Origin of the sequence: Jiangella muralis, assembly GCF_001270745.1 — a bacterium.
GTDB lineage: Bacteria > Actinomycetota > Actinomycetes > Jiangellales > Jiangellaceae > Jiangella > Jiangella muralis.
This window is the reverse complement of record NZ_LFXL01000039.1, coordinates 1-85467: the sequence shown is the minus strand read 5'-3', so window position 1 is coordinate 85467 and position 85467 is coordinate 1. Positions and strand designations below refer to the sequence as shown.

The following is an 85467-nucleotide window of genomic DNA, read 5'->3' as shown; positions in this document are numbered from 1 at the left end:
AACACCTTCGGCATCGGACAACACCTTCCACCAGGCGTTGCTACGACCGATGGAATCCGCCGGACCCTCGTGCGCCGGTTACTCCAAGATCAACTTCTGGGTGGGGTCAGAGCGCCGCGATGGTCCAGGTGGTCTCGTGCGTCTGGCCGGGCGCCAGGATGACGAGGTCGGTGCCGGAGTTGAACGCGTCGGGCGGGCAGGTCATCGGCTCGACGGCCAGGCCGATGCGGTTGCCGGCCTCGCCGGGGCGGTCGGCGGTGTGGATCTGCACCCACGGACACTCGGCCGCGTTCCACGAGCACACGACCCCGCGGCCGTCGGCGGCACGGACGACCGCCCGCGCGACCCCGTCGGCGCCGGGCGTCAGCGCGGTGAAGGCGTGGTCGAGGAGGATGTCGCCCAGCCGCCGCGGCGTGCGGAAGTCGAACCCGGCGGACTCGACCGGCTCGACGCCGACCGGGAGCAGCCGGTCGGGGGTGACCGCGAGGTACTCGGCGGCGGGCAGCTCCAGCGACCAGTCGTCGACGTGGCCGTCGCCGGCGACGAGGTAGGGGTGCGGGGCGGTGCCGTAGGGCGCCGGGCCGGCGCCGGTGTTGGTGGCGGCGACGGTCCAGTGCAGGCCGGCGTCGTCGAGGGCGTAGCGCACCCGCAGCTCCAGCGGGTGTGGGTACCCGGTGAACGGGACCAGCTGGTGGGTCAGCTCCACCGTGCCGGTGGTCTGCGCGGTGACCTCCCAGCGGACCCACGCGGCCAGCCCGTGCAGCGCGTTGCCGCGGGCTGGCTCGGTCAGTGGCAGTTGCCGCTGCGCACCCTCGAACGTGTAGGCGCCGTCCGTGACGCGATTCGGCCACGGCGCCAGCACCGCGCCGCGGTAGTTCGGCCGGATCTCGTCGGCGCCGAACGGCACGACCAGCGCGTGGTCGTGGTGGCGCAGCTCGCGCAGGGTGGCGCCGACCTCGGTGACGACGGCGGTGTAGCCGCCGTGCGCCAGTTCGACCTGGAAACCGCTGGGGCTCATGGGGTGCCCTCCTCGATGCCGGCGCCCGCGGCCGGGCGGACGGTGAACACGGATGGTGCCGTGTAGCCCTGCCGGTCGAACCTGGCCCGGACGGCGTCGCCGACCCGCGCCTCGTCGGCCGTGGCGGCCAGCGCGATGACGGACCCGCCGAAGCCGCCACCCGTCATCCTCGCACCCAGCGCACCGGCGCCGAGCGCCGCCTCGACCGCGGCGTCGACCTCGGGCACGGTGATCTCGTAGTCGTCGCGCATGGAGGCGTGCGACGCGGTGAGCAACGGGCCGATCTCGGCGACCCGGCCGGCCCGCAGCAGCGCGACGGTGTCGAGGACCCGGGCGTTCTCGGTGAGCACGTGCCGCACCCGCCGCACCATGACCTCGTCGTCGAGCTTGGCCAGGACGTCGTCGGCCGGCTCGTCCTGCACCTCGCGCAGCGTGTCGACGCCGAGCAACGCGGCGGCCGCCTCGCACGTGGCCCGGCGCGCGCCGTAGCCGCCGTCGACGTGTTCATGGTGCACGCGGGTGTCGACGACGACCAGGCTCAGCCCGGCGGCGGCGAGGTCGCACGGCACCGGCTCGGCCGTCATGGCCCGCGCGTCGAACAGGATGACGTGGCCGTCCTGCCCGTACAGCGACGCCATCTGGTCCATGGCCCCGGTGGGCGCGCCGACGTAGTGGTTCTCGGCCCGCTGCACCAGCAGCGCCAACGTGGTGCGGTCGAGGCCCAGCCCGTGCAGGTCGTTCAGCGTGACGGCGACCGCGCACTCGAGCGCGTGCGAGGACGACAGCCCGGCGCCGGCCGGCACGGTGCTGTCGACGTGGACGTCGGCGCCCGGGACGTCGTGGCCGGCGTCGCGCAGGGCCCAGAACACGCCGGCCACGTACGCGGCCCAGCCGGTGACGTCGCCGGGGGAGCTGGTGACCGCGAACCGGGCCGGCTCGGTGCCCGGCGCGGTGGAGGCCGCCACGACCTGGCCGTCGGAGCGGGTGCGCACCCGCGCCGTCGTGCGCGCCGGGATGGCCAGCGGCAACGCGAAGCCGCCGTTGTAGTCGGTGTGTTCGCCGATGAGGTTGACCCGGCCGGGTGCGGACCCCGTGCGCTGGCTCACCGCTGCAGGAACGTCCACGCGTCCTCCACGATCTGCTCGAGGCCGTGCTCCGGCCGCCAGCCGAGGTCGGCGGCGATGCGTTCGGCCGACGCGACCAGCACCGGCGGGTCGCCGGCCCGCCGCTCTCGGTCGGTGGTGGGCACCGGATGGCCGGTGACCCGCCGCACGGCCTCGACGACCTCGCGGACGGAGTACCCGGTGCCGGAGCCCAGGTTGTAGATGCGGTGCTGCCCGGCCGCGTCGTCGGTGCCGGTCCAGTCGAGCGCCAGGAGATGCGCCCGGCCGAGATCCTCGACGTGCAGGTAGTCGCGGACGGCGGTGCCGTCGGGCGTCGGGTAGTCGGTGCCGAACACGTCGACGGCGGCGCGCCGGCCGGCCGGGACCATGAGCACGTTGGGGATGAGGTGCGTCTCGGGGTCGTGCCGCTCGCCGTGCCGGCCCAGCGCGCCGCCGACGTTGAAGTAGCGCAGGCTGACCGCGGCCAGCCCGTGCGCCCGCGCCGCGCCGGCCAGCGCGTGGTCGACGGCGAGCTTGCTCTGGCCGTACGGGTTGATCGGCACGGCCGGGGTGTCCTCGGTGATCACGGCGACATCGGGCTGGCCGTAGGTGGCCGCCGTCGACGAGAACACCAGCCGCCGCACGCCGGCCGCCCGCATGGCGTCGAGCAGCCGCAGCGTGCCGACGACGTTGTTCCACCAGTACAACTGCGGCTCCGCGACCGACTGCCCGACCAGCGACCGGGCGGCGAAGTGCAGGACGGCGTCGAAGCTGGCGTCGAGGACGTCGGCGGCGTCGTCGATGCTCGCGCGCACGAACCGGGCGCCATCGGGCACACCGTCCTCGTGGCTGGTGAGCAGGTTGTCGAGCACCACCACCTCGTGGCCGGCCGCGACGAGCTGCGACGCCACCACCGATCCGATGTACCCGGCGCCGCCGGTGACCAGCAGTTTCATCGGACCTCCCGGAGTCGGGCCGCGACGTCCTCGGGCAGCACGTCGGTGATGAACGCGCCCATGCCCGATTCGGACCCGGCCAGGTATTTCAGCTTGTCGGCCGCCCGCTTGACCGAGAACACCTGCAGGTGCAGGTAGGCGAGGCCGCGGTCGTGCCGGACCGGCGCCTGGTGCCAGGCGGCGATGTAGGGCAGTGGTGCGTCGTAGAGCGCGTCGAAGCGGCGCAGGACGTCGAGATAGAGCGTGACGAACTCGTCGCGCTCGGCGTCGTCGAGGTCGCCGATCTCGGCCAGCCGGCGGTGTGGGTACAGGTGCACCTCGACCGGCCAGCGCGCGGCGGCCGGCACGAACGCCGTCCAGTGTTCGGTCTGCCCGACGACGCGGATGCCCGCCGCCCGCTCCTCGGCGAGCACGTCGGCGAACAGGTTGCGGCCGGTGTGACGGCAGTGCTCGCGCGCGGACTGCAGCATGCGCGTGGTGCGTGGGGTGACGTACGGGTAGGCGTAGATCTGGCCGTGCGGGTGCGACAGCGTGACGCCGATCTCCTGGCCGCGGTTCTCGAAGCAGAACACCTGCTCGACGCCGGGGACGGCGGCCAGTTCGGCGCTGCGGTCGGCCCACGCCTCGACCACCAGGCGCGCGTGACTGTCGTCGAGGGTGGCGAACGAGGCGTTGTGGTCGCTGCTGAACACCAGCACCTCGCAGCGGCCGGCGCCGGGCCGCACCGGGACCAGCTCGGTGCCGGTCTCGGCGGTGGTGGCGTGCGTCGACAGGCTGGGGAAGCGGTTCTCGAACGCGACGACGTCGTACCCGGCCGACGGCACCTCCGTCGGCCGCTCCGGCGTGGACGCGCACAGTGGGCAGAGGTCCTTCGGCGGCAGGAACGTGCGGGTCTGCCGGTGCCCGGCCATCGCCACCCACTCGGCCAGGACGGGGTCGTAGCGCAGCTGCGACGTGGTGCTCACCGGCGGCAGGTCGCGCGGGTCGTCGAGCCGGTGCGTGGCGTCGTCGCGCCGGTCGAAGTAGATGATCTCGCGGCCGTCGGCCAGCCGCGCCGTGGTGCGTTTCATTGCGGTCCGATCGTGGTAGGAGCGAGGATCAGCTCGCCGACCCGGCCGGCGAGGACGTCGGCGGCGTCGGCAGCCAGGCCGTCGTCGGTGACCAGCACGTCGGCGCCGTCGAGCGGGGCGATGGTGCTGATGCCGACCGTCCCCCACTTCGTGTGGTCGGCGACGACGACCAGCCGCCGGCCGGCCGCGACCAGCGCGCGGTCGGTGTCGGCCTCGAGCAGGTTCGGCGTGGTGAAGCCGGCGAGGGGGTCGATGCCGTGCACCCCCAGGAACACGATGTCGAGGTGCAGCTGGTGCAGCGACGACACCGCGACCGGCCCGACCAGCGCGTCGGACGGCGTGCGCACCCCGCCGGTCAGCACGACGTCGAGGTCGGTGCGGTCGTCGTCGTGCAGCTCGTCGGCGATGCGGATGGAGTTGGTGACCACGGTGAGCCGCGGGATGGCGCGCAGCTGCCGGGCCAGCGTCCACGTGGTGGTGCCGGCCGACAGCCCGACCGCCGACCCCGGTTCGACGAGCCGGGCGGCGGCCCGCGCGATGGCCTCCTTCTCGGCCTGCTGCCGCAGCTGCTTGGTGCGGAAGCCGGGCTCCTCGGTGCTGGGCGAGCGCTTCGACGTGGCGCCGCCGTGCACCTTGTCGAGCACGCCGCGGGCCACCAGCACGTCGAGGTCGCGGCGGATGGTCATCTCGGAGACGCTGAACCGGACCGCCAGCTCGCCGACGGTGGCGGCGCCGCGCAGCTGGACGTCGTCCAGGATGAGCGCCTGCCGCTCGGCTGCCAGCATGTCCGTGCCCTTCTGTGTGAACCTGTGCGATCGTGTGCGATCACGCTAGCACGCTCTGCGCTGTAGCCTGTGCCAATGCACCGTGGGCGGGCAGCATTGGGCGCCGTGGTCGGTGGCGCGCTCGCCCTCGCCGCCGCGCTCCAGGTGGCGTCGTGGACGCCCGACCCCACCGGCTGGGACGGTTACGGCCCGGCGCTGCCGCCGCACACACCGACGCCGCGGCCGCTGCCCGCCGACGCCACGATCCAGTCGGAGTGCCTGGAGCGGATCGAGGCGGCCATGCGCACGGCCGACCCGGCCGGCGCGACGGCGTACGCCTGCGCCGAGGACGGCTGATGCATCGCGGACGCGTGGCGCTGGGGGCGGTGGTCGGTGGCGCGCTCGCTGTCGCCGCGGCCCTCCAGGTGGCGTCCTGGTCGCCCGACGCCATTGGCTGGGACGGCGTCGACGAACCCGCGCCGACGGCGGCTCCCGACCAGCCGATGCCGTTCGGCTATCAGATGGCGCCGGAGTGCCAGGACGAGTACGAGGCGGCCATGCGCGCGGCCGAGGAGATCGGCGCCACCATGACCGCCGTCCTCTGCGAGCTCGGCCCGCCGCGCGACCCTGACGAGCAGCCGACCATCGTCTCGACGCCCCCGAGCGAGTAGCCGCCGACGAGGATGACTACACCATGATCATCAACCTTTTGGGCTGCTATAGAGCCGTTGCGCGCTAGTCATGTAGGCTGGACTCCGTACCAACCGCCAAGAAGGAACGGAGCCCAGCAATGACCATCATCGCCGACACGCTGACCGGCCGCCAGTACGTGCGGTCCAGCGTCAAGAAGGATCGTTCGATCGCGGGCCAGCAGCACGACAACCAGCACGCATGCGCTGGTCACGGCATCACGCTCGCCGACCGGGCGTACGTCGACAACGACCGCAGCGCCAGCCGCTACGCCACGAAGGTTCGCGAAGGTTACGACGAACTCATGGGTGACCTGCTGAACGGGCGGTTCACCGATGACGTGCTCGTGCTGTGGGAGTCGTCGCGTGGGTCGCGGCGAGTCGGCGAATGGGTGCTCCTGATCGACGTCCTCGCCGAGCAGGGGAAGCGCGTTCTCGTCACCGAGGATGACCGGCTATACGACCCGGCTAACGGGAACGACCGGCATGACCTCATCGGCAGTGCCAACGACGCCGAGAAAGAGGCGTGGAAGATCAAGGAGCGGGTGAATCGCGGCATGGCACAGGCAGCGCGGGACGGAAAGATGCACGGCGGCCAGACGAGCTACGGATATCGCAAGGTGTACGACCCGGCCACGGGGAAGCTCATTGGCACGGAGATCGACGAGAGCGAAGCGCCGATCGTTCGCGAGCTGTTCCGCCGCGTCCGTGAGGGAAACACGCTCGCCTCGATCACGCGTGATTTCGAGCAGCGCGGAATTCGCTCCCGCTCCGGAAAGGTGCTCTCGCACCAAACGCTCCGGGGCATGCTCACGCGGCCGGTCTATACGGCGCTACGGATCAACAAGGGCAAGGAGTTCGACGGCAATTGGCCCGCCATTGTCGACCGCGAGACGTGGGCCGCCGTGCAGCGGATTCTCACCGGTCCTGACCGGGTCGCGTCTCCGAATGCTGGCAAGCTCACTCACGAATTCTCGCACGCCGTGAAATGCGATGTGTGCGGCTCGGGCCTGACGGTTGGATACGAGCGTAAGGCGACTGGCGAATACCGCTGTGCCGGGAAGGGCTGCATTTCCGGAATCGACAAGCCGACCCTGGACGCTGCGATGCGGGGCGTTGTCTTCGCCTACCTCGCCCGTGAGGCCGACTCGTGGGAGACCGCCGCCGAGAACGAGAACGCGGAGATCCGCGCCGTGCGGGCAGAGATCGAAAAGCTCACGCTCGACCGCGAGCAGCTCGCCGACAAGGTCGCGTCGGGTGCTGTGTCGCTGGAATTCGCCGCGCGCGTCGAGAACGGCCTTACGCAACGGCTCACGGCTGCGCAGGCACGAGAGCGGGAGCTGTCGATGCCGTCGGAGCTTCGCGACCTCCTCGGCGGCTCGACGGCCAACATCGAGGCGACCTGGGACGCGATGCCGATCGCCGCTCGGCGCCGCGTCGCGTCGATGATGCTGTCGCCGTCGATGGCCGGGCAGCCGCGCATCATGCGGAAGCCGGTTCGAAACAAGGTCATCCCCGTCGCCGATCGGATTCGGTGGGCAAAGGGGTAAACAGCTCAATTCCGACCGTACGCCCGGCCGCCTCGCTCGACTGCGAGGCGGCCGGGCTCCTTTCTGTGGGTTACCGACGGGCGACTTGTGCACTCGGATAGTGCGGCCTGTGGATAAACGTTGCTTATTGCGTTGGGCGCAAAATCGGTCAGTTTCTTCGCGCGTTCATGCTGAGCAGCCGTAATGAAGGCGAAGAGTAGGCGAATTCTCAGGCCGTTTGCCGACTGGACGGATTCGCGAATGTAGCCGTTAGCTAGTAGCCATGACCTCCGACACCGAGAACGTGACGTTCTCCGATCTCGGCCGCTTCGCCGCCGGGAAGCGGCATCATCCGCGCACTTATGCCCGCTCGATTCTTCGCCGCTGGCCCGATCTATCGGCCGACGAGCAGACCGAGATTCGCGCGATTCTCGCGCCGGTCGTCGTCCGGGACGACTCCGACGAGGCGGCCGATGAGGCATGACCTGGGCGAAAATCGACGACCGATTCAACGACGACCCCGACCTACTTCGGCTGCCGCGAGGCGTGCGGCTACTTCACGTCGAGGGCATTGTGTGGTCCTGCCGACACGAAACCGACGGTGAGATTCCCGGCCACATGCTGGGCAAGGTCACCGACGAGCCGGACGCCGGGAGCGCCGTCGAACGGCTGGTCGCGGCCGGGCTGTGGATGGAAACCGGCGACGGGTGGCGGATCGCCAACTTCACGCGGGATCAGCGGTCGAAGGCTGACGTTGAGAGAGATCGTGAGTTCTGGCGACAGAGCAAGGTGCGCACGCGGCGCCATAAGGCCGGCGACCACTCGCTTTGCACGAATCCGCGCTACTGCAACCACGTGTCCACCAGGACTCCCGGCGGGAATCTTGCCGAGAATCCTCCGGAGGATTCTCGGCTTCCCGTCCCGTCCCGACCCGACCCGACCACTAGGGAGGGGAGGGGAAGGGAAGGCGGCTCGCCGAGCGACTCCGCTCCGGCTGGCGCCTCCGCTGCGCGCCCGCCGGCCGTCGAGAGGATCGACATCGGCCGGGTGCCCGATTACAGCCGGTTCAAGATCGGCGAAGTGACCATCGTCGACGAGCGCGAGGGGAAGTCGACGTGACATCGTTCATGCCGGATCTCAGCCTCAGCATTCGGCCCATTGGATCTCTCGACAACCATTTCGAGATCGAGCTAGAGGCGCCCGGCGTAACAGGGGATGAAGTCCCCGAAGAGGAATGGCCGGAAGTGTCCGCCGCATACGTCGCGGCGCGCTATCACATGGCAGGAATACTCTCCCGAACTGCCCTAATGATTGCGCCTGCGATCTCGTACGCGGCATTGCACCATCGATGCCGCCCGGCGGTCGTGGCGGGATCGAGGGTCGTCGACGACTTCAAGGAGGTCGACGACGAACTTCGCGCCGTGCACCCCGGCATCGCGTGGGCGGCATCGAATGCTGATGCGGTGATCTACGACAAGAAGGTCTGTGGCGTGACCGCGCTCAACGTCGGGGCGTCCAGCGTTGGTGAACCGATGCTCTTGACGATCATTGTGCCGACAGGTCTGCCCGGCCCGGAATGGTGGGCCGGGCAGATTCGTCGGCTCATCGACCGGGTGACGGCCGAATCATGATCACCACATCTTCGGCTTCGGCACCTCGACGACGTAGACCGTCCGGCCGCTGTGGCGGGTCTTGCGGCGCTCCATCCGACGGCGAAGCTCGGCGGCGCGGGGGTCGGTGCGGAGCATGGCGAGTCCTCTCGGATCGGGGGGTGTGCCGTCAGCGTATGGCGGGGGCCGCCTTGATCGTGAGGCGTTCGATCCCAGGGGGGCGTGCACCTACCCCGGCCCCCTCGTTTCGACGGGGGCGCCGTCGACGCACGGGGGGCATCGATCGAGGGGCGCCCTCGTGGCCGGGTGGCTGTCTCGCCAGCGACACGGCGACACGGGCGTCGATCCCCGGCCACTACTGCCGGGGTCGTTCAGCCGGGGGCGTGCTGCCTGCCCGTGGCTGGCCCGTGGTCGACGCTCTCGCCGCGCCGTCGAGCTGGGTTGCGCGCTCGCTGTTCCGCTCGACCAGCGGGGGCCGGGCGGCAGGGCGCGCCCGGTGCTGGCACGGGCCAGGCGCCGCCGTCCTCGTCAGCGTCGCAGCGTCGAAGCTCGATCGACCTCGCGTCGACGCCTCGACAACACGAGCACCGCGAAGCCCTACGCGGCCCTGTGCGGCTCGCTGTTCCGTCTCGCCGGTCGATGGGTCGCGGCGACCCGCGTTCAGCGCTCCACGCCGTGCACAGCGCCAGCTACGGGCACGCGGACCGGGGGGACACCTCGCTTCCGGGAACGATCAACGCCCTTCAAGACCCCGGCCCAGTCGAGGGTTTTATTCGCGCCGCAAATAGGCCCAAAGATCAATTTCATTCGCACACGCGGAAGGACCACGCAATGACGATCTACGAACTCACGCCGCACCAGGTCGAGCGCGCTCGGCAGCTCGCGCAAGCGTTCATCGACGGCCTCCCCGCCGACCTGCGAGACGTCGCGGTCGACGAGGCACGTGCGCTCGGCGTGCCCGACGGGATCGCGATCGAGGCCGGCGATCCGCACGATGTGCGGATCGGGTGGGCTGGCCGGGTGATCGCGGTTGTCCCGCGTGAGGCGCTGGCCGGTAGCGACCCGCTCGTCATGGTCGGCGAGCTGCCGCCCGTGCCGGACCGGCTGCCCGACGACTGGACGGCGTAACCGGTCATCGCGTTACAGTGGTCACGTAGACGCAACCGGCCGCGTTCGCGGTCCCGTCGTCGGCCAGCACCCGTGGAGGGCGCTCGCCAGGACGCGGGAGGCCGCCCGGCCGGATTCGTCCGCCAGCAGCGTTAGGCGCTCCTCGCGGTTCGCGTGATCAGTCACTCATTCATGCTCTGACCAGGGGAGATCCCTATGTCCGACTACGTGCGCGCGCTCGGCGCGTACACCTTCAACGATCACAGCCGGCCGTCCGGCGACCGGACAGTCATGGTCAAGCGCGGCGAGCTGCTCCGGGCCGACAACTGGGCCGTTCGCGAGAACGCCGACCGGTTCGAGCCGGTGCGCGTGCCCGACGACGTCGGCGAGCTGATCGACGCTCGGGCGCGGGCGTGCGGTGAGCTGGCGGGCATCGCGGTCCGTCACGGCGACAACGAGGACAAGTGGCCGGAGGGCCAGCGCCAGCGCGCCGAGAACATCGTTCGGCGCGTCGACAAGATCGACAGCAGTCTTGCGCCGTTCGAGACGCGCAACAACCGACGTGAGGACGTCATGAACCTGATTCGATCCGGCCGGTACCTCACCGAGGGCAGCAAGGCCGACCCCGATCCCGCCGACGTCGAGGGTCACAGCGCCCACGAGCGCGGCGGGCTTCACCCGCTCCTGCCCGGCGCGGGTGGTCAGCTCCGCGACGCCGCGATGCGCACCGTTGACGCGGCGGTCCGCAGCAAGACGCTGCCCGACCACGCCGCCTCGAAGGTCGAGCGGCTCGTGACGGACGGCCCGGAGCGTGACCGCAGCATCGCGGCCCGGTGGGCGGTCGCGGCGGGCGACCCGGCCTACCGCAGTGCGTTCGCGAAGCTGTGCGCCGACCCGACGCGCGGCCACCTGCTGTGGACGCCCGACGAGCACCGCGCCTTTCAGGCCGTGGCTGAGGTGCGCACGGCGATGAGCCTCACGGACGCCAACGGCGGATTCATGGTGCCGCTGACGCTGGACCCGGCGATCATGCTCACCAGCGACGGCAGCATCAACCCGCTTCGCCAGATCAGCCGCGTCGTCCAGACGACCACCGACACGTGGCAGGGCGTCACCAGCGCGGGCGCCACGGCCGAGTGGAAGGCCGAAGCTGCGCAGGCCGCCGACGGCGCCCCGACAGTCGACGACGCCCCGATCCCGGTGCACTTCGGCGACGTCTTTGTCCCGTACTCCTATGAAATCGGCATGGATGCGGTGAACTTCCTCGGCGAGCTGACGAACGTGTTGGTCGACGCCGCCGCCAACCACCAGCTCGCGGCCTACACGACCGGATCGGGAACGGGTCAGCCTCGCGGCGTCATTACCGCGTTGGCCGGCACCGCGAGCGAGATCAACGGCGGGGGCACGGAGGCGCTCGCCGTCGGCGACCCGTTGCTGTTGCAGAACGCGCTACCGGCCCGGTTCTCCGCTCGTGCGCAGTGGGGCGCCCACATCGCCACCATCAACGCGATTGGCGCGTTCGAGACGACGAACGGCGCACTTCGCTACCCGGAGGTGTCGCAGGGTCAGCTCCTGCGCAAGCCGCTCAACGAAATCAGCAACATGGACGGGGCGGTCAACGCCGCCGCGACGGCGAACAACTACCTGCTCGTCTATGGCGACTTCACGAATTTCGTGATCGTCGACCGGATCGGCAGCACGATGGAGTTCGTTCCGAACCTCGTCGGCGCCAACGGCCGCCCGACCGGCCAGCGCGGCGCGTTCCTCTGGTACCGCACCGGGTCTGACGTTGTCGTCCCGCAGGCGTTCCGTCTGCTCGACGTCCCGACGACGGCGTAACCCCTCGATCCGGCGTCAACGTCGCGCCTCGCGTCGCCGAACATCGCGAGGCGATCGATGGCCGCGAGCGGGCCAGCTCCGCCCTGCTGAGACCGACCAGCGCCGAACGAACGACCCCCGGCCACCATGTGTGGCCGGGGGTCGTCGTGTTGGCGACGGGCGAGGTCAGCTCTCGGCGTCCCGGTCGAGCCACTCGGGCGCATCGATCTCGCCGTTCAGGAACGCGAACAGCCACCCGTCCCGCTGCGTGACGTCATCGTCGGGCACCGCGAACAGGCATTCAGCGGCAAGCGGCGTACCGCAATGCGGGCATCGGCCGGTCCGCTTGAACCGCGCCTCGTCGTCGGTGGTCCCGGGCTGCTTTAGAGCGACCGTGACGTCGCCCGGCACGGCGTGCTCCCGCACACGCTCTCTAACCGTCCGACCGGTCCAGCCGACGTAGTGCGTGGTCGGTTGGACATGCCCGTTGTCGGCGTCGTGCACGATGGTCGGCCGGTCGAAATGCAGCACGTAGACCGTGCCGAGCTTGCCAGCGGGAGCGGTCGGCATGATCACTCGTCGTCTTCCTCGTAGTAGCCCTTGGTCAGCGCCCACACCTGACTGACGATCTCGCGGAGTTCGGCGAGTTCCTCCTTGACGGGCGCGATCTGCAATGCCGCGTTCTCGATCCGCTCGTCGGAGTTCTGCCACGGGTGGTTGATCGCGCTCATGATCGTGTGGACCGGGCCGTTCTTCTCGATGATCAACACCCAGTCCTCTTGCTCGCGCTTGAGTTCCGTCGTCGCCATCAGGCCGTGCCGGTCGAGGTTCTCCTTGATCTGCCTGCGAGGCCCAACGTCGAGTCGGCCCGCCTCGACGTAGTTGCGCAGCGCGCCCATCTGGATCGTGAGCATGCCGCCCGACTCCTTCACCCAAGCGGCGAGCTTGGCGAAGTTCTCGTAGATGTCCGTCGCCCCCACGTTTCCTCCAACAAAAGTGCCCGAAAAGGTATGTTCTCGGAAATCTAGGCCGTAATACCTGGTCAGAGCGTAGGAGGGCCGCCCACGCGCGGCCTCAGCCCTCGTCGAGCTGATCGAGCAGCGCCGTCAGCTCGTGCCGGTTACGCCGCGCCGAGTCCTCGACCGGCAGCGCAAACAGGGTGAACGTGCCGCGCGGCGCTTCGGCGACGGCGAGCAGGAACGCGACGAGCTGACGCAACGCGCGGGGCGCGTCGGCCTCGTCGCCGACGCCGGACCTGACGCCGTCCTCGTCGACGAACGGGTCGCGCCCGCCGACGACAACCGTGGTCCGGTAGCGGGGCCGCATGCCGCCGCGCCCGTCCTCGACCATGCCGACGGCCCGCACCCGCATCCGCAGCGTGCCCGCCGTCGCTTCGGCCTCGTGGTCGCTCACTGCTCGACCCGTTCGAGGATCTTCGCCAGCGAGCCGAGCTGACCCGGCGCCGGGCGAAGGGTCATGGTCTGCCCGTCGTGCAAGACGACCTCGACGCGACGGGCGCTTTTCTGCGGGCCGCCGACGAGGATCACGTTCACTGTGACCGACTGGCCGCGCGCGCCACGGATCGCGGTCGAGTCGACGAAGGCGACATGCTCGCCGTAGTGGTCGTCGAGGTCGCACCACTTGACCCGGCAAGCGCCGGTCATAGCGGCCTCACAGTGGCCCGCAGGGCGCCGTTCCCGGCGTCGCGCCACTCGTCGACCCGCTCGAAGCCGAGCGCCCGCAGCGCGACGTCACGGGCCGTCAAGCCGGAGCCGTACGGCAGCGGACGTGACGCGACGACGTGTTCACCGTCGACAACGGTCACCCGGTCGAGGATCTCGACCGGCTCGCGCGCCGGGACGAGCCACGCGGCCGTCACGACGCGCCGCCGCATCGCCGGTTGCCGTGCAACACGCACGACCAGCCCGGGTCATCCTCCGCAGGCTCGCCGAGGCCGCCGGGCCACTTCCCGGCGGCCTCGCCGACGGCCAGCACGACGATCGCGACGGCGAGCGCCGCCAGCAGGACGACGACCCCGGCGACGAGCCGTGCGCGGGCGCTCACCGGTCACGCTCCACGGTCGCGGTCAGCTCGGTCCGCCAGTCCGACGTACGCCGCCACCCGTGCGCGATCAGCCGGAGATCGGCGGCGAGCGTCACGTTCGATGCGACGTCGAGCAGGTACGCGCCTTCGCGCCTGACGTCGGCCGGGTCGGTGTCGTCGACCACGACGAGAAACGGCCCTAAGTCCGTGTCGCGCTTGATCCGCGCCGTCCGCGCGGTGGATAGGGTTTCTCTCACGGTGCTCACTCCCTTGCGAGTGGGTGCCTAGACCCCGTCTGGTGTTCACCGCACCGGGCGGGGTCGCCTTGTTTGATCTCCTTGAACGTACGCGCTTATGCCGTCATAGTCCACGCTTAGAACAGTCTTATAAGCGTGGCACGCGGGAGAAACATCAACCTGTACATCCGCGCGGATGACGAGGCGTTGTGGGATTGGGCCGAGCAACAGGCCGCACAACGTCGGCTCGCCCTGTCTCAGTTCATCGCGTTGGTGCTGGAACGCGCTCGCGACGACGAGGGCGACGACGCGCCGGGGTCGGCCTCGTGAACGACGAGCGGCCCGGCACCGCGAAGGGTGCCGGGCCACGAAGCCTGCGTTAGTGCAGGTCAGAGCCTAAGTGTTAGAAACGCTGCCGCACTATGACAGCGCACAAGGTTGATGATCATGGCCGGCAGCGGCCGGGGAAATCCAGGTGCGGCGGGCGGCGTCGCGCGCCTACGGTGCGCGCATGACCACCGAACTGCTCAGCGCGCTCGGCGACCCGAAGCGACTGGCCGTCCTCGGCGCACTCTGCGCCGCGCCGGGCGCGCTCACCGTCGCCGGCATCGGGGCGCGGGCCGGGCTGCCCGAGCGGGACGTCCAGCGGGCGCTGGCGGTGCTCGGCGGCGCCGGGCTGGTCCGCCGAGACGATGCGGGGCTGAGCGCCGACCTCGGGCCGATCCGGGCGGCGTCCGCCAGTGGGGCGGCGTCCACGCCGGTGGGGCGGGTGGCGGCGGACTTCCCGCGGCTGGACGGCTGCCTGAAGAACGGCCGCATCGCCACCATCCCGGCCGACGACGGGCTCAAGGCCGAGCTGGGCCGGCTGGTCATGGCCGCGCTGCCGCGCCGCGACGCGTACACCGAGCGCGAGCTGACCACGGAGCTGAGCGCCCTGGGCGACGAGCCGGTCGCGCTGCGCCGGCTGCTGGTCGACCTGCGCCTGGTCGAGCGGCCCGCAGACGGGTCGCGGTACCGGCCCGCCTCCTGAGCTGACGGGCGGCGCTCCCGGTCACGCCACGGAGGCCGGTCGGGGCTCGGCCGTCATCACCCGGGCCAGCGGGCGGGACAGCAGCACCGACACCAGCAGCGACGCGGCGGCGCACGCCGTCATCGCCGGGCCCGCCGCGGTGAGGTCGGCCAGCGCACCGGCCAGGATCGCCACCACGCCGAACGTCGTCATCCGCAGCGCGGAGTCGAGCCCGAGCACCTGGCCGCGCAGCTCCTCCGGCGTCAGGCTCACCAGCACCTCCTGCTGGGCCAGCGACGCCGCGTAGCCGCTGCTGCCGAGCGCGACCAGTACGCAGAGCACGGCGATCGGCAGGTCGAACGCGAAGCCCAGGAACGGCACGGCGAGGACGAACCGGAGCAGCCGTGCCGCCACCCGGCGGCCGCGAGGGGTGAGCAGCCGGCCGACGACGATGTCGCCGGCCATCATGCCGGCCGCGCCCGCCGCCAGCAGCCAGCCGGCCCGGGCCCCCGCGTACGGGACGAAGAGCGCCTCGCAGCCGACGATCAGGCCGTTCGGGATCGTCAGCGCCAGCAGCAGCGGACGGGTCCGGGCCTGCGCGAGCAGCCGGCGATTGCCGCGCCAGGTCTCGGCGATGCCGGTGCGGGCCAGCCGGCGCGGGGCACGGTCGCGCAGGCCGAACCGGACCACCGGGACGGCGACGGCGGCGCAGCCGGTCGCGATCCACAGGACGGCCGACGGGCTGACGGCCTGCAGCAACACACCGGCGATGCCGAAGCCGGCGATCTGCATCGCGCCGACCGACAGGTTCATCGCGGACCGGCCGAGGACGAACTGGTCCGCGTGCACCACGTCGCCGAGCAGCCCCCAGCGGACGCCGGCGCCGATCGAGAGGCCGTACGCCACCGCGAAGGCGAGCACGAGCCGCTGACCGGCCGAGAGGTCGAGTGCGGCCTGCAACCCGGCCGTGACCGCCGAGAACGCGGCGAGCAGCGTCAGCAGCCGCCGCGGCCGGGCGGTGTCCGCCGCGGACATCAGCGTCGACACGCCGAGCACCTGGGCGAGCGACGGCCCGAACATGATCATCGCCGCGAGCAGCGCCGACCCGGTCGCCGCGTCGACCACGACCGCCAGCGTCAGGCTGGTCATCGTCGACGACGCGTTGCCCAGCGCGCTGCCGAACCACAGGTTGCGGAACTCACGGTTGGCGAAGATCGCGCGGTACGTGGCCATGCCGAGCAGCATCGACGTCCGCTCGCGCGCCGCCTACAGTTTCGGGTGGAGGCGAAACGTTGTCCGAGTTCCTGGTCGATGCCGACACCCTCGCGAACGCCCGGTTCGGCACGTCGCCGTTCATCGAGACCGTCGCGGCGCTGAAGCTGCTGCGCGCGCCGGTCGAGCCGTGGTTCCGGCCGTGGAAGGACGAGCACAGTGCGGCCTACCGGGCCGCGCTGGCGGCGCACCCGGTGTGGGCGGCGCTGGTCGACAGCGCGTTCGGGCACAACTGGGTCGCCGACTTCCTCGCGCTGCCGCCGGACGCGCCGGACCTGGAGCTGGGCGAGGAGCTCGAACCCCTGCTCGCGCTGTCCGACGACCAGATCCGCGCGGAGCTGAGTGTGGTGCGCACGCCGCTCCCGCCGCTGCTGGTCGAGACGAGCGGGCTGGCGGCCGTGGCGGCCGACCTGCTGCGCTGGATCTGGACCACGACCGTCGAGCCGGAGTGGCCACGGCGGGCCCGGCTGTTGCGGGCCGACATCGTGTCGCGGACGTCGCGGCTCAGCGAGCAGGGGTGGTCCGGGGTGCTGCGCGGGCTCGGGCCGGACGTGCGGTGGCTCGGCGACGGCCGGATCCAGGTCAACCGCTGGGACTTCCCGGTGACCGACGTCCGCGGCTGCGACCTGCTGTTCATTGCGACGCACACACAGCGCGTGCACGTCGGCTGGCGGCCGCCCTATCGTTACGCCCTGGCGTACCCCGTCACGGGCATCTTCGCGACCACCGAGGCAGCGGACGAGCCGTTGGCGCGGCTCCTCGGCCGCAACCGGGCGCGGGTCCTGGCCGCCGCCGCCGAGCCGGTCAGCACCACGTCGCTGGTCGCGGCGACCGGGCTGTCCCTGGCGACGGTCTCCGGCCACCTGCGGGTGCTGACCGACGCCGGGCTGCTGGAGCGCCGCCGGTCCGGCCGGTCGGTGCTGTACTGGCAGTCCGGCACCGGCCGCCGTGTGGTGGGACGACGCTGACCAGCTCCGCTTGGTCTCCGAAACTCCGACACGTGAGCCGAGTTTGAGCAGGGGTAGCGTGCCTAGTGCCCGCTCCACCTTGCAGACGGAGTGTCTGACCAGCCACGTTGGGTGGCACGGCCTCGCCGGCCCGGCGCAACGGTGTGGGTTGGCTGCGTGATCGATGGGAGAACGCTGTCGTGTCGGCGACAGTGATGCTGTGTCGTTTCCGCAGCGATCTCACTTCGATCTCGGCCGCGACGACTGTGCGCGCCCGGCGCGTCACTGGGTGGGATCACTGTGTTTGCTGGGTGGCGTAGCTGTCGTCAGAGCAACAGTGATCCACCCCACCCGACGCAGCGAATCCACACGGTGAGGTGGGGATCGTGCAAGGGACGCGTTGGCCACGGTTTGCGGCAGTTATCAGGGGGACGGGGGAGGTGCGGGCAGAGCCCGCCCGGTGCACCGTTCGCCTGGCTGGCTGGCGTTCGCCGTTCGTGCCGGCGCACCGTGAGGTGTGCCCAGACTGCCCCCGTCCCCCTGATAGGTGCCCGTTCTTGGCCGCGGGGCCGCGGGTCAAGCGGACACCCCAACGCGCGAAGCGCCCCATGGGTCCGCTTGAGGTGCGGTCACGCGGCTGAGAGAATGGGCAGCAGGGGGACGGCCAACCTGCGGACCACGGCGAACGGCACGGAACCCGGCGCACGCGGCGACGTCAAGCCAACGAGAAGCCCGACCCGACCGAGCCGACCGGGACACCCCTAGAGCACGCTGTCGACGACGGCGCGCGCCTCGGCCTGGATGCGGGCCAGGTGGTCCGCTCCCTGGAAGCTCTCGGCGTAGATCTTGTAGACGTCCTCGGTGCCGGACGGGCGCGCGGCGAACCAGCCGGACGCCGTCGTGACCTTGAGGCCGCCGATCGGCGCGTTGTTGCCGGGCGCCCGGGTGAGCTTCGCGGTGATCGGCTCGCCGGCCAGTTCGGTCGCCGTCACCTGGTCCGGTGACAGCGCGCCGAGCGCCTTCTTCTGCTCCCGGGTGGCGGGCGCGTCGACCCGCGCGTAGACGGGGTCGCCGAATACCTCGGTGAGGCGGCCGTAGTGCTCGCTGGGGGACGCCCCCGTCACCGCGATGATCTCCGCGGCCAGCAGGCAGGCGATGATGCCGTCCTTGTCGGTGGTCCACACCCGGCCGTCGCGGCGCAGGAACGACGCGCCCGCGGACTCCTCGCCGCCGAAGCCGACGGAGGAGTCGACCAGGCCCGGCACGAACCATTTGAACCCGACCGGCACCTCCAGCAGCGGCCGCCCCAGCGACGCGGCGACGCGGTCGATCATCGACGAGCTGACGAGGGTCTTCCCGACGGCGGCGGCCGACGGCCAGTCGGCGCGGTGGCGGTAGAGGTAGTCGATGGCGACGGCGAGGTAGTGGTTCGGGTTCATCAGCCCGCCGTCGGGCGTGACGATGCCGTGCCGGTCGGCGTCGGCGTCGTTGCCGGTCGCGACGGCGAACTCGGCGCCCTCGGCCAGCCGGGTGATCAGCGACGCCATGGCGTACGGCGACGAGCAGTCCATGCGGATCTTGCCGTCCCAGTCCAGCGTCATGAACCGCCACGTCGGGTCGACCAGCGGATTGACGACGGTGAGGTCGAGGCCGTGCCGCTCGGCGATGGCGGCCCAGTAGTCCACCGACGCGCCGCCCAGCGGGTCGGCGCCGATGCGCACCCCGGCGGAGCGGATCGCCTCGATGTCGACCACCGACGGCAGGTCGTCGACGTAGGCGCCGAGGAAGTCGTAGGTCGACGTGGTGTCGGCCGCGCGGGCCGCCGCCAGATGCATCCGCCGCACGCCGTGCAGGCCGCGCTCGAGGTACCGGTTGGCGGCGTCCTGGACGGCGCCGGTGATCTCGGACCCGGCCGGGCCGCCGTCCGGCGGGTTGTACTTGAAGCCGCCGTCCCAGGGCGGGTTGTGCGACGGGGTGACGACGACGCCGTCGGCCCGGCGCCGCCCCGGCACGGAGTTGTACGTGAGGATCGCGTGCGACACCGCCGGCGTCGGCGTGTACCGCTCGTCGCCGTCGACCAGCAGCGTCACCTCGTTGGCGGCGAACACCTCGACCGCCGTGGCCCATGCCGGCTCGGACAGCGCGTGAGTGTCCTTGCCGAGGAACAGCGGGCCGTCGATGCCGTTGGCGGCCCGGTAGTCGCAGATCGCCTGCGCCGTGGCGGCGATGTGGTCGTCGTTGAACGCCGCGGCCAGCGACGAGCCGCGGTGCCCGGAGGTGCCGAACGCGACCCGCTGCCCGGCGTCGACGGGGTCGGGATGCGTGGTGTAGTACGCCCTGACCAGCTGGGGGATGTCGACGAGGTCCTCGGGGGCGGCGGGCTGTCCTGCGCGCGGGTGAGTCGTCACCGTGCCATCCTCTCGTGGGTTCGATGCGGTCTCCAGGGCTGTACCCGCTCTAGGATTCTCGCGTGAGCGAACGACATACCGTGGCGAGGCCGGTCTCGTGAACCAGGGCACGCTGCTCAACTTCGGCCTCGTCCTCATCTTCATCCTCATCGGCGGGGTCTTCGCGGCGACGGAGCTGGCGCTCGTGTCGCTGCGGGAGAGCCAGCTCGCGCAGCTGGCCCAGCAGGGCCGCCGCGGCGAGAAGGTCGCGTCGCTGGCCCGCAACCCCAACCGGTTCCTGTCCGCCGTGCAGATCGGCGTCACCCTCGCGGGCTTCTTCTCCGCGGCGTACGGCGCATCGACGCTCGCGCCCGACCTCGCCCCGGTCCTGGCCGACTGGGGGCTGCCCGGCGGCGCGGCCGACACCGTCGCGTTCATCCTCCTGACGCTGTTCATCGCCTACCTGTCGCTGGTGCTCGGCGAGCTGGTGCCCAAGCGCATCGCGCTGCAGCGATCCGCCGGCGTCGCGCTCGCCGTCGCGCCGCCGCTGGACCGGTTCGCGACGGTGATGCGCCCGGTCATCTGGTTCCTGTCCAAGTCGACCGACCTCGTCGTGCGGGTGCTGGGCGCCGACCCCTCGGCGCAGCGCGAGGAGATCAGCGACGAGGAACTGCGCGACCTCGTCTCCGGCCACGAGGGCCTGAGCGAGGAGGAGCGGCGCATCGTCGGCGACGTCCTCGACGTCGGTGACCGCCAGGTCCGCGAGGTCATGCGCCCGCGTACCGAGGTCGATTTCCTCGACGCCGACATGCCGGTGTTCAAGGCGGTGAAGCTGGCTTCGACGATGCCGCACTCGCGCTACCCGGTGGTCGGCACGTCCACCGACGACGTCGTCGGGTTCGTGCACGTGCGCGACCTGTTCGACCCGCAGGTGTCCGGGCGCAGCATCCGGGTCGGCGAACTGGTCCGCGACGTGCTCGTGCTGCCCGGCACCAAGCGGGTGCTGCCGGCGATGACGGAGATGCGCCGCGTCGGCTCGCACCTCGCCGTCGTCATCGACGAGTACGGCGGCACCGCGGGCATCGTCACGCTGGAGGACCTGGTCGAGGAGCTGGTCGGCGAGATCCGCGACGAGTACGACACCGACGAGCTGCCGGTGGCGGCCGCTGCCGGCGGCGTGGTCGAGGTCGACGGCATGCTCAACGTCGGCGACTTCGCCGATCGCACCGGGGTCGAGTTGCCCGACGGTCCGTACGAGACGGTGGCCGGCTTCGTGGTCGCCCGCCTCGGCCGGCTGCCGGCGCCGGGCGACGTCGTCGAGTACGACGGCCTGCGCATCGAGGTGCTCTCGCTGGACGGACGGCGCGCCTCGCGGCTGCGCGTCCACCCGCGGCCGGAGCCCGAGCCGATCCCGTCGGCGACGGAGTGACCGTCGGTGCGGCGGTTGTAGGGCACCGGCGTGTCCCGCGGCGCGGTGACTGACAGAATGACGGTATGACCAACAGTCGCCGCCCGCGTGTGCTCTCCGGCATGCAGCCGACCAACGCGTCGCTGCACCTGGGCAACTATCTCGGGGCGCTGCGGCAGTGGGTGGCGCTGCAGGACGACCACGACGCCTTCTACTGCGTCGTCGACCTGCACGCCATCACGACCGGGCACGACCCCGCCCAGCTGCGCGAGCGCACCCGCGTCACCGCGGCCCAGTACCTCGCCGGCGGCGTCGACCCGGAGCGCAGCACCCTGTTCGTGCAGAGCCACGTGCCCGAGCACGCCCAGCTCGCCTGGGTGCTCAGCTGCATCACCGGCTTCGGCGAGGCCAGCCGGATGACCCAGTTCAAGGACAAGTCCGCCCGCGCCGGGGCCGAGAGCACCACCGTCGGGCTGTTCACCTACCCGATCCTGCAGGCCGCCGACATCCTGATCTACAGCGCCGACCAGGTCCCGGTCGGCGAGGACCAGCGTCAGCACATCGAGCTGACCCGCGACCTCGGCGGCCGGTTCAACACCCGGTTCGGTGAGACGTTCGTGCTGCCCAAGGCGTACATCCCCGAGGCGACGGCGAAGATCTACGATCTCCAGGAACCCACGGCGAAGATGAGCAAGAGCATCGCCGGGTCCGGCCTCATCGAGCTGCTCGACCCGCCCAAGACCATCGAGAAGCGCATCAAGAGCGCCGTCACCGACACCGGGCGCGAGATCGTGGCCGATGCGCAGAACAAGCCCGGTGTCACCAATCTCATCACTATCCTGGCTGCGTTCAGCGGTCGCTCGGTCGCCCAGATCGAGCAGGACTTCGCCGGGCGGGGGTACGGCGACCTGAAGAAGGAGGTGGCGGCGGCGGTGCTCGACGTCGTCGTTCCGTTCCAGCAGCGGGTCCAGGAGCTCCTCGACGACCCCGCCGAGTTGGACGCCGTCCTCGCCCGAGGTGCGCAGAAGGCCCGCGAGGTGGCCGCGCCGATGCTCGCCACGGTGTACGAGCGCGTCGGGTTCGTCGCCGCGCGGTGACCAGGTGACTGACGCCCCCCGGCCCGCCGGCCAGACGATCGGCCTGGCCGTCCCGATCCCCGAGCCCTACGGCCGCGAGCTGCAGGACTGGCGCCGCTCGTTCGGCGACCCGCTGGCCGACGCCATCCCGGCGCACATCACGCTGCTGCCGCCGACGGCCATCGCCGACGCCGACCGCGCCGGCGTGTACGAGCACCTCGGCAAGGTGGCCGCGCGGTTCGCGCCGTTCCGCGTCCACCTGCGCGGCACGGCGACGTTCCTGCCGGTGTCGCCGGTGGTGTTCGTGGCGCTCGCGCAGGGCATCTCGGCGTGCGAGCGGCTGTCCGGGGCCATCCGCACGGGGCCGCTCGACATCGAGCTGTCCTTCCCGTACCACCCGCACGTCACCGTCGCCCACCACGTGTCCGAGGAGGCGATGGACAACGCCTTCGACACCCTCGCCGGCTACGACGCCGGTTTCGACGTCGCCGCGTTCAGCCTGTACGAGCACGGCGACGACGGCTACTGGCGGCGGGAACGCGACTTCGTCCTGACGGGGGAGGCAGTGCGAGTGTGATCGCCCGGCTCCGCGCCAGCTGGGAGCGGCTGCAGCGAACGCTGCCGCTACGCGCCTGGAAGCGCTACGGTGACCTGCGCGGGAACCGGCTGGCCGGAGCGTCCAGTTTCTACGGGTTCGTCTCACTGTTTCCGCTGCTGGTGCTGGCCGCCGCCATCGTCAGCGCCATCGCCGGCCCGGCCGGCGTCGAGACCGTGCAGGAGATCGTCGACGACAACCTGCCCGGTCTGAACATCGACGTCGCGACGTTCCATAACAACGCCGGGACGCTCGGGGTGATCGGCGCCGGCGTGCTGCTGTTCACCGGGCTCGGCTGGGTCGACTCGGTCCGGGCGGCGGTCCGCTCCATGTGGGGGCTGGACGACCAGCCCGGCAACTTCCTCGTGCGCAAGGGCCTCGACGTCGTGTCGCTGGCCGGGCTCGGTGTGCTGATCCTGGTGTCGTCCGGCGCCAGCGTCATCCTCGTCTCCTACGCCGGCGACGTGCTCGACTGGCTCGGGTTCGACAACGGCAGCTGGATGCTCCGGCTGGTCAGCGGCCTGATCTCGGTGGGCGGCAGCATGGCGCTGTTCGCCTACATGCTGTCCGGCCTGCCGCGGATCGTGGTCCCGGTGCGCAATCTCGCCCTCGTGTCGCTGCTCAGCGCCGTCGTCTTCGAGGTCCTCAAGCAGTTCCTGGTCCAGTACGTCGTCGGGACGGCGACGCAGAGCTCGTACGCGGCGTTCGCCGCACCGCTGGCCCTGCTGGCCTGGATCTACCTGGTGACGCGGCTGCTCATGGTCGCGGCGGCGCTGACGGCCGAGAGCGCGATCGACGAGCTCGAGGAGGACGAGCGGGCGGAGGACGAGCGCGCGGCCGCCACGACCGGCGGCGCCGCCGCGGCCGGACCGGCCGGCGTCCTCTCGGCGGGGCAGGCCAGGGTGACGGAGGTGGCGGCCGGCGCGGTGCTCGGCGCGGCCGGCCTGGCGCTGGCCGTCCTCACGACCCGGGCCGCCAAGGCCCTGCGCTTCGCGGTGCGCCGTCAGCGCGACGAGTAGCGGCCGGACGACTTCGGCCGGCGGCGCCGCAGCACGAAGCCGAGGCCGCCGGCGAGCGCCGCCGCGGCCAGGCTGAGCCAGACCACCGGGGGGACGTCGTCGGAGCTGCCGCCGGGGCTGCTCAGAGCGTCGCCGTAGTCCTGGAGCGGGTTGCGGCCGAGGATGTCGCCATCGTCGGCCGCCTCGGTCACCATGGCCTCGACCTCGTCGGGCGCGACGAGGTGGCCGACGGCAGGGGTCTCGGGTGTGGCGTAGGCCCAGTCGAACAGCGCGGCGGCGGCGTCCTCGGCCCGGCCCTCGGCGCCGAGGACCGTGACGATGAGGGTGCGGCCGTCGCGTTCGACCGCGCCGACGAAGGTATGGCCGGCGAGCGTGGTGTAGCCGGTCTTCAGGCCGATGGCGCCGTCGTAGGAACCGAGCAGCCGGTTCTGGTTCTGGATCTGGAACGTCGCGCCGCCGACGTCCGGGAAGTCGTAGACGGGCGTGGCGGCCAGCTCGGCGATGGTGGCGTCGCCAAGGGCCTCGCGGCCGATCAGCGCGAGGTCGTAGGCCGACGACAGCTGGCCGGGGGAGTCGAGACCGTGCGGCGTGATGGCCTTGGTGTCGAACGCGCCGAGCCTGCGGGCCTCGTCGTTCATCTTGTCGACGGTGACCTCCTGGCCGCCGGCCGCTTCGGCGATGGCGTGCGCGGCGTCGTTGCCGGACGCGAGGATCAGGCCGTGCAGCAGCTGGTCGACGGTGTAGGTCTGGGCGGCGACGATGCCGACGCGGCTGCCCTCGACCGACGCGTCGGCCTCGGTGGCGACGTAGGTCTCGTCGGGCTCCAGCGCGGTGTCGGTGGCCAGCGCCGTCAGCAGCTTGATCGTGCTGGCCGGCGGACGGCGCTCGTGCGGGCTGTACGCGGCCAGCACGTCGCCGGTCTCGGTGTCGGCGACCAGCCAGGCCTGGGCGTCGAGGACGGGCAGCGGCGGCGCCGTCGGCGACACCAGCGCGACGCCGGTGGCGGCCAGCTCCTCGCCGCCGACGACCTCGTCGACGGGAGAGTCGGCCGGCGGCATCAGGACGGTGGGCGACGGCGTGCCGGGCGGCGCGGGCGTCTCGCTGCCCGCGGGCGTCTCGACCGGCACTTCGGCGTGCGCCGGCAGCAGGGCGCCGGTGCCGAGCACGACGAGCGCCGCCACCGGCACGATCCAGACGCGGCGGCTGCGGGGGGAGCGCAGTACGGGGCCCATGGTCGAGGTCAGACTAACCATTGTGCGCGGCGAGCGGTCAGCTCGGTGCGTCGTCGAACGGCAGGACGAGGGTGCGCAGCAGGCCGGAGAGCTGGTCGCGCTCCTCGGCGCCGAGCCCGGCCAGCAGCCGCCGTTCGTTCGCCAGCAGCCCCTCCAGCGCGGCGTCGACGGACTTCTTGCCGAACTCGGTGAGGCGGACCCGGACGGCACGGCGGTCGTCCTCGTCGCGGCGCCGGCTGACCAGCCCACGCGCGGTCAGCTTGTCGACCCGCGCCGTCATGGTGCCGCTGGTGACCAGCGTCTGGCCGAGCAGGACGCCGGGCGACAGCTCGTACGGCTCGCCGCCCCGGCGCAGTGCGGCGAGGACGTCGAACTCCCACGGCTCCAGCCCGTGCTCGGCGAACGCGGCCCGCCGCTCGCGGTCGAGATGCCGGGCCAGCCGGCTGACGCGGGACAGCACCTCCATGGGGCTGACGTCGAGGTCGGGCCGCTCGTGCCGCCACGCCTCGGTCAGCCGATCGACCTCGTCCTGCGCCATGGTCCGACTCTACGGCCTCCGCCAAGTTTCTTGACGTCGAGAGAGTGTTCTGATTTATCTTGGTCTCAAGATGATGAGAGGTGGAGCGATGTGGGATCCGGACCGCTACCTGACCTTCGCCGCGCAGCGGGCGCGGCCGTTCGCCGACCTGCTGGCGCAAGTGCGGGCCACGGATGTGACGGAGGTCGCGGACCTCGGCTGCGGGCCGGGCACGCTCACCGCCGGCCTCGCGCGGCACTGGCCGGGAGCGCACGTCGTCGGCGTCGACTCGTCCGCGGAGATGATCGCCGCGACGCCCGCCGACCCGCCCGCCGGGGTCGAGTTCGTCCACGCCGACCTGCGCGACTGGACGCCGCAGCGCCCCGTCGACGTGCTGATCAGCAACGCGACGCTGCAGTGGGTGCCCGGTCACCTCGACCTGCTGCCGCGGCTGGCCGGGCACGTCGCCGCCGGCGGTTGGCTCGCCTTCCAACTCCCCGGCAACTTCGCCGAGCCCACGCACGTCCTGCTGCGCGAGCTGGCCGCCGGCGACCGGTGGCCGATGCTGCACGACCTCGAGCGGCCGTCCGCGCACGAGCCCGCGACCTACCTCGACGCGCTGCTCGACCTCGGGTTCGCCGCCGACGTCTGGGAGACCACGTACGTCCAGTTGCTGCCGGGCGACGACGCCGTGCTGGAGTGGATGAGCGGGACGGGGCTGCGTCCGTACCTCGCCGCGCTGGACGACGCCGCCCGCGAGGTCTTCGTCGCCGAGTACCGCGACCTGCTGCGCGCCGCCTACCCGCCCGGCCGGCACGGGACCGTGCTGCCGTACCGGCGCATCTTCGCCGTGGGCCGCTCGGGGTAGGGCTGTCCCCAGGGCCGGACGGGTGGTGGCGGGATGTCCCCGGACGGGTCACTGCTCCGACGATCGAGGCATGACCACTGAGACCGATCTCCCCCCTCCTCCGCGGCCCGGCAGCGACTTCGCCCGGCTGTCCCGGAAGGTCGCCGACGCGGGGCTGCTGGACCGCCGGCCCGGCTACTACGCCGTCCGCATCGGGCTCGTCGCCGTGGCCTACGCGGCGGCCTGGAGCGTGTTCGCCGCCGTCGGTGACTCGTGGTGGACGCTGGCCCTCGCCGCCGTGCTGGCCGTCGTCTTCGCGCAGGTCGCGCTCGTCGCCCACGACCTCGCGCACCGGCAGGTGTTCCGTACCCGGCGGCCCAGCGAGATCGCCGGGCGCATCGCCGGCAACCTCGGCATCGGCATGAGCTACGGCTGGTGGCAGGACAAGCACACGAGACACCACGCCAACCCGAACCACGAGGAGCTCGACCCCGACGTCTCGCCGGAGATCCTCGTCTGGTCCGAGCGTCAGGCCGGCAAGGCCAGCGGGCTGACCCGCGTCATCGCCGCGCGCCAGGCGTTCCTGTTCTTCCCGCTGCTGACGCTGGAGGGGTTCAACCTGCACGTCGCCAGCGTCCGGGCCACCCTCGACCCGCGGCTGAAGCGGCGGCGGCTGGAACTGGGTCTGCTGCTCGCCCACATCGCCGGCTACCTCGCGGCGGTCTTCGCCGTGCTGCCGCCCGGCAAAGCCGTCGCGTTCATCGTCCTGCACCAGGCGCTGTTCGGCATCTACCTCGGCTGCACGTTCGCGCCGAACCACAAGGGCATGCCGACGCTCACCGCCGAGGACGAGCTGGACTACCTGCGCAAGCAGGTGCTCACCTCGCGCAACGTCAGCGGCGGCGCGCTCATGGACGTCGCGCTGGGCGGTCTCAACCATCAGATCGAGCACCACCTGTTCCCGAGCATGCCGACGCCGAACCTGCGCAAGGCGAAGCCGATCGTCCGGCAGCACTGCGCGGCGCTGGGCGTCTCGTACGCCGAGACCACGCTGATCGAGTCGTATCGCATCGCGCTCCGGCACATGCACGACGTCGGTGAGCCGCTGCGAAGCCACGCACAGTGACGCCGACCGCCCCAAACGGCACCGCATCGGCACGAGTTCTGGCATTTCGCCACGCAGGGTGATCGTCAGGCGATACCTTCGTTCCTCGTGGGGGGACACAAACGAGCGCCCAGCGGCGCCGCTCAGGCGCTGCGCCACGTCCGCCGGCACACCCTGCGGTTCGTGGCGCTCGCCGCGCTCACCGTCCCGGTCGTCGCCGTCGTGGCGAGCCAGGGCGAGCCGGCGATCTTCGGGCGCGACCGGACACCGGATCTCTCGGAGGGGCAGGATCCGGAGCTCCGCGACTTGGGCGAGTCCACGGGCACACCGACGTCACCGGCATCGCCTCCGGCGTCGGCCACCCCCGCACCCCAGCCGACGGCGGGCCGGCCCGATGCGGCCGGCCCGCCGCCGGACCCGGGCTCCACCCCGTCGACGGGTGATGGGACGGGCCGGCCGCAGGCCGACGCCGTCGACGACGCGCCCCCGGGGACGCCGCCGGGCACCCCGTCCGACGACGACACCGGCGCGCCGCCGTCGTCGCCGCCCGACGGCGAGACGCACGAGCCGCAGCCGTCACCGTCGTCCACACCCCCGCCGCCGAGCCACGAGCCGACGCCGCAGCCGTCGGCGAAGCCGCCGACCACCCCGCCGAAGCCGCCCGAGCCGAAGCCGACGCCGACCCAGGAACCGCCGGAGAAGCCGAAGCCGTCCACGCCGCCGCCGGACGGGGGCGACGGCGGCTCGCTGATCTGCCTCGAGGTGCTGGGGATCGAGATCTGCCTGTGAGCCTCAGTCGTCGGTGAGGCGGGGCTTGTGCTCCAGCCCGGACAGCCCGTTCCAGGCGAGGTTGACCAGGTGCGCGGCGACGTCGGCCTTCTTCGGCGAGCGGACCTCCAGCCACCACTGGCCGGTCAGCGCGACCATGCCGACCAGCATCTGCGCGTACATGGGTGCGTGCTTCGTGGCGAACCCGCGCGCCTTGAACTGCGCGGCCAGGAGGTGCTCGACCTGGCTGGCGGCGTCGGAGATGAGGCTGGCGAACCCGCCGGTCGAGTGCGCGACGGGGGAGTCGCGGACCAGGATGCGGAAGCCGTCGGTGGACGTCTCGATGTAGTCGAGCAGTGTCAGCGCGGCCCGCTCGAGGATGACCCGCGGGTGCGCGGCCGACGCGAGCGCCGTCGTGATGCGGTCGAGCAGCAGCTCCATCTCGCGGTCGACGACGACGGCGTACAGCCCTTCCTTGCCGCCGAAGTGCTCGTAGACCACCGGCTTGGAGACGCCGGCCCGGGCCGCGATCTCCTCGATGGACGTGCCGTCGTAGCCGCGCTCGGCGAACAGTGCCCGCCCGACGTCGAGCAGCTGCTCGCGGCGCTGCTTGCCGGTCATGCGGACTCTGCTGGGCGTGGCGCGCGGTCTCGTAGCGACGTCGTCGGTCACGCGCCCCATCATGCTCCCGTCGTGCGAAAGAAGTCTCAGTCCGCGATGAGGTTGGCTTCGCCGCCGTAGTCGTCGACGCGCTTGGACTGGATGCGTTCCGGGCTCGGCCAGCGCACGTCCCACACCCAGCCGGCCTTCTCGAGCGCCCAGATGACCCGGGCGCTGGAGTCGATCTGGCCCTTCAGCACGCCGTGCCGCGCGCAGGTGGGGTCGGCGTGGTGCAGGTTGTGCCACGACTCGCCCATCGACAGGAACGCCAGCCACCACACGTTGCCCGACTTGTCGCGGCTCTCGAACGGCCGCTCGCCGATGGCGTGGCAGATGGAGTTGATCGACCACGTGACATGGTGCAGCAGGCCGACCCGGACCAGCGTGGCCCAGAAGAACGCCGTCAGCGCGCCGTGCCACGACCACGTGGCCAGCCCGCCGATGATCGGCGGCAGCAGCAGCGACAGCGCGACCCACAGCGGGAACAGCTTGCTGATGCGGCGGATGTCGTTGTCCTTGATGAGGTCCGGCGCGAACTTGCGCGCGTCGGTCTGCTCGACGTCGAACAGCCAGCCCATGTGGGCGAAGAACATCCCCTTGATCAGGGCCGGGACGGTCTCGCCGTAGCGCCACGGGGAGTGCGGGTCGCCCTCTTTGTCGGCGAATTTGTGGTGCCGGCGGTGGTCGGCCACCCAGCGGATGACCGGCCCCTCGACGGCCATGCTGCCGGCGATGGCCAGCGTGTTCTTCACCGCGCGGTTCGCCTTGAAGGCCCGGTGGGTGAAGTAGCGGTGGAACCCGACGGTGACTCCGTGCCCGGTGAACGCGTAGAAGGCCACGGCGAGCACGACGTCGAGCCAGCTCAGATAGCCACCCATCCACGCGACGGGGATGGCGGCCACGAGTGCGACGAACGGGACGGCGATGAAGGCGCCGATCGTGATGCGTTCGCCGAGCGTCTGAGTGTCGCCCGACAGCGTGCCGCGAGGGAGGTCGCTCGGCGCCGGCGGGGACTGCGGGCTGTTCGCCGTGTCCGTGGAAGCCATGGAGTCTCCGTGTGTAAGGGGAACCTTCCTTACGGCACCGTAACCTACGATGCCGTAGGTCGTATAGCCCGGATCTCCCGATGTGTACGGCTTCGGCCTGTCTGGACCGATATGGGTTGTCCACAGGCTGCCGGCGACACGAGTTGATGACTATCCGTAGCAATGCAAAGCTATAGTCATGATCGAACGCCTCGTGGACGACACCGAACTGGCCGCGCGCGTGCACGCGATGCGCGCCGATGGAAAGACCTACGTCGAGATCAAGACCGAGCTGGGTATCGGCGCCAGCACGATCAGCCGGATCCTCGGCGTGTACGGGAAGGGACGGGCTCGGCCTCGGGTGACCGACGAGTTGCGCGGGCGCGCGCGAGCGCTGCGCGCCGATGGGCGGTCGGTGCCGGAGATCGCCGCGGAACTGGGCCTGGCCAAGAGCACCGCATGGCTGATCACGAAGGACCTCCCGTGGACTCTGACCGAAGATCGCGCAGAAGCACGTGCTGAGGCATCTCGGGCCGGGTGGCGGCACAGGAAGGCGCAGACCGCCGCCGAACGCGAGCGGATCACCCGCACCATCGTGGCAACGTTCGGCGAATTGACCGACCGTGAACTGCTGATCGCCGGCGCCGTGGCGTACTGGGCCGAGGGTGCCAAGTCGAAACCGTGGAACCCCGCCGAGGACCTGAGCTTCATCAACAGCGATCCGGACATGATCCGCCTCCACCTGGAATGGCTGGCGGTGCTCGGGGTCGACCCGGGGCGGCTGCGGTTCCGGTTGTCGATTCACGAGTCCGCCGACGTGGCAGCGGCCACGGCGTACTGGGCCGAGGTCGTGGGTGTGCCGGTCGAACGGTTCGCCCGGGCCACGCTCAAGAAGCACAACCCGAAGACGGTGCGCAAGAACGTCAACGAGGGCTACCGGGGTTGCCTGGTCGTGCGGGTGTCGAAGGGCGCGCCGGAGTACCGGATCATGAACGGCTGGTGGTCGGCAGTGGCGGGAGCCGTGCGATCGAGGCGATAACGTAGTGGGGTGCGGGCGGCGATGTGACAGTCGAGCGCCATCCTTCCGCCGTAGTGTAATCGGTTAGCACGGCACCCTTTGAAGGTGTTTCGGTCCAGGTTCGAGTCCTGGCGGCGGAGCGTGGTTCGAATCCCCGATCAGGTCGCTGATCGAGTTCTCGTCGGCGACACCGGGCAGGTACCCTCGGAACCGAGCCCGCCACCGAAGCCGAGGAGCACGAACGCGTGACTACGCGCCCGGCAGCCGTCGTCGTTCTCGCCGCTGGCGAGGGCACACGGATGAAGTCGTCCACCCCGAAGGTCCTGCACGAAGTGGCCGGCCGCAGCCTCGTCGGGCATGCCGTCGCCGCCGCGCAGGAGCTGAAGCCCGACCACCTGAGCGTGGTCATCGGGCATGGCCGTGATCTCGTCGCCGCGCACCTCGCCGAGGTCGCGCCGGGCGTCACCACCGCCGTCCAGGAGCAGCAGCTCGGCACCGGCCACGCCGTCGGTGTCGCGCTGGAGACGCTGCCCGAGCTCGACGGCGTCGTCGTGGTGACGTACGGCGACGTGCCGCTGTTGACCGGCGACACCCTGCACGAGCTGGTCGAGCAGCACGTGGCCGACGGCAACGCGGCCACCGTGCTCACCGCGCACGTCGCCGATCCCACCGGGTACGGCCGCATCGTGCGCGAGGCCGACGGCGGGGTGGGCCGCATCGTCGAGCACAAGGACGCCGACGAAGCGACGCTGGCGATCACCGAGATCAACTCCGGCATCTACGCCTTCGACGCCGCCGTGCTGCGCGCCGGGCTGGGCCGCATCACCACGCAGAACGCGCAGGGCGAGCTGTACCTGACGGACGTGCTCGGGCTGGCGCGCCAGGACGGCCGCCGCGTCGGCGCCGTCGTCACCGGCGACGCCTGGCAGACCGAGGGCGTCAACGACCGCGTCCAGCTGGCCGCCGTGAACCGCGAGTTCAACCGGCGCGTCACCGAGAAGTGGATGCGCTCCGGCGTCACCATGATCGACCCCGCCAGCACGTTCATCGACGTCACCGTCGTGCTCGAGCGCGACGTCGTGCTGCGGCCGGGCGTGCAGCTGCGCGGCCGCACCGAGATCGCCGCCGGCGCCGAGGTCGGCCCCGACTCCACGCTCATCGACACCGTCGTCGGGCCGGGCGCCAGCGTCGTGCGGGTGCACGCCAATGGCGCGCAGATCGGCGCCGAGGCCGCGGTGGGCCCGTACACCTACCTGCGGCCGGGCGCGGTGCTGGAGACGAAGTCGAAGGCCGGCGCGTACGTCGAGATCAAGAAGTCGACGGTCGGCCCCGGCGCCAAGGTGCCGCACCTGACGTACGTCGGCGACGCCACCATCGGCGAGGGCGCGAACATCGGCGCCGGCACGATCTTCGCCAACTACGACGGCGTCGCCAAGCACCCGACCACGGTCGGCAAGCACGTGTTCGTCGGCAGCGACTCCGTGCTGGTCGCGCCGGTCGAGCTGGCCGACGGCAGCTACGTCGCGGCCGGGTCGACGGTCGTGTCGGCGACGGAGCCGGGCGAGTTGGCCGTCGCGCGCGGCCGGCAGCGCAACATCGCGGGCTGGGTGGCGCGCAAGCGTCCCGGCACCAAGACCGCCGCTGCGGCCGAGGCCGCCGCCGGTGACACCACGGGGACGAACGAGGGGGACGAGCCGTGACGGGGATCCGCGCCACCGGCACCAAGACGCTGATGCTGTTCGGGGGCCGCGCGCACCCCGAGCTGAACGAGGAGGTCGCCGAGCACCTGGGGGTCAGCCTGGTGCCGAGCAAGACCTTCAACTTCGCCAACGGCGAGATCTACGTGCGGTTCGAAGAGAGCGTGCGCGGCAGCGACGCGTTCGTCATCCAGAGCCACACCGCGCCGATCAACGAATGGATCATGGAGCAGCTGATCATGGTCGACGCGCTCAAGCGGGCGTCGGCCAAGCAGATCACCGTGGTCATGCCGTTCTACGGGTACGCCCGGCAGGACAAGAAGCACCGCGGCCGCGAGCCGATCTCCGCGCGACTGGTCGCCGACATGTTCAGGACCGCCGGCGCCGACCGCCTGATGGCCGTCGACCTGCACACCGCGCAGATCCAGGGCTTCTTCGACGGCCCGGTCGACCACCTGTGGGCGCTGCCGATCCTGGCGGGCCACGTGCAGGAGAACTACGCGCCCGAGAACATGACGGTGGTGTCGCCGGACGCCGGCCGGGTGCGGGTGGCCGACGTCTGGGCCGACCGCCTGGGCACGCCGCTGGCGATCATCCACAAGCGGCGCAACCCCGAGGTCGCCAACGAGGTGAAGGTGCACGAGGTCGTCGGCGACGTCGAGGGCCGCACCTGCCTGCTGGTCGACGACATGATCGACACCGCCGGCACCATCACCCAGGCCGCCGAGGCGCTGATGGAGGCGGGCGCCGAGGGTGTCCTCGTCGCCGCCACGCACGCCGTCCTGTCCGGCCCGGCGGTCGACCGGCTGAAGAACTCGGCCAGCATCAAGGAAGTCATCGTCACCAACACGCTGCCGATCCCGCAGGAGCGCCGGTTCGACAAGCTGACGGTGCTGTCCATCGCGCCGCTGGTCGCCCGGGCGATTCACGAGGTGTTCGAAGAGGGTTCGGTCACCAGCCTCTTCAACGGCAACGCGTAGCCGCCGGGGGAGGTCCGGGGTCGGTTTCACAACGGGGCTGCTCCAGGGCTAGACTTCGACGGTTGCCTCGGCGAGGGTGCAGTTTCTGCTGCCACCGTGATCGACGCGGTGCGCAGTCGGTGCGCGCCCTTGCCCGAGCCCGACGTGCCGCTGACCGCCCACCGTGTTTCGAGGAGTTCTCACCGTGTCCGACGTCAAGATCGCCGCCGAGCTGCGTACCGAGTTCGGCAAGGGCGCCGCGCGCCGCCTCCGCCGCGCTGCCAAGGTTCCCGCGGTCCTCTACGGGCATGGGACCGACCCCGTCCATCTGGCGCTGCCGGGCCACGACACCATGCTCGCGCTGAAGACCGCCAACGTGCTCCTCACGCTCGACATCGAGGGCCGGGGCAGCGAGTTGGCGCTGCCGAAGCACGTCCAGCGCGACCCTCTCAAGGGCTTCATCGAGCACGTCGACCTGCTGCTGGTCAAGCGCGGCGAGAAGGTCACCGTCGAGGTCGCGGTGCACGTCACGGGCGAGGCGGCGCCGGGCACGCTGGTCAACCTCGACCAGCCGACGGTCTCCATCGAGGCCGAGGCGACGCACCTGCCCGAGAGCATCGAGGTCTCCGTCGAGGGCCTCGCCGAGGGCACCCAGATCCTGGCCCAGGACCTCGTCCTGGCGCGCGGCTCGTCGCTGGCGGGCGACCCCGACCAGCTGGTCGTCAACGTCACCGCCGCCCCGACCGCTGAGCAGATGGAGGGCGAGACCGAAGAGGCCGCCGTCGCCGAGGGCGAGGCCACCGAGGCCGCCGCCGAGGAGGCACCGGCCGAGGCGCCTGCCGACGAGTCCTGAGTTCACTTCCGCCGGGCCGGGGAGCCTGCCGATGTCCGACGCGTGGTTGGTGGTCGGGCTGGGCAACCCCGGCCCGACATATGCCGGCACCCGGCACAACGCCGGGGCCATGGTGGTCGATCTGCTCGCCGAGCGGACCGGCGCGCCGCTGAAGTCGCAGCGCAAGTTCCGGGCCGACGTCGCCGAGGTGCGCCTCGGCGACCTTCCCGGGTCGCGCGCCGTGCTGGCCAAGCCGCACACGTACATGAACGAGTCCGGCGGGCCGGTCGCGCTGCTCGCCGACTTCTACAAGATCACCCCCGACCGGCTGCTGGTCGTGCACGACGAGTTGGACCTCCCGTTCGGCACGGTGCGGCTGAAGCTCGGCGGGGGTGACAACGGTCACAACGGGCTGCGCTCCGTACGCGCCCGCATCGGCACCGGCGACTACTGCCGGCTGCGGTTCGGCATCGGCCGCCCGCCCGGTCGCATGGACCCTGCCGCGTTCGTGCTCAAGCCGTTCTCCACTGCTGAGAAGCGGGAGATCGACCTCGAGGTCGACCGCGCCGCAGACGCCGCCGAAGCGGTGGTCGTCGACGGCCTGACCTACGCCCAGAACCACTACAACGGCTGAGCCGTCGCGGGCCCTCGTCCGAAATAGACTCATTCGACTGGTCCCGTTCGACCCTTGCGCGTATAGTCCGTCCCAGTTTCGTCGGCTTGATAATGGGCCGGCGGGGGGTATCGGAGCCTTGGGGGGGCCATGGCTACGGTCGATCTGTCGTCGGCTGATGCGCGCACACGTTCGCGGAGATCTGCGTCCGAATTCGATGGACGCGGTCCGCTGGTGCCATCGGCGACCCGTCCTTTTCGCTACCGGCGCGTCACCGCGGCCGGTGATCTGCTGACCGGAGCCGTCGCGGCCGTCGTCGCGGTGCTGCTCTCGTGGTCACACCTGGACGCCGCGGTCGCGATCGCGGCCATGGCGGTCGCGTGGCCGCTGGTGCTGACCGCGAAGACGGGGCGCGCGGACCGGTTGTTCGGTGTCAGGAACACCTACAGCGACGTGCTGCAGGCGCTGACCGCGGTGGTCGCCGTCTTGGCGGTGACCGGCGCGGTGCTCTCGATCCGGCTGCTGGGCACGCCGTTCCTGGCCGCCGCGGCGATCCTGGCCGGCGGCTCGATCGCGGTGCGGCTGCTGGTGCGGCGCAAGCTGCGCCGGCTGCGCACGCTCGGCCGCGCGACCCGCCGGACGCTGCTGGTCGGGCCGGCGAGTGGCGTCGTCGCCACCATGGACCGCTTCACCCGCGACGGCGAGCACCCGTTGTCCGTCGTCGCCGCCTGCGTCGAGGACGACGGCACCCAGCCACCGGCCGCGGTGCCGGTGGTCGGCACCATCGTCCGGGGCATTCCGGGCCACGACGACGTCCTGCGCGACGAGGAGATCATCCACGCGGTGCGGCTGGCCGCCCAGCGGGTGCGGGCCCGCACGGTGTGCGTCGCGCCCGGCTCGGAGTTCTCCGGCGAGCGCCTGCGCGCGCTGAGCTGGATGCTCGGCGACATCGGTATCGATCTCGTCACCGACCTCGGCCTGTCCGACGTCGCGGATCACCGCATGGGCCTGGGCAGCATGGGCTCGAGCGTGCTGCTGCACGTCAAGCAGGTCCGCCCGACGGGGCTGCGGCTGGCCGCGAAGGTCGCCACCGACCGCGTGCTGGCGGCGCTGATGCTGCTGCTGCTCGCGCCGCTGCTGCTGACGATCGGGCTCGCGGTGAAGCTCACCGACTCGGGCCCGGCGATCTACCGGCAGGTGCGGGTGGGCCGCGACGGCCTTTACTTCACCATGATGAAGTTCCGGACGATGTACGTCGACGCCGACAAGCGTCGCGCGGAGCTGCTGGACGCCGCCGACGGCGACGGGCCGATGTTCAAGATGCGCCACGACCCGCGCATCACCCGCATCGGCCGGTTGCTGCGCAAGTACTCCATCGACGAGCTGCCGCAGCTGATCAACGTGCTGCGCGGCGACATGTCGCTGGTCGGCCCGCGGCCCGCGCTGCCCGAGGAGGTCGCGACGTACGACGGCACCGCCCGGCGCCGGCTGGCCGCGATCCCCGGCATGACCGGGCTGTGGCAGGTGAGCGGCAGGTCCAACCTCACCTGGAGCGAGACGGTGCGGCTGGACCTGCGCTACGTCGACAACTGGGCCTACGGCGACGACCTGCGGCTGCTCGGCCGCACGGCCGGGGCCGTGGTGCGCAGCACCGGCGCCTACTGACGCGTGGCCGCGAAGCGCAGCCGGAACGCCGTGTCGCCCGCGTGCAGCTGATGCTGGGGTAGTGGGATCGGGCCGCACGATGCGCTGCCGAGACCGTGGTGGGCGTGGTCGAGGTTCAGGAAGATCCGGTCGCGGGGCGTCAGTTCGTGTGCGTGTAGGGCCCGATCGAGGTCGCCGCTGGTCCAGCGGCGGACGGTGAAGTCGAACAGCGGGTCGCCGTCGATCAGCAGACCGTGGCCGGAGTCGTCGGTCAGTCGCAGCCAGCGGGTGTCGACGCGGTTGCCGTTCTCCTGCGGGAACACGTACGGGGTCTGCATCGCGTCGACGTCGGCGCGGTACCGGCCGATGCGCGCTGCGGCGCGACTGTCGCGGTACGCCTCCCCGGGCCCGGCGCCGTACCACTCGACCTGACCGAGCGACTCGGGCAGCGACATGAGGAGCCCGATCCGCGGGATCGGTACCGGCCAATCGCCGTCGGGGCGCACCGACACCTCGACCGCGACGGCGTCGTCGGCAGCCGTCCACCGGTACGCGACGTCGAAGCCGAAGCGGGTGGCCGAGGCGCCCACCTTCGTCCGCACCAGCAGGGAGTCGTCGGCGGGAGTGACATCGACGATCCGGTGCCGCATCCGGTCCAGGCCGAAGCGGCGCCAGTCGTCCTCGACGCGCTGGGGCGCCCGCCGGCTGGCGCGGTCGTTGTCGGTCGGCGCGCGCCACAGGTCGAGCCGCGGCCCGGCGACGTCGTATCCGTGGATCGACGTCATGACGCCGTCGGCGTCGAACTCGGCGGCGCCGACCCGATACCCCGACGCCGTCGGGAGCGCCGGAGCCGGGGCCCCACCCGATCGGGCCGGCGCGGACCGCACCTGGACCTGGCCCCACGCGACGCGATGGCCGGACGGAGCATAGGCGTGCTCCGACGCCAGGGTCGCCTCCACCGTGAGCCATGCGTCGCCGTCCGCGGCGGGATGCGCGGGCCGGCGGACCTCGATCGAGCGGCCGGCCGGGATCGGCGGCACAGGCAAGGACCCGCTGGCCACCTCGATGCCCTCGTCCTCGAGCCGCCAGGTGAAGGCCAGATGGGCGGTGTCGACGTGGTGGTACCGATTCCGGACGGTGAGCGTTCCCGGCGTCGATCCGGCCGTGATGCGCACCGGTTCGCTCACCTTCGCGAACTCGAGCAGGCCGGGCGACGGCGTGCGGTCGGGGAACACGAGACCGTCGATCACGAAGTTGCCGTCGTGGATCTCCTCGCCGAAGTCGCCGCCGTAGGCGAAGTACTCCTCCCTCGCCTCGGCGCGGACGCGGATGCCGTGGTCGATCCACTCCCAGATGAAGCCGCCCTGGCACCGCGGGTGGGCGTCGAAGAGCGCGTCGTACTCGCTGAGTCCGCCCGGGCCGTTGCCCATGGCGTGGCCGTACTCGCACAGGATGAACGGCATCGCGCGGCGCCGCGCGTCCAGGGCCGGGTCGTCCTCGGCGTCGGGATGGACAGGTTCCTCGTGCCGGCCGATCGCCGCGAGCGTGTCATGTGACGTGTACATGAGGCTGTAGACGTCGACGTAGCGGCCCGCGCGGTCGCCTTCGTAGTGGATCGGACGGCTCGGGTCGCGGCGCCGGGTCCACTGCGCCATCCGTTCGAAGTTCTGGCCGGTGTTCGCCTCGTTGCCGAGTGACCACATCACGATGCTCGGGTGGTTCTTGTCCCGCTCGACCATGCGCCGCACGCGGTCGAGGTAGGCCGGTCCCCACGCCGGGTCGTCGCTGGGGTTGCCGACCCATGCGTTGTCGACGCCGTGGGCCTTGCCGAAGCCGTGGGTCTCGATGTCGCACTCGTCGACGACGTACAGCCCGTACTCGTCGCACAGATCGAGGAAGTCCGGGTGCGGCGGGTAGTGGCTGGTCCGCACCGCGTTGACGTTGTGCCGTTTCATCAGCTCGACATCGGCGCGAGCGACCTCGCGGGTCAGTGCTCGCCCGGTGTCCGGATGGAACTCGTGGCGGTTGACGCCGCGGAACACGATCCGCACGCCGTTGACGCGGAACTCGCCGTCGACGATCTCGACCCGCCGGAACCCGACCCGGACCGGTACGCGCTCGGTGTCGGTGGCGACGACGCCCTCGTACAGTCGCGGCCGTTCGGCGCTCCACGGCTCGATGTCCGGGAACGCGATCTCCGTACCGGACGGGTGCCCGTCGAGGCCGAGCTCAGGGATGGACACCCGGGCCGGCCGATCGGTCTCGACCAGGAGGCGTCCGGTGCCGGTGCCCGCGTCGTAGTCGGCGTGGACGAACAGGTCGTCCAGGGAACCTTCCGGCCGGGCGACGAGCGTGACGGAGCGGAAGATCCCCGGCAGCCACCACATGTCCTGGTCCTCGACGTAGCTGCCGGCGGACCACTGGTGGACGCGCACGGCGAGGACGTTCCCGGCCGGCCGGAGGAGCGGACCGACGTCGAACTCCGTGGGCAACCGGCTGCCGGTCGACCACCCCAGTTCCTCGCCGTTCAGCCACGCCCTGAAGCAGGACTCCACCCCCTCGAACCGCAGCACGGCGGCGCCGTCGGTCCACGTGTCCGGGAGGTCGAAGACGTGCCGGTAGTCGCCGGTGGGGTTCTCGGTCGGGACGTGCGGCGGATCGACCGGGAACGGGTACCGGACGTTGGTGTAGATCGGGTGGCCGTGACCGTGCATGACCCAGTGGGACGGCACGGGCAGCAGGTCCCAGCCGGTGTCGTCGGTGTCGGGCTTCCAGAAGTCCGGTCCGGTGCCCTCGGCCCGGTCGCTCAGGCGGAATCGCCAGTCGCCGGCCAGGTCGACCGCCGCGGCGTCGCTGCGGAAGAAGGCTCGGGGTGGGCGACGGGTCGGCGAACCGGGGCTGACGTCTTCGTAGTACCGGGATGCCACAGAGAAGTCCTTTCCAGGGTGGTCGCCGGGCGGGCTCCACCTGCCGGAGGTGGCGCCTGCCCGGCGCTTCGGTGCGCTGGCGACCGCGATCAGTTGTAGAAGAACTGCGCGCTGGCCTGGGTGTCGACGTCGCTGACCAGCCGGATCCAGTGCGCGCCGAACCCTGGCGGGAACGCGTGGTGCGTCGACGCTCCCGCCTCGACGGTGAGCGTCGTGTACCGCGAGAACCGCCCGTGGCCGTGGAAGTCGACCTCGAGGGTGAAGTTCGCGGTGCGGTCGCCCTGGTTCTCGATGTGCAGCGACTTCTGGTCGAACCCGGTCATCAGGTACGGGTCGGACGGCTGACCGGCCTCAACGGCGGAGAGCCACCAGGGACCGCCCCAGCCGGACGGCTTGCCGAACTGCCACAGGTCGTCGGTCTTGCCGAACCAGAGCCCCGACTGCGGTTCGGCCGTGGTCGGGTTCAGCCCGTGGCTGGGCGAGGCGTTGTCGCCGCCGAGCACGAGCATCCCGCGCCAGGAGCAGAAGTCGGCCAGCGCCGAGAGGTGGGTCGAGATCGGCCGCACGCCCCAGATCCGGCCGCCGTACGCCCACGGCGACAGCTCGTAGAACATTCCGTGGTGGTCCATGAGTAGGCGCTCGTGCTCGACCTCGCGGATGCGCGGCCACTCGGTCTGCCACTTGTGGTCGAAGCAGTGCGACGCCTTCGGCAGCCGGTACGTGGTCCACGTGCCGTCGGCCTCGGTGAACACCTCGAGGATGGCCGAGGCCTGGTCCCAGCCGGTGGCGAAGATCGTGCCGCCGAACTCGTGCCGGCCACTGATGGTGGTGAAGGGCTTGCGCTGCAGGATGCGCCACGCGGTGCCGTCGAACTCGGCCAGCCGGCCCTCGGCCTGCTCACCGGCCCAGTCCGGCTCGTGGTACTCGTTCGAGCAGACCACCAGCCGGCCGAAGCTCGTGTAACAGTCCTTGTAGTGGATCTCTCCGCGGACGCCGGCGGTGCCGAGCTCGACGTTGAGGTCGGCGACCTGGCGGCACTCGAGGGTGTGCACGTTCAGCTCGAACAGCTCACCTTCCATGCACAGCACGTAGACCAGGTTGTCCGGGTCGCTCAGGTGTCGCGACGTGCCGCACACCCGCAACGGCTGCAGCTCCGGCACGGTCCGGATCTTGTGCTCGGTGTCGATCACGTGTGGGCCGATGACCAGCTGGTTCGACGGGTAGTGCACGAACCGGTTCGTGTAGGTGCCGTCGACGCCCAGGGTTTCCGGGACGATCTCCATCGACAGGTCGGAGTCGATCCGGCGCAGGCTCACCCCGCGTCCGCTGGCCTCCTGGTGTGAGTTGTAGTTCTGCACGTAAAGGGAGCCGGCCCACGGCATCAGCGCGCCGACGCCGATCTCCGAGCGTGGCGGGCCCAGCTCGGCCACCTGCGCGAGGTGCGGGAAGATGCCGGAGACCTGGGTATGGCCGGACGTGCGTGTGGTCACTGCTGCTCCTTCTGGACGATCTGGTCGGCGACGTCGTGCAGTGCTCCCAGCAGTTCGTCGATCTGGTGATCGCCGAACCGGCCGGAAACACCGATCCCGGCGTCGGGCTGGTCGCCCAGTCCGACGGCGAGCGTTCGGTTGGGACTTCCGGGGATGGGTGCCAGTGCCCATCCGTCGGCACGGATGCGTGCCAGGCGGGCGAGCAGGCCGTTCGTGCCGTCGAGGTCCGGAACGACCTCTTCCGGCGGGATCGTGCGCTCGAGCCTGACCGGCGGGTCGGCATAGAGGGCGCGGACCTCGTCCTCGGTGCGATGGGCGAGCAGGATCAGGCCGATGCCGGAGGACGCGGCGGGGTAGAGGCGTTCGTGCCCGAGTCCGTGCGAGGCCGGATGCGACGGGTGTCCGTGGAACAGATACGCGGTCTTGTCCCGCCACAGCACGCCGAGCGCCACCACATGGCCGAAGGCGTAGAGCGACTCCATCGGCCCGATGGCTCGGCGCAGTAGCCCCGAGCCGAACAGGCTCTGTGCCGCGAGCACGTGAATGGCCGGGCCCGGCCGGTATTTCCGGCGCTCGTCCTGCTCGGCCAGGCCGAGAGCGGCGAGCGTCTTGAGCAGGCGATTGACCCTGGTGATCTCGAGTCCGAGCAGGCGCGCCATCTCACGCGATCCGATCGGAGCCTCGCTGGACGCCAGAGTCTGGAGGCAGGCCAGCCCGTCGATCAAGGACTGGTTGGGTTGCGCTGGGAGCATGTTGCTATGTTAGCATCGCCGCGCCGATAGCAAGGAGATCGGTGAAGGACTCGACGACGAGTCTCCCCGCGGAAGGGCAGGTGCGATGGCATCGACGGACGCGAACGTGCTCGAAGGCCGGTGGTACGCGGCTCTGCAGCGATTCAGCGACACCGTGCTGCTCAGCGCCGTGTGGGCGATCGCCTGTCTGCCGGTGGTCACCGCCGGGCCGGCCACGGCGGCGATGTTCGCGGTCGTGCGCGGCTGGGAGGCGGGCCGCGACGTCCCGGCCGTCCCGGCGTTCGCTCGCTACTTCCGGGAGAACCTGCGGCAGGGCCTGATCAGCGGCCTGGCCGGCGTCGCGGTGGCGTCGTTGCTGTTCGCCGACCTCGTGATCGCCGGAGCGCTGGCCCCGCCGATCGCGTCCACGCTCGGTGCGATCGCGGCCATCGCCGTCGTCGTCGTCGTGGCGACCTCGGTCTACCTCTTCCCGTTGATGGTGACGTACGACCTGCCGCTGCGCCGGCTGGTGCGATCGGCCCTGATGTTCGCCATCGGCAAGCCCGCGACCACCCTGGCGTGCCTGGCCGTGATCGCTGCCGCCTGCGCGGCGACCTATGTGTTCCCGTTGACGCCGGTGCTGGCGGGGAGCCTCGTGGCCGGAGCCGTGTACCGCTGGTCCATGCGTGCGGTCGCCGCGACGACCGTGCGGTCCGGGGTGCCGGCGTCGTGAGCGCCCAGGCCACCGCCACCGTCGACCAGAGCGCCTCGCAGCGCCGGCGCCGCACGACGGGCGGCGGCACCCCCACGCGCTGGGAGCGGTTCAGGAGGTCGCGCTTCTGGAGGTACCGCGCGCTCTACCTCATGATGGCGCCGGCGCTCATCTGGTTCGTCGTCTACCGCTATGCCCCGATGGCCGGACTGGTCATCGCGTTCAAGGACTACAACCTCGGCCTCGGGATCATGGACAGCCCGTGGGCGGACCCGTGGTTCAAGTACTTCCGCCAGTTCTACGAGTCGCCGTACTTCGGCCAGCTGCTCACGAACACCGCGCTGATCTCGGTCTACAAGATCTTCTGGGGCACGGTTCCCTCGATCTTCCTGGCGCTCCTTCTCTACGAATGCCGGCTGACGTGGATGCGCCGGTGGGTGCAGACGCTGAGCTACATGCCGCACTTCCTGTCGTGGGTGATCATCTTCGGGATCGCGTTGGCGTTCCTGTCGCCGAGCACCGGCCTGGTGAATCGCTGGCTGGACGGCGTGGACCTCGGCCCGATCGCCTTCCTCACGTCGACCGACTGGTTCCGGTCCGTCCTGGTCGGGACCGACATGTGGAAGGACCTGGGGTGGGGCGCCATCATCTATTTCGCCGCGATGATGGGGATCGACCAGGAGCACTATGAGGCGGCGCGCGTCGACGGAGCGGGCCGCCTGCGGCAGATCTGGCACATCACGCTGCCCGGCATCCGGTCGGTCATCATCCTGCTGTTCGTTCTCAAGCTCGGGCAGATCCTGGAAGCGGGATTCGAGCACGTCTACGTGTTCTACAACCCGCAGGTGTATCCGGTGGGCGACATCATCGACACCTGGGTCTTCCGGACCGGCCTGGAAGACCTCAACTTCTCCTTGGCCGCGGCCGTGGGCATGTTCAAGTCCGTGATCGGGCTGGGACTCGTCCTGATCGCCAATCGGCTGGCTCGACGATGGGATGGCCAGCTGTGGTGACGTCCAGAGAGGATCGCATCGTCAACGGCGGCGTCAACATCGCGCTGATCCTGGTCGCGGTGGTGTCGGTCTTCCCGCTGATGTTCGTGGTGTCCGCGTCGTTGACGCCGTACAGCGAGATCCTCCGCAACGGCGGGTATGTGGTGATCCCGCGCGAGTTCACCTTCGACGCCTACCGGAGCCTGTTCGCCGAGCCGGCGATTCCCCGGGCGCTGGGTGTCACGGCGTTCATCACCATCGTGGGGACCGCGCTCAACATGGTGCTCACCATGCTCCTGGCCTATCCGCTGTCGATCAGGAACCTGCCGGGCCGCGGGTTCATCCTGTTCGCGGTCCTGTTCACCATGCTGTTCAACGCCGGAATGATCCCGACCTTCCTCGTGGTCCAGGCGACGGGGCTGGTCGACTCGATCTGGTCGCTGATCATCCCCAACGCCGTGTGGGTGTTCAACCTCCTGGTGATGAAGACGTTCTTCGAACGGCTGCCGCAGGAGTTGTTCGAATCGGCGCGCATCGACGGCGCGGGTGAGTTCCGCATTCTCGTCCGGATCGTGCTGCCGCTCTCGGTGCCGGTGCTCCTGACGCTCACGCTGTTCTACGGCGTCGGTCACTGGAACGAATTCATGCAGGCGATCCTGTACATCCGCGATGACAGCCTCTACCCGCTGCAGGTCGTGATCCACAACCTGCTCGCGAGGGCGCAGTCCTCCCAGAACCTCGAGGCCGCGGTCCCCACCGTGACGCTGCAGATGGCGGCGATCGTCGTGGCGGCCGCCCCGATGATCGCCGTCTACCCGTTCATCCAGAAGCACTTCCAGAAGGGCGTCACCCTCGGCTCCGTCAAGGGCTGACCCACCGCCGGCACCGAGCGTGCCCTACTTCATCGGAGGACTCATGACCAGGGCTGTTCGACGAGTTCCGCTGCTCCTCATCATCGCCGCGGCGCCACTGGCGTCGTGCGGTTCCGACGACGGCGACGGCTCGGGCGGCGGCGGTATCGCGTCGCTGCGCATCAGCGTGCAGGCGGCCGATCCGGTACCGGACGACGACCCGATCAAGGCGGCGCTCGACGAGGAGGTCGGGGTCGACCTCGACATGATCACGACCGCCGCCGCCGAGTACTACACCCAGCTCTCCGCGGACTCGGCGGCCGGCAACCTCTCCGACCTCTTCCAGGTCGACCGGCCGCGACTGGAGCAACTGGCCGAACAGGGCCTGCTCCTGGACATCTCCGACTACCTGGACGACGAGCTGGCCGCCTACACCGACGCCGTCGAGCCCGACCTCCGGGCGCTGGGCAACATCGACGGCACGGACTACGGCGTCGTGACGCCGTCGGGCTACAACTACAGCTCCTACTGGATCCGCAAGGACTGGTTGGACAACCTCGGGCTCGAGGTGCCCGAGACCACCGACGACTTCTTCGACGTCGCGGTCGCCTTCGCTCAGGACGACCCCGACGGCAACGGCCATGACGACACCTATGGCCTCACCGGCGGCAACAGCGGCGGCCTGTGGAATCCCCTGTGGGCGGCGTTCGGCTCCGGTGGGATCGGCCCGGCGTACGGCGAACGCGGCGGCGCCTTCTACCTGGACGGCTCCGAGCTGGTCAACGGGTTCTACGACCCTGACACCGTCGACGCACTGGAGTACTTCCGCAGCCTGGTGGAGAGTGGCGCGGTCGATCCGGACTTCATGACCCAGGACGACGCCCAGGCGCAGGAGCGCGCGATGCAGGGCATGGCCGGCATCATGAACACCACCTGGCCGAACATGACCAAGCCGGAGTTCGTCGACCAGTACAAGACGGTGCAGCCCGACGCCGAATGGATCCAGATCAACCCTCCGTCCGGACCCGGCGGCGAGGGCGCGTACCCGTGGGACAACACGGCCACCCGGATGTACGGCATTCCGCGCACCCTGGAGAACGAGCCGGAGAAGCTGGAGAAACTGTTCGAGCTGATCGCGTACTCGACCACCGAGGAGGGCCGGCGGCTCACCTCGTTCGGCATCGAGGGCGAGCACTACAACCTCGACGGTGACACCGTCGTGCCGACCGACCTGCTCGACAGCGACGGCGGGTACTTCTGGATCTACCAGTTCACCGGTCGCGACGAAGCCGAGTACATGCGCGTGAAGTTCGCCGACGACATCGATGTGATCGAGTTCGCGGAGAACCAGCCGAAGCTGCAGACGTACAACAGCCTGGTCCTGGCGCCCGAGGGCTACAACCCGGCCGACGCCGGGCGGTTCGCCCAGGAGGGGATCATCGCCTTCGTCACCGGCCAGCGACCGCTGGACGAGTACGACGCCTTCCTCGAAACCCTGTCGAGCCAGTTCGGCCTCCAGCAGTTCGTCGACAGCGGGATCGACCAGTTGACCGAGCTCGGCATCTCCTGAGCCGACCGCTTCGCCCCTACCGGAAAGGGCGTGCGTCAGCATGCCCGCACGATGGGAGATCCGCCATGGAACACCAGCCGCTTCCTCCTGCCATCAGCCGTCGCCGGTTCCTCACCTACTCGGCCGCCGCCGCGACGACCCTCGTCTTCGCGAAGAACCTCCCCACCGCGCACGCCGCGGCGGTCGTCGACGTCGTCGTCGACAACCCGCAGGCCGAGCTCCTGCCCGCCGGTTCGTGGCCGACGTCGAGCTATGCGAACGGCTTCTACGGGACGAACTATGCGAACTCCGCATGGAGCTCGTCGTCGACGGCCGTCGCCCGCTGGACGCCGGAGCTTCCGTCGCCCGGCGAGTACGTCGTCCAGCTGTGGCTGCCCGACGGTGACCGGAACCGGTCCACCGCCGCCGTCTACCGCGTCCACCATGCGGGGCAGGTGACGACGCTCGAGCTGGATCAGACGATCGGTGGTGGCTACTGGCGCGGCTCGACCGGGCCGTTGACGTTCGCCGCCGACGGCTCGGAGTACGTGGAGTTGGTGGTGGCGGACGCCCGGCCGCCGGTGGTGCACGTCAACGCCGATGCCGCCCGGTTCGTGGAACCGTACGTTCCCGCGGTGCCGGCCGACGTCGCGGCCACCTGGGTCGTCGGCGGTGGCATCGAGGTCGCGTGGGAGATCGCCGCCGAGGCCGACTACTACGTCGTGCGGCGCAGCATCACACCCACCGGGCCGCTCGAGGTCGTGGCCGGCCTCGTGCTCGGCGGGTCGTATCTCGACGAGGACACCGGCACCGGTGACTTCACCTACACGGTGGCCGCCGCCGGACCCGGTGGCGAAGGCGCGCAGTCGGCGCGGGTGGACGTCCAGCGCCCAGCGCCGCCCGGCGAGGCGCCCGGCACGCCGGTCGCGACGGCCGGCAACCAGCAGGTCACCCTGACCTGGCAACCCGTGGAGCGGGCGAGTCACTACGTCGTGCGCCGCCACGAGTCCGGTGGCACGTCCGTCGTGGTGGCCGATCGGGTCGTGCGCACCACGTTCACGGTCGTCCGGCTGGAGAACGGGGTCGACGCCCACTTCACCGTGACGGCCGCCAACGCCGGCGGGGAGGGACCCGCGACGAACCCGCTGGTCGCCCGGCCGGCCGGGCCGCCGCTGCTCACGCCGCACGGGCTCGTGGCGACGGCGGCGGCCGGCGCCGTGCACCTCGCCTGGCATCCGACCGACGACGCTGAGACCTACCAGGTCCAACGGGCCGTCGGGGTCGGACGCCGGGCCCTGGCGTTCACGACGGTCGCCGAGACCACCGAGCCGTCATACATCGACCGCGACGTGGAGCCCGGATTCGTCCACCACTACGTCGTGCGCGCCGCGGGACCCGACGGTGCGGCGGTGCGCGCGTCGTACCAGGCCTCGGCCGTCCCCGGGACCAGCATCGAGCTCGTCATCGACCACGCGGACGCTGAGTTCACCGGCGAGTGGACCGCGTCCGCGATCATGCCCGGGTACCGGGGGCACGACGCGATGGTCGCCCAGCCCGGGGCGGACGCCGTGGCCACGTTCACCCCGGCGCCCGGCACGAGCGGCGAGTTCAGCGTCTGGGTCTGGTTCCCCCACGGTGCCGCCGACGCCGCGAGCAGCGCCCCCTTCACCGTGGCGCACGCCGGCGGCGAGGACACCATCACCGTCGACCAGCGCGGCGCCGGATGCCACTGGGTCAGGCTGGGCGACGGGCTGTTCACTATCGACGCGTCGGCGGGGCACCACGTGCGGCTCGCGAGCTCCGCCGGCGGGTATGTCGTCGCCGACGCGGTCCGGCTGCTGCCGGCGGCCGAGACCTCCGCCGCCGGCTACCGCGTCGACTGGACCGATCCCCAGCAGCTCATCGAGGGCATCGGGGTGGAGATCCTCTACGACTGCCTCCAGCCGGGTGGCCAGCTGGCGTGCACCATCGAGCGGGTCCCGCAGTCGCTGACCGACTCCGAGCGGCAGCGGTGGTACGACGAGATGCTCACCGGGTTCCGGCACATCCGCCTGGCCATGGGGCTGTACCTGCGAGGCACCGACGACGAGGGCCGGCAGATCCTCGATGCCTACCCGGGGCAGATCGACGACATCGCCGAGTCGGCGCAGCGCTCCGGTGCCACGGTGACCCCGACCTACTGGTCCCCGCCGCCGTACTTCAAATCCACCGGCAGCCTGCTAGGTGGGCAGCTCGCCGCGGACGACCCGTCCTTCCTCGGCGACCTGGCCGACGCGATGTCCGCGGACATCGACACGTTGAAGGCGCGCGGCGTGCCCGTAGGTGCCTGGTCGCTGCAGAACGAGCCGCAGAACCGCCCGCCGAACCAGTCCGCCGGCCCGTACTCGATGTGCTACTACGCGCCGCCGGACTACGTCACCACGTTCAATGCCGTCGCCCCGCGGATCCGCTCGGACCACCCGGAGCTGCACATCTTCGGCCCGGACAGTGGGCACAGCCATACCTGGATCGACGAGATCACCCCCGACGCCGAGGCGTCGAGCCTCATGGAGTCCTGGTCGTGGCACAACGGCGGCATCTCGCACCATCCCGAGGCGCTGATCGAGCCGGGGGGCACCTGGCGGAACCTGGGTGACCGGCCGCTGGTCAACACCGAGTACTCCTATTCGGGCGACGACGGGGCGGACTTCGTCAACACGGCGAAGAACATCCTGTTCCACTTCCTCTACTACGGATCGCCGACCTGGTACTGGCTGCACGCGCTGCAGCCGACGAACTCCAACTTCGGCGAGACCCGCGCGCTCGGGGTGTGGCGGCCGGAGACCGACGACTCTGTCGGCGGCGAGTACGGCCACCTCGAGGTCGGCCACTGGGACTACGTCGGGATCAACTGGCATCCCATCGCCGGCTTCGTGAAGCTGATGCCGCACGACGCCGTGCGGTACTCCGTCCTGGGCGACGTCGCCGCCGACCCCGATCACAAGGTCATGGCGTTCGAGGCGCCGGACGGCAGCCGCGGGGTCGTCGTCCTCAACGGGGCCGCCGAACCGGCGGAGATCTCGATCGACGTCGGAGCGCCGGACCGCCTCGTCGGCCACGGCTTCTCGCGCGAGCAGCGCTTCACCGACCTCGGAACGGCGTCGGGACCGACCCTCACCTGCGCACTGGCGCCGGAGAGTCTCCAGTTCTGGGTGACCGCCCGGCCCGCACATCGACGGAGGAACTCATGATGCGGCACCGGATGATCGCGTTGCTCACGATGTCCGGCCTCCTGGCCGCCGGGCTCTCGACCGCGACCGCGGCGGACGAGCCGGCCGGCGCCGCACAGCAGTCCAGCGTCGTGGTCGACAACACCGAAGCGGCCCTGACCCCGGCCGATGCGTGGAGCCGGTCGTCGTCCCTCCCCGCCTACTACGGCGCCAACTATTCGCACGCGCGGCCCGGTCCGGCCGAGCCGGTCGCGCGGTGGCAACCGCAGCTCCCCGGTGCCGGCGACTACGCCATCGCGGTGTGGCTGCCGCACGGCAACGACCAGCGATCGCCGGCGGTGACCTACCGGGTCCACCACGCGGGCCAGGTGACCACGTTCGAGGTCGATCAGCAGCAGGCCGGAGGCTACTGGCAGCGGGGACCCAACTCGCTGCCCTTCGACGGCAGCGGCGACGAGTACGTCGAACTGGTGGTGAACGACGCCGTCGCGTCGGGCTCGTCGCAGACCTACGTCATCGCCGACGCCGTCCGCTTCAGCGATCCCGCCGATCCGCCGCAGCCGCCGGGCGTCCCCACCGGCCTGACGGTCACGCAGGAGTACGGGTTCGCGACCGTGGCCTGGGACCCGGTCGAGACGGCGAACGAGTACCAGATCGAACGCACACCCATGGACGGCGACCAGCCGGACGGCCCGGGAGCGGTCGTCGGCCGATGGCTGCCGGACCGTCACGTCGGCGCCGACGGCGAACCGGCCGGCGTCACGACCTTCGCCGACTCCGGCTTCGCCCTGGGCGAGCGCTACCGCTGGCGGGTGCGCGCCGTCACCGACGGCGTCGCCGGAGAGTGGTCGGCGCCGGTCGACGGTGAGACCGAGGCCGTGACGGCGCCGCCGGAGTTGCAGACGGGGTTCGAACGCAGCAACGCGGCGTCGTGGACCTCCCACGCGGAGGAGATGGGTGTCCTGGAGTCGATCGCGGCCGGAAGCGACCGGGTGCGCCTGGAGACGATCGGCGAGACCTACGAGGGACGGCCGATCCACCTCGCCGTCGTCGGCGACGGGGGAGCGGACAAGCCGTCGATCCTCATCAGCTGCACGGTGCACGGGGCCGAACGGTCCGGGCGCGAGGCGTGCCTGATCCTGCTCCGCGAGCTGGCGTACTCGGACGACCCGTGGGTCACCGCCGTGCTCGACCGCACGACCGTCCTGATCAACCCGACCGCCAATCCCGACGGCCAGGCCGTCGGGCGGCGGACGAACGCGGCGGATCAGGACCTCAATCGGGATAACCTGCCCCTGCGGCACCCGGAGTCGTTCGCCCTGGCCGAGGTGATCCGCGACCACCGGCCCGACCTCGTCGTCGACGCACACGAAGCGCCGGCCGGTGCGGACACCGCGCCGATGTGGCCGCGCAGCCTGAACGTCGACGAGCCGCTGTGGCGGCTGAGCCAGGACGACCTGACGCTCGGCTGGCATTTCACCGCCGGTCACGCGGCCGGCTGGTCGCTCCTTCCCTACGACGGCTGGGGCTACGACAACTGGGAGAACTGGCTGCACAACGTCGCCGGCCTGAAGAACGCCATGGGGCAGTTGCTCGAGACTCCGAGCGGCTCGTCGGTGACCCGGCCGGAAGCACCGACCAACTCGCCGCCGAACCTGCGGCGGCGCGTCTACACGCAGCTGTGGTCGTTCCACACCCTTCTCGACTACCACCACGAGAACCTCGAAGCGATCCGGGCGGCCATCACCGCCGCCGAAACGCGGCAGGAGGCGAACGACGGACCCGTCTACCTCGACGGAGCCTACGAGCCGCCGTTCCACCCGCCGCGGAACGAGCGGAACACCGTGTCGCTGGACCCGCCGCCGTGCGGCTATCGCCTGACGGACGAGCAGCTCGCCCTCCGCGAGAACGGCACCCTCATCGGGGAGCGGGCCGGGGAGGAGTGGACGTCGCACACCGTCGGCGAGCGTCTCGCCGCCCATGGCGTCGAGGTCGAGGAGATCGGCGGCGGGTTCGCGCAGGTGTTGCTCGGCCAGCGGATGCGGGCCGTCATCCCCTTCCTGCTGGATCCGGACCTGGACACCGCGGTGCGTCCGGTCGGCACTCCCAACCTCGGGATGGTCGACGCCGTCCGGCTGGACGATCGCCGCGCGACCGTCGTGGTGGGCGGCGCCGACACCGGGGTGCCGAACCAGATCGATGAGGTCGGCTGCTCGATCAACGACCTCATCGCCGACGAGCAGGTCTGGCCGAGCCAGGGCGCCTTCGTCCGCCACGTCGACGACGTCCTCAGCGGCCTCGTCGACGACGGAACCATCGACGACCGGCAGGCGGGCGGCATCACGCGGGCTGCGGCCACCTCGGGCGTGGGTCGCTGATGGGAGACGAACTGACCTGGTACGACGTCTCCGAGTGGGGCGTCGAGGGCCGGGCCTGGGACGACACCGCGTCCTACTACGACCGGTTCCCGGCCAGGGCACGGGAGACCGTGCCGGAGCCGGTCTGGCTGCTCAGCCGTGAGTCGGCGGGCCTGCTCGCCCGGTTCAGCACCGACTCGCCCGTCGTGCGGGTCCGCTACACGCTCGGGGACGAGCGCATCACCAGGGCGACGATGGCCGCCACCGGCTCCAGCGGCGTCGACCTGTACGCCCGCGACGACACCGGGCGGGACCGGTGGGTGGCCACGGCCCGACCGGAGATTCCGTGGCTGACCGGTCTCACGGTGGACTACGGCCTGGTGTCGGATCTCGCACCGGGAGCGCACGACTACACGCTGCACCTGCCGCTGCGCAACCAGGTCCTGCGCCTGGAGCTCGGGGTGGCGGCCGACGCGACGTTCACCCCGGTGGCGCCGCGCACCGACAAGCCGATCGTGTTCTACGGAACGTCGATCATGCATGGGTCCTGCGCGTCCCGGCCGGGGATGGCGATCACGGCACAGGTCGGCCGCCGCCTGGGGGTGCCGACGGTCAACCTCGGATTCGCGGCCTCGGGGCGCATGGATGCACCGGTCGTGGAGCTCCTGGCCGAGCTCGACCCCGTCGTGTACGTGATCGACTGCCTGCCCAACATGAATGCGGCGCAGGTGGCCGAGCGCACCGAGCCACTGGTGCGCACGTTGCGAGAAGCGCGGCCCGGGACGCCCATCGTGCTGGTCGAGGACCGCACCCTCCAGCGGGCCTGGCTGTCGCCGGTGACGCGGGACCAGCACGATGTGCGCCGGCAGGCCCTCCGCGACGCGTTCCGGCGGTTCCGTCAGGACGGGGTCGAGCACCTGCGCTACCTGGAGGGCGACGATCTGCTGGGCGACGACGGCGAGGCCACCACCGACGGGTCACACCCCAGCGACCTGGGGATGGTCCGCTACGCCGACGCCTACGAGCGGGCGCTGCGTCCGCTGGTCCGGGAGGCGACATGACCCACCGTCCGACGCGTCCGCCGAACCTCGTGATCTTCAACCCGGACCAATGGCGCGGGGACGTCCTCGGCCACGCGGGAAACCCGGCCGCGGTGACACCGACGCTCGATCGGCTGGCCGCCGAGGACGCCGTTTCTTTCACCGGCGCCTTCGCCCAGAACCCGGTGTGCACACCGTCGCGGTGCTCGTTCATGACCGGCTGGTATCCGCATGTGCGCGGGCATCGCACCATGCATCACATGCTGCAGCCCGACGAGCCGAACCTGCTCCGGTCGCTGCGCGACGCGGGCTACTTCGTCTGGTGGGGCGGCAAGAACGACCTCGTCCCGGCCCAGAACGGCTTCGACGACTACTGCGACGTCAAGCACGCCGTGCCGCCGGACACCCTGCCGATGTTCGGCCCGCGGCGGGACCCGGCGAGCACGCCCGACCTCTACGGCTTCCACGTCGGCAGGCTCGACGTCCCCGACGGGCACTCGTACCCGGACAGCGACTGGGCGCACGTCCAGGCGGCGATCGACCTCATCACGTCCTGGGACCGGGACCAGCCGTTCTGCGTCTACCTGCCGTTGACGTATCCGCACCCGCCGTACGCCGTCGAGGACCCGTGGTTCTCCATGATCGATCGCGCCGCGATGCCGGACCGGCGTCCGGAGCCGGAGTGGGCCGGCAAGCCGAGCATCCTCTCAGGTATCCGCGACCGGCAGCGGCTCGAGGCCTGGAGCGACGATCAGTGGACCGAACTGCGGGCCACCTACTACGGCATGTGCGCCCGGGTCGATCACCAGCTGGGGCTGGTCCTCGACGCGCTGCGCCGCGCCGGCAGCTACGACGACACAGCCGTGTTCGTCTTTCCCGATCACGGGGACTTCACCGGTGACTACGGGCTGGTGGAGAAGACCCAGAACACGTTCGAGGACTGCCTGACCCGCGTGCCGCTGGTGATCAAGCCGCCGAGGTCGACACCGGTGCGGCCCGGCATCGCCGACGCCCTCGTCGAGCTGGTCGACGTGCCGGCGACGATCGAGGATCTGGTCGGGTTGACGCCCGAGCACACCCATTTCGGCCGGTCGCTGGTTCCGCTCCTCACCGGCGCGGCTGACGACCACCGGGACGCGGTGTTCAGCGAAGGCGGCCGGCTCGCCGGCGAGGAGCAGGCGATGGAGTTGCAGAGCACCCCGCCGGGCGGCCGGCCGGAGGACAGCCGGTACTGGCCCCGGCTCGAGCTCCAACGTGGCCCCGGTCCGGAACACACCAAGGCCGTCATGTGCCGGACCCGGGACCACAAGTACGTCCGCAGGCTCTACGAGAAGGACGAGCTCTACGACCTCCGCGCCGACCCGGGAGAACTGGTCAACCGGATCGACGATCCCGGCCTCGCCCAGGTGCGGGCGGAGCTCGGGGATCGCCTGCTCACCTGGTTCCACGAGACGTGCGACGTCGTTCCGCACCGCGCCGACCGGCGCTAGGGGCACTCTCCCGGGATGCCCGGATGCTGGACGCGGCGTCTCGGATGATGGGCGAGCGAGTGATTCCGGGCGGGTTCACCCTAGGCTGGGTCGTTCGAGACCGGCTTCGAGGAGATCCGTGGCATCCACTGACGCGATCCTGGCCGCCCGCCTCGCCACCGAGGCGGGCGCGCTGCTGCTCGCGCTGCGCCGCGACCACGATCCGGCCGCCGGCACTCAGGCGCTGCGCGACGCGGGCGACCGCTCTGCGCACCGGTTCCTCGCCGCCGCGCTGGCCGACCAGCGGCCCGGCGACGCCGTCCTCAGCGAGGAGGCGCCCGACACCGTCGAGCGCCTGACCGCCCGACGGGTCTGGATCATCGACCCTCTCGACGGCACCCGCGAGTTCGGCGACGGCCGCGACGACTGGGCGGTGCACGTGGCGCTGTGGCAGGACGGCGAGCTGGCCGCCGGCGCCGTCGCGCTGCCCGGCCTCGGCGCCACGCTGACCAGCGACCCCGCCGCCGTCGTCCCGCCCGGCCCGGCCGAGGGTGCGCCGCCGCGCATCGCCGTCAGCCGCAGCCGTCCGCCCGTCGCCGCCCAGCGAGCCGCGGCCGCCCTGGGCGCCGAGCTGGCGCCGATGGGCTCGGCCGGATTCAAGGTCGCCGCCGTCGTGCGCGGCGAGGCCGACGCGTACGTCCACGCCGGCGGCCAGTACGAGTGGGACTCCGCCGCGCCGGTGGCCGTCGCCCGCGCCGCCGGCCTCTTCACCAGCCGCGTCGACGGGTCGCCGCTGCGGTACAACGAGGCCGACCCGTACCTCCCCGACCTGCTCGTCGCCCGCCCGGAGCTCGCCGACGCGCTCCTGGCCGCCGTCGCCGAACCCGTGAGGTCCGCATGACGATCCACGAGTACCAGCTCTCGCAGCTCGACTATCTCGAGGCCGAGGCGGTGCACGTCTTCCGCGAGGTCGCCGCCGAGCTGGAGCGCCCGGTGCTGCTGTTCTCCGGGGGCAAGGACTCCATCGTCATGCTCCGGCTGGCCGAGAAGGCGTTCTGGCCGGCCCCGATGCCGTTCCCCGTCATGCACGTCGACACCGGGCACAACTTCCCCGAGGTGCTGGAGTTCCGCGACCGCCGGGTCGCCGAGCTGGGCGTCAACCTCGTGGTCGCGTCCGTGCCCGACGCCATCGAGCGCGGGCTGGTGGCCGAGGAGCCGAACGGCTCGCGCAACCGCATCCAGACGCCGGTGCTGCTGGAGGCGGTCGAGAAGCACCGGTTCAGCGCGCTGTTCGGCGGCGCCCGCCGCGACGAGGAGAAGGCACGGGCCAAGGAGCGGGTGTTCTCCTTCCGCGACGACTTCGGCCAGTGGGACCCGAAGAACCAGCGCCCGGAGCTGTGGAACCTGTACAACGGCCGCATCCACCTGGGCGAGAGCATCCGGGTGTTCCCGCTGTCGAACTGGACCGAGCTGGACGTCTGGCACTACATCCAGCGCGAGGAGATCGCCGTCCCGTCGATCTACTACGCGCACCAGCGCGAGGTGTTCGAGCGCGACGGCATGCTGTTCGCGAACAACGAGTTCTGCCGCCCACGCGAGGGCGAGACGACGTTCGTCACGACGGTCCGCTACCGCACCGTCGGCGACGCGTCGCTGACCGCGGCGGTGCGCTCCGACGCCGACACCGTCGAGAAGGTGATCGAGGAGGTCGCCGCCACCCGGCTCACCGAGCGTGGCGCCACCCGGGGCGACGATCGCGTCAGCGAGGCCGCGATGGAGGACCGGAAGAAGGAAGGCTACTTCTGATGGACCTGCTCAGGTTCGCCACCGCCGGCTCCGTCGACGACGGCAAGAGCACGCTGATCGGGCGGCTGCTGTTCGACTCGAAGGCGATCTTCACCGACCAGCTGGAGAGCGTCGAACGCACCAGCCAGCAACGCGGCGACGAGTACACCGACCTCTCGCTGCTCACCGATGGCCTGCGGGCCGAGCGCGAGCAGGGCATCACCATCGACGTGGCGTACCGCTACTTCGCCACGCCGCGGCGCAAGTTCATCATCGCCGACACCCCCGGGCACATCCAGTACACCCGCAACATGGTCACCGGCGCCTCGACGGCCGACCTCGCCATCGTGCTGGTCGACGCCCGCAAGGGGATGGTCGAGCAGAGCCGCCGGCACGCCTTCCTGGTGTCGCTGCTGCGGGTGCCGCACCTCGTGCTCGCGGTGAACAAGATGGACCTCGTCGACTGGTCGCAGGAGGTGTTCGAGGGCATCGAGAAGGAATTCTCCTCGTTCGCGACCAAGCTCGACGTCCCCGACCTCACCGTCGTCCCGATCTCCGCCCTGCACGGCGACAACATCGTCAGCCGGTCGCCGAACATGCCGTGGTACGAGGGGCCGTCGCTGCTGCACCACCTCGAGCACGTGCACATCGCCAGCGACCGCAACCTCGTCGACGTCCGCTTCCCTGTGCAGTACGTCATCCGGCCGCAGTCGCTGCAGCGCACCGACTACCGCGCCTACGCCGGCCAGGTCGCCGGCGGCGTCCTCAAGGCCGGCGACGAGGTCATGGTGCTGCCCAGCGGGTTCACCACCCGCATCGCCGGCATCGAGACCGCCGACGGCCCGGTGGGTGAGGCGTTCGCGCCGATGTCGGTGACCGTCCGGCTGGAGGACGAGATCGACATCTCCCGTGGCGACATGATCTGCCGTCCGCACAACCAGCCGGCGGTCGCGCAGGACATCGACGCCATGGTCTGCTGGATGGCTGAGACGCCGCTGGCGCCGGGGCAGAAGCTCGCCATCAAGCACACCACGCGGTCGGCACGGGCGCTGGTGAAGGAACTGCAGTACCGCCTCGACGTCAACTCGCTGCACCGCGACGACACCGCCACGCAACTCGGCCTCAACGACATCGGCCGCGTGCGGCTGCGCACCACCGTCCCGCTGCTCGCCGACGAGTACCGCCGCAACCGGCAGACCGGCGGCTTCATCCTCATCGACGAGGCCACCAACCGCACCGTGGGCGCCGGCATGATCACCTCGGCGAGCTGAGCGAAGGTGCGCTACAGTTCGCCATAGCAGGATTCTTGGGGGGCCGATGAAACTGCGCACCAATAGCGTCAGCTGGCGCGAGATCGACGGTGAGACGGTCATTCTGGATCTCTCGTCGTCCACGTATCTGAAGACCAACGCCGCGGGCTCGACCATCATGCGGCTGCTGTCCGAGGAACGCACCACCGCGGAACTCGCCGACGGCCTCGTCGAGGAGTACGGCATTCCGGCCGACCAAGCCACGGCGGATACCGAGACGTTCGTCGCCATGCTGCGCGAGCGGAACCTTCTCGACACCGCCGATTCCTAGTGTCCGTCCCGGCGGCGAATACCGCCGGTCCGGCAGTTCATCCATCCGCAGAAACGAAAGTGGGGCTCTGATGGCCTACGAAGCACCGACGCTCGAGGAGATCGGCTCGGTCCGCGAGCTCACACTCGCCGCGAGCGGTCGCGGTCGATCCGACCAGGTCCAGTGGTTCCGTTACAACAACGACCCCGGTGGCGTGCTGTCCTGACGCCCCCGGTCGGCCGGAACGGACCGGGCGGAAACGGTTGATCGAGGAAATGAGCGCAAAAGCCTCCGACAACGGCATTCCGGCGGTACGATCTCGGCCTGTTAGAAGGCAGCGCGTTGGTGGATGCGCTGCCGTTATCGCCTCCGCAAGTGAGGCTCCGTAGAAGGGGGGCACGGCCATGGCGTATCAGCCACCCGTGTTGGAAGAGGTCGGATCCGTCCGTGAGTTGACACTCGCGCAGGGCGGCCAGGGCTCGTCGGACCAGTTCCTCTGGTTCAAGTGGGGGAACGACAAGCCGCCGGGCGGTGGCGGCCTCTCCTGACGCCGTCAACCAGGGGCACGGCGGAGTCGTCCGGTCATCGGTGACTCCGCCGTGTCTCGCTCGTGGTGTCGGGGGAGCATCGCGTGAATCTACATTCCGCCGCAGTGCGAATGGGCGCCGATCCGGCGCATTCCACACCGCGCTATTTCCGGCTTTCCTCGTTCGAGATCGCCACGTCCTGGGTGCACGGCTCGTTGCCGGTGGCACCGTATCCGGAGACGGCCGCGACTCCACGCGAGGCGCTCGACGACGCCCTGCGCGCGGCGCTGCTGCGCGCGCCCTGCTTCGTCTCGTTCTCCGGCGGGCGGGACTCGTCGGCCATCCTGGCGGCCGCGACGGCGCTGGCCCGGCGTGAGGGGCACGCCGACCCGGTCCCCGTCACCGAGGTCTACCCGGACGTTCCCGACGCCGACGAGGCGGACTGGCAACGGCTGGTCGTCGATCACCTCGGTCTGACCGAGTGGGTCCGGCTGCCGATCCGGGGCGAGAGCGACCTGCTGGGCGACGGCGCACGGGCCAGCCTGCTGCGTCGCGGCGTGCTCTGGCCGCCGCCGTTCCACGTCAAGGACCGGCTGTTCGAGACCGTCGCGGGCGGGTCGGTCCTCACCGGTGAGGGCGGCGACGAGATCATCGGGCCGCGCCGCACGACGCCGGTGACGCTGCTGGTGCGCAAGCGGCGTCGGCCCCGTCCGGAACTGCTGGCCGCGACCGCCGCCGCGCTGGCGCCGGGCCCGGTGCGCGCGTTCCGGGTGCGCCGCCAGATGACTGGCGACGCCCAGCAGCCGTGGCTGCGTCCGGCGGTCGCCCGCCGGCACCGCCGGCTGCTCGCCGCCGACGAGGGGTCCGAGCCGCTGGCGTGGGACCGGTCGCTGTGGTGGGTGCGGCACCGCCGCGCCGTCGACGCCGTCGTCGCCAACTATGCCGCGCTGGGCGCCGAGTTCGACGTCGCCGTCGGGCATCCGCTGCTCGACACCGGGTTCCTGGCCGCGCTCACCCGGTTCGGCGGCCGGTGGGGGTTCGCCGGGCGCACCGCGCTGATGCGCATCCTCTTCTCCGATGTGCTGCCCGACGAGATCCTGCGCCGGTCCAGCAAGGCCAGCTTCGACCGCGCCTACATGGGCGAGCCGACACGCGCGTTCGCCCGCGACTGGGACGGCTCGGGCGTGGACGCCGAACTCGTCGATCCCGAGGCGCTGCGGGCCGGTTGGCTGTCCGACCGGCCCTCGACCCTGTCCGGCACGCTGCTGCAGCAGGCCTGGCTGGCCGCGCAGCCCAGCCCTCCGCGAGGTACCGAATGAGGAATCCCCTGACGCTGGTCCGGGCCGTACCGCTGCGCGAGTGGCCGTCCGTCTGGGCGGCCACCGTCATCGCCGCGACGGTCGAGATCGGCCTGCGGGTCGCGCGGCTGCCGCGGCTGGCCGCCTGGCTGGGCGCCCCGCTGGGGTTGGAGCAGGAGTCGCCGCTGATGCCGGCCGGCGATGCGACGGCGCGGCTGTCCGAGACCGAGCGGCGGCGGTTGCGTGCCGCCTGGCGCGTGCTGCGGCACTGGCCGTTCGGCGACACCTGTCTGCGTCGCGCGCTGGTCAGCGGGCATGTGCTGCGCCGCCGGAAGCCGGTGCTGCGGGTCGGTGTCGCGAAGGTCGAGGGCCGGATCCAGGCGCACGCGTGGCTGGAGATCGACGGCGTCAGCCTGGACCCGGTCGGCGCGGCCACGTACCGGACGTTCGAGGCGATGGGCGGGACACGATGAGGACGGAGCGGCAGCTGCTCTACGGGCTTCGGGTGGCCTCGGAGGTCCCGTTGCACCAGGAACGGGCCGTCGCGGCGGAAAGGGAGCCGGACGTCGATATCCGGTGGGGCGACCCGGTGCCGCTGACGACGCACGCGCCGGCCGGACGGGTGCTGGCGCACCTGGAGACCGACCAGCCGTACTACACGTTCACCCAGGTGGCCGACGGCGGCTGGCTGCTGCGGTTCTATCGGACCTGCGACTTCGTCGTCGCGCCGGACGGCCGCTCGGTGCGGGTGCACGTCGTCGAGGGGGCCGACCCGGGGATCGCCGGGATCCTCACCGCCGGGGCACTGCTGTCGTTCCTCGTGACGGTGCGCGGCGACGTCGTGCTGCACGCGAGTGCCGTGCAGGTCGGCGGCGGCGCGGTGGCGTTCGTCGGCCGCTCCGGCATGGGCAAGTCGACGATGGCGACGTTGATGTGCGCGGCCGGTGGCGCGTTGATCACCGACGACGTCCTCTGCCTGGACGACGACGGTGACGGCCGGCCGGTCTGCCGGCTGGGCGCGACGGAGCTGCGGCTGCGCAAGTCCGCCGCCGAGCTGGTCGAGCAGTTCGCCGTCGCCCCGTCCAGCCGGCTCACCAGTGACGCCCGCGACGCGCTGAGCGTGGCGCCGTCGCGGGCCGACCGGGTGCCGCTGGCCGGGATCGTGTTCCCGCTGCCCGACCGGGAGCGCGCGTCGATCGAGCTGACCCGGATGGGCGCCATGGACGCGCTGATCACGTTGCTGCGGTTCCCGCGGCTGCTCGGCTGGACCGACCCGGAGATCCTGGACCGGCAGTTCCAGCAGGCCGGCGAGCTGGTCGAGCGGGTCCCGGTGTTCGTGGCGCACGTGCCGTGGGGCCCGCCGTTCTCGCCGGCGATCGCGCCGGCCATCGCCGACGCCGTCGGGCTCGGGGCGAGCGTGGGCTGAGCGCCGTCAGCCCTGCCGGTACAGCGGCGCGGCGCCGGACGTCGCGCCCGAGCGGGCCACCGGCTCGGCCGGGCTGGCGGTCCCGGTCCCGGTTGCGGCGCGGTGGGCCTGGCCGAGCCAGTCGCTCACCTCGGGCTCGTCGGCCTCGCGGCCGGTCTTGCGCTCGTGGCGGGCGACCTGCTCGCGCAGGTACTCGATCTCCTCGCGCCGCGACCGCGAGCGGTTCACCCCGGCAACGATGGCCAGGATCCCGAGCATGAGGAGCAGGCCGGCGGCGACGCCCGCGGCGAAGACGCCCCAGACCGGCGAGTCGAGATCGACGTCGAACGCGCTGAGCGTGACGCTGTCGCCACCGGCGATGACGGCGACGACCACCGCTGCCGCGGCAACGATGATGAGGATCAGTCCGAGCACGATCATGCCGGATCCCTTCGGGTGGCAGGCTGCGTGTCAGTAGTCCACTCTTCCCGCGCCCACATCGGGGCAAACCCGGCACACCGCTACTCGACGTTGCGCATGATGTCGAGGTCGACCGGCCCGTCGATGCCGTCGACCCGGGCGAACGTGTTGACCTGCCAGACGTGCCAGCGTTCGTCGGTGGGGCGACGGAAGAAACGGTAGTCCCAGAGCCGGCGGTCCAGGCCGTCGCGGACGGGGTAGACGTCGTCCCAGTCGGGACGGACGTAGAACAGCAGGTCGCGGGCCCAGGCCCGCTCGACCAGCTGCACGAATGCGTCGACCTCGGCGGCGACCCGGTCGGCCGGCGGCCGGTCGCTGCAGTTGCCGGTCAGCTCGAGGTCGATGACGGGCGGCAGGGCGTTGTCGTCGGGCGGCGCGACGGCGAGGAAGTTCTCGGCCTGTGCCTCGCCCGGTGCGCAGAGCGTGAAGAAGTGGTAGGCGCCGCGGTCGAGCCCGGCCCGGGCGGCGCCGGCCCAGTTCTCATCGAACCATTCGTCGACCCAGCCCTGGCCCTCGCTGGCCTTGATGTAGGCGAACTGGATGCCGTCGCCGGCGACGGCATCCCAGTCGATCTCGTCCTGGTGGGCGGAGACGTCGATGCCGTAGCGCTCGCCGTTCTCCAGCGCCGGCCGCCAGTGCGGGACGATGCCGAACCAGAGCACCGCGCCCAGGCTCAACGCCGCGGCCACCACCACCGAAACGGTGACGATGATGCGACGGCGCATACCCGATTCCCCCGATCCGTGGCCTTCGTCCGTCACTTTATCGGCCCGGCTGGTCGTATCGTCGGCTCATGGCGCCGGACGTCTGGGCCGAGGGCGACGCCTATGAGGCGTACGTCGGACGGTGGAGCCGCCGGGTCGCCGCCGCGTTCGTGCCCTGGCTGGACGTCCCCGGCGGCGCTCGGTGGATCGACGTCGGCTGCGGCACCGGCGCACTGACCGAGGCCGTGCTGACGCTGGCCGCGCCCGCCTCCGTCCTCGGCGTCGACCCGTCCACCGGGTTCCTCGGCACCGCCCGCGAGCAGGTCCCGGCCGCGACGTTCGAGGCCGGCGACGCCGCGGCGCTGCCGGTCGCCGACGGCGCCGCCGATGCCGTGGTGAGCGGGCTGACGCTGAACTTCGTGCCCGACGCGGCGGCGGCCGCCGCGGAGTTCGTCCGGGTGGCCGCGCCCGGCGCCGTCGTGGCCGCGTACGTGTGGGACTACGCCGACGGCATGCAGCTCATGCGGCACTTCTGGGCGGCCGCCGCGGACGTCGACCCGGACGTCGCCGGTCTGGACGAGGGCGCCCGGTTCCCGCTGTGCCGGCCCGAACCACTGGTGCACCTGTGGCTGGCGGCCGGCCTGGCCGACGTCGACGTCCGATCCATCGAGATCCCGACATCGTTCGCGTCGTTCGACGACTACTGGCGCCCATTCCTCGGCGGGCAGGGCGCCGCCCCCGGCTACCTGGCCACGCTCCCGCCGTCGCGGCAGGACGCGATCCGCGCGGCGGTGCGGGCCCGGCTGCCGGTCGCCGCCGACGGCTCGATCTCACTGACGGCGCGCGCCTGGGCGGTCCGCGGGCTGCGGCGCTGAAGGAGGGCCCATGCGGGTGGTCGGCGGGTACGCCGTCGTCGTCACGGACCGGCTGCGCGAGTGCCGCGACTTCTACGCCGGCCGGCTCGGCTTCGCCGTCGTGTTCGAGGCCGACTGGTTCGTGTTGCTGGACGGCGGCGGCGTCGCGGTCGCGTTCATGCGCCCGGAGCACCCGTCGGCACCGCCGTCGCCCGGCCCGCACACCGGCGACGGCGCGTTCCTCACCGTCCAAGTGACCGACGTCGCCGCCGAATACGAGGCGCTGCGAGCCGGCGGCGTGCGGTTCGCCCTGCCGCTGACCGACGAGCCGTGGGGGCAGCGCCGCTTCGGGCTGGTCGACCCGGCCGGCCAATGGGTCGACGTCGTCGAGCAGACCGACCCCGAGCCCGGCTGGTGGGACCCGTACATCCCCTAATTCCGCTTGGTCTCCGAAACTCCGACACTCGAACCGAGTTTTGCAGCCGGTGGCGGCGCCCCGCAGGCATGGCGCAACGGTGTGGGATCGCTGCGTGATCGATGCGAGATCACTGTGCGTGGCGGGTGGCGTCGCTGTCGTCAGGGCAACAGTGATCGACCCCACTCGGCGCAGCGGATCCACACAGTGAGGTGGGGATCGTGCAAAGGGGACGCGCCGGTCACGGTTCCGCCGGTCTGCGTACCTCACCCCCCACCGGCTCGGTGGTCCGAGGCCAACCTCGCTGGCTGACTGATTCGCGTTGGCCTGACGTCGCCGCGTTCGTCGGTGGCCGCAGGTTGGCCGTCCCCCTGGCGCCCATTTTCTTAGCCGCGTGACCGCGCCTCAAGTGGACCCGAGTGGGCGCTTCGCGCGGCGGGGGTCCGCCACGGCACACCCACCCGCCCGAGTTGATCATGGCGAAATCGGGGTTCCCGGTCGCTGGGAACCCCGATGTGCCCATGATCAACAGCCACCCGGGGGTGGGGGGCGGCCACTTCACGCGCGGCGGATGCACCTCACCCGCGCCAGCACCGCATAACCGCCGCCGACGGCTCTCATTCGTTGCTGCGGCGGGTGAGGTGCCCACCACGCGAGTGACGTCGACGGCCTGGGACGTCTTCGATGGCCAGAATCGTCCAACGGCGCCCGGAACACGACTCCCGCCATCGAAGACGGCTCCGGGAGTCGAGGACAAACCCAACGGTGCACCGGCACGAACGGCCAACAGACATCGGCCAGGCGAACGGTGCACCCGGGGCGGGCCTCTGCCCGCACTTCCCGCGTCCCCCTGATAGCGCCCGGGGCCGCGGTGCCGCGGGTCAAGCGGTCATCGCCGCGCGAAGCGCCGTTGGGCTCCGCTTGAGGCGCGGTCCGCGGCTGAGAAAATGGGCAGCAGGGGGACGGCCCACTGCCGCAAAGCGGCGCACTGCGGGACAACGGCGAACCGTCCACCCGACCAAACGGACTCACTCAGCTAGCGCGAGAGCGCGTCCTCCAGCTCCTTCAGCAGCCGGGCCTTCGGCCGCGCCCCGACCAGCGCCTGCACCGGCTCGCCGTCGACGAACAGCATGAGGGTGGGCAGGGACATGACGCGGTATCGTGCGCCGACCTCGGGGTGCTCGTCGTTGTTGATCTTGCGGATGGCGACGGTGCCCTCGAGCTCACCGGCCAACTGGTCCAGCATGGGCGCGATCATGTGACACGGCGGGCACCATTCGGCCCAGAAGTCGACCAGCACGGGAAGGTCGCTGCGCAGCACCTCGTGGTCGAACGTCTCGGTGGTGACGGTGAGCGTCATGCGTGGTCTCCCTGCTGCCGTGCCTGGGCGTCGTCGAGCTTGGCCTGGATGCCGGCGCGGATCGCCGTCAGGCGGTCGAGGTAGCCGTCGACCTCGGCGAGCTTGCGCCGGTACGTCTCGATCGAGTCCGCGCAGGAGTCGCCGGAGGCGTGCCCGGAGCGCAGGCACTCCACGAACGGACGGGTGTCGTCGAGGCTGAAGCCGATGTCCTGCAGCGTCTGGATCTCGGTGACCAGCCGCAGGTCGTCCTCGTCGTACTCGCGATAGCCGTTGGGGGCGCGTTGCGCCATCAGCAGGCCCTGTGACTCGTAGAACCGCAGCGCCCGGGTGGTGGTGCCGGCGCGTTGCGCGAGGTCGCCGATTCGCATGCCTCGACGGTAATCCTTGACGCGCGCGTCAAGGCAAGGCAGCCGTCACGGGTGCTCGGCCGCCGACGTCGCGTAGACGTCGAGCAGGCGCCGTTCGGCGTCGGCGAGGGCGAGCCGCACGGCGCCGAGCGCGACCGCGTCGTCACCGAGCCGGGACAGCTCCAGCCGCGGCTGCACGAGCGCGCGCCGGCTCAGGTGGCGTCGCAGCCCGGCCAGGATCGTGTCGCCGGCCAGCGTGATGCTGCCGCCGATCACGACCAGTTCGGGATCGATGGCGGAGACGAAGGAGGCGAGGCCGCGGGCCAGCCTGGCGCAGGCCTCGTCGATCGCCTGCAGCGCCCGCGGATCACCACCGGCGGCCGCGACGAGGACGGCGGCGGCGTCGGGACTCTCGTCGTCGCCGAGGCTGCGCGCGCGTTGCAGGATCCACGCCGTCCCGACGGCGGACTCCAGCGGGCCGAGCCCGTCCGCCTGCGTCCCCTGCGGCTCCTCCTCGAGTTCGAGGAACCCGATCTCGCCGGCCGCCCCATGGGCACCGCGATGTACCTGTCCCTCCATCAGCACGGCCGCGCCGATCCGGGCGCCCCACTGCACGAGGATCAGGTTCTCGGCGTTGCCGCCGCTGCCGTTCCACCGCTCGGCCATCACCGCGAGGTTGACGTCGTTCTCGACCCGCACGGGGCAGTCGAGGCTCTGCCGGATCAGGCTGCCGAGCTCGAGCGAGCTCCATCCGGGCACGGACGGCGCCTGGACGACGGCGCCGCGTTGGTCGTCGACGATGCCGGGCGTGCCGATGCCCACCGCCGCGAGGTCCGGCAGCCGCACCGGCACCGTGGCGAGCGCCTTGCGCATCGTCGACTCGACCTGGTCGAGCAGTTGCGCGTGGGTGCTCGCCACGGCGACGTCGTGACGCGCGTGCGCGACGACGGTCCCGCTGAGGTCGGCGACGGCGCAGTAGATCCGGTGTGGTCCGACGTCGATGCCGAGGACGTGCCTGGCGTCGGCGCGGAATCTGAGCACGCGCGCGGGTCGGCCCATGCGCGGCGCGTCGATCTCGGGCGCCTCGGTCTCCTCGACCCAGCCGTCGGCCATCAGCGTCGACACCGCCGCGGTGACCGTGGGGCGGGACAGGCCGGTCGCCCGGACGAGTTCGGTGACGCGGGCAGTGCCCGCGGCGCGGATGGCGGCGAGGACCGCCGCGCAGTTCATGAGACGTAGGACCTGTGGGCCGCTTCCATGTCCGAGTTGTGTCACAGCCACCCCTTGACACCGACGTGTCGTACCAACATAGTGATCTTACGTTACATAGTGAGGAAGGCTTCCTTACTAAGTCTAGGCACGGTCCAACGCGAGCCATCAGGCGTGCGGCGGGGCGGCCAGCGACAGCGCGGCGCGACTCCGGAGACGCGCGGCGCCCCGTCGGCTCGGGCACACCCGACCACACCTGCGTTCTCGCCTGACGAGCACACCCGTTGCGTTACCGACCGGCATCGGTGCCAGCGGTCGACCGCCCGCGTTCCGGATGCGATTCCGCGGAATCCGGATCACGGGGAGCAGCACGTCTTCCATCTGGAAGTCATGACGGCGACCAGCGAATCAACACGGCGCTATTTCACATCGACCGGTACCCCGCCCGGGAGGATGCCATGTTGGGCAAGCGATCCGCAGCGTTACTACTTTTCCTGGCTCTGTTGATGTCAGTCATGGTCAGTGCCCCGGCCGCCGCGCAGCCGGCCGGGGCTGCCGAGAACCCCGACGCGACGTTCGCCGAACTGTCGGCGGCCGACCAGTTCGAGAAGGTGCCGGTGGCACCCGGGATCTCGCAGCCGATGAACATGGACATCGCCGACGACGGCCGGGTGTACATGACCAGCCGCGACGGCGTCATCCGCGTGTATCACCCAGGCATGGGGCACGTGGGCGTGGTGGCGGAACTGGACGTCTTCGACGACCACCCGCTGCCGCAGAACCCCGACTTCGAAGGGTCGAAGAACCAGGAGGGCGGCCTGCTGGGCCTGGCCCTGGACCCGGACTTCGAGACGAACGGCTGGATGTACGTGTACTACACCAGCCGCGCCGAGAACGCGCACTACCTGTCCCGGTTCCACGTCGAGGGCGACCAGCTCGACGTCGCATCCGAGATCGTCATGCTGAAGGTTCCGTACAACAAGACGAACTGCTGCCACGTCGCCGGTGACGTCGACTTCGACTCCGCCGGCAACCTGTACCTGAGCACCGGCGACGAGTCGCCGCCGGACCTCAACCAGCAGTACTCGCCGCTCGACAGCCGCCCGACGCACTGGTACAACGACGACCGCCGGACCTCCGGCAACACGAACGACCTGCGCGGCAAGGTCCTGCGCATCACCCCGCAGCCGGACGGCACGTACACCATTCCGGACGGGAACCTGTTCACCGGCGACGAGGACGGCGGCGGCAAGACCCGGGCGGAGATCTTCGCCATGGGGTTCCGCAACCCGTTCCGCATCTCGCTCGACCCCGCGACCGACCGGCTGCACATCGGCAACTACGGCCCGGACCGGCTGGGCGAGTGGACCGAGCGCGGCCCGTGGGGCTTCGACCAGTACATGGCGACGTCCGAGGCGGCCAACTTCGGGTACCCGTTCTGCATCGGGAACAACTACCCGTACCGGCCGTGGGACTACGCGACCAACCAGCCGCTCGGTGACTTCTACGACTGCGAGAACGGCCCGGTCAACGACTCGCCGAACAACACCGGGCTGGACCAGCTCCCGCCGGTGACGCCGGCGACGATCTACTACCCGCGCAGCTGGGCGGGCTGGCCCGAGTCGTGGGTCGGCTGGCCGGCGCAGGAGATCAACCCGATCCCGGAGCCGTTCCTCAACATGGGCTCCGGCGCGGGTGGCCCGATGTCGGGCCCGGTCTACCGCTACGACGCGGCGCTGCAGTCCGACACCAAGTTCCCCGAGCACTACGACGGGCGCTGGTTCCTGCTCGACTTCCACCGCGGCCACGTGAAGACGGTCTCGCTGGATGCGAACGAGCAGGTCGAGGCGATCGACGACTTCATGCCCGGCCAGACCTGGTCCGGCCTGATGGACGGCGAGTTCGGCCCGGACGGTTCGCTGTACGTGCTGGAGGGCGGCTCGTTCGGGGACAACCCGAACGCCGGCCTGTACCGGGTCGACTATGTGCCCGACACCGGTCCCGGGCAGTGCGTGACCGACGACTTCGCTGGTACCGAGCTGGACCGCGAGCTGTGGCCGACGATCGTGCGCGAGAACGCGGCCGGCTACCGGCAGACCGACGGCGCCCTCGAGATCGACATGCTGCAGGGCGACATGATCAGCAACCACCTGAGCGGCAACATCAACACCACCGCGCAGAACATGATCATGACTCCGGTGCCCGACGGGCGCTGGGAGGCCAAGGTCACCGTCGACCTACCGGCGGAGTCGGTCAGTCACGACCAGGCCGGGTTCATCATCTACTCCGACGACCAGAACTTCACCAAGGCGGCCTACTTCCCGCCGTACGGCACCGCGGTCAATGGGCGGATGGAGTACCTCTTCCACCAGAACGGAGAGATCCGCTATCAGGGCGGGGTCGACAACCCCACCATCACCGATGCGCCGCGGACGCTGCACCTCCGGTTGAGCGGTGACGGTGAGAACGTGCGGGCTGCCTACTCCCTCGACGGCGTGACCTGGGTCAACGTCGGGCGACCGGCGCCGATCTCGCAGTACGAGGCGCCCCAGTTCGGCTTCTTCGCCGCCCATGGTCCGAGCGAGATCACGACCCCGCTGACCGCGACGTTCTCCGACTACTCGCTGTGCGTCCCGGAGGAGCCCGCGTGTGCCGCCCCGGCGGTCGACGACGGGTACCGGCCGCTGTGGGACGGCGCCACGCTGACCGGCTGGAACCAGTCCGGGCCGGGCGGGTTCGCCGTCGTCCCGGACGGGGAGCGGGCCGGCTCGTGTGCTCTCGAGTCGATCGGCGATCCGGCCGGCTTGGGGATGTTGTGGCACGAGGAGGAGTTCGAGTCCTACCGGCTGCATCTCGACTTCAAGGCCGTGGCCGTGGACGACAACTCCGGTGTGTTCTTCGGGTTCCCCGACCCCGGTGACGACCCGTTCGTCGCGGTGCGCGAGGGCTACGAGATCCAGATCGACGACACCGGCGGCTCGCCGGGTGCCCAGGACAAGTCCAAGACCGGTTCGATCTACACGTTCCAGGCGCCGACGTCGTTCCCGACCGTCGCCGGCCAGTGGAACGAGATGGAGATCGAGGTCGAGGACCCGATGGTCCGGGTCTGGATCAACGACGTGCTGGTCAACGAGTACGAGAATCCGGCGGGATCCGGGCGCGACCTCGCCTCCGGCTTCGTCGGCATTCAGAACAACCGGGTGTCGGACAACGTGTTCTACCGCGACATCTGGATCAAGGAGCTCGGCGACACCCAGTGCCCCGAGCCGGAGACGCCGCCGGCGGGCTTCGTGCCGCTGTACGACGGCGAGACGCTGGACGGCTGGACCATGGCCGGTCCGGGCGGCTTCGAGATCGACGAGTGCGGGCTGCTCGAGCCGCACGGCGGCATGGGCCTGCTCTGGTACGACCAGAAGACGTTCTCCGACTACGTGATGCGGGTCGACTTCCGGGTCAAGGCGCCGACCGACAACTCCGGCGTGTTCCTCCGCTTCCCCGACCCGCAGGGCGACCCCGGCCGGCCGGTGAACGAGGGCCACGAGGTGCAGATCTACGACGCCACCGACAACCCGAATACCCGGACCGGCGCGATCTACAACTTCGCACCGGCCGACCCCTTGGCCACCAAACCCATCGGCGAGTGGAACACGATGGAGATGGAGGTGATCGGCCAGGAGTACCGCGTCACGCTCAACGGCGTCGAGGTCACCAACTTCACCGGCGACGGCACCCGCCCCCTGGAGGGTTACGTCGGTCTGCAGAACCACTCGTCGGGCCAGGCGGCCGGTGAGAGCGTGGAGTTCCGCAACGTCTGGATCAAGGAGGTCGAGGACGAGCTGACGGTCGACGCGTCGCTGACGCCGCCCGAGCCCGACGGCGCCAACGGCTGGTACGTCTCGCCGGTCACGCTCGGCCTCGAGTCCAACAACGCGGACGCAGAGCTGTTCTGGCGGCCGCGGACGGACGAGACGGAATGGCGCACCTGGACCGAGCCGGTGCCGTTCGACGCCGACGGCGTCTACAACATCGACTACAAGGCGGTGGTGCCCGGCAGCGGCGGCGAGCCGACTGAGAAGGAGATCCTCGTCGGCTCGGGCGGTTTCGGATTCAGCGAGACCGACTTCAGCGTGGCGCAGGGCGACACCGTCAAGTTCCAGTTGGTCCCCGGGTACGCACACGACGTCGTGATCACCGACGAGAACGGTGCGGTGCTGGCGTCCCGTCCGCTCGGCGACGACTGGGTCGACGACCCGTTCTTCTACGACGCGGCCGAGGTCGGCACGTACTACGTGTACTGCACGCCGCACTCCAACCGGCCCAACCCGGCCGATCCCACGACCTGGGCCGGGATGGTCGCGAAGTTCGAGGTGACGCCGTCCACCGGCCAGCCGCCGGTGGAGACCGGGATCGAGGAGATCGAGTTCCTCATCGACCAGACGGCGCCCACCAGCACGGCGTCGCTGGCCGGCGAGCAGTCCGGCTACGTCTACACCGGCCCGGTGACGGTGACCCTGAACGGGCAGGACGCCACGTCCGGTGTCGCCGCGACGCAGTACCGGATGGCCGGCACGGAGGAGCCGGTGGCCTACACCGAGCCGATCACCGTCACCGAGCCCGGCGACCACGCCGTCGAGTTCCGGTCGACGGACGTGGCCGGTCACACCGAGGACTGGCAGACGGTCGAGTTCACCATCGGCGACGGCGACCCGGGCGACTGCCCGGAGCCGGACCCGCGGGAGACCGTCATGATCGGCGACCTCGACAGCGGCGTACCCAGCTACGTCCTCGACGGCGGATGCACGGTCAACGACCTCATCCTCGACGACGGCGAGTGGGCCAGCCACGGCGCCTTCGTGCGGCACGCCGGGGAGGTGACCAGCCAGCTGGTGACCGACGGCGTGCTCACCGCCAGGGAGCGCCGCGACATCCTCAACACCGCCGCCCGCAGCGACGTCGGACGCGCGGCATCCACCCGGATGTCGTGGTCCATGTCCTGACCATCGCTGACAGCCGACGTCCGGCGCCGGCCCGCCAGTCGCGGGCCGGCGCCGGCGCCGGACCCTCAACCCCTCGAACATCACGGGAGATCTCATGTCGAACCGACTCGGCTGGCTGGCGCCGGTCGTGGGCGCCGCCCTGGTGCTCGCCGCCTGCGGCGAGAGCGCCGATCCACGAGAGGACACCGACGCCGCCGGCGGCGGTGACGACGGCGGCAGCAGCGGCGGCCAGGTCACGCTGGTCATGGAGAGCTGGCGCAACGACGACCTCGCCATCTGGGAGGACGTCATCCTGCCCGCGTTCCACGAGCAGCACCCGAACATCCAGGTCACCTTCCAGCCGACGGCGCCGGACGAGTACGACGCCGCGCTCGACGCCAAGCTCTCCGGCGGCACGGCGGGCGACCTGATCACCTGCCGGCCGTTCGACGTGTCCCTGCGCCTCTTCGAGGAGGGCCACCTCGCCTCGCTCACCGACCTGCCGGGCATGGAGGAGTTCGGCGACGTCGCCCGGGCCGCGTGGTCGACCGACGACGGGTCGGAGGCGTTCTGCGTCCCGATGGCGTCGGTGATCCACGGGTTCCTCTACAACACGGCGGCGTTCGACGAGCTCGGCCTCACGCCGCCGGAGACGGAGGAGCAGTTCCACGAGCTGCTCGGCGCGATCGCCGCCGACGGCACCTATGCCCCGCTGGTGATGGGCAGCGCCGACCAGTGGGAGGCGGCGACCATGGGCCTGCAGAACATCGGCCCGAACTACTGGAACGGCGAGGAGGGCCGGCAGGCGCTCATCGACGGCGCCCAGCGGTTCGACGACGAGCAGTACGTCGCCGCCTTCACCGAGCTCGCGTCGTGGGCGGAGTACCTGCCCAGCGGCTACGAGTCGTTGACCTACCCCGACGCGCAGAACCTGTTCACCCTCGGCCGTGGGGCGATCTTCCCCGCCGGTTCCTGGGAGATCGCGCTCTTCAACGAGCAGGCGGACTTCGAGATGGGCGCGTTCGCCCCGCCGCTGCCGGAGGGCCAGGACACCTGTTACATCAGCGACCACACCGACATCGGCATCGGCATGAACGCGGCCACCGAGCATCCGGAGGAGGTCAGGACGTTCCTGGAGTGGACCACTTCGGCCGAGTTCGCCGACCTGTACGCCAACGCGCTGCCGGGGTTCTTCCCGATGTCCGATCACGACGTCGAGGTCGACGACCCGCTGGCGCAGGAGTTCCTCAGCTGGCGCGACGACTGCGAGTCGACCATCCGGAACTCGTACCAGATCCTCTCGCGCGGTGAGCCCAACCTGGAGAACCAGCTGTGGGACCTCAGCGCGCAGATCCTCAACGGCACCGTCCAGCCGGCCGATGCCGCGGCCCAGGCCCAGTCGGGCCTGGAGCGCTGGTACGAGCCGCAGCAGCGGTAGGAGCACGCATGACCTCGGCGCCACCCGAGGGGATCGGCATCGACGCCACGGCCGCGAGCGAACCGGCCGTGGCGCCGGCGCCCGCCGCCCGCCCGCGTCGCCGGTTCCGCACCCACGTGTTCGTGTTCATCGCGCCGGCGGCGGCGATCTACACGATCTTCATGGTCTACCCGCTGCTCGACTCGCTGCGGCTGAGCCTGTACGCGCCGGTCGACGGCGTCCAGACGTTCGTCGGGCTGGACAACTTCGTCCACCTGCTCTCCGACGACCTGCTCTCCGACGCGTTCTGGAACGCGGTGTGGAACAACCTGGTGTTCTTCGCCGTGCACTTCTTCGTCCAGAACCCGATCGGGCTGCTGCTCGCGGCGCTGCTGGCCGCGCCCACGCTGAAGGGCCGGTCGACCTACCGCACGCTGCTGTTCCTCCCGACGACGCTGAGCGTGGTCATCGTCGGGTTCATCTGGCAGCTGATCATCAGCCCGGTGTGGGGGTTCGTCGAGACCCCGCTGCTCGGGCAGTCGAGCACCGCCCTGGTGACGCTCGCGCTGATGTCGGTGTGGCAGTACATCGGCATCCCGATGATCCTCTTCTACGCCGTCCTCATCAGCATCCCGGACGAGCTGATCGAGGCGGCGACGGTCGACGGCGCCGGCGCGTGGTCGACGTTCTGGCGGGTCAAGTTCCCGCTGATCCTGCCCACCGTCGGCATCGTCTCCGTCATCACCTACGTGGCGAACATGAACGCCTTCGACCTGATCTACACCGTCAAGGGCGCCCTGGCCGGTCCGGACTTCGCCTCGGACATCATGGGGACGCTGTTCTTCCGCACCTTCTTCGGCTTCCAGCTCCAGCAGGGCTCCAGCACCATGGGCGCCACGGTCGCCACCATGATGTTCCTGCTCATCCTGGCCGGCGTGCTGGCGTACTTCTTCGGCTGGCAGCGGCGCATCCAGAGCTACCAGCTATGAGGAGCCCCGAGTTGACCGCTGTGAGCACCCCACCCGTGGCGTCGCGGACGGGCCGGACCTGGCGGGCGCGGGCCGGTGTGGCCGTCCCGCACCTCATCCTGATCGCCTACGTCGTCGTGGCGTGCGGGCCGATCGCGCTGATCGTCATGAACGCGTTCAAGTCCCGTCAGGCGATCTTCGAGGAGCCGTTCGCCTTCCCGACGCCGTCGACGTTGGACCTCGGCGGCTTCGAGACGGTCTTCACCCGGGCCCGGTTCGAGCTGTACTTCCTCAACAGTTTCATCGTCACCGTCAGCACGGTGGTCCTGGTGCTGCTGCTCGGGTCGATGGCCGCGTTCGCCCTGGCCGAGTACCGGTTCACCGGCATCACGCTCGTGTCGATCTACCTGGCGGTGGGGATCATGATCCCGATCCGGCTCGGGACGGTCGGCATCCTCGACCTCATGGTCCGGCTGAACCTGGTGAACTCGCTGGCCGGACTGGTGCTGGTGTACACGGCGATGGGGTTGCCACTGGCCGTGTTCGTGCTGACCGCGTTCTTCAAACAGGTGCCCGGTGACCTGAAGGACGCGGCCCGCATCGACGGTGCGAGCGAGTACCGGGTGTACTCGCTGGCGCTGCCGCTGGTGCGACCCGGGTTGGCGGCCATCGGCGTGTACACCATGCTGCCGATCTGGAACGACCTGTGGTTCCCGCTGATCCTCACGCCCGGAGAGGGGGTCCGCACCGTCACGCTCGGCACCCAGCTGTTCCTCGGGCAGTTCGTCAGCGACTGGAACGCCGTGCTCGCGGTGCTGACGCTGGCGGCGCTGCCGATGCTGGCGCTGTTCATCATCTTCTCGCGGCAGTTCGTCCGCGGCCTGACGTCGGGAGCGATCAAGTGAGCCGGACGCGCATCGGCATCGTCGGGGCCGGCTTCATGGGGTCGGTCCACGCGGCGGCGTGGGCGGCCTGCCCGGACGCCCGGCTGACCGCGCTCGTCGGCGGGTCCGGCGGCGCACCCACGCGGCTGGCGGACGAGTACGGCATGCGGGTCTGCGCCGGCCTGGACGAGCTGCTCGACCAGGTCGACGTGGTCGACGTCTGCGTCCCCACCGACCGGCACCACGAGGTCACCGTCCGGGCCGCCCGCGCCGGACGCGCCGTCGTCTGCGAGAAGCCGCTGGCCCGGACGCCCGCCGAGGCGGCGGACATGATCGCGGTGTGCCGGGAGGCCGGTGTCCCGCTGCTGCCCGCGCACGTCGTGCGGTTCTTCCCCGAGTACGCGGCGGCCAAGGCGGCGGTCGACGCCGGCGCGATCGGCGAACCGGCCGTGGTCCGGCTGACCCGGGCGTCGTTCCAGCCACCGGGTGGCTGGTACCTCGACGAGGCCCGCTCGGGCGGGCTGCACTTCGACCTGATGGTGCACGACCTCGACTACGCCCGCTGGGTCGCCGGCGAGGTCGTGGGCGTGCACGCGCGCAGCGTCCGGGCCGCCCGTCCGGACGCCGGCACGGACCACGTCCTGGCCATCCTGCGGCACGCGCCGGGCGCGATCAGCCACGTCGAGGCCTCGTGGGCGCACCCGCCGCCGACGTTTCGCACCCGGGCCGAGATCGCCGGGACCGGCGGCCTGCTCGAACTCGACTCCGACCGCAGCGCGCCGGTGCGCCCGAACCTGCGGGCCGTGGCCGGCGCCGGGGCGATGCCGCTGCCGTCCAGCCCGCTCGCCGAGTCGCCCTACACGACCCAGTTGCGGCACTTCCTCGACGTCGTCCGCGGCGCCGCGGCGCCGATCGTGACCGCCGACGACGCACTCGCCGCGGTGCGCATCGCGACGGCGGTCGGGGAGTCGATCGCCACCGGCCGGCCCGCGGACGTGGAGGTGGCCGCATGAGAGTCGGGTTCCTGTCGACCGCTCACGTGCACGTCGACGCCTACGTCGAGAACGTCCGGGCCGCCGGGGCCGAGGCGGCCGGCGTCACCGACGACGACACCGGGCGCGGCACCCGGTGGGCGGACGCGCACGCCGTGCCGTGGTTCGCCTCGCCGGAGCGGCTGCTGGACACCGTCGACGCGGTCGTCGTCGGGTCGGAGACGGTGCACCACCGCCGCCTGGTCGAGCAGGCGGCGGCGGCCGGCGTCGCCGTCCTCTGCGAGAAGCCACTCGCCACCAACGACGACGACGCCCGCGCCATCGTCGACGTGTGCGCCGCGGCGGGCGTGCCGCTGATGACGGCGTTCCCCATGCGGTTCAGCCCGCCGCTGCGCGAGTCCGCGGCGCTGCTCGCCGACGGCGCGCTCGGCCAGGTCTACGCGTGCACCGGCACGAACCAGAGCGTGCTGCCCACGAGCCACGGCGCCTGGTTCGCCGACCCCGTGCTGGCCGGCGGCGGCGCCGTCATGGACCACGTGGTCCATCTGGCCGACGTCCTGCGCTGGTACCTGGGCCAGGACCCGGTCGAGGTGTACGCGGCCACCAACCGGGTGCTGCACCGCGACACCGTCGCCGTCGAGACCGGTGCGCTGGTGATGCTCGGCTACCCCGGCGGCGTGTTCGCGACCATCGACTCCAGCTGGAGCCGGCCGGAGGGGTATCCGACCTGGGGCGGGCTCACCCTCGAGCTGGTCGGCGAGCACGGCACGATCGCGGTCGACGCCTTCAGCCAGCACCTCACCGTCCACAGCACGCCGCCCGGGCGGCTGGACTGGCCGATGTGGGGATCGGACGCCAACCAGGCCATGATCGAGGAGTTCCTCGACGCGGCCCGCCACCGGCGCCGTCCGGCCGTCACCGGTGAGGACGGGCTGGCGGCGACCCGGGTCGCGCTGGCGGCCCGTCGGTCCGCCGCCGGCGGCGCACCGGTCGTGCTGTAGCCGCCTACGCGGTCTGCTGGGCGGCGGTGGCGCAGCGGGCCTTGCCGTTGAGCACGGTGAACCCGGTCGGGTGGGCGCTCGCCGTGGGCTCGGGCTCGGGCGGCGGGTCGATCCAGCGGACCTCTGTGAGGCCGCCGTGGCCGTGGATGCGCTGGATGTCGTCGATGTCGTCGTAGACGGCGACCGACTGGACGTCCGAGCAACACCAGGCCAGGGTGACGCGGCCGGTGGGGTACTGCGTGCCGTAGGCGACGAGGCCGGTTCCGGAGACTCCGGTGACGTCGTAGCGGCGGTGCAGGCCGAAGCGGCGCGGAAGTTGAGCGGGCTGGCTCACGTGACTCGTTCCCCGTTTCGTTGATCAGGCGTGGCGGCCGGGACCTGGCTGGTCCGACCGGCCGCCACGCCGGCCTGTGGTGCGCGGTCGACAGCCGCTCGGCGCACCCCGATCGCCATGGGCCGTCCCCTCGCACTCTGCTGAAGATGTCACCAGAGTGACACTCCCCACACGATCATGCGGCGTCACCGCCCGACGTGTGACACGTTGAAACATCGGGAGCCACGAGACGCGCGGGAAGTCCGGCATTCGCGATATCTCACCCCGTTCTGGTGTAATGACGCCGATCTTCGCGGGCCCGCTGATTCACTGATCGAAACCGGCGCTGGTCTGCGCTGATGAGCGACGGTGTGCGCCGCGGCCGGTGCCGGGGCACCCGGCTGCCGATCGCCTCCGGCGTCCCCTCGTCGTGCTGCAGGCCGCTCTCGTGACATCGGGCCGGCGACTGTGACACGGGCGGTGTCAGCGGGCATGCCGCCCGGACGAGCGTCGGGGGAGCACCAGCCAGACGCCGAGGGTGATGAGCCCGCCGAGCAGCAGCACGCCGAGGATCACGAGGCCGGCCGGTGGCCGCGGGAAAGCGAGCTGTGCGACGAACCCTGCGAGGCCCACCACCGACAGCAGCCACCAACGATCGGGGCCGAATCCGGCGCCGGGCGTGTGCGCCGCCCAGCCGCCGCGACGGCCGCGAACGCCGGTGACGACGGCGGAGAGGCTCGGCCCGGCGATCATCAGGGCCACGCCGAGCGACGCCGCCCAGGTGTTCCGGGGATGCTCCTCCGACTCGAGCGTCGCGCCGGACGGCAGCCGCAACCAGGCGGCGTCCATGCCGGCGAAGACGACCGTCACGCGCATCCCGGGCCGTAGCTCGCCGAGATCATCCTGGCGGCGGAACTCCATGTACAGACGATCCGTGTCCTCGGCCGAGGGCAGCGACCCGGCAACCGTGAGCAGCCACGTCGGGGTGGTGTCCACGCTGCGCCCACCACTCCAGGACTCCTCCTCGGCGATCGCCTCGCGCTCGGTCAGGCAGCGGCCGGCGAAGTCGCGTTCGCAGGGCCGCAGGTCGCCGAGGCTGCCGAGCTGAACCAGCGACCAGACGCCCAGGCCGGCCGCGAACAGCGCGATCAGCAGTCCGAGCGTGCCGAGCAACACCAGGAAGACGGGCCGGTCGAGGGCTCGGCGCAGCGCGTCGCCCACGGGTCAGCGCGATGCTTCGGGGGAGAGGTAGGCGGCCGCCTGCAGACGGAACAGCTCGGCGTAGTGGCCGTCGCGGGCCATCAGCTCGTCGTGCGAGCCGTGCTCCGTCACCCGGCCGCCGTCCAGGACGTAGATGCGGTCGGCCGTGCGGACCGTGGAGAAGCGGTGCGAGATGAACAAGACCGTCCGGCCGCCGAGCAGGTCGCGCAGCGACTGAAACAGCGCGTGTTCAGCCCGCGGGTCCAGCGACGCCGACGGCTCGTCGAGGATGACGAACGGGGCGTCGCGGAAGAACGCCCGGGCCAGCGCGACCCGCTGCCACTGACCCAGCGAGAGGTCGCGGCCGCCCTTGAACATCCGCGACAGCGCGGTGTCCCAGCCCTGCGGGAGATCCTGGATGACACCGGCGATGCCGGCCCGGCGGGCGGCCGCCGCGATGGCGTCGATCTCGTCCATGCGGTCGGCGTCGCCCAGGCCGACGTTCTCGCGTGCGGACAGGTGGTAGCGGACGAAGTCCTGGAAGACGACGGCAACCGACCGGCGCAGGCTCGGCCGCGAGTAGGTCGCGACGTCGACGCCGTCCCAGCGGATCGCGCCGCCGTCCGGTTCGTACAGCGCCGCCAGCAGCTTGGCCAGCGTCGTCTTGCCGGAGCCGTTCTCGCCGACCAGCGCCACCATCTCGCCCGCGTTCAGCCGGATCGACACGTCGTCCAGCGCCGGCGCCGTGCTGCCCGGGTAGGTGAAGCTGAGGCTGTCGGCGTGCAGGGCGCCGAACGACGCCGGCGCCGGCGCGCCCGCCTCGGCCTGCTCCGCCACCGGCCGCATCGCCACGAACCGGTCGAGGTCGTCGAGGAACAGTCCCGACTCGAAGATCTGCTGGGCGCCCTTGAACAGGGCGCCGACCTGGGTGGCCAGCAGCCGGATCGCGACGATCGCCGCGCCGGCCTCGGCCAGCGTGACCCGGCCCTGGCCGACCAGCCAGACCAACGCCAGCAGCGTCGCGGCGAGGAACGCGGCCGAGGCGAGGTTGCCGGCCACGGACAGCCGGGTGCGGCGGCGCAGGTGCACCCGCAGGTCGTCGGTGTACGCCGAGTAGACGGCGTCGAAGCGGGCCCGCAGCGCGCCGGTCAGCCCGTACGCGCGCACCTCCTTCGCCTCGTCGCGGCCGGTCTGCACCATGCCGAGGTACTGACGCAGCCGCAGCCGCGGCGTCTGCGCGACGGCGAAGTCGAACTCCAGCCGGCTCTCGCGGCGGGTGCTGAAGAACAGCGGGACGCCGGCCAGCAGCAGGATCGGCAGTAGCGCCGGCTCGAAGCTGACGATCGCGATCGACAGCCCGATACAACCGGCCAGCCCGCCGACCAGCCCGACCAGGCCCTGGGTGAGCTGGTACGGCCGGCTCAGCGCGTTGGTCTGCACCCGCTGCAGCCGGTCGTAGAACTCCGGCGACTCGAACGCCCGCAGCCCCACCGCCCCGGCGACGTCCAGCAGCTGCTGCCAGGTGGAGCGCAGCACCAGTTCGGACAGCAGCCGCTGCTGGTTGGTCTGGATCGCCGCCGCCACCGCCACCATCGCCGAGATGGTGGCCAGCAGCACGACGGGCAGTACGACCGGCCCGACCCCGCCGCCGTCGCCGACCACCAGGATCGCGTCGAGCACCGCCTTGACGATCAGCACCTGTGCCGCGATGACGGCCGCGCCGAACAACTGCAGCACCGTCGTGACGACGAACGCTCGCCGGTCCGCGGCCCAGGTGAGCCGGATGCTGTGCTTGACCAGCGCGCGCAGCCGGCTCACCGACCGGCGCTGCCGCCGCGCGGTCGCCGCGAGGTCGACGTAGTCGTCGCTGGCCGGTGCTTCGTCGTCCGGAGCCTGGGCCGGGACGTCGTCGTCCACAGGCGGCAACTGCGCGCCGCCGGACCCGGGCCGGGGCGGTGCGCTGTCGTGCACCGGGCGTCGCGCCGCTCGCGCCCGGTCGCCGGACCGCCCGGCCGCGTGCCGCGCCATCAGGTCACCGCCCGCGCGTGCGCCTCGACGGCGTCCAGGTACGCGGCCAGCGCCGCCGCGTCGGCCGGTTCACGCTCCGCGGCGTCCTCGGCCCGCCCGCCCGGCCGCAACCGCTCGCCGACGCCGCGCAGCCCGCGCCGCCCGATCGCCGACAGCGTCCGCCCGCCGCTGGATCGCGCCGACCGGGCCACCAGCCGCGGCAGCGACGCCTCCTGCGTCAGTGCCGACACCGGCCGGAACCGGTCGACGGCGCCGGTGACCAGTCGCAGCCCGGCCGAGACGCCGAGCCGGCGGTCGAGGTCGCGAGGCAGCGGCGTGCCCAGCAGCGCCCGGGACCGGGCCAGCACGATCGCCAGGGCCGGCGCCGCGCCCCAGCCGGCCGCCCGCCGGGCGACCTCGTCCCAGTCGTCCACCTGACGGGCCAGCTGGTCGGCGTCGAGCAGCCAGAGCATCTTGTGCGCGCCGGTGAGCGCGGCGTGCAGGCACACGTGGATCAGCGAGTCCGCGAGGTCGAGCGTCCACGTCGCGGCGCCGCCGACCGGCCGGCTGACCCGGCGGTCCAGCAGCTCGCCGGTGTCGACGGTGAACTGGCGCCGGGTCTGCTGCATGTTGATCAGCGACCAGTGCAGGTCGACCAGCACGCCCCGCGGGCTGACCAGGTGCATCTCGCCGGGGGTCTGGACGTTGCAGAGCATGTCGCGGAAGTCGATGACCTGCCAGTCCGCGGCCATCAGCAGCTCGACCGCGGTGCGCAGCCGCCGCGGCGGCACCAGCACGTCGACGTCGGTGTAGGAGCGGAGCCCGGGCGCGGGATGGGCGTGCTCGGACAGCACCGGTCCCTTGAACGTCACCCACGGCAGCTCGCCGAGCGTGCGGCCGAGATCGTCCAGCACGACGGAGGCGGTGAGGTGACGGATCATCGCGGCGTCGCGGTCGGCCTTCAGCAAGGCGGCGACGGCCGGGTCGGGCTCGCGCAGCAGCACGTGGGCGAGCGGCGCCACCCGGTGATGGCGCACGGCGGTGACGAACGCGTCGCGCACCGCGTCGTTGCCGGCCAGCACCGGCGCCTTGGCACGGCAGACCTCGACCACCGCGGCCGAGATGGCGGCACGGTGGCGCGCGGACGCGGTGTTCGTCGAAACGGTCGAGGCGTCGACCGACCCCGCCATGTGGCCCCCCACGGCTCAGCCCGCCGGGTCGAACCCCCTCGCGCCCGGTGGATTGACTCATGGTAGACCGCACTCGACATTCGGGACAGTCGACGCCGTACGATCGCTCTCGTGCGCTGGCCTGGGGGGAAGCCGCGCCGCCTCCTGGTGGTGGGCACGCTGTTGCTGCTCGCGGTGATCGCCGTCGAGCTGCGGCTGTTCGTGTTCCCGCCCGCCGACACACCGTCGCGGGCCGACGCCGTCGTGATCCTGGGCGGTCCCGGCGACCGGCTGGGCCGCGGCTGGGACCTCGCCCGCGACGACGTCGCGCCGGTCGTCGTCACGTTCGTGCCGGACCCGCGGCTGTGCGAGCCGCTGGACGACGACCCGGAGGAGATCTGCCTGACGCCGGAGCCGTCGACGACCCGCGGCGAGGCGCGCATGGTGGCCGAGCTGGCCCGCGAGCGGGGCTGGGACCACCTGGTGGTCGTGACGGCGGCCAGCCAGGCCGAACGCGCCCGCATCCGGCTGGAGCGCTGCTTCGACGGCGACCTCGACCTGGTGACGGTGCGCGAGGACGGGCTGGCCCAGCAGGTCTACCGGGTGCTCTACGAGAACATCGCGATGATCAAGGCGCTGGCCTTCCAACGCGACTGCTGATCTCCGGCTCGACGTGTCCCGACCTGCCCGGTAGTCTCCTTTCGAGGTGTATTCCGGGCGGGGGGCTCGGAACGCCGCAACGGGCCTTCGTGCCTGGGGGGCAATATGCGTGTGCTCGTGACGGGCGACCGTGGCTACATCGGCGCCGTCCTGGTTCCCTTCCTCCGCCGCCACGGTCACGATGTCGTGGGGCTCGACGCCGGCTGGTACGACGGCTGCGACTTCGGGACGTTCGACCCGGGCGAGTCGAGGTCCGGCGACGTCCGCGACGTGATGACCGACGACCTCGCGGGCTTCGACGCGGTGATCCACCTGGCCGCCATCTCGAACGACCCGATCGGGCACCTGAACCCGGACGCGACGCTGGCGGTCAACGCCTCCGCGCCGGTGTACCTGGCCCGCACCGCCAAGCAGGCCGGCGTCGCGCGGTTCCTGTTCTCGTCGTCCTGCTCGCTGTACGGCGCCGCCGGCAGCGCGCCGGTGGCCGAGGACGCGCCGTTCAACCCCGTCACGCCGTACGGCGAGAGCAAGGTCGTCGCCGAGGCGCAGCTGTCCGAGCTGGCCGGCGACGACTTCAGCCCGACGTACCTGCGCAACGCCACGGCGTACGGCTCGTCGCCGCGGCTGCGCGCGGACATCGTCGTCAACAACCTCACCGGCACCGCACACACCCGCGGCGAGGTGCGGCTGCAGAGCGACGGCACCCCGTGGCGCCCGCTGGTGCACATCGAGGACATCTCGCGGGCGTTCCTCGCCGCGCTCGAGGCGCCGCGCGAGATCGTCCACGACCAGGCGTTCAACGTCGGCCGCGACGAGGACGTCATGCAGATCCGCGACATCGCCGAGCAGGTCTCCGAGATCGTCGGCGTGCCGGTGACGTTCGCCAAGGACGCCGGGCCGGACCAGCGCGACTACCGCGTCGACTTCTCCAAGATCCACGAGCTGCTGCCGGCCTTCGCGCCGCGGTGGACGGTCCCCGACGGCATCCGCGAGCTGTCCGCCGACTTCGGCCGCATCGGCATCACCGCCGACGACTTCGAGGGCGCCCGGTACGTGCGGCTGGCCCGGGTCCGCGAGCTGATCGACGCCGGCCGGCTGGACGCCGAGCTGCGCCTGCGGGTCGAGCAGGTGGCGCGATGAGCCTCCCGGCCTGCCGGCTCTGCGGCACTGAGCTCACCCACACGTTCGTCGACCTCGGCATGTCCCCGCCGTGCGAGGCGATCCTCGAGGCCGGCCAGCTCGACCGCGGCGAGACGTTCTACCCGCTGCACGTCCGGGTCTGCGAGCAGTGCCTGCTGGTGCAGCTGCCGGCGTACATCCCGGCCGAGGAGATCTTCACGCACTACGCGTACTTCTCCTCCTACAGCGACTCGTGGGTCGCGCACGCCAAGACGTTCGTCGACGGCGCCGCCGACCGGCTCGGGCTCGGGCGCGGCTCCTTCGTCGTCGAGGTGGCCAGCAACGACGGCTACCTGCTGCAGCACGTGGTGGCCCGCGGCATCCGCTGCCTGGGCATCGAGCCGGCCGCGAACGTCGCGCAGGCGGCGCTGGACAAGGGCATCCCGACCGAGGTGCGCTTCCTCGGCGAGACCACCGGCGCCGAGGTGGCGGCGGCCAACGGCCGGGCCGATCTCGTCGTCGCGAACAACGTGTTCGCGCACGTGCCCGACATCGTCGACTTCGCGAAGGGGCTGCGGGCGCTGGTGGCCGACGACGGCTACGTCAGCATCGAGATCCCGCACCTGCTGCGGCTGGTCGAGGGCCGCGAGTACGACACCATCTACCACGAGCACTACTCCTACCTGTCGCTACTGACGACACAGCGGGTGCTGGCGGCCGCCGGGCTCACCGTCGTCGACGTCGACGAACTGCCGACGCACGGCGGCTCGCTGCGCACGTGGTCGACGCCGGCCGAGAACGCGGGCGCGCCCAGCGCCGCCGTCGCGAAGGTGCTCGCCGACGAGGCCGCCGCCGGGCTGCACACGCTGGCGGGCCACGCCGGCTTCAGCGTCGCCGTCGCCGACGTCCGCAACGACCTCGTCGAGTTCCTCGTCGAGTGCTCCCGCAAGGGCGCGAAGGTGGCCGGGTACGGCGCGCCAGGCAAGGGCAACACGCTGCTCAACCACTGCGGGATCCGGTCGGACCTGCTCGCGTTCACCGTCGACCGCAACCCGTTCAAGCACGGGAAGTTCCTGCCCGGCACGCACATCCCGGTGCACCCGGTCGAGCGGCTGGCCGAGGAGAAGCCGGACTACGTGCTGATCCTGCCGTGGAACCTGCGCACCGAGATCGCGGCGCAGCTGGAGTACGTGCGCGAGTGGGGCGGGCAGCTGGTGGTCGCGTTGCCGTCACTGGAGATCGTCCACCCCGGGAGGTGACCCGACGATGAAGGTCGTGCTGTTCTGCGGCGGGTACGGCATGCGCATGCGCAGCGGCCAGGACACCGCGCCGAAGCCGATGATGACCGTCGGCGACCGGCCGGTCCTGTGGCACGTCATGCGCTACTACGCGCACTTCGGCCACACCGAGTTCATCCTGTGCCTCGGATACGGCGCGCAGTCGGTGAAGGACTACTTCCTCGACTACCGCGAGACCGCGTCGAACGACTTCGTGCTCAGTGCCGGCGGCAGCAGGGTCGAGCTGCTGAGCTCGGACATCAGCGACTGGCGCATCACGTTCGCCGACACCGGCATGGACTCCGAGATCGGTGAGCGGCTGCGCCGGGTGCGGCACCATCTCGACGGCGACGAGGTGTTCCTCGCCAACTACGGCGACGTGCTCACCGACGCCCCGATGGACTCGATCGTCGACCGTTTCCTCGCCACCGACGACGTCGGGAGCATGCTCACGGTCCGGCCGCACCACTCGTTCCACGTCGTCGACGTCGACGACGATTCCAAGATCGTCGGGTTCCTGCCGGCCGAGGACATGGACGTGCGCATCAACGGCGGCTTCTTCGTGCTGCGTCAGAGCATCTTCGACTACCTCGAGCCCGGCGACGACCTGGTGATGCACGGGTGCGCCCGGGCCGCCAAGGACGGGCGGATGCTGGCCGTCCCGTACGACGGGTTCTGGGCGCCGATGGACACGCTGAAGGAGCGGACGATGCTGGACGACCTGCACAAGCGGGGCGCGGCGCCCTGGGAGCTCTGGCGGACCGCGCCGTGATGCCGCTGGTGCTGCCGCCCGGCGAGCTGGAGGTGCTGTGCCTCGGCGCGCACCCGGACGACATCGAGATCGGCTGCGGCGGCACCCTGCTGACCCTGGCGACCGCCCGTGACGTGCGGGCCACCGCTCTCGTCCTCACCGGCGCCGGCGAGCGGCGCGACGAGGCGCTGAAGGCGACCGGGCGGTTCCTGCCCGGCGCCGCCGTCGACGTCCGGGTCGGCGGCCTGCGCGACGGCCGGCTCCCGGCCGCCTGGGACGACGTCAAGGACACCCTGGAGGACGCCGCGCGCTCGCTGCGCCGCCCGGACGTCATCTTCGCACCGCGCCGCGACGACGCCCACCAGGACCACCGGCTGATCGCCGAGCTGGTCCCCACCGTCTGGCGCGACGCGCTGGTGCTCGGCTACGAGATCCCCAAGTGGGACGGCGACCTCGGCCCCGTCAGCCACTACGTGCCACTCCCTGCCGAGGTGGCCCGCCGCAAGGTCGACCTGCTGGACGACTGCTTCCCGTCCCAGGCCGACCGCGACTGGTGGGACGAGGAGCTGTTCCTCGGCCTGCTCCGGCTCCGCGGCATGGAGTGCCGCAGCCGCTACGCCGAAGCGTTCACCGTCGCGAAGGCGACGCTGGTCTTCTGATTCCGCCGCACCCGGCACTCGACCATGATCATCAACCTTCTGTGTCGTGATGACGACACAGAAGGTTGATGATCATGGAATGGGTCGCTGCGGGAGCCGGGTGAGCGGCTCGCCCCGGCGGGCGAACGTGGTCTGGGTGACCCGCAGTGCCGGCGCGCCGCTCCATGATCTCTCTGTCAAGATCCGGTGTGCCGGGTCCTGCTCGACGGGGCGGGTGCCGGTGTGAGTAC

Annotated in this window: 84 protein-coding genes and 1 tRNA gene; 55 read left to right on the top strand and 30 right to left on the bottom strand. The window is 71.1% G+C overall.

Annotated features, from left to right (window positions below; translation table 11 throughout):
* Positions 1-106: 106 nt before the first annotated feature.
* Genes ACW62_RS27745 through ACW62_RS27725 form a run of 5 tightly spaced genes read right to left on the bottom strand, consistent with a single transcriptional unit; the run spans position 107 to position 4932 of the window.
* The gene (locus ACW62_RS27745; RefSeq protein ID WP_053207368.1) at positions 107-1018 is read right to left on the bottom strand and encodes an aldose 1-epimerase family protein; all 912 of its coding nucleotides are present in this window, start codon (positions 1016-1018) and stop codon (positions 107-109) included.
* The gene (gene galK / locus ACW62_RS27740; RefSeq protein WP_053207367.1) at positions 1015-2142 is read right to left on the bottom strand and encodes a galactokinase; all 1128 of its coding nucleotides are present in this window, start codon (positions 2140-2142) and stop codon (positions 1015-1017) included. The genes ACW62_RS27745 and galK overlap by 4 nt, the downstream gene beginning before the upstream one ends.
* Positions 2121-3077 carry a UDP-glucose 4-epimerase GalE gene (galE, locus tag ACW62_RS27735; RefSeq protein WP_053207366.1) on the bottom strand — a complete coding sequence of 319 codons (957 nt, stop codon included), beginning with the start codon at positions 3075-3077 and terminating at the stop codon, positions 2121-2123. Before galE ends, galK begins: the two co-directional genes overlap by 22 nt.
* Positions 3074-4147 (bottom strand): galactose-1-phosphate uridylyltransferase, encoded by a 1074-nt coding sequence (gene galT, locus ACW62_RS27730; RefSeq protein ID WP_053207365.1) that lies wholly within the window; start codon positions 4145-4147, stop codon positions 3074-3076. Before galT ends, galE begins: the two co-directional genes overlap by 4 nt.
* The gene (locus tag ACW62_RS27725) at positions 4144-4932 is read right to left on the bottom strand and encodes a DeoR/GlpR family DNA-binding transcription regulator (protein WP_053207364.1); all 789 of its coding nucleotides are present in this window, start codon (positions 4930-4932) and stop codon (positions 4144-4146) included. Before ACW62_RS27725 ends, galT begins: the two co-directional genes overlap by 4 nt.
* A 75-nt stretch (positions 4933-5007) precedes the next feature.
* Between ACW62_RS27725 and ACW62_RS27720 the strand changes: the two genes are divergently transcribed.
* From ACW62_RS27720 to ACW62_RS27685, 8 genes are all read left to right on the top strand, one after another.
* Positions 5008-5268 carry a hypothetical protein gene (locus ACW62_RS27720; protein ID WP_157575026.1) on the top strand — a complete coding sequence of 87 codons (261 nt, stop codon included), beginning with the start codon at positions 5008-5010 and terminating at the stop codon, positions 5266-5268.
* Entirely contained in the window at positions 5268-5582 is a 315-nt protein-coding gene (locus ACW62_RS27715) for a hypothetical protein (RefSeq protein WP_053207362.1), read from the top strand. Before ACW62_RS27720 ends, ACW62_RS27715 begins: the two co-directional genes overlap by 1 nt.
* Before the next feature lie 119 nt (positions 5583-5701).
* Positions 5702-7150: a recombinase family protein gene (locus ACW62_RS27710; RefSeq protein ID WP_053207361.1), complete on the top strand. Its 1449-nt coding sequence runs from the start codon at positions 5702-5704 to the stop codon at positions 7148-7150.
* Between the two features lie 262 nt (positions 7151-7412).
* Positions 7413-7613, top strand: coding sequence for a hypothetical protein (locus ACW62_RS27705; protein WP_053207360.1), 201 nt, complete (start codon positions 7413-7415; stop codon positions 7611-7613).
* On the top strand, positions 7610-8248 hold the full coding sequence (locus ACW62_RS27700; protein ID WP_053207359.1) for a hypothetical protein: 639 nt from the start codon (positions 7610-7612) through the stop codon (positions 8246-8248). Before ACW62_RS27705 ends, ACW62_RS27700 begins: the two co-directional genes overlap by 4 nt.
* Positions 8245-8760, top strand: coding sequence for a hypothetical protein (locus ACW62_RS27695; RefSeq protein WP_053207358.1), 516 nt, complete (start codon positions 8245-8247; stop codon positions 8758-8760). The genes ACW62_RS27700 and ACW62_RS27695 overlap by 4 nt, the downstream gene beginning before the upstream one ends.
* A gap of 810 nt (positions 8761-9570) precedes the next feature.
* Positions 9571-9867, top strand: coding sequence for a hypothetical protein (locus ACW62_RS27690; protein ID WP_053207357.1), 297 nt, complete (start codon positions 9571-9573; stop codon positions 9865-9867).
* A 195-nt stretch (positions 9868-10062) separates the two neighbouring features.
* Positions 10063-11685 carry a phage major capsid protein gene (locus tag ACW62_RS27685; RefSeq protein WP_053207356.1) on the top strand — a complete coding sequence of 541 codons (1623 nt, stop codon included), beginning with the start codon at positions 10063-10065 and terminating at the stop codon, positions 11683-11685.
* A gap of 165 nt (positions 11686-11850) precedes the next feature.
* Here ACW62_RS27685 and ACW62_RS27680 read toward each other — a convergent pair whose 3' ends face one another.
* The 7 genes from ACW62_RS27680 to ACW62_RS34400 all read right to left on the bottom strand — a co-directional run bounded on the left by ACW62_RS27680 (position 11851) and on the right by ACW62_RS34400 (position 13964).
* Positions 11851-12240, bottom strand: a complete 390-nt coding sequence (locus ACW62_RS27680; RefSeq protein ID WP_053207355.1) for a hypothetical protein — start codon at positions 12238-12240, stop codon at positions 11851-11853.
* Entirely contained in the window at positions 12237-12644 is a 408-nt protein-coding gene (locus ACW62_RS27675) for a hypothetical protein (protein ID WP_053207354.1), read from the bottom strand. The genes ACW62_RS27680 and ACW62_RS27675 overlap by 4 nt, the downstream gene beginning before the upstream one ends.
* A gap of 94 nt (positions 12645-12738) precedes the next feature.
* Positions 12739-13077, bottom strand: coding sequence for a hypothetical protein (locus ACW62_RS27670; RefSeq protein WP_053207353.1), 339 nt, complete (start codon positions 13075-13077; stop codon positions 12739-12741).
* Complete coding sequence (locus tag ACW62_RS27665) at positions 13074-13328, bottom strand: hypothetical protein (protein ID WP_053207352.1); 255 nt, start codon at positions 13326-13328, stop codon at positions 13074-13076. The genes ACW62_RS27670 and ACW62_RS27665 overlap by 4 nt, the downstream gene beginning before the upstream one ends.
* Positions 13325-13543, bottom strand: coding sequence for a hypothetical protein (locus ACW62_RS27660; protein WP_157575025.1), 219 nt, complete (start codon positions 13541-13543; stop codon positions 13325-13327). The genes ACW62_RS27665 and ACW62_RS27660 overlap by 4 nt, the downstream gene beginning before the upstream one ends.
* Positions 13540-13728 carry a hypothetical protein gene (locus ACW62_RS27655; RefSeq protein ID WP_053207350.1) on the bottom strand — a complete coding sequence of 63 codons (189 nt, stop codon included), beginning with the start codon at positions 13726-13728 and terminating at the stop codon, positions 13540-13542. Before ACW62_RS27655 ends, ACW62_RS27660 begins: the two co-directional genes overlap by 4 nt.
* On the bottom strand, positions 13725-13964 hold the full coding sequence (locus tag ACW62_RS34400; protein ID WP_157575024.1) for a hypothetical protein: 240 nt from the start codon (positions 13962-13964) through the stop codon (positions 13725-13727). Before ACW62_RS34400 ends, ACW62_RS27655 begins: the two co-directional genes overlap by 4 nt.
* 135 nt (positions 13965-14099) lie before the next feature.
* Between ACW62_RS34400 and ACW62_RS34395 the strand changes: the two genes are divergently transcribed.
* Together ACW62_RS34395 and ACW62_RS27650 are read left to right on the top strand one after the other, a co-directional pair.
* Entirely contained in the window at positions 14100-14273 is a 174-nt protein-coding gene (locus ACW62_RS34395; RefSeq protein WP_157575023.1) for a hypothetical protein, read from the top strand.
* A 181-nt stretch (positions 14274-14454) separates the two neighbouring features.
* Positions 14455-14973 carry an ArsR/SmtB family transcription factor gene (locus ACW62_RS27650; RefSeq protein WP_157575022.1) on the top strand — a complete coding sequence of 173 codons (519 nt, stop codon included), beginning with the start codon at positions 14455-14457 and terminating at the stop codon, positions 14971-14973.
* Positions 14974-14994: 21 nt separating this feature from the next.
* Here ACW62_RS27650 and ACW62_RS27645 read toward each other — a convergent pair whose 3' ends face one another.
* Complete coding sequence (locus ACW62_RS27645) at positions 14995-16185, bottom strand: MFS transporter (protein WP_169792139.1); 1191 nt, start codon at positions 16183-16185, stop codon at positions 14995-14997.
* A gap of 59 nt (positions 16186-16244) precedes the next feature.
* On the opposite strand from ACW62_RS27645, the gene ACW62_RS27640 reads away from it, so the two are divergent.
* Positions 16245-17192: an ArsR/SmtB family transcription factor gene (locus ACW62_RS27640; protein WP_053207347.1), complete on the top strand. Its 948-nt coding sequence runs from the start codon at positions 16245-16247 to the stop codon at positions 17190-17192.
* A gap of 740 nt (positions 17193-17932) precedes the next feature.
* On the opposite strand, the gene pgm is transcribed toward ACW62_RS27640, so the two are convergent.
* Positions 17933-19579 (bottom strand): phosphoglucomutase (alpha-D-glucose-1,6-bisphosphate-dependent), encoded by a 1647-nt coding sequence (gene pgm, locus ACW62_RS27635; RefSeq protein ID WP_053207346.1) that lies wholly within the window; start codon positions 19577-19579, stop codon positions 17933-17935.
* Between the two features lie 97 nt (positions 19580-19676).
* Between pgm and ACW62_RS27630 the strand changes: the two genes are divergently transcribed.
* From ACW62_RS27630 to ACW62_RS27615, 4 genes are all read left to right on the top strand, one after another.
* Positions 19677-20987 (top strand): hemolysin family protein, encoded by a 1311-nt coding sequence (locus tag ACW62_RS27630; protein WP_053207345.1) that lies wholly within the window; start codon positions 19677-19679, stop codon positions 20985-20987.
* 65 nt (positions 20988-21052) lie between these two features.
* Positions 21053-22063, top strand: coding sequence for a tryptophan--tRNA ligase (trpS, locus tag ACW62_RS27625; RefSeq protein ID WP_083460234.1), 1011 nt, complete (start codon positions 21053-21055; stop codon positions 22061-22063).
* Between the two features lie 4 nt (positions 22064-22067).
* Positions 22068-22619 carry a 2'-5' RNA ligase family protein gene (locus ACW62_RS27620; RefSeq protein ID WP_053207343.1) on the top strand — a complete coding sequence of 184 codons (552 nt, stop codon included), beginning with the start codon at positions 22068-22070 and terminating at the stop codon, positions 22617-22619.
* Positions 22616-23656, top strand: coding sequence for a YihY/virulence factor BrkB family protein (locus ACW62_RS27615; RefSeq protein WP_053207342.1), 1041 nt, complete (start codon positions 22616-22618; stop codon positions 23654-23656). The genes ACW62_RS27620 and ACW62_RS27615 overlap by 4 nt, the downstream gene beginning before the upstream one ends.
* Here the strand turns inward: ACW62_RS27615 and ACW62_RS27610 are convergent.
* Together ACW62_RS27610 and ACW62_RS27605 are read right to left on the bottom strand one after the other, a co-directional pair.
* Positions 23641-24888 carry a D-alanyl-D-alanine carboxypeptidase family protein gene (locus tag ACW62_RS27610; RefSeq protein WP_053207341.1) on the bottom strand — a complete coding sequence of 416 codons (1248 nt, stop codon included), beginning with the start codon at positions 24886-24888 and terminating at the stop codon, positions 23641-23643. The two genes, ACW62_RS27615 and ACW62_RS27610, sit on opposite strands and share 16 nt — an antisense overlap.
* A gap of 37 nt (positions 24889-24925) precedes the next feature.
* On the bottom strand, positions 24926-25426 hold the full coding sequence (locus ACW62_RS27605; RefSeq protein ID WP_053207340.1) for a MarR family winged helix-turn-helix transcriptional regulator: 501 nt from the start codon (positions 25424-25426) through the stop codon (positions 24926-24928).
* 88 nt (positions 25427-25514) lie between these two features.
* Here ACW62_RS27605 and ACW62_RS27600 point away from each other — a divergent pair, with 88 nt between their 5' ends.
* The 3 genes from ACW62_RS27600 to ACW62_RS36300 all read left to right on the top strand — a co-directional run bounded on the left by ACW62_RS27600 (position 25515) and on the right by ACW62_RS36300 (position 28146).
* Positions 25515-26273: a methyltransferase domain-containing protein gene (locus ACW62_RS27600; protein WP_053207339.1), complete on the top strand. Its 759-nt coding sequence runs from the start codon at positions 25515-25517 to the stop codon at positions 26271-26273.
* Between the two features lie 70 nt (positions 26274-26343).
* Positions 26344-27378, top strand: a complete 1035-nt coding sequence (locus ACW62_RS27595) for a fatty acid desaturase family protein (protein WP_053207338.1) — start codon at positions 26344-26346, stop codon at positions 27376-27378.
* A gap of 87 nt (positions 27379-27465) precedes the next feature.
* Positions 27466-28146, top strand: a complete 681-nt coding sequence (locus tag ACW62_RS36300) for a hypothetical protein (RefSeq protein ID WP_157575021.1) — start codon at positions 27466-27468, stop codon at positions 28144-28146.
* A gap of 3 nt (positions 28147-28149) precedes the next feature.
* On the opposite strand, the gene ACW62_RS27585 is transcribed toward ACW62_RS36300, so the two are convergent.
* Together ACW62_RS27585 and ACW62_RS27580 are read right to left on the bottom strand one after the other, a co-directional pair.
* Complete coding sequence (locus ACW62_RS27585; protein WP_420843625.1) at positions 28150-28806, bottom strand: TetR/AcrR family transcriptional regulator; 657 nt, start codon at positions 28804-28806, stop codon at positions 28150-28152.
* 26 nt (positions 28807-28832) lie between these two features.
* Positions 28833-29831: an acyl-CoA desaturase gene (locus tag ACW62_RS27580; protein WP_053207335.1), complete on the bottom strand. Its 999-nt coding sequence runs from the start codon at positions 29829-29831 to the stop codon at positions 28833-28835.
* Between the two features lie 178 nt (positions 29832-30009).
* Here ACW62_RS27580 and ACW62_RS27575 point away from each other — a divergent pair, with 178 nt between their 5' ends.
* From ACW62_RS27575 to ACW62_RS27545, 7 genes are all read left to right on the top strand, one after another.
* Entirely contained in the window at positions 30010-30849 is an 840-nt protein-coding gene (locus tag ACW62_RS27575; protein ID WP_053207334.1) for a helix-turn-helix domain-containing protein, read from the top strand.
* Positions 30850-30893: 44 nt separating this feature from the next.
* Positions 30894-30968: transfer RNA gene (locus ACW62_RS27570), tRNA-Gln, on the top strand.
* A gap of 105 nt (positions 30969-31073) precedes the next feature.
* The gene (glmU, locus tag ACW62_RS27565; RefSeq protein WP_083460230.1) at positions 31074-32528 is read left to right on the top strand and encodes a bifunctional UDP-N-acetylglucosamine diphosphorylase/glucosamine-1-phosphate N-acetyltransferase GlmU; all 1455 of its coding nucleotides are present in this window, start codon (positions 31074-31076) and stop codon (positions 32526-32528) included.
* Positions 32525-33505, top strand: a complete 981-nt coding sequence (locus tag ACW62_RS27560; protein WP_053207332.1) for a ribose-phosphate diphosphokinase — start codon at positions 32525-32527, stop codon at positions 33503-33505. The genes glmU and ACW62_RS27560 overlap by 4 nt, the downstream gene beginning before the upstream one ends.
* Before the next feature lie 184 nt (positions 33506-33689).
* On the top strand, positions 33690-34337 hold the full coding sequence (locus ACW62_RS27555; protein ID WP_053207331.1) for a 50S ribosomal protein L25/general stress protein Ctc: 648 nt from the start codon (positions 33690-33692) through the stop codon (positions 34335-34337).
* Between the two features lie 31 nt (positions 34338-34368).
* Positions 34369-34950 carry an aminoacyl-tRNA hydrolase gene (pth, locus tag ACW62_RS27550; RefSeq protein ID WP_053207330.1) on the top strand — a complete coding sequence of 194 codons (582 nt, stop codon included), beginning with the start codon at positions 34369-34371 and terminating at the stop codon, positions 34948-34950.
* 213 nt (positions 34951-35163) lie between these two features.
* Complete coding sequence (locus tag ACW62_RS27545) at positions 35164-36594, top strand: exopolysaccharide biosynthesis polyprenyl glycosylphosphotransferase (RefSeq protein ID WP_053207329.1); 1431 nt, start codon at positions 35164-35166, stop codon at positions 36592-36594.
* On the opposite strand, the gene ACW62_RS27540 is transcribed toward ACW62_RS27545, so the two are convergent.
* From ACW62_RS27540 to ACW62_RS27530, 3 genes are all read right to left on the bottom strand, one after another.
* Positions 36588-39500, bottom strand: coding sequence for a glycoside hydrolase family 2 TIM barrel-domain containing protein (locus ACW62_RS27540; protein WP_053207328.1), 2913 nt, complete (start codon positions 39498-39500; stop codon positions 36588-36590). The two genes, ACW62_RS27545 and ACW62_RS27540, sit on opposite strands and share 7 nt — an antisense overlap.
* Positions 39501-39589: 89 nt before the next feature.
* The gene (locus tag ACW62_RS27535; protein ID WP_053207327.1) at positions 39590-40990 is read right to left on the bottom strand and encodes a hypothetical protein; all 1401 of its coding nucleotides are present in this window, start codon (positions 40988-40990) and stop codon (positions 39590-39592) included.
* Positions 40987-41742: an IclR family transcriptional regulator gene (locus tag ACW62_RS27530; RefSeq protein ID WP_083460228.1), complete on the bottom strand. Its 756-nt coding sequence runs from the start codon at positions 41740-41742 to the stop codon at positions 40987-40989. The genes ACW62_RS27535 and ACW62_RS27530 overlap by 4 nt, the downstream gene beginning before the upstream one ends.
* Before the next feature lie 85 nt (positions 41743-41827).
* On the opposite strand from ACW62_RS27530, the gene ACW62_RS27525 reads away from it, so the two are divergent.
* The 17 genes from ACW62_RS27525 (at position 41828) to ACW62_RS27455 (ending at position 60496) form a co-directional block, all read left to right on the top strand.
* Positions 41828-42454 (top strand): YesL family protein, encoded by a 627-nt coding sequence (locus tag ACW62_RS27525; protein WP_053207325.1) that lies wholly within the window; start codon positions 41828-41830, stop codon positions 42452-42454.
* A 131-nt stretch (positions 42455-42585) separates the two neighbouring features.
* Positions 42586-43446, top strand: coding sequence for an ABC transporter permease (locus tag ACW62_RS27520; RefSeq protein ID WP_053207372.1), 861 nt, complete (start codon positions 42586-42588; stop codon positions 43444-43446).
* The gene (locus ACW62_RS27515; protein ID WP_053207324.1) at positions 43440-44297 is read left to right on the top strand and encodes a carbohydrate ABC transporter permease; all 858 of its coding nucleotides are present in this window, start codon (positions 43440-43442) and stop codon (positions 44295-44297) included. Before ACW62_RS27520 ends, ACW62_RS27515 begins: the two co-directional genes overlap by 7 nt.
* A gap of 43 nt (positions 44298-44340) precedes the next feature.
* Positions 44341-45846: an extracellular solute-binding protein gene (locus tag ACW62_RS27510; RefSeq protein WP_053207323.1), complete on the top strand. Its 1506-nt coding sequence runs from the start codon at positions 44341-44343 to the stop codon at positions 45844-45846.
* Positions 45847-45911: 65 nt separating this feature from the next.
* Complete coding sequence (locus tag ACW62_RS27505; RefSeq protein ID WP_053207322.1) at positions 45912-49055, top strand: golvesin C-terminal-like domain-containing protein; 3144 nt, start codon at positions 45912-45914, stop codon at positions 49053-49055.
* A complete protein-coding gene (locus ACW62_RS27500; protein WP_083460227.1) occupies positions 49052-51412 on the top strand; it encodes a golvesin C-terminal-like domain-containing protein in 2361 nt (786 codons plus the stop codon). Before ACW62_RS27505 ends, ACW62_RS27500 begins: the two co-directional genes overlap by 4 nt.
* Positions 51412-52452, top strand: a complete 1041-nt coding sequence (locus ACW62_RS27495) for an SGNH/GDSL hydrolase family protein (RefSeq protein WP_053207320.1) — start codon at positions 51412-51414, stop codon at positions 52450-52452. The genes ACW62_RS27500 and ACW62_RS27495 overlap by 1 nt, the downstream gene beginning before the upstream one ends.
* Positions 52449-53921, top strand: a complete 1473-nt coding sequence (locus ACW62_RS27490; RefSeq protein ID WP_053207319.1) for a sulfatase family protein — start codon at positions 52449-52451, stop codon at positions 53919-53921. Before ACW62_RS27495 ends, ACW62_RS27490 begins: the two co-directional genes overlap by 4 nt.
* Before the next feature lie 118 nt (positions 53922-54039).
* Complete coding sequence (locus tag ACW62_RS27485) at positions 54040-54801, top strand: 3'(2'),5'-bisphosphate nucleotidase CysQ (RefSeq protein WP_053207318.1); 762 nt, start codon at positions 54040-54042, stop codon at positions 54799-54801.
* Positions 54798-55706 carry a sulfate adenylyltransferase subunit CysD gene (cysD, locus tag ACW62_RS27480; protein WP_053207317.1) on the top strand — a complete coding sequence of 303 codons (909 nt, stop codon included), beginning with the start codon at positions 54798-54800 and terminating at the stop codon, positions 55704-55706. Before ACW62_RS27485 ends, cysD begins: the two co-directional genes overlap by 4 nt.
* Positions 55706-56956: a sulfate adenylyltransferase subunit CysN gene (gene cysN / locus ACW62_RS27475; protein ID WP_053207316.1), complete on the top strand. Its 1251-nt coding sequence runs from the start codon at positions 55706-55708 to the stop codon at positions 56954-56956. Before cysD ends, cysN begins: the two co-directional genes overlap by 1 nt.
* A 46-nt stretch (positions 56957-57002) precedes the next feature.
* On the top strand, positions 57003-57266 hold the full coding sequence (locus ACW62_RS27470; protein ID WP_053207315.1) for a PqqD family protein: 264 nt from the start codon (positions 57003-57005) through the stop codon (positions 57264-57266).
* 70 nt (positions 57267-57336) lie between these two features.
* The gene (locus tag ACW62_RS34390) at positions 57337-57471 is read left to right on the top strand and encodes a lasso RiPP family leader peptide-containing protein (RefSeq protein ID WP_157575020.1); all 135 of its coding nucleotides are present in this window, start codon (positions 57337-57339) and stop codon (positions 57469-57471) included.
* Between the two features lie 178 nt (positions 57472-57649).
* Positions 57650-57793 (top strand): lasso RiPP family leader peptide-containing protein, encoded by a 144-nt coding sequence (locus tag ACW62_RS34385; RefSeq protein WP_141711665.1) that lies wholly within the window; start codon positions 57650-57652, stop codon positions 57791-57793.
* A gap of 83 nt (positions 57794-57876) precedes the next feature.
* A complete protein-coding gene (locus ACW62_RS27465) occupies positions 57877-59091 on the top strand; it encodes an asparagine synthase-related protein (RefSeq protein WP_157575019.1) in 1215 nt (404 codons plus the stop codon).
* Positions 59088-59543, top strand: coding sequence for a lasso peptide biosynthesis B2 protein (locus ACW62_RS27460; RefSeq protein WP_053207313.1), 456 nt, complete (start codon positions 59088-59090; stop codon positions 59541-59543). The genes ACW62_RS27465 and ACW62_RS27460 overlap by 4 nt, the downstream gene beginning before the upstream one ends.
* Entirely contained in the window at positions 59540-60496 is a 957-nt protein-coding gene (locus ACW62_RS27455; RefSeq protein ID WP_053207312.1) for a hypothetical protein, read from the top strand. The genes ACW62_RS27460 and ACW62_RS27455 overlap by 4 nt, the downstream gene beginning before the upstream one ends.
* A gap of 6 nt (positions 60497-60502) precedes the next feature.
* Here the strand turns inward: ACW62_RS27455 and ACW62_RS27450 are convergent, their stop codons facing one another.
* Positions 60503-60916 carry a hypothetical protein gene (locus tag ACW62_RS27450; RefSeq protein ID WP_053207311.1) on the bottom strand — a complete coding sequence of 138 codons (414 nt, stop codon included), beginning with the start codon at positions 60914-60916 and terminating at the stop codon, positions 60503-60505.
* 80 nt (positions 60917-60996) lie between these two features.
* Positions 60997-61680, bottom strand: coding sequence for a GH25 family lysozyme (locus ACW62_RS27445; RefSeq protein ID WP_053207310.1), 684 nt, complete (start codon positions 61678-61680; stop codon positions 60997-60999).
* Positions 61681-61748: 68 nt separating this feature from the next.
* Here ACW62_RS27445 and ACW62_RS27440 point away from each other — a divergent pair, with 68 nt between their 5' ends.
* Positions 61749-62534 carry a class I SAM-dependent methyltransferase gene (locus ACW62_RS27440; RefSeq protein ID WP_053207309.1) on the top strand — a complete coding sequence of 262 codons (786 nt, stop codon included), beginning with the start codon at positions 61749-61751 and terminating at the stop codon, positions 62532-62534.
* Between the two features lie 10 nt (positions 62535-62544).
* Positions 62545-62949, top strand: a complete 405-nt coding sequence (locus tag ACW62_RS27435) for a VOC family protein (protein WP_053207308.1) — start codon at positions 62545-62547, stop codon at positions 62947-62949.
* A gap of 1015 nt (positions 62950-63964) precedes the next feature.
* On the opposite strand, the gene trxA is transcribed toward ACW62_RS27435, so the two are convergent.
* From trxA to ACW62_RS27420, 3 genes are read right to left on the bottom strand one after another with little or no spacing between them, the layout of a single operon-like run.
* Entirely contained in the window at positions 63965-64288 is a 324-nt protein-coding gene (gene trxA / locus ACW62_RS27430) for a thioredoxin (protein ID WP_053207307.1), read from the bottom strand.
* A complete protein-coding gene (locus ACW62_RS27425) occupies positions 64285-64656 on the bottom strand; it encodes a MerR family transcriptional regulator (protein ID WP_053207306.1) in 372 nt (123 codons plus the stop codon). Before ACW62_RS27425 ends, trxA begins: the two co-directional genes overlap by 4 nt.
* A 45-nt stretch (positions 64657-64701) precedes the next feature.
* Complete coding sequence (locus tag ACW62_RS27420) at positions 64702-65865, bottom strand: ROK family transcriptional regulator (RefSeq protein WP_053207305.1); 1164 nt, start codon at positions 65863-65865, stop codon at positions 64702-64704.
* Positions 65866-66359: 494 nt separating this feature from the next.
* On the opposite strand from ACW62_RS27420, the gene ACW62_RS33450 reads away from it, so the two are divergent.
* The 6 genes from ACW62_RS33450 to ACW62_RS27385 all read left to right on the top strand — a co-directional run bounded on the left by ACW62_RS33450 (position 66360) and on the right by ACW62_RS27385 (position 76082).
* Positions 66360-70841 (top strand): 3-keto-alpha-glucoside-1,2-lyase-like domain-containing protein, encoded by a 4482-nt coding sequence (locus ACW62_RS33450; protein ID WP_205629648.1) that lies wholly within the window; start codon positions 66360-66362, stop codon positions 70839-70841.
* A gap of 94 nt (positions 70842-70935) precedes the next feature.
* Entirely contained in the window at positions 70936-72258 is a 1323-nt protein-coding gene (locus ACW62_RS27405; protein WP_053207304.1) for an ABC transporter substrate-binding protein, read from the top strand.
* Positions 72259-72266: 8 nt separating this feature from the next.
* Positions 72267-73226, top strand: a complete 960-nt coding sequence (locus tag ACW62_RS27400; protein WP_083460225.1) for a carbohydrate ABC transporter permease — start codon at positions 72267-72269, stop codon at positions 73224-73226.
* Positions 73223-74110: a carbohydrate ABC transporter permease gene (locus ACW62_RS27395; protein ID WP_053207303.1), complete on the top strand. Its 888-nt coding sequence runs from the start codon at positions 73223-73225 to the stop codon at positions 74108-74110. The genes ACW62_RS27400 and ACW62_RS27395 overlap by 4 nt, the downstream gene beginning before the upstream one ends.
* Entirely contained in the window at positions 74107-75102 is a 996-nt protein-coding gene (locus ACW62_RS27390) for a Gfo/Idh/MocA family protein (RefSeq protein ID WP_053207302.1), read from the top strand. Before ACW62_RS27395 ends, ACW62_RS27390 begins: the two co-directional genes overlap by 4 nt.
* Positions 75099-76082 carry a Gfo/Idh/MocA family protein gene (locus ACW62_RS27385; RefSeq protein WP_053207301.1) on the top strand — a complete coding sequence of 328 codons (984 nt, stop codon included), beginning with the start codon at positions 75099-75101 and terminating at the stop codon, positions 76080-76082. Before ACW62_RS27390 ends, ACW62_RS27385 begins: the two co-directional genes overlap by 4 nt.
* A gap of 4 nt (positions 76083-76086) precedes the next feature.
* On the opposite strand, the gene ACW62_RS27380 is transcribed toward ACW62_RS27385, so the two are convergent.
* From ACW62_RS27380 to ACW62_RS27365, 4 genes are all read right to left on the bottom strand, one after another.
* Entirely contained in the window at positions 76087-76416 is a 330-nt protein-coding gene (locus ACW62_RS27380; RefSeq protein ID WP_053207300.1) for a hypothetical protein, read from the bottom strand.
* 462 nt (positions 76417-76878) lie between these two features.
* Complete coding sequence (locus ACW62_RS27375; RefSeq protein WP_053207299.1) at positions 76879-77616, bottom strand: hypothetical protein; 738 nt, start codon at positions 77614-77616, stop codon at positions 76879-76881.
* 3 nt (positions 77617-77619) lie between these two features.
* Positions 77620-79623 carry an ABC transporter ATP-binding protein gene (locus ACW62_RS27370; protein WP_169792137.1) on the bottom strand — a complete coding sequence of 668 codons (2004 nt, stop codon included), beginning with the start codon at positions 79621-79623 and terminating at the stop codon, positions 77620-77622.
* The gene (locus ACW62_RS27365; RefSeq protein WP_053207298.1) at positions 79623-80792 is read right to left on the bottom strand and encodes a nucleotidyltransferase domain-containing protein; all 1170 of its coding nucleotides are present in this window, start codon (positions 80790-80792) and stop codon (positions 79623-79625) included. Before ACW62_RS27365 ends, ACW62_RS27370 begins: the two co-directional genes overlap by 1 nt.
* A 111-nt stretch (positions 80793-80903) precedes the next feature.
* On the opposite strand from ACW62_RS27365, the gene ACW62_RS27360 reads away from it, so the two are divergent.
* From ACW62_RS27360 to ACW62_RS27340, 5 genes are all read left to right on the top strand, one after another.
* Entirely contained in the window at positions 80904-81431 is a 528-nt protein-coding gene (locus ACW62_RS27360) for a YdcF family protein (RefSeq protein ID WP_157575018.1), read from the top strand.
* A gap of 117 nt (positions 81432-81548) precedes the next feature.
* Positions 81549-82571: an NAD-dependent epimerase/dehydratase family protein gene (locus ACW62_RS27355; RefSeq protein ID WP_240477436.1), complete on the top strand. Its 1023-nt coding sequence runs from the start codon at positions 81549-81551 to the stop codon at positions 82569-82571.
* The gene (locus ACW62_RS27350) at positions 82568-83809 is read left to right on the top strand and encodes a class I SAM-dependent methyltransferase (protein WP_053207295.1); all 1242 of its coding nucleotides are present in this window, start codon (positions 82568-82570) and stop codon (positions 83807-83809) included. Before ACW62_RS27355 ends, ACW62_RS27350 begins: the two co-directional genes overlap by 4 nt.
* Before the next feature lie 7 nt (positions 83810-83816).
* Complete coding sequence (locus ACW62_RS27345) at positions 83817-84599, top strand: sugar phosphate nucleotidyltransferase (protein WP_053207294.1); 783 nt, start codon at positions 83817-83819, stop codon at positions 84597-84599.
* Positions 84599-85237, top strand: coding sequence for a PIG-L deacetylase family protein (locus tag ACW62_RS27340; protein WP_053207369.1), 639 nt, complete (start codon positions 84599-84601; stop codon positions 85235-85237). The genes ACW62_RS27345 and ACW62_RS27340 overlap by 1 nt, the downstream gene beginning before the upstream one ends.
* The last annotated feature ends 230 nt before the right edge of the window (positions 85238-85467 follow it).

Coding starts and splice junctions, on each gene's coding strand:
- ACW62_RS27405 (WP_053207304.1), top strand. CDS start 70,936: ATGTCGAACCGACTCGGCTGGCTGGCGCCGGTCGTGGGCGCCGCCCTG.
- ACW62_RS27725 (WP_053207364.1), bottom strand. CDS start 4,932: ATGCTGGCAGCCGAGCGGCAGGCGCTCATCCTGGACGACGTCCAGCTG.
- ACW62_RS27685 (WP_053207356.1), top strand. CDS start 10,063: ATGTCCGACTACGTGCGCGCGCTCGGCGCGTACACCTTCAACGATCAC.
- ACW62_RS27745 (WP_053207368.1), bottom strand. CDS start 1,018: ATGAGCCCCAGCGGTTTCCAGGTCGAACTGGCGCACGGCGGCTACACC.
- ACW62_RS27580 (WP_053207335.1), bottom strand. CDS start 29,831: ATGGCTTCCACGGACACGGCGAACAGCCCGCAGTCCCCGCCGGCGCCG.
- ACW62_RS27530 (WP_083460228.1), bottom strand. CDS start 41,742: ATGCTCCCAGCGCAACCCAACCAGTCCTTGATCGACGGGCTGGCCTGC.
- ACW62_RS27520 (WP_053207372.1), top strand. CDS start 42,586: ATGATGGCGCCGGCGCTCATCTGGTTCGTCGTCTACCGCTATGCCCCG.
- ACW62_RS27345 (WP_053207294.1), top strand. CDS start 83,817: ATGAAGGTCGTGCTGTTCTGCGGCGGGTACGGCATGCGCATGCGCAGC.
- ACW62_RS27450 (WP_053207311.1), bottom strand. CDS start 60,916: ATGATCGTGCTCGGACTGATCCTCATCATCGTTGCCGCGGCAGCGGTG.
- ACW62_RS27525 (WP_053207325.1), top strand. CDS start 41,828: ATGGCATCGACGGACGCGAACGTGCTCGAAGGCCGGTGGTACGCGGCT.
- cysD (WP_053207317.1), top strand. CDS start 54,798: ATGACGATCCACGAGTACCAGCTCTCGCAGCTCGACTATCTCGAGGCC.
- ACW62_RS27575 (WP_053207334.1), top strand. CDS start 30,010: ATGATCGAACGCCTCGTGGACGACACCGAACTGGCCGCGCGCGTGCAC.
- ACW62_RS27610 (WP_053207341.1), bottom strand. CDS start 24,888: ATGGGCCCCGTACTGCGCTCCCCCCGCAGCCGCCGCGTCTGGATCGTG.
- ACW62_RS27585 (WP_420843625.1), bottom strand. CDS start 28,806: ATGGGGCGCGTGACCGACGACGTCGCTACGAGACCGCGCGCCACGCCC.
- trpS (WP_083460234.1), top strand. CDS start 21,053: ATGACCAACAGTCGCCGCCCGCGTGTGCTCTCCGGCATGCAGCCGACC.
- ACW62_RS33450 (WP_205629648.1), top strand. CDS start 66,360: ATGGTCAGTGCCCCGGCCGCCGCGCAGCCGGCCGGGGCTGCCGAGAAC.
- ACW62_RS27645 (WP_169792139.1), bottom strand. CDS start 16,185: ATGGCCACGTACCGCGCGATCTTCGCCAACCGTGAGTTCCGCAACCTG.
- ACW62_RS27600 (WP_053207339.1), top strand. CDS start 25,515: ATGTGGGATCCGGACCGCTACCTGACCTTCGCCGCGCAGCGGGCGCGG.
- ACW62_RS27650 (WP_157575022.1), top strand. CDS start 14,455: ATGACCACCGAACTGCTCAGCGCGCTCGGCGACCCGAAGCGACTGGCC.
- ACW62_RS27710 (WP_053207361.1), top strand. CDS start 5,702: ATGACCATCATCGCCGACACGCTGACCGGCCGCCAGTACGTGCGGTCC.
- ACW62_RS27435 (WP_053207308.1), top strand. CDS start 62,545: ATGCGGGTGGTCGGCGGGTACGCCGTCGTCGTCACGGACCGGCTGCGC.
- ACW62_RS27595 (WP_053207338.1), top strand. CDS start 26,344: ATGACCACTGAGACCGATCTCCCCCCTCCTCCGCGGCCCGGCAGCGAC.
- ACW62_RS27715 (WP_053207362.1), top strand. CDS start 5,268: ATGCATCGCGGACGCGTGGCGCTGGGGGCGGTGGTCGGTGGCGCGCTC.
- ACW62_RS27385 (WP_053207301.1), top strand. CDS start 75,099: ATGAGAGTCGGGTTCCTGTCGACCGCTCACGTGCACGTCGACGCCTAC.
- ACW62_RS27460 (WP_053207313.1), top strand. CDS start 59,088: ATGAGGAATCCCCTGACGCTGGTCCGGGCCGTACCGCTGCGCGAGTGG.
- ACW62_RS34385 (WP_141711665.1), top strand. CDS start 57,650: ATGGCGTATCAGCCACCCGTGTTGGAAGAGGTCGGATCCGTCCGTGAG.
- ACW62_RS27425 (WP_053207306.1), bottom strand. CDS start 64,656: ATGCGAATCGGCGACCTCGCGCAACGCGCCGGCACCACCACCCGGGCG.
- ACW62_RS27420 (WP_053207305.1), bottom strand. CDS start 65,865: ATGAACTGCGCGGCGGTCCTCGCCGCCATCCGCGCCGCGGGCACTGCC.
- galT (WP_053207365.1), bottom strand. CDS start 4,147: ATGAAACGCACCACGGCGCGGCTGGCCGACGGCCGCGAGATCATCTAC.
- ACW62_RS27510 (WP_053207323.1), top strand. CDS start 44,341: ATGACCAGGGCTGTTCGACGAGTTCCGCTGCTCCTCATCATCGCCGCG.
- ACW62_RS27605 (WP_053207340.1), bottom strand. CDS start 25,426: ATGGCGCAGGACGAGGTCGATCGGCTGACCGAGGCGTGGCGGCACGAG.
- ACW62_RS27365 (WP_053207298.1), bottom strand. CDS start 80,792: ATGGCGGGGTCGGTCGACGCCTCGACCGTTTCGACGAACACCGCGTCC.
- ACW62_RS27500 (WP_083460227.1), top strand. CDS start 49,052: ATGATGCGGCACCGGATGATCGCGTTGCTCACGATGTCCGGCCTCCTG.
- ACW62_RS27455 (WP_053207312.1), top strand. CDS start 59,540: ATGAGGACGGAGCGGCAGCTGCTCTACGGGCTTCGGGTGGCCTCGGAG.
- ACW62_RS27395 (WP_053207303.1), top strand. CDS start 73,223: ATGAGGAGCCCCGAGTTGACCGCTGTGAGCACCCCACCCGTGGCGTCG.
- ACW62_RS27700 (WP_053207359.1), top strand. CDS start 7,610: ATGACCTGGGCGAAAATCGACGACCGATTCAACGACGACCCCGACCTA.
- ACW62_RS27440 (WP_053207309.1), top strand. CDS start 61,749: ATGGCGCCGGACGTCTGGGCCGAGGGCGACGCCTATGAGGCGTACGTC.
- ACW62_RS27690 (WP_053207357.1), top strand. CDS start 9,571: ATGACGATCTACGAACTCACGCCGCACCAGGTCGAGCGCGCTCGGCAG.
- ACW62_RS27340 (WP_053207369.1), top strand. CDS start 84,599: ATGCCGCTGGTGCTGCCGCCCGGCGAGCTGGAGGTGCTGTGCCTCGGC.
- pth (WP_053207330.1), top strand. CDS start 34,369: ATGTCCGACGCGTGGTTGGTGGTCGGGCTGGGCAACCCCGGCCCGACA.
- ACW62_RS27720 (WP_157575026.1), top strand. CDS start 5,008: ATGCACCGTGGGCGGGCAGCATTGGGCGCCGTGGTCGGTGGCGCGCTC.
- ACW62_RS27705 (WP_053207360.1), top strand. CDS start 7,413: ATGACCTCCGACACCGAGAACGTGACGTTCTCCGATCTCGGCCGCTTC.
- ACW62_RS27470 (WP_053207315.1), top strand. CDS start 57,003: ATGAAACTGCGCACCAATAGCGTCAGCTGGCGCGAGATCGACGGTGAG.
- cysN (WP_053207316.1), top strand. CDS start 55,706: ATGGACCTGCTCAGGTTCGCCACCGCCGGCTCCGTCGACGACGGCAAG.
- trxA (WP_053207307.1), bottom strand. CDS start 64,288: ATGACGCTCACCGTCACCACCGAGACGTTCGACCACGAGGTGCTGCGC.
- ACW62_RS27370 (WP_169792137.1), bottom strand. CDS start 79,623: ATGGCGCGGCACGCGGCCGGGCGGTCCGGCGACCGGGCGCGAGCGGCG.
- ACW62_RS34390 (WP_157575020.1), top strand. CDS start 57,337: ATGGCCTACGAAGCACCGACGCTCGAGGAGATCGGCTCGGTCCGCGAG.
- ACW62_RS27445 (WP_053207310.1), bottom strand. CDS start 61,680: ATGCGCCGTCGCATCATCGTCACCGTTTCGGTGGTGGTGGCCGCGGCG.
- ACW62_RS27350 (WP_053207295.1), top strand. CDS start 82,568: ATGAGCCTCCCGGCCTGCCGGCTCTGCGGCACTGAGCTCACCCACACG.
- ACW62_RS27400 (WP_083460225.1), top strand. CDS start 72,267: ATGACCTCGGCGCCACCCGAGGGGATCGGCATCGACGCCACGGCCGCG.
- ACW62_RS27490 (WP_053207319.1), top strand. CDS start 52,449: ATGACCCACCGTCCGACGCGTCCGCCGAACCTCGTGATCTTCAACCCG.
- ACW62_RS27505 (WP_053207322.1), top strand. CDS start 45,912: ATGGAACACCAGCCGCTTCCTCCTGCCATCAGCCGTCGCCGGTTCCTC.
- ACW62_RS27495 (WP_053207320.1), top strand. CDS start 51,412: ATGGGAGACGAACTGACCTGGTACGACGTCTCCGAGTGGGGCGTCGAG.
- galE (WP_053207366.1), bottom strand. CDS start 3,077: ATGAAACTGCTGGTCACCGGCGGCGCCGGGTACATCGGATCGGTGGTG.
- ACW62_RS27665 (WP_053207352.1), bottom strand. CDS start 13,328: ATGACCGGCGCTTGCCGGGTCAAGTGGTGCGACCTCGACGACCACTAC.